The 113,494-nt window shown below is 65.5% G+C and carries 106 protein-coding genes and 1 tRNA gene (1 of these 107 cut by a window edge); 56 read left to right on the top strand and 51 right to left on the bottom strand.

Features of this window, described 5'->3' with window-relative positions:
• The 4 genes from KMAL_RS01645 to KMAL_RS01630 all read right to left on the bottom strand — a co-directional run.
• Positions 1-806, bottom strand: the 5' end (the start) of a protein-coding gene (locus KMAL_RS01645) for an aminopeptidase P family protein (protein WP_110094018.1). It extends 967 nt beyond the left edge of the window; 806 of the gene's 1,773 nt are visible here — the first part of the coding sequence; it begins with the start codon at positions 804-806; its stop codon lies beyond the left edge, outside the window.
• A gap of 61 nt (positions 807-867) precedes the next feature.
• A complete protein-coding gene (locus KMAL_RS01640) occupies positions 868-1,395 on the bottom strand; it encodes a GNAT family N-acetyltransferase (protein ID WP_110094017.1) in 528 nt (175 codons plus the stop codon).
• Complete coding sequence (locus tag KMAL_RS01635) at positions 1,388-2,290, bottom strand: 50S ribosomal protein L11 methyltransferase (protein ID WP_110094016.1); 903 nt, start codon at positions 2,288-2,290, stop codon at positions 1,388-1,390. Before KMAL_RS01635 ends, KMAL_RS01640 begins: the two co-directional genes overlap by 8 nt.
• Positions 2,287-4,527 carry an ATP-dependent helicase gene (locus KMAL_RS01630; RefSeq protein ID WP_110094071.1) on the bottom strand — a complete coding sequence of 747 codons (2,241 nt, stop codon included), beginning with the start codon at positions 4,525-4,527 and terminating at the stop codon, positions 2,287-2,289. The genes KMAL_RS01635 and KMAL_RS01630 overlap by 4 nt, the downstream gene beginning before the upstream one ends.
• Before the next feature lie 127 nt (positions 4,528-4,654).
• On the opposite strand from KMAL_RS01630, the gene KMAL_RS01625 reads away from it, so the two are divergent.
• Entirely contained in the window at positions 4,655-5,362 is a 708-nt protein-coding gene (locus KMAL_RS01625) for a JAB domain-containing protein (protein ID WP_239019891.1), read from the top strand.
• Between the two features lie 4 nt (positions 5,363-5,366).
• Here the strand turns inward: KMAL_RS01625 and KMAL_RS01620 are convergent, their stop codons facing one another.
• On the bottom strand, positions 5,367-6,068 hold the full coding sequence (locus KMAL_RS01620; protein ID WP_110094014.1) for an HAD hydrolase-like protein: 702 nt from the start codon (positions 6,066-6,068) through the stop codon (positions 5,367-5,369).
• Between the two features lie 105 nt (positions 6,069-6,173).
• Between KMAL_RS01620 and KMAL_RS01615 the strand changes: the two genes are divergently transcribed.
• Positions 6,174-6,887: a JAB domain-containing protein gene (locus KMAL_RS01615; protein ID WP_110094013.1), complete on the top strand. Its 714-nt coding sequence runs from the start codon at positions 6,174-6,176 to the stop codon at positions 6,885-6,887.
• A 40-nt stretch (positions 6,888-6,927) separates the two neighbouring features.
• Here the strand turns inward: KMAL_RS01615 and KMAL_RS01610 are convergent, their stop codons facing one another.
• The 3 genes from KMAL_RS01610 to KMAL_RS01600 all read right to left on the bottom strand — a co-directional run bounded on the left by KMAL_RS01610 (position 6,928) and on the right by KMAL_RS01600 (position 8,853).
• A complete protein-coding gene (locus tag KMAL_RS01610) occupies positions 6,928-8,064 on the bottom strand; it encodes a 5-(carboxyamino)imidazole ribonucleotide synthase (RefSeq protein WP_110094012.1) in 1,137 nt (378 codons plus the stop codon).
• Positions 8,061-8,579, bottom strand: coding sequence for a 5-(carboxyamino)imidazole ribonucleotide mutase (gene purE, locus KMAL_RS01605; RefSeq protein ID WP_275399293.1), 519 nt, complete (start codon positions 8,577-8,579; stop codon positions 8,061-8,063). Before purE ends, KMAL_RS01610 begins: the two co-directional genes overlap by 4 nt.
• A gap of 73 nt (positions 8,580-8,652) precedes the next feature.
• On the bottom strand, positions 8,653-8,853 hold the full coding sequence (locus KMAL_RS01600; protein WP_110094011.1) for a YdcH family protein: 201 nt from the start codon (positions 8,851-8,853) through the stop codon (positions 8,653-8,655).
• A gap of 163 nt (positions 8,854-9,016) precedes the next feature.
• On the opposite strand from KMAL_RS01600, the gene KMAL_RS01595 reads away from it, so the two are divergent.
• Positions 9,017-9,187, top strand: coding sequence for a YdcH family protein (locus tag KMAL_RS01595; protein WP_110094010.1), 171 nt, complete (start codon positions 9,017-9,019; stop codon positions 9,185-9,187).
• 62 nt (positions 9,188-9,249) lie between these two features.
• Here KMAL_RS01595 and KMAL_RS01590 read toward each other — a convergent pair whose 3' ends face one another.
• From KMAL_RS01590 to rpmE, 3 genes are all read right to left on the bottom strand, one after another.
• Positions 9,250-9,828 carry a DUF1013 domain-containing protein gene (locus tag KMAL_RS01590; RefSeq protein ID WP_110094009.1) on the bottom strand — a complete coding sequence of 193 codons (579 nt, stop codon included), beginning with the start codon at positions 9,826-9,828 and terminating at the stop codon, positions 9,250-9,252.
• Between the two features lie 277 nt (positions 9,829-10,105).
• The gene (locus tag KMAL_RS01585) at positions 10,106-10,702 is read right to left on the bottom strand and encodes an Hsp20 family protein (protein WP_239019890.1); all 597 of its coding nucleotides are present in this window, start codon (positions 10,700-10,702) and stop codon (positions 10,106-10,108) included.
• Positions 10,703-10,906: 204 nt separating this feature from the next.
• Complete coding sequence (gene rpmE / locus KMAL_RS01580) at positions 10,907-11,137, bottom strand: 50S ribosomal protein L31 (protein ID WP_110094008.1); 231 nt, start codon at positions 11,135-11,137, stop codon at positions 10,907-10,909.
• A gap of 310 nt (positions 11,138-11,447) precedes the next feature.
• Here rpmE and mscL point away from each other — a divergent pair, with 310 nt between their 5' ends.
• Together mscL and KMAL_RS01570 are read left to right on the top strand one after the other, a co-directional pair.
• Positions 11,448-11,942 (top strand): large-conductance mechanosensitive channel protein MscL, encoded by a 495-nt coding sequence (gene mscL, locus KMAL_RS01575; RefSeq protein ID WP_110094007.1) that lies wholly within the window; start codon positions 11,448-11,450, stop codon positions 11,940-11,942.
• A gap of 197 nt (positions 11,943-12,139) precedes the next feature.
• Positions 12,140-12,526 carry a hypothetical protein gene (locus KMAL_RS01570; RefSeq protein ID WP_110094006.1) on the top strand — a complete coding sequence of 129 codons (387 nt, stop codon included), beginning with the start codon at positions 12,140-12,142 and terminating at the stop codon, positions 12,524-12,526.
• A 125-nt stretch (positions 12,527-12,651) separates the two neighbouring features.
• On the opposite strand, the gene secF is transcribed toward KMAL_RS01570, so the two are convergent.
• Both secF and secD read right to left on the bottom strand, forming a co-directional pair.
• Positions 12,652-13,605 carry a protein translocase subunit SecF gene (secF, locus tag KMAL_RS01565; RefSeq protein ID WP_110094005.1) on the bottom strand — a complete coding sequence of 318 codons (954 nt, stop codon included), beginning with the start codon at positions 13,603-13,605 and terminating at the stop codon, positions 12,652-12,654.
• Positions 13,606-13,616: 11 nt separating this feature from the next.
• Positions 13,617-15,170 (bottom strand): protein translocase subunit SecD, encoded by a 1,554-nt coding sequence (gene secD, locus KMAL_RS01560; RefSeq protein ID WP_110094004.1) that lies wholly within the window; start codon positions 15,168-15,170, stop codon positions 13,617-13,619.
• A gap of 294 nt (positions 15,171-15,464) precedes the next feature.
• Between secD and KMAL_RS01555 the strand changes: the two genes are divergently transcribed.
• Positions 15,465-16,478 carry a Gfo/Idh/MocA family protein gene (locus KMAL_RS01555; protein ID WP_110094003.1) on the top strand — a complete coding sequence of 338 codons (1,014 nt, stop codon included), beginning with the start codon at positions 15,465-15,467 and terminating at the stop codon, positions 16,476-16,478.
• 115 nt (positions 16,479-16,593) lie between these two features.
• On the opposite strand, the gene KMAL_RS01550 is transcribed toward KMAL_RS01555, so the two are convergent.
• The 3 genes from KMAL_RS01550 to KMAL_RS01540 form a co-directional block, all read right to left on the bottom strand.
• Positions 16,594-18,405, bottom strand: a complete 1,812-nt coding sequence (locus tag KMAL_RS01550) for an ABC-F family ATP-binding cassette domain-containing protein (protein ID WP_110094002.1) — start codon at positions 18,403-18,405, stop codon at positions 16,594-16,596.
• A gap of 55 nt (positions 18,406-18,460) precedes the next feature.
• Positions 18,461-19,837 carry an alpha,alpha-trehalose-phosphate synthase (UDP-forming) gene (locus KMAL_RS01545; protein WP_110094069.1) on the bottom strand — a complete coding sequence of 459 codons (1,377 nt, stop codon included), beginning with the start codon at positions 19,835-19,837 and terminating at the stop codon, positions 18,461-18,463.
• A gap of 277 nt (positions 19,838-20,114) precedes the next feature.
• On the bottom strand, positions 20,115-20,852 hold the full coding sequence (locus tag KMAL_RS01540) for a response regulator (protein WP_110094001.1): 738 nt from the start codon (positions 20,850-20,852) through the stop codon (positions 20,115-20,117).
• Between the two features lie 99 nt (positions 20,853-20,951).
• Between KMAL_RS01540 and KMAL_RS01535 the strand changes: the two genes are divergently transcribed.
• The 11 genes from KMAL_RS01535 to thiL all read left to right on the top strand — a co-directional run bounded on the left by KMAL_RS01535 (position 20,952) and on the right by thiL (position 32,533).
• Positions 20,952-21,497, top strand: a complete 546-nt coding sequence (locus KMAL_RS01535) for a sigma-70 family RNA polymerase sigma factor (RefSeq protein WP_239019889.1) — start codon at positions 20,952-20,954, stop codon at positions 21,495-21,497.
• 86 nt (positions 21,498-21,583) lie between these two features.
• The gene (locus tag KMAL_RS01530; protein WP_110094000.1) at positions 21,584-22,156 is read left to right on the top strand and encodes a sigma-70 family RNA polymerase sigma factor; all 573 of its coding nucleotides are present in this window, start codon (positions 21,584-21,586) and stop codon (positions 22,154-22,156) included.
• Positions 22,157-22,332: 176 nt separating this feature from the next.
• A complete protein-coding gene (locus KMAL_RS17880) occupies positions 22,333-22,515 on the top strand; it encodes a NepR family anti-sigma factor (RefSeq protein WP_110093999.1) in 183 nt (60 codons plus the stop codon).
• Positions 22,516-22,524: 9 nt separating this feature from the next.
• Complete coding sequence (locus KMAL_RS01520; protein WP_180999715.1) at positions 22,525-24,327, top strand: sensor histidine kinase; 1,803 nt, start codon at positions 22,525-22,527, stop codon at positions 24,325-24,327.
• A 96-nt stretch (positions 24,328-24,423) separates the two neighbouring features.
• Positions 24,424-26,148 (top strand): thiol reductant ABC exporter subunit CydD, encoded by a 1,725-nt coding sequence (gene cydD / locus KMAL_RS01515; protein ID WP_110093998.1) that lies wholly within the window; start codon positions 24,424-24,426, stop codon positions 26,146-26,148.
• A complete protein-coding gene (gene cydC / locus KMAL_RS01510; RefSeq protein WP_110094066.1) occupies positions 26,148-27,872 on the top strand; it encodes a thiol reductant ABC exporter subunit CydC in 1,725 nt (574 codons plus the stop codon). The genes cydD and cydC overlap by 1 nt, the downstream gene beginning before the upstream one ends.
• A 122-nt stretch (positions 27,873-27,994) precedes the next feature.
• Complete coding sequence (locus KMAL_RS01505; RefSeq protein WP_110093997.1) at positions 27,995-28,369, top strand: OmpA family protein; 375 nt, start codon at positions 27,995-27,997, stop codon at positions 28,367-28,369.
• A 61-nt stretch (positions 28,370-28,430) separates the two neighbouring features.
• The gene (recQ, locus tag KMAL_RS01500) at positions 28,431-30,266 is read left to right on the top strand and encodes a DNA helicase RecQ (RefSeq protein ID WP_110093996.1); all 1,836 of its coding nucleotides are present in this window, start codon (positions 28,431-28,433) and stop codon (positions 30,264-30,266) included.
• A gap of 114 nt (positions 30,267-30,380) precedes the next feature.
• Positions 30,381-30,887 carry a transcriptional regulator NrdR gene (nrdR, locus tag KMAL_RS01495; RefSeq protein ID WP_110093995.1) on the top strand — a complete coding sequence of 169 codons (507 nt, stop codon included), beginning with the start codon at positions 30,381-30,383 and terminating at the stop codon, positions 30,885-30,887.
• 85 nt (positions 30,888-30,972) lie between these two features.
• Positions 30,973-31,509 (top strand): transcription antitermination factor NusB, encoded by a 537-nt coding sequence (gene nusB / locus KMAL_RS01490; protein ID WP_110093994.1) that lies wholly within the window; start codon positions 30,973-30,975, stop codon positions 31,507-31,509.
• Positions 31,510-31,549: 40 nt separating this feature from the next.
• Positions 31,550-32,533, top strand: a complete 984-nt coding sequence (gene thiL / locus KMAL_RS01485) for a thiamine-phosphate kinase (protein WP_110093993.1) — start codon at positions 31,550-31,552, stop codon at positions 32,531-32,533.
• A gap of 203 nt (positions 32,534-32,736) precedes the next feature.
• On the opposite strand, the gene KMAL_RS01480 is transcribed toward thiL, so the two are convergent.
• Positions 32,737-33,906, bottom strand: coding sequence for a hypothetical protein (locus KMAL_RS01480; RefSeq protein ID WP_110093992.1), 1,170 nt, complete (start codon positions 33,904-33,906; stop codon positions 32,737-32,739).
• A 151-nt stretch (positions 33,907-34,057) separates the two neighbouring features.
• On the opposite strand from KMAL_RS01480, the gene KMAL_RS01475 reads away from it, so the two are divergent.
• The 3 genes from KMAL_RS01475 to KMAL_RS01465 all read left to right on the top strand — a co-directional run bounded on the left by KMAL_RS01475 (position 34,058) and on the right by KMAL_RS01465 (position 36,817).
• Complete coding sequence (locus KMAL_RS01475) at positions 34,058-34,891, top strand: SDR family NAD(P)-dependent oxidoreductase (RefSeq protein ID WP_110093991.1); 834 nt, start codon at positions 34,058-34,060, stop codon at positions 34,889-34,891.
• 209 nt (positions 34,892-35,100) lie between these two features.
• Positions 35,101-36,069, top strand: coding sequence for a glucokinase (glk, locus tag KMAL_RS01470; RefSeq protein ID WP_110093990.1), 969 nt, complete (start codon positions 35,101-35,103; stop codon positions 36,067-36,069).
• A gap of 400 nt (positions 36,070-36,469) precedes the next feature.
• Positions 36,470-36,817 carry a hypothetical protein gene (locus KMAL_RS01465; protein ID WP_110093989.1) on the top strand — a complete coding sequence of 116 codons (348 nt, stop codon included), beginning with the start codon at positions 36,470-36,472 and terminating at the stop codon, positions 36,815-36,817.
• A gap of 52 nt (positions 36,818-36,869) precedes the next feature.
• Here the strand turns inward: KMAL_RS01465 and msrA are convergent, their stop codons facing one another.
• The 4 genes from msrA to KMAL_RS01445 all read right to left on the bottom strand — a co-directional run bounded on the left by msrA (position 36,870) and on the right by KMAL_RS01445 (position 42,843).
• Positions 36,870-37,418, bottom strand: coding sequence for a peptide-methionine (S)-S-oxide reductase MsrA (gene msrA, locus KMAL_RS01460; protein WP_110093988.1), 549 nt, complete (start codon positions 37,416-37,418; stop codon positions 36,870-36,872).
• Between the two features lie 186 nt (positions 37,419-37,604).
• Positions 37,605-40,301 carry a valine--tRNA ligase gene (locus tag KMAL_RS01455; RefSeq protein ID WP_110093987.1) on the bottom strand — a complete coding sequence of 899 codons (2,697 nt, stop codon included), beginning with the start codon at positions 40,299-40,301 and terminating at the stop codon, positions 37,605-37,607.
• A 278-nt stretch (positions 40,302-40,579) separates the two neighbouring features.
• Positions 40,580-42,019, bottom strand: coding sequence for a TolC family outer membrane protein (locus KMAL_RS01450; protein ID WP_110093986.1), 1,440 nt, complete (start codon positions 42,017-42,019; stop codon positions 40,580-40,582).
• 125 nt (positions 42,020-42,144) lie between these two features.
• A complete protein-coding gene (locus KMAL_RS01445) occupies positions 42,145-42,843 on the bottom strand; it encodes a protein-L-isoaspartate O-methyltransferase family protein (protein ID WP_239019888.1) in 699 nt (232 codons plus the stop codon).
• Positions 42,844-43,029: 186 nt separating this feature from the next.
• Between KMAL_RS01445 and KMAL_RS01440 the strand changes: the two genes are divergently transcribed.
• Positions 43,030-43,103, top strand: a tRNA-Cys gene (locus tag KMAL_RS01440).
• A 351-nt stretch (positions 43,104-43,454) separates the two neighbouring features.
• Here KMAL_RS01440 and KMAL_RS01435 read toward each other — a convergent pair.
• The 5 genes from KMAL_RS01435 to KMAL_RS01415 all read right to left on the bottom strand — a co-directional run bounded on the left by KMAL_RS01435 (position 43,455) and on the right by KMAL_RS01415 (position 49,109).
• Positions 43,455-44,822, bottom strand: a complete 1,368-nt coding sequence (locus KMAL_RS01435; RefSeq protein ID WP_110093984.1) for an ABC transporter ATP-binding protein — start codon at positions 44,820-44,822, stop codon at positions 43,455-43,457.
• Between the two features lie 9 nt (positions 44,823-44,831).
• Positions 44,832-46,475: an ABC transporter permease gene (locus tag KMAL_RS01430; RefSeq protein WP_408887876.1), complete on the bottom strand. Its 1,644-nt coding sequence runs from the start codon at positions 46,473-46,475 to the stop codon at positions 44,832-44,834.
• Positions 46,476-46,549: 74 nt separating this feature from the next.
• Positions 46,550-47,035, bottom strand: coding sequence for a dUTP diphosphatase (gene dut / locus KMAL_RS01425; RefSeq protein ID WP_110093982.1), 486 nt, complete (start codon positions 47,033-47,035; stop codon positions 46,550-46,552).
• Positions 47,032-48,288 carry a bifunctional phosphopantothenoylcysteine decarboxylase/phosphopantothenate--cysteine ligase CoaBC gene (gene coaBC / locus KMAL_RS01420; RefSeq protein WP_110093981.1) on the bottom strand — a complete coding sequence of 419 codons (1,257 nt, stop codon included), beginning with the start codon at positions 48,286-48,288 and terminating at the stop codon, positions 47,032-47,034. Before coaBC ends, dut begins: the two co-directional genes overlap by 4 nt.
• A gap of 14 nt (positions 48,289-48,302) precedes the next feature.
• Positions 48,303-49,109, bottom strand: a complete 807-nt coding sequence (locus KMAL_RS01415) for a class I SAM-dependent methyltransferase (RefSeq protein WP_110093980.1) — start codon at positions 49,107-49,109, stop codon at positions 48,303-48,305.
• A 29-nt stretch (positions 49,110-49,138) separates the two neighbouring features.
• On the opposite strand from KMAL_RS01415, the gene mutM reads away from it, so the two are divergent.
• From mutM to gyrB, 6 genes are all read left to right on the top strand, one after another.
• A complete protein-coding gene (gene mutM / locus KMAL_RS01410) occupies positions 49,139-50,005 on the top strand; it encodes a bifunctional DNA-formamidopyrimidine glycosylase/DNA-(apurinic or apyrimidinic site) lyase (protein ID WP_110093979.1) in 867 nt (288 codons plus the stop codon).
• Positions 50,006-50,108: 103 nt separating this feature from the next.
• Positions 50,109-50,378: a 30S ribosomal protein S20 gene (gene rpsT, locus KMAL_RS01405; RefSeq protein ID WP_110093978.1), complete on the top strand. Its 270-nt coding sequence runs from the start codon at positions 50,109-50,111 to the stop codon at positions 50,376-50,378.
• Positions 50,379-50,757: 379 nt separating this feature from the next.
• The gene (dnaA, locus tag KMAL_RS01400) at positions 50,758-52,206 is read left to right on the top strand and encodes a chromosomal replication initiator protein DnaA (RefSeq protein ID WP_110093977.1); all 1,449 of its coding nucleotides are present in this window, start codon (positions 50,758-50,760) and stop codon (positions 52,204-52,206) included.
• 110 nt (positions 52,207-52,316) lie between these two features.
• Complete coding sequence (dnaN, locus tag KMAL_RS01395; protein WP_110093976.1) at positions 52,317-53,441, top strand: DNA polymerase III subunit beta; 1,125 nt, start codon at positions 52,317-52,319, stop codon at positions 53,439-53,441.
• A 25-nt stretch (positions 53,442-53,466) separates the two neighbouring features.
• Positions 53,467-54,591 carry a DNA replication/repair protein RecF gene (recF, locus tag KMAL_RS01390; protein ID WP_110093975.1) on the top strand — a complete coding sequence of 375 codons (1,125 nt, stop codon included), beginning with the start codon at positions 53,467-53,469 and terminating at the stop codon, positions 54,589-54,591.
• A gap of 98 nt (positions 54,592-54,689) precedes the next feature.
• Positions 54,690-57,158 carry a DNA topoisomerase (ATP-hydrolyzing) subunit B gene (gene gyrB / locus KMAL_RS01385; protein WP_239019887.1) on the top strand — a complete coding sequence of 823 codons (2,469 nt, stop codon included), beginning with the start codon at positions 54,690-54,692 and terminating at the stop codon, positions 57,156-57,158.
• Positions 57,159-57,167: 9 nt separating this feature from the next.
• Here gyrB and KMAL_RS01380 read toward each other — a convergent pair whose 3' ends face one another.
• Entirely contained in the window at positions 57,168-57,845 is a 678-nt protein-coding gene (locus KMAL_RS01380; protein ID WP_239019886.1) for an HAD-IA family hydrolase, read from the bottom strand.
• Positions 57,846-57,956: 111 nt separating this feature from the next.
• Here KMAL_RS01380 and glmU point away from each other — a divergent pair, with 111 nt between their 5' ends.
• The 7 genes from glmU (at position 57,957) to KMAL_RS01345 (ending at position 66,708) form a co-directional block, all read left to right on the top strand.
• The gene (glmU, locus tag KMAL_RS01375; protein ID WP_110093974.1) at positions 57,957-59,327 is read left to right on the top strand and encodes a bifunctional UDP-N-acetylglucosamine diphosphorylase/glucosamine-1-phosphate N-acetyltransferase GlmU; all 1,371 of its coding nucleotides are present in this window, start codon (positions 57,957-57,959) and stop codon (positions 59,325-59,327) included.
• Entirely contained in the window at positions 59,327-61,150 is a 1,824-nt protein-coding gene (gene glmS, locus KMAL_RS01370; RefSeq protein ID WP_110093973.1) for a glutamine--fructose-6-phosphate transaminase (isomerizing), read from the top strand. Before glmU ends, glmS begins: the two co-directional genes overlap by 1 nt.
• Positions 61,151-61,185: 35 nt before the next feature.
• Complete coding sequence (locus KMAL_RS01365; protein ID WP_110093972.1) at positions 61,186-62,193, top strand: FAD-dependent oxidoreductase; 1,008 nt, start codon at positions 61,186-61,188, stop codon at positions 62,191-62,193.
• Between the two features lie 25 nt (positions 62,194-62,218).
• Positions 62,219-62,416: a sulfur carrier protein ThiS gene (gene thiS / locus KMAL_RS01360; RefSeq protein WP_110093971.1), complete on the top strand. Its 198-nt coding sequence runs from the start codon at positions 62,219-62,221 to the stop codon at positions 62,414-62,416.
• Positions 62,417-62,425: 9 nt separating this feature from the next.
• Positions 62,426-63,199 (top strand): thiazole synthase, encoded by a 774-nt coding sequence (locus tag KMAL_RS01355; protein ID WP_110093970.1) that lies wholly within the window; start codon positions 62,426-62,428, stop codon positions 63,197-63,199.
• Positions 63,196-63,828 (top strand): thiamine phosphate synthase, encoded by a 633-nt coding sequence (locus KMAL_RS01350; RefSeq protein WP_110093969.1) that lies wholly within the window; start codon positions 63,196-63,198, stop codon positions 63,826-63,828. The genes KMAL_RS01355 and KMAL_RS01350 overlap by 4 nt, the downstream gene beginning before the upstream one ends.
• A 252-nt stretch (positions 63,829-64,080) precedes the next feature.
• Positions 64,081-66,708, top strand: coding sequence for a cation:proton antiporter (locus KMAL_RS01345; protein ID WP_110093968.1), 2,628 nt, complete (start codon positions 64,081-64,083; stop codon positions 66,706-66,708).
• Positions 66,709-66,925: 217 nt separating this feature from the next.
• Here KMAL_RS01345 and KMAL_RS01340 read toward each other — a convergent pair whose 3' ends face one another.
• Positions 66,926-69,703 carry a DUF4175 domain-containing protein gene (locus KMAL_RS01340; RefSeq protein WP_110093967.1) on the bottom strand — a complete coding sequence of 926 codons (2,778 nt, stop codon included), beginning with the start codon at positions 69,701-69,703 and terminating at the stop codon, positions 66,926-66,928.
• On the bottom strand, positions 69,700-71,058 hold the full coding sequence (lysA, locus tag KMAL_RS01335; RefSeq protein WP_110093966.1) for a diaminopimelate decarboxylase: 1,359 nt from the start codon (positions 71,056-71,058) through the stop codon (positions 69,700-69,702). Before lysA ends, KMAL_RS01340 begins: the two co-directional genes overlap by 4 nt.
• Positions 71,059-71,158: 100 nt before the next feature.
• Here lysA and KMAL_RS01330 point away from each other — a divergent pair, with 100 nt between their 5' ends.
• Entirely contained in the window at positions 71,159-71,581 is a 423-nt protein-coding gene (locus tag KMAL_RS01330) for a cytidine deaminase (RefSeq protein WP_110093965.1), read from the top strand.
• Positions 71,582-71,691: 110 nt separating this feature from the next.
• On the opposite strand, the gene KMAL_RS01325 is transcribed toward KMAL_RS01330, so the two are convergent.
• On the bottom strand, positions 71,692-71,871 hold the full coding sequence (locus tag KMAL_RS01325; RefSeq protein WP_110093964.1) for a hypothetical protein: 180 nt from the start codon (positions 71,869-71,871) through the stop codon (positions 71,692-71,694).
• Complete coding sequence (gene argH, locus KMAL_RS01320) at positions 71,868-73,304, bottom strand: argininosuccinate lyase (protein WP_110093963.1); 1,437 nt, start codon at positions 73,302-73,304, stop codon at positions 71,868-71,870. The genes KMAL_RS01325 and argH overlap by 4 nt, the downstream gene beginning before the upstream one ends.
• A gap of 231 nt (positions 73,305-73,535) precedes the next feature.
• On the opposite strand from argH, the gene KMAL_RS01315 reads away from it, so the two are divergent.
• The 9 genes from KMAL_RS01315 to KMAL_RS01275 all read left to right on the top strand — a co-directional run bounded on the left by KMAL_RS01315 (position 73,536) and on the right by KMAL_RS01275 (position 82,544).
• Entirely contained in the window at positions 73,536-74,333 is a 798-nt protein-coding gene (locus tag KMAL_RS01315) for an N-formylglutamate amidohydrolase (RefSeq protein ID WP_110093962.1), read from the top strand.
• Positions 74,330-75,241 carry a shikimate dehydrogenase gene (locus KMAL_RS01310; RefSeq protein ID WP_110094063.1) on the top strand — a complete coding sequence of 304 codons (912 nt, stop codon included), beginning with the start codon at positions 74,330-74,332 and terminating at the stop codon, positions 75,239-75,241. The genes KMAL_RS01315 and KMAL_RS01310 overlap by 4 nt, the downstream gene beginning before the upstream one ends.
• Before the next feature lie 44 nt (positions 75,242-75,285).
• Positions 75,286-75,894, top strand: coding sequence for a dephospho-CoA kinase (coaE, locus tag KMAL_RS01305; protein ID WP_110094062.1), 609 nt, complete (start codon positions 75,286-75,288; stop codon positions 75,892-75,894).
• Positions 75,891-76,574, top strand: coding sequence for a DNA polymerase III subunit epsilon (gene dnaQ, locus KMAL_RS01300; RefSeq protein ID WP_110093961.1), 684 nt, complete (start codon positions 75,891-75,893; stop codon positions 76,572-76,574). Before coaE ends, dnaQ begins: the two co-directional genes overlap by 4 nt.
• 151 nt (positions 76,575-76,725) lie before the next feature.
• The gene (locus KMAL_RS01295) at positions 76,726-79,071 is read left to right on the top strand and encodes an adenylate/guanylate cyclase domain-containing protein (RefSeq protein ID WP_110093960.1); all 2,346 of its coding nucleotides are present in this window, start codon (positions 76,726-76,728) and stop codon (positions 79,069-79,071) included.
• A complete protein-coding gene (locus tag KMAL_RS01290; RefSeq protein WP_110093959.1) occupies positions 79,068-79,982 on the top strand; it encodes an MlaE family ABC transporter permease in 915 nt (304 codons plus the stop codon). Before KMAL_RS01295 ends, KMAL_RS01290 begins: the two co-directional genes overlap by 4 nt.
• Positions 79,983-79,984: 2 nt before the next feature.
• A complete protein-coding gene (locus KMAL_RS01285) occupies positions 79,985-80,680 on the top strand; it encodes a P-loop NTPase family protein (protein ID WP_110093958.1) in 696 nt (231 codons plus the stop codon).
• Positions 80,680-81,636 carry an MlaD family protein gene (locus KMAL_RS01280; RefSeq protein ID WP_110093957.1) on the top strand — a complete coding sequence of 319 codons (957 nt, stop codon included), beginning with the start codon at positions 80,680-80,682 and terminating at the stop codon, positions 81,634-81,636. The genes KMAL_RS01285 and KMAL_RS01280 overlap by 1 nt, the downstream gene beginning before the upstream one ends.
• Positions 81,637-81,650: 14 nt before the next feature.
• Positions 81,651-82,544, top strand: coding sequence for a hypothetical protein (locus KMAL_RS01275; protein ID WP_239019885.1), 894 nt, complete (start codon positions 81,651-81,653; stop codon positions 82,542-82,544).
• Between the two features lie 117 nt (positions 82,545-82,661).
• On the opposite strand, the gene KMAL_RS01270 is transcribed toward KMAL_RS01275, so the two are convergent.
• The 7 genes from KMAL_RS01270 to sucC form a co-directional block, all read right to left on the bottom strand.
• Positions 82,662-84,125 carry a SulP family inorganic anion transporter gene (locus KMAL_RS01270; RefSeq protein WP_110093956.1) on the bottom strand — a complete coding sequence of 488 codons (1,464 nt, stop codon included), beginning with the start codon at positions 84,123-84,125 and terminating at the stop codon, positions 82,662-82,664.
• A 253-nt stretch (positions 84,126-84,378) separates the two neighbouring features.
• Positions 84,379-84,906: a 6-pyruvoyl trahydropterin synthase family protein gene (locus KMAL_RS01265; protein ID WP_110093955.1), complete on the bottom strand. Its 528-nt coding sequence runs from the start codon at positions 84,904-84,906 to the stop codon at positions 84,379-84,381.
• On the bottom strand, positions 84,899-85,639 hold the full coding sequence (gene queC, locus KMAL_RS01260; protein ID WP_110093954.1) for a 7-cyano-7-deazaguanine synthase QueC: 741 nt from the start codon (positions 85,637-85,639) through the stop codon (positions 84,899-84,901). The genes KMAL_RS01265 and queC overlap by 8 nt, the downstream gene beginning before the upstream one ends.
• Position 85,640: 1 nt before the next feature.
• Positions 85,641-86,276, bottom strand: a complete 636-nt coding sequence (queE, locus tag KMAL_RS01255; RefSeq protein WP_110093953.1) for a 7-carboxy-7-deazaguanine synthase — start codon at positions 86,274-86,276, stop codon at positions 85,641-85,643.
• A 56-nt stretch (positions 86,277-86,332) separates the two neighbouring features.
• Complete coding sequence (gene bioB, locus KMAL_RS01250; RefSeq protein ID WP_110093952.1) at positions 86,333-87,355, bottom strand: biotin synthase BioB; 1,023 nt, start codon at positions 87,353-87,355, stop codon at positions 86,333-86,335.
• Positions 87,356-87,514: 159 nt separating this feature from the next.
• Positions 87,515-88,387, bottom strand: a complete 873-nt coding sequence (sucD, locus tag KMAL_RS01245) for a succinate--CoA ligase subunit alpha (protein WP_110093951.1) — start codon at positions 88,385-88,387, stop codon at positions 87,515-87,517.
• The gene (sucC, locus tag KMAL_RS01240) at positions 88,387-89,589 is read right to left on the bottom strand and encodes an ADP-forming succinate--CoA ligase subunit beta (RefSeq protein WP_110093950.1); all 1,203 of its coding nucleotides are present in this window, start codon (positions 89,587-89,589) and stop codon (positions 88,387-88,389) included. Before sucC ends, sucD begins: the two co-directional genes overlap by 1 nt.
• Before the next feature lie 183 nt (positions 89,590-89,772).
• On the opposite strand from sucC, the gene KMAL_RS01235 reads away from it, so the two are divergent.
• From KMAL_RS01235 to mltG, 10 genes are all read left to right on the top strand, one after another.
• Positions 89,773-90,597 carry an acyl-ACP desaturase gene (locus tag KMAL_RS01235; protein WP_110093949.1) on the top strand — a complete coding sequence of 275 codons (825 nt, stop codon included), beginning with the start codon at positions 89,773-89,775 and terminating at the stop codon, positions 90,595-90,597.
• A 29-nt stretch (positions 90,598-90,626) separates the two neighbouring features.
• Positions 90,627-91,514, top strand: coding sequence for a Dabb family protein (locus tag KMAL_RS01230; RefSeq protein WP_239019884.1), 888 nt, complete (start codon positions 90,627-90,629; stop codon positions 91,512-91,514).
• A gap of 118 nt (positions 91,515-91,632) precedes the next feature.
• Entirely contained in the window at positions 91,633-92,394 is a 762-nt protein-coding gene (locus KMAL_RS01225; protein ID WP_110093948.1) for a glycine betaine ABC transporter substrate-binding protein, read from the top strand.
• 9 nt (positions 92,395-92,403) lie between these two features.
• Positions 92,404-93,663 carry a class I SAM-dependent methyltransferase gene (locus tag KMAL_RS01220; protein WP_110093947.1) on the top strand — a complete coding sequence of 420 codons (1,260 nt, stop codon included), beginning with the start codon at positions 92,404-92,406 and terminating at the stop codon, positions 93,661-93,663.
• Positions 93,660-94,190: a YdcF family protein gene (locus KMAL_RS01215; protein WP_110093946.1), complete on the top strand. Its 531-nt coding sequence runs from the start codon at positions 93,660-93,662 to the stop codon at positions 94,188-94,190. The genes KMAL_RS01220 and KMAL_RS01215 overlap by 4 nt, the downstream gene beginning before the upstream one ends.
• A gap of 117 nt (positions 94,191-94,307) precedes the next feature.
• Complete coding sequence (fabD, locus tag KMAL_RS01210) at positions 94,308-95,228, top strand: ACP S-malonyltransferase (RefSeq protein WP_239019894.1); 921 nt, start codon at positions 94,308-94,310, stop codon at positions 95,226-95,228.
• Positions 95,229-95,299: 71 nt separating this feature from the next.
• Positions 95,300-96,061, top strand: a complete 762-nt coding sequence (fabG, locus tag KMAL_RS01205; protein WP_110093944.1) for a 3-oxoacyl-[acyl-carrier-protein] reductase — start codon at positions 95,300-95,302, stop codon at positions 96,059-96,061.
• 272 nt (positions 96,062-96,333) lie between these two features.
• Positions 96,334-96,573, top strand: coding sequence for an acyl carrier protein (locus KMAL_RS01200; RefSeq protein WP_003618476.1), 240 nt, complete (start codon positions 96,334-96,336; stop codon positions 96,571-96,573).
• 72 nt (positions 96,574-96,645) lie between these two features.
• A complete protein-coding gene (gene fabF / locus KMAL_RS01195) occupies positions 96,646-97,932 on the top strand; it encodes a beta-ketoacyl-ACP synthase II (RefSeq protein ID WP_110093943.1) in 1,287 nt (428 codons plus the stop codon).
• A 50-nt stretch (positions 97,933-97,982) separates the two neighbouring features.
• Entirely contained in the window at positions 97,983-98,960 is a 978-nt protein-coding gene (gene mltG / locus KMAL_RS01190; RefSeq protein ID WP_110093942.1) for an endolytic transglycosylase MltG, read from the top strand.
• A gap of 115 nt (positions 98,961-99,075) precedes the next feature.
• Here the strand turns inward: mltG and KMAL_RS01185 are convergent, their stop codons facing one another.
• From KMAL_RS01185 to KMAL_RS01150, 8 genes are all read right to left on the bottom strand, one after another.
• The gene (locus KMAL_RS01185; protein ID WP_110094059.1) at positions 99,076-99,858 is read right to left on the bottom strand and encodes a lipid-binding SYLF domain-containing protein; all 783 of its coding nucleotides are present in this window, start codon (positions 99,856-99,858) and stop codon (positions 99,076-99,078) included.
• Positions 99,859-100,005: 147 nt separating this feature from the next.
• Positions 100,006-100,794 carry an inositol monophosphatase family protein gene (locus KMAL_RS01180; RefSeq protein ID WP_110093941.1) on the bottom strand — a complete coding sequence of 263 codons (789 nt, stop codon included), beginning with the start codon at positions 100,792-100,794 and terminating at the stop codon, positions 100,006-100,008.
• A gap of 32 nt (positions 100,795-100,826) precedes the next feature.
• Positions 100,827-101,339, bottom strand: a complete 513-nt coding sequence (locus KMAL_RS01175) for an MmcB family DNA repair protein (protein WP_110093940.1) — start codon at positions 101,337-101,339, stop codon at positions 100,827-100,829.
• A 58-nt stretch (positions 101,340-101,397) separates the two neighbouring features.
• On the bottom strand, positions 101,398-102,180 hold the full coding sequence (locus KMAL_RS01170; RefSeq protein WP_110093939.1) for a nucleotidyltransferase family protein: 783 nt from the start codon (positions 102,178-102,180) through the stop codon (positions 101,398-101,400).
• Positions 102,177-102,959, bottom strand: coding sequence for a sterol desaturase family protein (locus tag KMAL_RS01165; protein WP_110093938.1), 783 nt, complete (start codon positions 102,957-102,959; stop codon positions 102,177-102,179). The genes KMAL_RS01170 and KMAL_RS01165 overlap by 4 nt, the downstream gene beginning before the upstream one ends.
• Positions 102,956-104,077, bottom strand: coding sequence for an LptF/LptG family permease (locus KMAL_RS01160; protein ID WP_110093937.1), 1,122 nt, complete (start codon positions 104,075-104,077; stop codon positions 102,956-102,958). The genes KMAL_RS01165 and KMAL_RS01160 overlap by 4 nt, the downstream gene beginning before the upstream one ends.
• Positions 104,074-105,294: an LptF/LptG family permease gene (locus tag KMAL_RS01155; RefSeq protein WP_180999712.1), complete on the bottom strand. Its 1,221-nt coding sequence runs from the start codon at positions 105,292-105,294 to the stop codon at positions 104,074-104,076. The genes KMAL_RS01160 and KMAL_RS01155 overlap by 4 nt, the downstream gene beginning before the upstream one ends.
• A gap of 14 nt (positions 105,295-105,308) precedes the next feature.
• Positions 105,309-106,226, bottom strand: a complete 918-nt coding sequence (locus KMAL_RS01150; protein WP_110093936.1) for a metallophosphoesterase family protein — start codon at positions 106,224-106,226, stop codon at positions 105,309-105,311.
• 183 nt (positions 106,227-106,409) lie between these two features.
• On the opposite strand from KMAL_RS01150, the gene KMAL_RS01145 reads away from it, so the two are divergent.
• On the top strand, positions 106,410-107,387 hold the full coding sequence (locus tag KMAL_RS01145) for a diacylglycerol/lipid kinase family protein (RefSeq protein ID WP_110093935.1): 978 nt from the start codon (positions 106,410-106,412) through the stop codon (positions 107,385-107,387).
• Between the two features lie 8 nt (positions 107,388-107,395).
• Positions 107,396-108,382 (top strand): hypothetical protein, encoded by a 987-nt coding sequence (locus KMAL_RS01140; RefSeq protein ID WP_180999711.1) that lies wholly within the window; start codon positions 107,396-107,398, stop codon positions 108,380-108,382.
• Here the strand turns inward: KMAL_RS01140 and spt are convergent.
• From spt to KMAL_RS17100, 5 genes are all read right to left on the bottom strand, one after another.
• On the bottom strand, positions 108,357-109,568 hold the full coding sequence (gene spt, locus KMAL_RS01135; protein ID WP_110093934.1) for a serine palmitoyltransferase: 1,212 nt from the start codon (positions 109,566-109,568) through the stop codon (positions 108,357-108,359). The two genes, KMAL_RS01140 and spt, sit on opposite strands and share 26 nt — an antisense overlap.
• Before the next feature lie 5 nt (positions 109,569-109,573).
• Positions 109,574-109,825 (bottom strand): acyl carrier protein, encoded by a 252-nt coding sequence (locus KMAL_RS01130; protein WP_003618505.1) that lies wholly within the window; start codon positions 109,823-109,825, stop codon positions 109,574-109,576.
• 230 nt (positions 109,826-110,055) lie between these two features.
• Positions 110,056-111,792: a fatty acyl-AMP ligase gene (locus KMAL_RS01125; RefSeq protein ID WP_110094056.1), complete on the bottom strand. Its 1,737-nt coding sequence runs from the start codon at positions 111,790-111,792 to the stop codon at positions 110,056-110,058.
• 50 nt (positions 111,793-111,842) lie between these two features.
• Positions 111,843-112,979, bottom strand: a complete 1,137-nt coding sequence (locus KMAL_RS01120) for a hypothetical protein (protein WP_110094055.1) — start codon at positions 112,977-112,979, stop codon at positions 111,843-111,845.
• Positions 112,980-113,083: 104 nt separating this feature from the next.
• Positions 113,084-113,371: a hypothetical protein gene (locus KMAL_RS17100; protein WP_180999710.1), complete on the bottom strand. Its 288-nt coding sequence runs from the start codon at positions 113,369-113,371 to the stop codon at positions 113,084-113,086.
• Between the last annotated feature and the right edge of the window lie 123 nt (positions 113,372-113,494).

Genomic DNA, 113,494 nt, shown 5'->3' with positions numbered 1-113,494 from the left:
GAATTGGCGGCCGGGTCCACCTGCACCCGCTGCCCCGCCAGCGCGGCAAGGTGCGCGGACAGGTCATCGGGAAGGAAGGTGCGCACGTCCCCGCCCAGCCATTCGCGCGTGCGCGGCGTCAGCTTGGTCGGGTCGATGAACAGGGAAACGCCCGCATCGGCACGCACGATCGCGAAACACAGGCTGAGCGGCGTATAGGGGACATCGTTGCCCCGGATGTTGAGCAGCCACGCGATGGAGGCCGGGTCGCTGAGCACGACGCAGTCCGCGCCCGAGTCGCGCAGCCCCGTGGCAAGGGTCGCGCGTTTTGTCGCACTGTCGAGGCCGCTATATTCAAGCGGCTGTTCAAGGCAGGGGGTGCAGGGCGGCATCGGGCGGTCGGTCCAGATGGCGTCCACCGGGTTGCGCGCCAGCGGCACCAGCGTCAGCCCCGCCTCGAGGAAGGGCACCAGCGCCTTCTCGCTCAGCAGGCGCGGGTCATATCCGATGCGTGCGTTGGCGCCGTGCTGCGCCAGCCACTGCGCGGGCGGGGTTTCGATCAGGTGCAGCCGTTCCCAGCACAGGCCGTTGACCTGGTGTTCCATCTGCGTGGTGTAGCGGCCGTCGGAAAAGACTGCCGCGCGATCCATCAGGACCGCCGCCATGCCCGCGCTGCCGGTGAAATCCGTCAGCCATGCCAGACGTTCGGAACAGGGGGCGACATATTCCCCCAGATGTTCGTCCCCGCGCGGCAGGATGAAGCCATCGACGCTGGCCTGTCGCAGGGTTTCGCGTAATGCGTGGAGGCGGGTGGGGGCATCCGTCATGGAACGTGGCTCCGGTTAAAAAGGAGGGAAAGGCTGCGGCGCGTCATGTCCATGACGGCGGTCAGTCGTTGGGGACAAGTTTGTACAGGAACATCAGGTCCATCCACCGGCCGAATTTCGTCCCGCATTGCGGGATCATGCCGCCGGGCTGGAAATCGAAGCGTTCATGCAGCAGGCGCGAGGGCGTGTTCGACGCGGTGATGGCCGCGACCATCACATGCACATCCGATTTGCGCGCAAGTTCGCACAGATGGCCCAGCAGCAGGCTGCCGATGCCGCGCCGCTTGAACGCCGGGGCGATGTAGATGGAATGTTCGACCGTGTGGGCATAGCCGGAGAACGGGCGGAACGTCTTCCAACTGCAATATCCCGCAACCGTGCCGTCGGGCGTGACCGCGACAAGGATGGGAAAGCCCTGCGCATTGCTGTCACGCAGCCATTCCAGCCGCACGGGCACCGTGGTTTCGCGGGTTTCCCATAATGTCGTGCTGTTGCGGATGGCATCGTTGATGATGTCCACGATCGCGGGGATGTCGTCGGGTGTGGCGGGCCGGATCCGGATGTCCGTGACGGTGACGGGGTCAGGCATCGGGTTTCCTCAGGATCAGCGTGGCCCAGTCCCCCTCGCGCAGGCGGCGTTCGAGCACCAGCCCCTGCCGGCGGTGCGCCGACAGCACCATGCGCACCTGCGTGTCGAGCAGGCCGGCAAGGATGGCCGTGCCACCGGGCAGCAGGTTGTGCGCCAGGTCGGCCGCCATCGAACACAGCGGACGGGCAAGGATGTTGGCGAACACAAGGTCATAGGGCGCATGCCTGCGGATGGCGGGCGTGCTCCACCCGTTGCCCAGATGGCACGAGACAAGGTTCGACAGCCCGTTCATCCGCGCGTTGCGCCGTGTGACGCGCACGGACCACGGGTCGATGTCGGTGGCGAGTACCGGGCGTTTCAGCAGCGCCGCCGCCGCCATGGCAAGGATGCCTGACCCGCAGCCAAGGTCGAGGATGCGGTGCGGGCGGCGATGGGCGATCATTTCCAGCGCGCGCAGGCACCCGCGCGTGGAGCCGTGTTCCCCCGACCCGAACGCAACGCCTGCATCCAGCACCAGCGTGATGCGCTGCGGGTTCGCGCCGGGTTCGAGGTGCGTGCCGCGAATGGCGAAGCGACGGCCCGCCGTCTGTTCGGGAAAGGCCTCGTACGTGCGGGCAAGCCACCCTTCGGATTCGGTTGGCGTGCGCTCCAGCGGCGCGTCCACCCCCGTCAGCGCCGCCGCCAGCACAAGGGCGGTGCGCAGTTCGTCTTCCCCGTTGCCCAGATCACGCACGCCCTCCACCCGCCATGCGGTCTGCGCGTCGTCCACTTCGAAAATGCCGATGGTCGCGCAGACGATGGACAGCGCGTTTTCATAGGCCTCCACGGCTTCGGGCGGGACGGTGACCGCAATGGTCTCCAGTTCGGTGGCGTGGCGGCGGGGGGGAAGGGTCATGATACCTGCTCAACAAAAGTGTCGATCACCCGTTTGGGGCCGGCTTTTTCAAACGCGACCTCCAGACGGTTGCCTTCGACGGACGTTACGGTGCCGTAGCCGAATTTCTGGTGAAAGACACGCGTGCCGATGGGAAAGGCCGACCTGCGTGCCGGTGTGTCCGATGTCGTGGCGTCCACGACAGGGCGGCGCCGTGCCACGACCGGGAACGGCGTGGCCCCGAATACCGGGCTGCGCATCGCGCCGTTATGGCGCGCGCGCGTCGCATCCCCGGTGGCGTGCACGTATTCGGGGGGCAGCTCCTCGACAAAGCGGCTGGGGATTGCGGACTGCCAGTTGCCATAGATGCGGCGGTTCGCGGCATGGCTGATGATCGCGCGCAGGCGCGCGCGCGTGATCCCGACATAGGCAAGGCGGCGTTCTTCCTCCAGCCCCTTCGCCCCGCCTTCGTCAAGCGTGCGCTGGGAGGGGAAGACCCCTTCCTCCCAGCCCGGCAGGAACACGGTGTCGAACTCCAGCCCCTTGGCGCCATGCAGCGTCATGATGCTCAGCCGCTCGTTGCCCGCGTTCTCCTCCGTCTCCATCACCAGCGCGACATGTTCGAGGAACCCGCCAAGGTTCTCGAAATCCGCCAGCGCGCGCACCAGTTCCTTGAGGTTGTCCAGCCGCCCCGGCGCGTCGGGCGACTTGTCCGCCTTCCACATGTCGAGGTAGCCGCTGTCCTCAAGCAGCCGCTCGACCACCACCACATGCCCTTCGCGGGGCAGGTCCTCGCGGCACTGCCCGAAACATTTCATCAGCGCGGTGAGGTGTTCGCGCGCGCGGCCCTTGATCTGGCCCTCGGCCAGCATCTCCAGCACGGCGGCGGTCAGGGGGATGTCGCGGGCGCGCGCGTGCAGGTGCAGCTTCTGCAGGCCGGTATTGCCGATGCCCCGGCGCGGGACATTGATGATGCGCTCGAACGCAAGGTCGTCCGAGGGCTGCGACAGCACCCGCATGTACGCCAGCGCATCGCGGATTTCCGCGCGTTCGTAAAAGCGCAGGCCCCCCACCACGCGATAGGGCAGGCCGATCGCGATCAGCCGTTCCTCGAACGCGCGGGTCTGGAAGCCCGCGCGGACCAGGATGGCACATTCCGACAGGGGGTGGCCGTCCTTGTGCAGACGCTCCAGCTCCTCGCCCACCATGCGGGCCTCGTCATCCGAATCCCATACGGAGATGACGCGCACCTTCTCCCCTTCGGCATCGTCGCGGCCCGGATGCAGCGTCTTGCCCAGCCGTTCTTCGTTATGGGCGATCAGGCCCGACGCCGCGCCAAGGATCTGCCGGGTGGAGCGGTAGTTGCGCTCCAGCCGCACGACATGGGCGCCGGGGAAGTCATGTTCAAAGCGCAGGATGTTCTCCACCTCCGCCCCGCGCCAGGAATAGATCGACTGGTCATCATCCCCCACGCAGCAGATGTTGGCCTGCCCCTCGCCCCGCTGGGCCAGCAGGCGCAGCCACAGGTACTGGATCGTGTTCGTGTCCTGGTATTCATCGACCAGGATGTAGCGGAAGAAGCGGTGGTACTGCGCCAGCACGTCGGGATGGGTGCGCATGATTTCCGTCATGTGCAGCATCAGGTCGCCAAAGTCGCAGGCGTTGAGCTGTATCAGGCGCTTCTGGTAATCCTCATAGATCGCGCGGCACCTGCCATCGGCAAAGTCGCAGTCCTCCGCCTTGCTGACGCGCGGCGGGGTCAGGCCACGGTCCTTCCAGCGCTGGATGACGCCCATGATCCCCTGTGGCGGCCAGCGCTTGGTATCGATGCGGTAAGACTCGATCACCTGCTTGAGCAGGCGCATCTGGTCATCGGTATCGAGGATCGTGAAATTGCTCGACAGCCCGACATATTCCGCGTGGCGGCGCAGCATGCGCGCGCACAGGGAATGGAACGTCCCCAGCCACAGCCCCTCCGCCGGCGCGCCGAGGAGCGCGCCGATTCGCTCGCGCATTTCGCGGGCGGCCTTGTTGGTGAAGGTCACGGCGAGGATCTGGTTCGGGCGTGCACGTCCCGACAGCAGGATATGGGCGAAACGCGTCGTCAGCACGCGCGTCTTGCCCGTGCCCGCGCCGGCAAGGACCAGCAGCGGGCCGTCCGTCGTCTCGATCGCGGCGCGTTGCTCCGGATTGAGCCGGGCAAGGTACTCGGGCGCGTCTTCGGCGGGAACGCGGGCGGGGGGGAAAGGACTGTCCATCACGCGGCCATCTATAGCAATGTCGGTCCCGGCAGGCCATGACCACGCGCACCAGACCTGCATCATTGTGGTGATGGCGTGCAATCGGCCATGATGCGTGCGGCACAGGCAATGGGCGGGAGGTGACGTGGCATCACGTGCAGGCAGCGGCAGGACCGGCCCCGGCGGCCATCGCGCCCGCATGCGCGCGCGCATACGCGCGGCGGGCGGGGCGTCGCTGGCGGATTACGAGATCCTTGAGGTGCTGCTGTTCGCCGGGATCCCGCGCCGCGACACCAAGCCGCTGGCCAAGGACCTGATCGCGCGTTTCGGATCGCTTCCGGCGGTGCTGTCGGCGGGTCATGACGCCCTGCGCGCGGCGGGGGTGGGACCACGCGCGTGCGCGGTGCTGGGCCTGCCCGCCATCGTGGCGGGACGCCTGTGCCGGGCGGATGTGCGACCGCAGCCCTATATCCACGACCTGCAGGCGGCCTGGACCCATTACATCACCACGCGCGCCGCCATGCCCGCGCGGGGGCGTGCGGCGGAAGGGCAGGTGACGATCCTGCTGCTGGACGCCACCAACCGCCTGGTGGGGGAGGAGCGGGTGCCCGATGGCTCCCCCGCCGAGATGTGCCGGGATATCCTGCAGCGCGTGCTGCGGCTGCATGCGGTCTCGCTCGTGGTGGTGTGGGACGACGGGACATTCCCGCCCAGCCCCCGCCAGATGGAAGGGGCCGCCACCGTCATGCGGCAGGTGGAGGCCCATGGCCGCCTGCTGTCCACGGTCATGCATGACTGCATCATCGCAGGTGACGTGGACTGGACCTCCCTGCGGCGGGAGAAGCTGCTATAGCGCCTCAGGCGGCGTGTTTCGCCATCAGCCTGAACTGCGTGTCGATGGCTTCGAGCAGTTCGTCGGGCTGGCTGACCAGCGCATCGGCCCCTGCGGCGATCAGTTCGTCGCGTCCGCCATATCCCCACAGCACGCCAAGCGCGCGGACATGGTTCGCATGCGCGCCGGTGATGTCGAAACGCCGGTCGCCGATCATCAGGGCATGGTTGCGCGCGACATCATGTTCCCGCAGCAGGGCCGCGATCAGTTCGGGCTTTTCCGCGCCGCTGTCATCCGCGCGCGCGCCGGACAGCCCGTCGAAATACTGCGACAGGTCGCGCAGGTGCAGGATCTTGCGCGCGAGGTAGCGCGGCTTCGACGTGGCGACGAACAGTCGCGTCCCCGTCGCGTGCAGGCTTTCGATCACATGGCGCATCCCGTCGAACAGCGGGCTTTTGCGCATGCCGCCGCCTTCGTAATGCCTGCGGTACCGCTCCATCGCCTCATCCACGCGGTCATCGCCGTAATGGGCAAGGATATGGGCCAGCAGGTCGCGAAGCGGCGGTCCCACCACCCATGTCAGGTCAATCGACAGGTCCGGTTCATGCCCCATGTCGCGCAGCACGGCATGGATGGATTCGATGATGCCGTCATGGGAACGGATGATCGTGCCATCAAGGTCGAACAGGACCGCGTTGCGCGGGGCGGGGGGGGCGGAAAAATTCATGCGGGTATGTAACCTCCGTCTGTTATCGATTATTGGACCCTACTATGCCCTGCCGTCGGGCCATCTGTCCCGAAATTATCGACATCTGCATGGATATGTCCGCGAATGGGAAGCCGCGATCCCCACCATGATGCCCTGCCTGCCCCGTGGGATGCCCCAAGGGATGCCCCAGGGGATGGCCTGCGCCATGACGTTCGCGACGGCGCGGGGATGAATGACCGGGCGCTGCTGCGCCATGTGCTGGGCACGCTCGATCCGGGGAATGCGGAACCCGACAGGTGCGTCGACATGCTGCTTGCGCGTTTCGGCTCCGCCGGGATGGCGCTGTCGGCCCATCCGAACGACCTTGATGCGGTGCTGGGGGACAGTCCGTCGCTTTCCCCCATGATCGCCATCGTGCGCGAAGCGGCGCTGCGCCTGCACCATGCCTATGTCCGGCAGGGCGACGTCCTGTCGGGACACCGCAGGGTGGTGGAATACCTGCAGGCGGTCATGGGGCATGACAGCACGGAACAGTTGCGGGTGCTGTTCCTTGATGGGGAGCATCGCCTGATCGAGGACCGCGTCATGTGGGTCGGCACCGTGGACCAGGCCCCGGTCTACCCGCGGGAGGTCATGCGCCGTGCCCTCGACCTTGATGCGCGCATCCTGATCCTTGCGCATAACCATCCCAGCGGTGACCCGACGCCATCGGCCCCGGATATCCAGATGACCCTGCATATACAGCAGGTCGCCAGCATCATGGGCCTGCACCTGCATGACCACCTTGTGGTCGGGAACGGGCACAGCATCAGCTTTCGCAAGATGGGGCTGATCTAGGGGCCTTCAGCCAGACCCCGACCATGCGGCAGGCAGACGGTTACTGCGTGCGTGTCGCCAGCGGGCCAAGGGCGTCCTCCACCCCGAACTCACCGGGCAGGCCACCATGGGGGAACAGCACGTTCACATGCCCCATCTTGCGGCCGGGACGGGCCTGCGCCTTGCCGTAATGATGCGCCAGCAGGCCGGGCGTCGCCATGATCCGCGGCCACAGCGCCATGTCGTCCGGCCCGATCAGGTTTTTCATCACCGCGTCGCTGTGCCGTGTCGCGGGCGGCAGCGGCAGGCCGGTCACCGCGCGGACATGCATCTCGAACTGGTCCACGGGGCAGGCATTCATCGTCCAGTGGCCCGAATTGTGCGGGCGCGGCGCGATTTCATTGACCAGAAGCCCGCCATCGCGATCGACGAACATCTCCACCCCCATGATGCCGATCAGGTCCAGCGCGCAGGCGATGTCCGTTGCCAGGCCACGCGCGCGGGTGGCGAGTTCGGAAGGAATGCGCGCCGGCGCGAGGCTGAGGTCGAGGATGCCGTTGCGGTGGCGGTTTTCCGTCGCATCGAACGTCACGACCTCGCCCGCGGCATTGCGCGCGACCATGACGCTGACCTCGCAGGCGAAATCGACCATGCCCTCGGCCACCAGCGGATGCGGCGACAGGCGGGCGAAAGCGGGGGCGAGGTCTTCGGGTGCATGGGGGCGCGCCTGCCCCTTGCCGTCATATCCCAGTCGTGTGGTCTTGAGGATGAAGGGATAGCCCAGCGCATCCGCCGCCGCCGTCAGGTCCGATTCGCTTTCGACCAGATGGAACGGGGCCAGCGGGATACCCGCGTCCCGCAGGAACGTCTTTTCCGCGATGCGGTCCTGGCTGATGCGCAGGATGTGGCCCGACGGGTGCACCGGCCGCAGGGAGGACAGCAGGTCCAGCCCATCGGCGCTGATATTCTCGAACTCGAACGTCACGACATCGACCGCATTGGCAAAGCGGCGCAGCGCGTCATGGTCGTCATAGGCGCCGACGGTCACCGCATGGGCCACCTGTGCCGCCGGGCCATCGGCCTCCGTCGTCAGGATGTGGGCGCGAAAGCCCAGCCGCGCGGCCGCCACCGCCGACATGCGGCCCAGTTGCCCGCCGCCCACGATGCCAAGGACGGCGTTCGGGGACAGCGGCGTCATGTCACGGGTTCCTCTGCCACGGAGTCCGTCTGTTGCGCGCGCCATTCCTCCAGCCGCTGCGCCAGCGCCCCGTCACCAAGCGACAGGATGGACGCAGCAAGCAGCCCCGCGTTCTTTGCCCCGGCGCGGCCGATCGCAAGGGTTCCGACCGGCACGCCGCCGGGCATCTGCACGATCGACAGCAGGCTGTCCATGCCCTTGAGCGCCTGCGATTCCACCGGAACCCCCAGCACCGGCAGGCTGGTCCACGCCGCGCACATGCCCGGCAGGTGGGCGGCCCCGCCCGCGCCCGCGATGATGACCGAAAGCCCGCGCGCGCGCGCCGTGCGGGCATAGTCCGCCAGCCGGTCGGGCGTGCGGTGGGCGGAGACGATGCGGATTTCGTGCGAAATGCCCAGCGCTTCCAGCACGGCGGCGGCGTGGCGCATCGTTTCCCAGTCGGACTGGCTGCCCATGATCAGGCCGACGCGCGCGGCGCTGTCCTTGGGGGAGGAAGGGGCAGGGGAATTGGTCACGGCGTCTTTACTCTCACGGCTTTCGGGCTGGGACACGGCATTGATATGGGGGCAGATAGGTGAAACGCCGCGATCAGGCAATGCTGTCGGGGATCAGCCGGCTTTCAAGCCACATGATCTCGTCCTTGAGCAGCAGCTTGCGCTTCTTGAGGCGCTGGATCTGCAACTGGTCCACGGGTTGTTCACCCATCCGGCTGATGACGGTGTCAAGATCGCGATGCTCGCTGCGCAGTTCGTGCAGCTTGCGAAGGAGGGTATCCCGGTCTGTCAGCATGGCGCTCCATCCAGCACATGAACATGGACCCATCCTAACCACATCGCGCACGAAAAACGAAATGGTCGCGAATTCGCCGACACCTGCGATTTTGTCATGGCATCTGGCGCGCGCCTTGCGTTAGCGTACCCGCGTCGTAGCCAAACATGCTGGAGGAGAGTCCATGCTGTACGAAGCGCGTATCAACAGCCTCAAGACACGTCACGCCCGTCTCGATGACCAGATCTTCGACGAGGACAGGCGACCGATGCCCGACCAGCGGGTGCTGATGCGGCTCAAGCTTGAAAAGCTGCGGCTCAAGGAGGAGATCGAGCGGCTCAGCGTGCAGGGCTGAGCCCCGCGCCATCGCGTAACTTCCGGCCCCCGGCATGAGGATGGCGGGGGCCGGGACATGGGTCAGATCGGGTCGTTGTCGAGTTCGATCGGCTGCGGCACAGCCTGCCCTTCACGGGCAAGGCGCTCGTTGGCGGCATTGACCATCGCATTGAGGTCGGTCTGGCTGCACAGGCCAAGGATCACCGGATCGCGCGGCTTGATGTTCGGGCTGTTCCAGTGCTGGCGGGTGCGGACCTTTTCGATCGTGTCCTTGGTCGTGCCAAGCAGCTTGACCATCTGCACTTCCGACAACTGCGGGAAATTGCGCAGCAGGAACGCGATCGCGTCCGGGCGGTCGTTGCGCTTGGCCACGGGGGTATAGCGCGCGCCCTTGGAACGGCGGTGGATCGGGTTGGGGGCGGGCAGGATCTTCAGGCGCTGGGCCGGGTCCTTTTCGCAGCGTTCAATTTCCGCCTGCGTCACCTGGTGGTTCTTCACCGGGTTGTAGCCCACGATCCCCTGTGCGACCTCACCATCGGCGATGGCCTGCACCTCAAGCGGGTGCATGCCGCAGAATTCGGCGATCTGGGTAAAGGTCAGCGCAGTCTTTTCAATCAGCCACACTGCGGTGGCCTTGGGCATAAGGGGCAGAGCGTTCATTGCAAAACAGGTCCTACTGCGTGTGATGGCGCCACGCGCAGGCACCTTGGGGAAAAGGGCAAATCGTCAGTGCCGCCGACGACACCGTGCGTGCCTGCTGGCGCGCAAAAAACAAAAGCACTTGAAGCAACGGATATGAAGGTGACGCACGCAAAAGGTCAAGGGCCGTGTGCGCATGGGACGCCATTTCATCGCGTTACGTACATGAAAATGCGGACATGAAAAAAGGGAGGCCGCCCAGGGCAGCCTCCCCCGTACATGTCCGGGTGGAATGATGTCAGGCCGCCTGCCGTGACGGCGTGGCGCCTTCCGCCGCTTCCGTGGCGAAGGGGGCGGACGGCACACGGGCGGGAAGCGCCGCGTCCGCCTGCGCCGCCGTGACGGCCACCGGGGCCTGTGTTTCAGGCGTGGTGCGGTCTTCCCCATGCTCGGCCGCCTGCGTCACCGTTGCGGGCGCGCCGGAGGAAATGGGGATGCGGCGCGGCTTCAGCGCCTCGGGGACGACATGGCGCACCGCGATGCACAGGAGGCCATTATCGAGGTTGGCATTTTCCACCACGATATGGTCCGCAAGGACGAAGCGACGTTCGAATGCGCGCTTGGCGATGCCGCGATACAGGATTTCGCGTTCCGGCTGGGTGCTGGCGACACGCCCGGCCACGATCAGCGTATTGTCCTGCACCGTCAGTTCGATGTCACCGGGGCCGAACCCCGCGACCGCCATCGTCAGCATGTACTGCGAATCCGCCACCTTCTCGATGTTATAGGGCGGGTAGGACGCGCTGACGGGGTTCTGTGCCGCCGTATCCACCAGTTGCGCCAGACGGTCGAAGCCGATCGCGCTGCGGAACAGGGGGGCAAAATCGTAACTCATGAGAAAACCTCCTGAAGCTGAGCAAGGTCTGCTGTCATGCGGTCCCTCACGCCGGAGCGGACCGCGGTGATGTCGGTATCCGTCGCAACCCGGCATGCGGCATTGCGACCCACTGGAAATGGAAATGCCCGGTCCCTTTTTCAAGGGCCGGGCATTCGCATACTGACAGGCTGACCTTACGCAGGGCAGGGAGGCTTGTGGGCCTCAGGCCTTCTTGCGCTGACCCAGACCGCCGAACTTCTTGTTGAACTTGGCCACCTGGCCCCCGGTGTCGAGCATGCGCTGCACGCCGGTCCACGCCGGATGCGACTTCGGGTCGACATCGAGGCGCAGCGTCGCGCCGGGCGTGCCATAGCACGAGCGGGTCTTGTACTCGGTGCCATCGGTCATGATGACGGTGATTTCGTGGTAATCGGGGTGGATGCCGGGCTTCATGTTCAAAAACTTTCGCGCTGAAGGGCCCCGATGCCGACCGGGGCGTGACTTTCGCTGGCGTATAGACGAGGACGCGCGCCCGATCAACATCTGATTGCCCCGCTGCCCGGCCTTCGGGGGACCGTGCGGTCCGGTTGCATCGCAAATGTATCTGCTGCGTTACAAATATCCGGGCAAAAGGCCAAATTCTGTCACCCGTAAGCATCACTTGCACCCTTGATGACACAGCATGTCATTTCCCCTGTCGTAAATGGAGCGGGGGATTGTTAGACAGGTCGCAGAATATACTTTTCAAAAAAGGAAGATACAGATGGCGCAAAAGCCTACGCATCTGCATGTACCCGATATCCATGCCCCAGGCTGGCTGGGGGATTTCCGTTCGTTCCTGATGCGCGGAAACGTGGTGGACCTCGCGGTCGGTGTGATCATCGGCGCGGCCTTCACGGCAATCGTCAACAGCCTGGTAAAGGACATCTTCACCCCGTTCCTCGGGCTGCTGATCGGGGGCATCGATTTTACCAACCTGTTCATCACCCTGCGTGGCCCGCACATGCCTACCCTGGCGGAAGCGCAGAAGGCCGGTGCGGTGACGCTGAACATCGGCGTGTTCCTCAATGCCGTGATCCAGTTCATCATCATCGGTTTCGTGATTTTCTGGGTGGTGCGCATCATCTCCCGCTTCGCCGCGAAGAAGGAGGCCGCACCGGCAGCACCGCCGCCGCCGCCGCGCAGCGAAGTCCTGCTGCAGGACATCCTTGATGTCCTCAAGGAGCAGGAAAAGGCAAAGACGCCGCCGACCGCCTGATCCGAGATCATGCGTCGTGATGCGTCCATGGCCTGATGCGGCCATGGCAGGGGCGGGTCCGGACATTGTGCCGGACCCGCCCTTTTTATATCCGTCCCCCGGCGGGGAAAACGGGCGGTGATCTGATCCCTTGCCCATGGCGTGCGGGAACGTGCTAGGCTTGAGGTCTGATGAAAAGTATTTTCAGGCAATTACGCATGTCGGTCGTCGCCATGGCCGGGTGCTGCACCCTTGCGGCCTGTCATGGGCAGGTGCGCGACGTCAATCACCTGCCACCCGATGTGCAGAGCTACCTGCTGGTCACGACCTATGCGATGGCGGAGGGCGGGCTGCTCAGCCGTGTGCAGGATGGCGCCCTGTCGCGCGAACAGGTGCAGGACATGTCGATTTCGCTGAAATACGGCAAGCTGATGATCCTGAACAACCTGATGCACCCGTCGCGGCGCAGGCGCGAACGCGCGCGCCAGGCGGTTGAACTCATCATCGCCTGCACGGACCAGCCCGATACCCTGAGCAAGGATGCCCCGCCCGCGCCGCGCTGCATCCCCGATGCCCGTGCCCTGCTGAAGAACGCCGGGAAATAGACCCTTAAAGGACTGAGTGCTTCTGGCGAGGCCGTTTCCAGAACGCTTCAAAAAAGGAATGCCGCCTTTCGGAAAAGGCGGCATCCCGGAAACGTCCCTGATTTCATGAGGCCCCGACCGGCGTCTTAGCCCCGCGCGCCGGGCCGTGCGTTGCGCCGCAGCCGCTTTTCACCAAGCAGCAGCAGCAGGGGGGCGGCGATGAAGATGGACGAGGACGTCCCGACCACGATCCCGAACAGCATGACCCACGCAAAGCCCGACAGGCTGGCGCCACCGAACAGCGCGAGCGGCAGTGCGGCAAGGAACACCGTGGAGGACGTGCCCAGCGTGCGGCTCAGCGTTTCGTTGATCGACAGGTTGATCAGTTCCGCCAGCGGCATGGAGCGGTACTTGCGCAGGTTTTCGCGGATGCGGTCATACACCACCACCTTGTCATTGGTGGAGTAGCCAAGGATCGTCAGGATCGCCGCGACCATCACAAGGTCGAATTCGAAATGCGTCAGCACAAGGAACCCGACCGTCTTCGTCAGGTCCAGCACCAGTGTGACGACGGCGCTGACCGCGAACTCCCATTCAAAGCGGAACCAGATATAGGCGAGGATCATCAGCAGGCTGATGCCCAGCGCCAGCATGCCGTTGCGGAACAGTTCCGCCGAGACGGAAGCCCCGACCGCATCCGCGCGCAGGACCTGCGCGCCGGGAATGGTGCCGATGGCATGGCGCACGGAATCCACCAGCGCCTGTGTCTGCGCTTCATGCGCGGGGTCGCCCTGCGGCGGTGCGTCAAGGCGGATCAGCACGTCGTCGGGACCGCCAAAGGACTGCACCCCCGCTGCCGTGACATGCTGTGCCGCCAGGGCCGTGCGGATGGCCGACACATCGGCCGGTCCCTGCGTGTGGGCTTCGACGACGATGCCGCCGCGGAAATCGAGGCCGAGCGTAAGTCCGGGATGGAAGAACAGGATCAGCGACGCGATCGACAGCACGGCCGACGTCGCAAGCCCGATGAAGCGCCCGCGCATGAAGTCGATCTTCGTGCCACGGGGGACAAAACGCAGAAGGGGACGATCAAGGATCATGTCAGCGCGCCTCAGACCGGCAGGACTGTCGGACGGGTGCGCGCATACCAGCGCACCATCAGCATCCGTGACAGCACAAGGGTGGTAAACAGGGTCGTCACGATGCCGATCGTGATGGTCAGGGCGAAACCCTTGACCGGCCCGGTTCCGAATACGAACAGCATGACATGCGCCAGCAGCGCGGTGGCATTACTGTCGATGATGGTGGAGGTCGCGCGTTCAAACCCGGCCTGCATCGCCTGCAGCGCGGTGCGGCCGCGCGCGATTTCCTCGCGGATGCGTTCGTTGATCAGGATGTTGGCGTCCACCGCCATGCCAAGGGTCAGCAGCATGCCCGCCATGCCCGGCAGCGTCAGCGTCGCCTCGAACATCGACAGGATGGCGATCATCAGCACCAGGTTCGCCAGCAGCGCGATGTTCGCGTACCAGCCGAACCGGCCATAGAACAGCGTCATGAACGCGATGACGAGGACAAGGCCCGCCAGCAGGCTCATCGCGCCGGCCCGGATCGAATCGGCGCCCAGCGACGGCCCGATGGAGCGCTGCTCGATCACGTTCAGCGGCGCGGGAAGCGCGCCCGCACGCAGCAGCAGCGCCATGTCGGTCGCCTGCTGCGCGCTGAACCCGCCGGTGATCTGGCCCGACCCGCCGGTGATGGCGGTGCGGATGACCGGGGCCTCGATCACCTTGTTGTCGAGCACGATGGCAAAGCGCTTGCCGACATTGGCGCGCGTGACCTCGCCGAACTGGCGGGCGCCGACGGAATCGAAGGTGAAGTTGACGGCCCATTCGCCGCTCTGCTGGTCGATCGACGCCGATGCGTTCGTCAGGTCCGCGCCATCGACATCCACATGGTTATAGACCGGCAGCGTGCCCTGCGCGGCCTCGCTCATCGGCAGGATGCTTACGCCCGGCGGCGGCACGGCGGACCCGATCGCGGAATCCGCGACAAGGTGGAAGGTCATCTTCGCCGTGGTGCCCAGCAGGTGCTTCACGCGCTCCGGATCGCTGATGCCGGGCAGTTCGACGATGATCCGGTCTTCCCCCTGGCGGGTGATCTGCGGGTCGATCGCGCCGGTGGCGTCAATGCGGCGGCGCACGATCTCGATCGACTGCGTGATCGCGTCACGTGCGCGCTGGTGGCTGGCATCTTCCGACAGGGCGACGGAAATCAGGCCGTCGGGCGTCTGGCTGACGCTGAACTCCGAGGGCACGTTCATCGGCATCGCCCGCAGCGCCTTCAGGTCGGCCTCGGCCTCCGTGGGCGCGCGCGGGGTAAAGGTCACCGCCTGCGCCCCGGTCGCAAGGTTGCGGTATCCCAGCCCGTTCTTCAGCAGCGTCTGGCGGGTTTCATCGGTCAGCGTGCGCAGGCGGTCGGAGGTGACGCTGTGCATGTCCACCTGCAGAAGCAGGTAGGAACCGCCACGCAGGTCAAGCCCGAGGTGGATCTGCCGCCACGGGATGGAGGCTGCGGGCTGGCGTATGAAATTGGGCAGGCACAGCGCCAGGCCGATCAGGCATATGCCAATGACCGAAGCCATCTTGAGCCGACTATAATACATCATGACTGAAAGGAGTGCTCCCCACGCCCGGCCGCGACCGGCTCCCTGTCTGTTGGTGTCGTATCTGTGGCGTCATGGCGTCATGGCGCAATGACAACAGGGCGGGAACATGCCGGTCCACAGCGCAGGATGCAACCGCTGTTGCGGAGGTCGGGGTCATTGCGTTGCCGTTTTGTCGCATCTGCGTGAGGTCCGGGGCGCCCCGGCATGGCGGCCACTCCCGCCGGGCGGGTTGTGAAACGCGCCCATTCATGAGACTGCTTCGGACAGGTATTGCGATGGTTGGGAGCGGCGGTCATGGGGCAGGCACGGTCGGATGTCGGGGGGGGGCAGCGCCGCCTGCGCGTTGGAATCGCGGGGGCCGGTCATTTCGGGCGCTACCATGCGCTCAAGGTTGCGGCGTCCGCGCGCGAAACCCTTTCGGGCATCTACGACCCTGACCATGCGCGCGCCGAAAAGGTGGGGCGGGAGGCCGGGGGCGCGCCTGCGCTGTCGTATGCGCAACTGCTGGAGGTCTCGGACGCCATCGTGGTGGCGGCCCCTGCCGAATATCATTTCGAACTGGCGCAGCAGGCGCTGGAGGCCGGGCGCCACGTACTGGTGGAAAAGCCGATCGCCGCCACTCTGGAACAGGCCGACCGCCTCGCGGCACTGGCCTGCGCGCGGGGGCTTGTGCTGCAGGTCGGCCACCTGCTGCGCTATTCCGCGGAACATCGCGCGATTACCGAACGCATCAGCCGCCCCCTGTATATCGAGGCCACGCGCATCGCGCCGTACAAGCCGCGCGGGACGGATGTTTCCGTCATCCTCGACCTGATGATCCATGACCTCGATCTTGTGCTGGCGATCGTGGACAGCCCCATCGCCAGCGTCGATGCGCTGGGGGCCGCCGTCAGTTCGGAGCATGAGGATATCGCCAATGCCCGCGTCCGGTTTGAAAATGGCTGTGTCGCGACCATTACCGCAAGCCGGATTTCGCTGAAGACCGAGCGGCGCATGCGCCTGTTTTCGCAGGAGGGTTACCTGTCTGCCGATTTCGTGCGCCGCGAACTGACGATGATCGGGCGCAAGAGCGGCCTGCCCCTGCCGGGGACGGGCGGCTTCCGGCGGCAGAGCGTGACATGGAGCGACCATGACACGCTGGCGGCGGAGCATGAGGCCTTTGCCGCCTCCTGCCTTGATGGTGCGCCGGTGCTGGTGGATGCGCAGGCCGGGCGCCGGGCGCTGGCAGCCGCGCTGGCCGTGGGGCAGAGCATTGCCGATACCCGCGCGCGGATGGAGGCGTCGGGACTGCTGCACGTCCCGGATTGAAAGGAGATTCAAAGGTAAAAGTTTTTGGTGAAGCTTTTTTCAAAAAGCTTCGAAAGACGCCATCTTTTTAAAAAAAGGCGGCACCCAGAAACTCTTATCTACCGTGCTAATTCGGCTAGCCGGATTTCAGCGATTCCCTGAGCATCTCCAGTTCCAGCCACCGTTCTTCCGCCGCCGTCAGTTTCGCCTGCGCGTCCTCCAGTTTCTGCGTGGTGGCGGTGAAGCCGTCCGGATCGCGGGCATACAGGCCGGGATCGGCCAGGATGGCGCGCAGGCGCTCGATCTCCGCCTCAAGTTCCGCGATCTGTCCGGGCAGGCGCTCCAGCGCGTGCTGGTCCTTGTATGACAGCTTGCGGCTGGCGGGTTTTGCCGCCGGTGCCTGCGCCGGGCGTGCCTTTGTGGGGGCTGGCGCCTCATGCCGGGTGGCCAGTGTCTCGTCCTGCCGCTGTGCCAGCATGTCGCTGTAGCCACCGGCATATTCGACCCACCGGCCCGCCCCTTCGGCCATCAGCACGGAGGAGGCGACACGGTCGAGGAAGTCACGGTCATGACTGACCAGCAGCACGGTGCCGGAATACTGCGCCAGCATGTCCTGAAGCAGGTCGAGCGTTTCGAGGTCAAGGTCGTTGGTCGGTTCGTCAAGCACCAGCAGGTTCGACGGCCGCGCCAGCGCGCAGGCCAGCATCAGGCGCCCACGCTCCCCCCCAGACAGGACGCCCACCGGCGTGCGGGCCTGTTCGGGACGGAACATGAAATCCTTCATGTATCCGATGACGTGGCGCTTTTCGTGCCCGACCTGCACCATGTCGCCACCACCACCCGTCAGCGTGTCGGCAAGGGTGCGGTTGGGGTCAAGCTGCCGGCGCTGCTGGTCCAGCGTCACGATGGACAGGGCCGTGCCAACCGTGACCGTGCCGCTGTCGGGCGTGTCCTGTCCCGTCATCAGGCGCAGGAGCGTACTCTTGCCCGCGCCATTGGCCCCCACGATACCCAGTCGGTCGCCGCGCAGGATGCGCAGGTCAAGGTCGCGCACGATGTCGTGGTCGCCATAGGACTTGCACAGGTTTTCTGCGACGGAAACCAGCTTGCCCGACAGTTCGGCCTCGCGCGCTTCCATTTTCGCGCCGACGGCGGGCTTGATCGCCTCGCGACGTGTCTGGCGCAGGGTGGCAAGTTCGGCCACGCGGCGGACGTTGCGCTTGCGCCGCGCCGTCACGCCATAGCGCATCCAGTCTTCCTCGCGCGCGATCTGGCGGTCAAGCTTGTGCGCGTCGCGCTCTTCCTGCTCCAGCACCTCTTCGCGCCAGGCCTCGAATTTCGCGAAACCATGGTCCAGGCGGCGCGTCACCCCACGGTCGAGCCACACGACCGAGCGCGACAGCGTTTCAAGCAGGCGGCGGTCATGGCTGATGATGACCATGGCCGATGACAGCGACAGCAGTTCACGCTCCAGCCATTCGATGGTCGGCATGTCGAGGTGGTTTGTCGGCTCATCCAGCAGCAGCAGGTCAGGCTCCGGCGCCAGCGCGCGGGCCAGCGCGCAGCGCCGGGCCTCCCCCCCGGACAGGTTGGCCGGGTTTTCACGCCCCGTCATGCCCAGTTCCGACAGCAGCGCCGCCGCCCGGTAATCCGGGTCGCCCGGCCCCATGCCCGCCAGCACGTAATCCAGCGTGGTCTCGAACCCCGACAGGTCGGGTTCCTGCGGCAGGTAGCGCACGGTCGTGCCGGGCTGCAGGAAGCGCGTGCCGCTGTCGGCCTGCAGTTCGCCCGTGGCGATGCGCAGCAGCGTCGATTTGCCGCAGCCATTGCGCCCGACAAGGCAGATGCGTTCACCGGGGGCGACGCCAAAACCCGCCCCGTCAAGGAGCGGCGCGCCACCGAGGGTCAGGGTGATATCCTGAAGAAGGAGAAGGGGAGGTAAGGCCATGCGCGTTTGTCACCTACTCCCGCCGCCCGCGCAAGGGGAACGATGGGCCGCGCGCTCAGGCCACCGTGGCTTCGAGCGTGCGCAGGAACGCCTGCCCCCAGCCCAGCGCGGTGCAGCCGTCAAGGTGCGCGCGGCATGTCTGCCAGCGGTCGCGGCGTTCGGCCTTGGGCATGCCCAGCGCCCGGTTCAGCGCATCGGCAAGGTCGTCATGGTCCAGCGGGTTGACCAGCAGCGCCGCATCCAGCTGCCTGGCGGCCCCGGCCATGCGCGACAGGATCAGCACGCCGGGATCGTCAGGGTCCTGTGCCGCGATATATTCCTTGGCCACAAGGTTCATCCCGTCACGCAGCGGCGTGATGTAGCCGATCTGCGCCTGGCGCATGTAACCCGCCACGACGCGGCGCGGGCTGCCGCGTGTCAGGAAGCGCAGCGGGGTCCAGTCGGCCTGCCCGCGCCGTGCGTTGAGCCGGCCGATCATGCTTTCAAGCTCGTTGCGCAGCGCCTTGTAGGCGGCGACATCCACCCGGCTTTCGGCGGCGATCTGCAGGAACGTGACGTTGCGCTGCCAGATGGGATAGCTTTCGAGCAGGCGGTCATAACCCGCAAGCCGGTCGCACAGCCCCTTGGTCGGGTCCATGCGGTCCACCCCGAAGATCAGCTTGCGCCCGGCAAGGGAGGAACGAAGCTGTTTGAGTTCCGGGGCCTCCACCGCATCGGCGGCCGTTCTGGCGAAGGCGTCGGGGTCGATTTCCACGGCAAAGGCGCCGACGCGGACCTTGTGCCCCTCGAACGACAGCGTGTCGGGGGCGACCAGCTTGGCGCCCGCCGTGCGTTGCGCGGCAAAGATGAAATTGGCGGTGTCGTCGCTGGTCTGGAACCCCAGCAGGTCCGCGCACAGCAGGTCGCGCAGGAACGTGCCCCCGTCGGGCGCGATGGCCAGCATGTCCGGCGCGGGGAAGGGCGTGTGCAGGAAAAAGCCGATCGGCATGTTGACGCCCTTGCGCCGCAGTTGTGCGGCAAGGGGCAGCAGGTGGTAGTCGTGGATCCAGATCGTGTCGTCTTCGCGCAGCAGCGGCAGCAGGTTGTCGCAGAACCGTTCGTTCACCGCCCAGTAGGTCGAAAGTTCGCGGCGTTCGAAATGGATGAACTCCGGCAGGGAGTGCATCAGCGGCCACAGGGTCGAGTTGGAAAAGCCGGTGTAATAATGTTTGTGCTCGGCCGGTGTCAGGCCGATCGTGGCGTATTCGACGCCGCCTGCGTGCTGGATCTGCGGCGGTGTCGTTTCCGCATCCGCGCTGGTGGTGCCGTTCCAGCCGAACCACATCCCGCCCTGCAGCGCGAGCAGGTCATGCAGCACGACCGCCAGCCCCCCCGGCCGCAGGCCTTCCTTGGGGACGGGAACACGATTGGAGACGATGACCAGCCGTTTCATGTTTTCCTCTTCCAATCTGTCCACACGTGCACTGCGTGCGTCCCCCGGGCATGCGTGATCCGGGTATCCTCACAATGTCGCAGGGCGTGCGGCGGATGCAAGGCAGTCATTGTCATGCCTGTATCGCGTGACTGTTCTGCGTCCGCCCGCCGCATCCCGCCATGGCGGCCGGGTGGTCATGCCGTGTGGCGGGGCAGGGGGGCGCCTTCATCCGGCGCGCGGCCGGGGACGGTCTGCCCGGGCGGGGCGCAACCCGCGGGTGCGGGCAGCGCCCGGATCAGGCCAGCGGAAGGCCGCCGCTGACCGCCTGGTAGGTCGCGATCGCCAGGGTGAGGGGTTCGAACGGCTTGGTGATGACGAAGGCGGGTTCGATCCGCTCCCCCGTCAGCAGGCGCTCGGGGTAGGCCGTGACGAAGATCACGGGAATGTTCTGCTCCTGCAGGATCTGCGACACCGCCGTCATGCCGTCGCCCCCCGCGCCGAGGTTGATGTCGGCAAGGATGAGGCCCGGCCGCGTGCGTGCCGCGATCTCGATGGCTTCCTTTTCGGTTGCGGCGACACCGGCGATCCGGTGGCCGCACTTGTGGACCAGTTCCTCGATATCCATCGCGATGATGGGTTCGTCCTCGATGATCAGGACATTCGTCTGCGCGCAGGATCGCAGCCCGGAATAGGCATGCTCCAGCGTGACGCGCGCCGTCGCCTCGTCCAGTCCCAGCACGCGCGCGGCGTCCGCAAGGCCCAGTTCCTCCAGCGCGGTCAGCAGCAGCAGTTGCCGGTCGAGCACCGTCAGGTCGCCCGCCGCGGGCGGCGTGGTGGAGGAGGTGTAGTGGCGCGATATCCATTGATACAGGCGCAGGCGCGGGCGCATGGTGGGATCATCGACGGCGATAAGTTCACGCAGACTCTCGGCCACAAGGAGATCCCCCCGTGACTGGCTGCCGGACAGCGCCCTTGCATAGCGTCTGGCGTAAGGAAGGGCGCGGAGCAGATCTTGACGCCGGGAAAGCGGCATGTGGACTTCATCTCCCCGAAGAAATTGTTACACCGTAAACCATTACGGCGTTAGGCTGCGCTGCTGGAACACGGAGAGTCAAACACACTGACCCAGAGCATGTCAGCCAATTCGCAGAGCGTAACCCAACTGCGCAAGGAGATCATGTCTCTTTTGCCGCAATTGCGGGGCTTTGCCAGATTTTTGACCGGGGAAGTCTCCTCGGCCGACGATCTCGTGCAGGAAACGGTGCTGCGCGCGCTTGCCGCGCTGGAGCAGTTCCAGCAGGGCACGAACCTGCGCGCATGGTTGTACACCATCGCACGCAACCTTTTTTATGAAACCGCGCGCAGGCGCAGGCGTGAGCGCGACGTGATGTCCGATTACGCCACCAGTCCCGACCTTGCCCGTACCGACGCACCGGCCAGCAGGGGGGATGACCTGCGGGACCTCGACAGCGTGATATGGCGGCTGACGCCCCGCCTGCGTGAGGCGCTGCTGCTCGTGGGGGTGCAGGAAATGACCTATGCCGAGGCGGCGGAGGTCTGTGGCGTAAGTGTCGGCACGATCAAGGCGCGGGTGTCGCGCGCACGCGCGCAGATCATGGCCATGGTCGCCGCCGCGCGTGACGGGCATCCCCCGCCGGACCCGGATGCAGAGGGGTAGGGGCTACAACTCACGGTTTCGTTACATTCTGTATGCAACCCTTTCGCCAGCCCGTCCATTGGACGTGTATGAAAGGGGACACGACAATGACAAATGACTTTCACGACCAGGTGATTGCCCTCCTGCCCCGACTGCGGGTCCAGGCCCTGTCCTTGACGCGCAACCGCGCCGCTGCCGACGATCTCGTGCAGGATGCGGTGTGCAATGCGCTTTCGGCGCAGCACAGCTTTACCCCCGGAACGAATTTCCCCGCATGGATGCACCGCATCCTGCGCAACCGTTTCATTTCCGACCTGCGCAAGAAGCGCGAGACCGGCGATATCGAGGACGTGCCCACCTCCGCGCTGGCGTGCAGCGGCGCGCATGAGGAGCGCCTCGCCGTCAAGGAACTGGCCAGCGCCATGGACCGCCTGCCCGCCGACCAGCGCGAGGCGCTGGTGATGGTTGTCATGCAGGGCATGAGCTACGAGGAGCTGGCCGAGGCCAGCGGCTGCGCCGTGGGGACCGCCAAGAGCCGCGTCTTTCGCGCCCGCCGCCAGCTCGGGACATGGCTGGAGGGTGAGGAGCAGAGCACGGAGACGGTGCGCCTGCGCAGCGTCGTCGCCCGCCTGCGCCAGGGGGTGGGCCAGCGCGAGGCCACACGCCCCCGGGCGGGGTGAGGATAGGGACGCAAACGTAATCAATTCTTAAAATGATGCTTTGAATTGTGATCAAAATGTGGCACGGGGAAGGGGCGGGATCTGGGTTGCTCCCGACTTCTTTCGGAAAATAGATTGCAACTGCGATGCTTATCCGAAGTTTGTGGGTGCATGAGTATAAGCTTCGGGAAAATGAGATGCCGTTAAAGGAGAACTGTCCTCCTAGGCAACCAGAGAAGAAAAGCAAGAACGGGTCGAATGACGCATTCGAACTGTGGTTGAAGCGGGGACTGCACCAATTGTTCGATGATGTCGCCAACGAACCGGTACCTGATGAACTGCTGCGATTGATAGAAAACGACCGCGAGCGCAAGAAATAGATGAAAACCATGTTCCGCCGTTCCTCCTCCCGGAACGGCGAGGGCAGGCCCTGGCGCCCGCTCCTTCGCATCGGGCGGCTGTTCGATGCGGTGCGGATGCGCATGATGGCCATCATCCTGTTCGCGGCGATGCCGATCGCCCTGATCGGCGCGGTGCAGGCATGGCGGAATTATGACAAGACGATCGCCGCCCCCGGGTACCGGACCGACCTGACGCTGGAGCGCGTCAACCTCGAAATCCGTCATGAGGTCGATGACCTTGGCAGCATGCTGCGCGTCGTCGGCCACATGGCGCTTGATGACCAGGGCATCAAGCGCATGCTGGAACTGGCGCAGTCCCTGACGGGGCATCATTACGACCAGATCGCGCTGGTGGATGCGCTGGGCAACATCCTGACGCAGGTCGGGCGGACGGAGGGGCACAGGCGCCTCGTCCTTGACGACATGCCGCGTTTCCAGGGCGACGTGCGTGTTTCCTCCATCAATGGCGGCGCGGAGGTCCACGGGCTTCCCGTCGCCTTCCGCGTGACTGTCGCCACCATGATCGGCGATGGCAGCGGCCACCTTGCCCGCAGCGGTTTCCTGACGGCCATCATGCCGCTGTCGTGGGATGAATGGACGCTGCGCCCCGGGGACCCCCGGCTGGATATCGTGCAGCGTGACAATCCCGTTGCGATCTGGGTGCTCAGCCCCGATGCGTCGGCCGCCGCCCCCCTGTGCGGGGACTGCGACTGGCCGCGCATGCCATCGGCCATGCTGATGGAGCGGGTGCGGCGGATCATGCGCACGGGCCATGACCATGCGAGTGGTGCGCTGCCTGATGGCGCATTCTCCCTCGGCCGTGTCGAAGGGGGCGTGGTGGTGCTGGCGGTCACGCGGCGCAATGCCAACGAACGCCATGCCGTGCTGATGTTCGCCATCGCGCTGGTCGGTGGGGGGCTGCTGCTGCTGACCGGGCTGCTGGGCGCGTCGAAAAGCGCGGACGTGCTGATCGTCTCCCCCCTGCGCAAGCTGACGGCGTCGGTCAACCTGTGGCAGTTGGGGGGCGTGTATGACGTGCGCTCCAACTGGGCCATGCCGTTCGAGGTGCGCCAGTTGGCCCATGCCTTCAGCAAGGCGACGCGCAGGCTTGCCCGGCATGAGCGCAGGCTGGAGCGCGCGGCCGTGCGGCAGGAACTGCTGCTCAAGGAAATGCACCACCGGGTCAAGAACAACCTGCAGATCGTGGCCTCCCTGCTCAACCTGCAGGCCGGGCGCATCACGCAGCCCGCCGCGCGGGAGGAATTCGCCCAGGCGCGCGACCGCGTGCGCGCACTGGCGACGCTGCACCGCTACCTCTATGCCGAGGGGGGGCTGTACAACCTGAACATGCAGAGCTTCGTGCGCGAACTGTGCGGGCAGATCATGCATGCGATCGGGGAGGCGGATGACGGGCGCATCACGCTCGACATCCATGTCGAGGACCTGCTGATGGTCCCTGACCAGGCGGTGCCGCTGGCCCTGATCGTGACCGAGGCGGTCAGTAATACCATAAAATACGCGTTTCCCGACGGCGCGCGCGGCACGCTGGAGGTCGGGCTGCGGCAGGTGGACAAGATGCGTGCCTGCCTGTGGATCGCCGATGACGGCGTGGGCATGGCGGCCGGGCGCGTGCGGCGCGGAAACGAGGAGCGCAGCGGCATCGGGCTGCAGCTGATCCGCGGTTTCGCCCGCCAGCTGGGAGGGGAGTTGCAGATGTTCGAGGAAAACGGCACGCGCTATGTGCTGGTATTCGTCCTGCAGCAGCCCGAACCAGACCAGGACGATATCTGAGGGGTAAAAATTGCATGGCTGCCCCATGCCAGCGTTACACCCGCACGGGGCCTGATGACTGTCCCTGACCCGGTTCATTCGGTATAGGGAGCGATCATGAGTGATGACAAGACAGTGATGAAGGCGTGGACGCGGGCGCAGTCACGTCTGGGACGCAGGCAGGCCATGCCCGTCGTGTGCCTTGGCCTGATCTCCAGCATGCTGGGCGCGGGGCAGGTGTGGTGCGTGGCCAATGTGCTTGGCCATGTGCTGCTGCCGTCCGACGCGGGCACGCCTGCGGGATGGTCGCTTGGCGCGCTGGTGGTGCTCGTGCTGCTGCGGGGGCTGTGCCAGGCGCTTTCGGACATGGCGGCCGCGCGCGCGGGCATGCAGGCGCGCAGGCGGCTGCGTGGCGATGTCGTGTCGTCCATCCTCCATGGTGGCCCCGCCCTGCTGCGCCAGCAGCATACGGGCGCGCTGACGGCGCTGGCGGTGGACCGGATCGAGGCGCTGGACGGTTTCTTCGCCCGCTGGCTTCCGGCATCCATCCTGTGGATGGCCGCCCCCTTCGTCCTTGGCGTCATCGCGGCCTTCGTGCAGCCCGGATCGGCGCTGGTCATGGCGCTGTGCGGGATTGCGGTGCCGTTCGGGCAGGCAATCTTCGGCATTGGCGCCGCCGTCGCCTCACGCAACCAGTTCCTTGCGATGCAGCGTCTGCAGGCGCGTTTCCTTGACCGCGTGCGCGGGATCGCGACCATCGTGCTGGCCGGACGGACGGAGGATGAGGCCCGCAGGCTGGCCACGTCCGCTGATGACCTGCGGCGCCGCACGATGAAGGTGCTGCGCGTGGCGTTCCTGTCCTCGGCCTCCATCGACTGCGCCATGGTCGTGGCGCTGGTGGTCATCGCGCTGCGCAACGGGGCCGTGCTCATGGCGCTGCACCAGTCCGGGGCGCCGGCGGCGCAGATGACGGAAACCGCCGTGCGCGCGCTGTTCGTGGTGCTTCTGGTGCCGGAATTCTTCGCGCCGTTCCGGGGACTGGCGCTGGCGTACCAGGACCGTGCCCATGCCTCTGGCGCGGCGGCGGCCATGGTGGCCCTGCCGTCGGCCACGCAGGTCCGCGCAGCGGAGGACAGGGTTCTTGCAGGCGGGGGGGCGACCGGCCATGGCATCGGCGTGCGTTTCGAGCATGTCGGTTTCACGTGGGATGCCGCGCGTGGCCCGACCCTGCGTGATGTCAGCTTCAGCGTGCCTGCGGGCCAGACGCTGATCCTTGCCGGCCCGTCGGGTTCGGGCAAGTCGAGCATCATCGAGATGCTGCTGGGCTTCATTACGCCTGAGCAGGGGCGGGTGCTGTTCAACGACACCGACATCACGACGATCATGCCGCAGGCGCTGAGCGAGATGATTTCATGGATCGGGCAGAAGCCGGTCCTGTTTGCCGGCACGCTGCGCGAGAACATCCTGTTCGCCCGTCCCGGCGCGGACGAGGCCGCGCTGCAGGCAGCGATCCGCGCGGCTTCGGTCGATCGCTTTGCCGATGGCCTGCCGCAGGGACTTGAAACCCGCATTGGCGAAGGGGGCTTCGGCCTGTCGGGCGGGCAGGCGCAGCGCATCGCCATCGCGCGCGCCTTCCTCAAGGATGCGCCGCTGCTGCTGCTGGACGAACCGACCTCCCACCTCGATCCCGCGACGGAGGCCGATGTCTTTGAATGCCTGCGCACGCTGGCGCAGGGGCGCACCGTGATCCTCGCCAGCCATTCTGCGGCGGTGGGCATGTTCACGGGGCAGCGGGTCGATCTTGACCATGGACAGGTGATTTCAGGGGAAACGGCGGCATGATGCGCTCGCGCACGGAACATCGTCACCATACCGGACGGCGGGCGCATGTGCTGGCCCCCGTCCTGACGATCCTGTCGATCTGGCGGCTGCGTGCGCCGCTGCTGACGGCGGGGTGCATCCTGTCGCTGCTGGCGCTGCTGTGTGGCCTGCTGCTGATGCGTGAGGCGGGGATCCGTGTCGCGGGCATGGCGATGGGGGGCATCGTGATCACGGTCGCCGCCCTGCGGGTGCTGGGTGTCGCGCGTGTCGTCATGCGGTATGTGGAGCGTCTGGTCACCCATGACGCGATGTTCCGCGCGCTGGCGGACGTGCGTGTCTGGTTCTTCCGCCATCTGGCGCGCGGCGCCGCGGCGGGGCTTGGTTTCCGGCGCGCGGGGGACCTGCTGTCGCGGCTGGTTTCGGATGTGGAGACACTGGATGGGCTGTACCTGCGCATCATCGTGCCGCTGGCCGGTGCGCTTCTGGTGCTGCCGTTCCTGTTCATCGCCATCAACCTGGTCAATTCGCCGCTGGCCATCACCATTGCGGTGCTGTTCGCGCTTGGCGCGTTCGTGATGCCTGCCTGCGCCGCCGTTCTGGCGCGGCGTGACGGGGGGCTGGTCAACCATCAGGCGGCGCAACTGCGCATTGGCGTGCTGGACATGGTCAGCGGCCTGCGTGAAATCCGCACCTTTGGCGCGGAAGGCCGCATGCTGGCGCATGTCACGGCGCGCGATGACGCCCTGTACCGCGCGCAGATGCGCCAGTCGCGCGCGCTGTCGCTTGCGGGGATGGCGTCGTACCTGTGCGGGCAGGCGGCGGTGGTCGTGGTGCTTGCGGCCGCGCTTGGCATCGGTGGCATGGGGCCGCTGGCGCCGCTGCCTGCCGCGGGCGTGCTGTTCCTGACGGTTGCGGCGTTTGAAAGCATCGGCGGCCTGACCCGTGCCGGCGCGCTTGCGGGGAATGTGACTCGGGCGGCCGAACGCGTGGTCGCGGTGGATGAAAACCCCCATGGCGTGGCCACGAAGGGGACCGCCCCGGCGCCCGCAGGCACGGACATCCGCTTTGACGATGTCCATTTCCGCTGGGCCAGCGACCGCGTGCCCGTGTTCGATGGCCTGTCGCTGGATATCCCTGCGGGCAGCCGCGTTGCCGTGCTGGGACCGTCCGGGGCGGGCAAGTCCACGCTGGCGGCCCTGCTGCTGAAGGTCGTGGCCCCGGATGCGGGGCGCGTGCTGCTGGGCGGGGTGGATGTCGCCACCATCGACGATGACGCCCTGCGCCAGCGCATGGCGTGGCTGTCGCAGGCGACGCACCTGTTCGAGGATACGATTCGCGCCAACCTCCTGCTGGGGCGGCCCGATGCGACGGATGATGACCTGTGGGTGGCACTTGACCGTGCGCGCGTGGGCGACCTTGTGCGGGACATGCCCGAAGGCCTCGATACATGGCTGGGCGAGGGCGGCGCACGGGTTTCCGGCGGGCAGGGGCGGCGCATCGCGCTGGCGCGGACGCTGCTGTCACATGCGCCGATCCTGATCCTTGACGAACCGGCTACCGGACTGGATGCCCAGACGGAGCAGGATTTCCTGCGCACCCTGAATGAGGTGACGCAGGGGCGCACCGTCATCCTGATCGCCCATCGCCTGACGGGGGTGGAGCAACTCGATCAAATATGGCGTATTTCGGGCGGCCATGCCGTCGCGGTGCCGGGTAATGGGCGTTCTGCGGCCGGAAAGGATTGACGCAGGGGCACTCAGAGGGCACGAAGTAGCGGAAATTAAGGGTCGTACCGGACCCGTGTTACAAAATGATACGCGGTCACGACGATCCCGCGTAAATATATTTTTATCAGGAGTGGTCCATCATGCGTCGCCTGTCTCTCCTTCTGGGTCTTGGTCTGCTGACGGGTTGCGCGGGGGGACACCCCGCCAAGTTCGTTGTTTTCTTCACCCAGAACTCCACCCAGCTTGATACCCCGGCCCAGACGGTCATCTCCCAGGCGGCGCAGCGCGCGCTGTCGGGCAAGGGCACGGTTCGCGTCGAAGGCTATGCCGCCGCGTCCAAGGACCTGTCCGCCGATGAACTGCTTGCGATCGACCGCGCCAAGATCGTGGCCCGCCAGCTTGCCGTCGATGGCGTGGACGCCAGCCGCATCCGCCAGCAGCCCCGTGGCCCCGTGAACAACGAGGACGGCGCCCTTGCGTCCCGCCGGGTCGAGATCGAGGTCACCCGCAACTGATCCCCGACGGGATGCGTTTGCCCATGGCATGGTCCCGTGTGGCCGTGACGGGGGTGTGACGATGACTGCGGACATCGACACACCCCCGCGCGGCATCCTTTCGCGTGTCTTCGGCTTCCCTGATTTCCGCGGCCTGCAGCAGCAGGCGGTGGATCAGGTCATGGCCGGGCAGGACTGCCTTGTCCTGATGCCCACGGGCGGGGGCAAGAGCGTCTGCTACCAGGTGCCCGCCCTCAGCCGTCCGGGCACCGGGCTTGTCATTTCCCCTCTGATCGCGCTGATGGACGATCAGGTCGCGGCCCTGCGGCAGTTGGGCGTCAATGCCGGCGCCCTGCATTCCGAACAGGAAGCCGACGACGCGGCGCGCGTGCGCTCCGACCTTGCGGCGGGGCGTCTGGACATCCTCTATGTCTCGCCAGAGCGCCTGCTGTCGCCGGGGATGCTCGAACGCCTTTCGCGGCTGACGCTGTCGGTCATCGCGATTGACGAGGCCCACTGCATTTCCGCATGGGGGCATGAATTCCGCCCCGAATACCGCGCGCTTGCCACCCTGCCGGAGCATTTCCCCGGCGTGCCGCGCATCGCGCTGACCGCGACGGCCGACCCGCGCACGCAAAGCGACATCCTCGAAGCACTGGCGATGCCCGACGCCACGGTGCTGAAGGCCAGCTTCCACCGTCCCAACCTTGACGTCGTGGTGCGTCCCAAGACGTCGGAGATGCGCCAGCTTGTCAGCATCCTCGACCGTCACAGGGGGGAGGCGGGCATCGTCTATTGCGGCAGCCGCAACAAGACAGAGCGGATTGCGAAATCCCTGTGTGATCGCGGCTATGTCGCGCTGGCGTTCCATGCGGGCCTGTCGCCGGTGGAAAAGCGCGCGGCCCTGATGCGTTTCCGCTCCGGCGAGGCGGTGGTGATCGTCGCGACCATCGCGTTCGGCATGGGGATCGACCGTCCCGACGTGCGCACGGTGGTGCATCTGGACATGCCCTCCTCGCCCGAGGGGTATTACCAGCAGATCGGCCGCGCCGGGCGTGATGGCGAACCGGCGGAGACGGTGCTGCTGTACGGTGGCGACGACATCGCACGCGCCCGCTACTGGCTGGAGCAGTCCAGTGCGCCAGAGGCCCAGCGCCGGATCATGAGCGCGCGGCTGGAGGCGATGATCGCGCTGGCGGAAACGACGGGATGCCGGACGGAGGCGTTGCTGGCGTGCTTTGGCGAACGGCTGGAGCAGCCCTGCGGGCATTGCGACAACTGCCGCAACCCGGCGGTCACGTTCGACGGTACCGTGGCGGCGCAGAAGGTGCTTTCGGCCATCTATCGCACGGGGCAGCGTTTCGGCGCGGTGCATGTGGCCGCCGTCCTGCGTGGCAAGGCATCGGACATGGCCGCGCGCCATGGCCATGACCGGCTGAGTGTCTATGGCATCGGCAAGGACCGGCCGGAGGCCTTCTGGCGTGGGGTGATCCGGCAACTGATCGCCCGTGGCGCCATCCGCGTCAGTGGCGAATACAATGCCCTTTCCCTTGACGAGACGCGCGCGCGTCCCATCCTGAGGGGGGAGGAGGTCGTCTCCCTGCGTGAGGATGCGACCGAGGACCTGCGTGCATCGGTGGGGGAGAAACGCAGCAGCAGCGGCCGGTTCGACCCCGATACGCTGCCCCCCGACGTGGCGGCGGTGTACCGCGCCCTCAAGGCATGGCGGCTGGGGGAGGCGCGGGAGCAGGAAATCCCGCCCTATGTCATCTTCCACGACGCCGTGCTGCATGACATCGCGCAGGAACACCCCACCACGCTGCACGAACTCGGCACCATCAAGGGGGTGGGGTCGTCCAAGCTGGAACGCTATGGCGATGCGGTGCTGCAGGTCCTGTCCGAAACCCCGTCGGCCTGACGTGTGCCGCGACGTCCTGCGAAGGACATGTTTTTCTGCTAATGGAATGTGAAGGTGCGCGACCGTGGGGGGCCATGGCCCGCGCAGCATTCCCGCCTGAATTGAGTGGTTGCCATGCGTTGCCCGTTTTGTGGACATGAAGATACCCAGGTCAAGGACAGCCGCCCGCACGAGGACGGGGCCGCGATCCGCAGGCGTCGCATCTGTGCATCCTGCGGGCAGCGTTTCACGACGATCGAGCGCATCCAGCTGCGCGACCTGATCGTGGTGAAGGCGGATGGCAGGCGCGTGCCGTTCGAGCGTGACAAGCTGGCGCGTTCGGTGCGCATTGCGCTGCGCAAGCGCCCGGTGGACGAGGAACGGATCGAACGCATCGTCAATGGCCTTGTCCGCCACCTTGAGGCGGCGGGCGAGCCGGAGATCCTGTCGATCGATATCGGACGCAGGGTGATGGAAACTTTGCGGGAGGTCGATTCGGTCGCCTATATCCGCTTTGCCAGCGTGCACTGGGATTTCAGGGAAACCAAGGATTTCGCCGCGATACTGGAGACGATCTCCACCTCGGTCGCGGCGGATGTGACCCCGCAGGACGGGGAGAACCCGCCCGTGGACGACAAATGACGGCAAAAGCCTATGGACCCCATGCGCCAAAGAGGCGATGAAGCCCTGCATTGCGCACGATGCCCGACAGCAGGAGACAGTTGACATGACACAGACAGGCGAGACCCCCCGGGGCGGCAGGAACCGTTCACGCACGGCATCGCGCGTGGGCGCGGTGCAGGCCCTGTTCCAGATCGAGCAGGCGGGCGACAACGCCGAAGCCGTGGTGTCACAGTTCACCCGCCATCGCCTTGCCACCGGCGATGCCGCGTCCGGCTATGCCGAAGGGCTGGTGCCCGATGCCGACGTGCGGCTGTTCACCGCCATCGTGCGTGGCAGCGTGGCCCGGCAGAAGGAAATCGACGCGATGGTGGTCGATGTCCTGCCGTCGTCGTGGCCGATGGAACGCCTTGATCCCGTGCTGCGCGCGCTGCTGCGCGCGGCGGGCGGGGAACTGACCGCGCAGGACCCGGCGCCCAGCCGCGTGATCATCAATGAATACATGGATGTCGCGCACGGTTTCTTCTCCGGCGATGAACCGCGCATGCTCAATGGCGTTCTCGATGCGATGTCCCGGCGCATTGCGGGCGGGGAAGCCGGCAATGCGACTCCGGCGGTGGATGCCGGGCCTTCGGCCTCCTGACCCCACGCCAGATATCGCAAGGGCCGCAGGGGAGAAAAGCATGTCCACCCGTCCATCAGGCACCTCTGATGCCCTGCCTGCGGAATTCGGCTTCATCGGCCGCATATTCCGTCCCCTGGCGGGGGAAGGGGCGCTCGACCTGCGTGACGATGCCGCTGTCCTGACCCCACCTGCGGGACGGGAAATGGTGATGGCGGTCGATGCGATGGTCGAGGGCGTGCATTTCCTGCCCGATGACCCGGCCGACACGGTGGGGCGCAAGCTGCTGCGCTGCAACCTGTCGGACCTTGCCGCCATGGATGCGACGCCGTTGGGCTACCTGCTGACGGTGGCGCGCCCCCGCCATGTTGCGGAACCGTGGTTCACGGCCTTTGCCGATGGCCTGCGTGCCGATCAGGGAACGTATGGGCTGGGCCTGCTGGGGGGGGATACGACGTCGACCACCGGGCCGCTGGTGCTGTCCCTGACGATCGTGGGGCATGTGGCCCCCGGATGCGCGCTGCGCCGTACCACGGCACGTGCGGGCGACGGGTTGTGGGTGACGGGAACCATCGGGGATGGTGCGCTGGGACTGCTGGCGCTGCGTGGGCAGGTGCCTGACCCGGACCATGCCCTTGCCACGCGTTACCGCCTGCCATGCCCGCGCCTTGGGCTGGGGCTGCATGGGATTGCCTCCGCCGCGATGGATGTCTCCGACGGACTGGTGCAGGATGCGGGCCACCTGGCGCGTGAGAGCGGGGTGGGCGTGGTGATCGAGGTCGATCGCGTGCCGCTGTCCGATGCCGCGCGGGCGGCGGGGCCGCAATGGCGCGAAACCTGCCTGACGGGTGGGGATGACTACGAACTGCTGCTTGCGGTGCCACCGGAACATGAACAGGCGCTGCTGGCGCGGGGACGCCACCATGGGGTGCGCATGACGCGCATCGGGCGTTTCATCGATCCTGCCGGGAGCGCTGGCGTGCAGTTGCGTGATGCGCATGGTGCGGAGGTGAAGGTCGCGCACACGGGGTGGAGCCACCTGTAGGGGGCAGCAGGTTTTTTGTAAAAAAGAACCGGAAGCCGGCGATCCGTCACTCAGGTTATCCTGAACAATGCTCCCAACAACCCACTGAAAATTATGAAAGTTTTTGGTGAAGCTTTTTCCAGAAAGCTTCAGAAAGCGTCGCCTTGTGAAAAATGGCGACCCCAAACAGCTTCATGACTCAGGAAAGGGTCGCAATCCGTGGCTTACAGGTCGTCGTCGGTCAGGGCGCGGTCATACACGCGATAGCGCTTGTAAGGCTGTGGCGCGATCCGTTCGATCAGGCGGCGGATCGGCAGGTTGCTTTCCAGCACCCAGCCCAGTTCGACCGTCCGGTAGGGCAGGCTGCGCCCGCGTTTCATGAGTTCGGAGATTGCCAGCGCGGGCATGATCGCGCCAAGGGCCGTGCCCTCCAGCCGGGAGCTGACGCCAAGCAGGATGACGCGCGCGGAATGGAATTCATGCCGCAGCAGCCGCTTGCCCAGCTTCAGCCACCCCACGGGGGACGGCGCGCCGCCAAGGTCGGCGGAAATGTCATACACGTTGGGCACCACCAGCGCGAAGGCCACGGGCTGGCCGTCCTGTTCGATCAGGACATAATGCTCGGGCTTCAGCAGGGGGCGCAGCTCGCTGATCATGCCGGCCATCTCGTCACGGGTCAGCGGCAGGGAGCCCCAGTTGTTGCGCCATGCGTCGTTGTAGAGTTGGCGCAGGGTCTCCCCTTCCTCATGCAGCCGGCTCATGTCCAGCCCGCGCGTGGTGATGCTGCCCAGCCGCCCTTCGCCCATCTTGAGGCTGGAGGGGACAAGGTGCGCCTCCTCCGCATCGGGGCCGGTGAAGATGCGATAGGCGAGCAGGTCCTCCTGCCCGACCATGCCGCAGGCCGCCATCATCCCCGGCAGCCAGTGCGGGTGCCACGGCATGGCGACCATGGGCAGTTCGTGCTGCCCCTCGATCATCATCCCGAACTCCCCATTGCTGTTGGGGGTCTGCGGGCCGCGCATGACCTTCATCCCGCGTTCACGCAGCCACGTCGCTGCCGTGTCGATCAGCGCGGAGACGACGCTGAGGTCGTCCACCGCGTCCAGCGCGCCGAAGAAGCCGACCTTCTCGCCAATATGATTGATCGCGACGGGATCGATCTGTGCGGAAATGCGGCCGACGGCCTGCCCGTTGCGCATGGCAAGGAAATACTGCGCCTGGCCACGGCGGAAGAACGGGTTGCGCGAAGGCAGCAGCAGGTCGCGCTGCACCATGTCCAGCGGGGCCACATATCCGGGCAGCCCCGCATAGAGCAGGCGCGGCAACTGGATGAAGGTGGTCATCTGACGAAAACCGGAAACGGGAATAATGACAAGTTGGTCGGCTTCGTTCATGACCTGTCCGCAGCTTCCTGACTGTGCGGGCGTCAGCCAGTGCCGCGCGGGGGCGTGGCGTGGCGGAGATGCCCGCGAGTGGTGTAGAAAGGTTGAATAACCCGTTCGTTGTGCTGATGGCACAAAATGGTGGTGGAAAGGAAGACAGACAATGGAAGCACAGCCCAGCCAGACCATGAACGGGGCCCATGGACGGGTGCTGATTACCGGTGCATCGGGGGGGATCGGCGCGGAACTGGCGCGGCTTTATGCCATCCGGGGGCGTGATCTCCTGCTCTGGGGGCGGGATGCGGGCCGGCTGGAGGCCATTGCGCGCGACTGCCGCAACTGCGGGGTGAATGTCACGACGCGCGCGCTTGACCTGCAGGACGGGCATGCCGCCATCACGGCCTACCGCGAGGATGATGCCGCCAGCCCCATCGACCTTGCCATCCTTGCCGCCGGGCTTGGCGACATGAAGACCGCCGATGACGCGACCGAAAAGGCGGAGACGGTGCTTGAACTGGGGCTGGTCAATTACGCCACCCCGTCGGCCATGGCCGCTGCCGCGGCGGAGGCCATGGTCGGACGCGGACGCGGGCATATCGTGCTGGTCGGTTCGGTCGCGGCCTTCCACGCCATACCGTTCGCCGCCGCCTATTCCGGGTCGAAGGCCGGGCTGAAGCGGTTTTCGGAATCGCTGCACATGGCGCTGGCCCCGCATGGGGTGGGGGTGACGCTGATCTCCCCCGGCTTTGTCGATACGGCGATGAGCCGCCGCGTCGTGGGCTTCAAGCCGTTCCTGCAGACGCCGGCCTCCGCCGCGCGGCGGATCGTCCATGCGGTGGACCGTGGGCAGGCGCATCTGGTGTTCCCGTTCCTGTTTTCCATCCTCCGGTTCGTGGATGTCATCGTGCCGTGGCCGCTCAAGCGGTGGATCCTGTCGCAACTGAAGGCCGGGCAGGTGCCGCGCGGGCAGGCCGCGGGGGATGGACAGAAAAAATAATATTCCTGCGATCCGATGTCGGAATTGATGGGATAACGTGACTTTTATCAATGTCATTCGTCATCTCCCTGCCTTAGCTGGGGAAGACAACCCATCACTATTTTAGAGGATCTGATTTGACGGGGACGGGGCCTGCGACGTTTCATGGCGTGCGACAGGCCCGCACCCCCGAAAGAAGATTGCCTGCTGACCGCGGAGAGTAATCCCACATGAAAGAAATCGTAGCCGTCGATATCGGGGGCACCCATGCCCGTTTTGCGCTGGCACAGGTGGAAGGCGGCCGTGTCGTCAGCCTGGGCGAGGCCACGACCCTGAAATGCGCCGAACATGCCAGCCTGCAGCTGGCGTGGGAGGCATTCGGCCGCGTGGTGGGCAAGCCCCTGCCGCGTGCGGCGGGCATTGCCGTGGCATGCCCGATCAAGGGCGACATCCTGAAGCTGACGAACAACCCGTGGGTCATCCAGCCCGCGCAGCTTGGGGCGAAGCTGGGCATTGACGAACATGTGCTGGTCAATGATTTCGGCGCCGTCGCCCATGCCGTGGCGCAGGTGGGCGAGGAAAGCCTCCAGCATGTCTGCGGGCCGGACGTGCCGCTGCCCAAGGAAGGGATCATCACGATTGTCGGTCCCGGCACGGGTCTGGGCTCCGCCTATGTCGTGCGGCGCAAGAACGGGTATTTCGTGTGCGAGACCGAGGGCGGGCATATCGATTTCTCCCCCCTTGACCAGTTCGAGGACCGTATCCTGCAACTGCTGCGGCTGCGCTATCGCCGGGTGTCGGTGGAGCGCGTGGTCTCGGGGCCGGGACTGGCCAACCTGTATGAGGCCATTGCCGAAATCGGCAACCTGCCGGTGCGTACCCGCGATGACAAGACGCTGTGGACCATGGCGCTTGATGGCAGCGACCATGTGGCAGGCGCCGCGCTGGAGCGGTTCTGCCTGTCGCTCGGCACGGTGGCGGGCGACCTTGCCCTGGCGCAGGGCGGCGGCAGCGTGGTCATCGCCGGTGGGCTCGGCCTGCGGCTGGCCAAGCATCTCGGTGCGTCTGGCTTTGCGGAGAGGTTTGTCGCCAAGGGGCGCTTTGAAAGCCTGATGGCGGCAATGCCGGTCAAGCTGATTACCTATCCCCAGCCGGGTCTGCTGGGTGCTGCCGCGGCATTTGCCGAGGCCTATCGCTAAGGACCACGGACATCCTGCCCGTGCGCGTCGCCTGAGACGCGCCGGGAACAGGCAGGGCGGCGGGATTCATGATCCTGCCGCCCTTTTTTGTGCGTGGTGGGGCAGGGGGCCGTGCGGTGTGCGCAGGTGGCATCCCGTCCGGGTGATAATTTTATCGCACGTTACATAATTCATAATGTTCTGGATCGGCGTGCCTGTATGTGCCGCCCTGGCAACTTCCCGTGGTTTCGTGGGGTTGTGCAGGAAGCGCGGGCAGGCGGGTCACATACCGGGCCTTCCGGCCTGCGTGGTGTCGTGGCGTGCAATGAAGGGGAGGGTGACGAGATTACGACCTGCTGCAGGGTGCGCAGTCGGTGCGGAAGCGATAGAAATGTCAGTGAAACCCGAGGGAGAAGATCCGATGAATCTCAAACCGATCCTTGATGCCTATTCCGCCCTGTCCGCGCAGATGGACCAGAGTTCCAGTGACGTGCTGGACATTGCCAACCTGCTGAAGGATGGGGTGAAGAACAAGGACCCGCAGGCTCTTGCCTGCATGAAGCTGGTGCAGGACATCGCGGCCTCGCACGAGGCGGAGCACCAGAAGCTTGCGGCATTGTGGCGGGAACTGAGCACGGCCATCCCCACCTTGCCGAAATATCCGGAAGATGGGGTCAACGGGGTGGCCATCGAACAGGCGCAGTCCCCGCGACTGGGGCTGAAGTCATTTTTCGACGGGCTGATGGACGGGTTCGACCCGAAGCCCTGATGCGTCCGGTCACGCCATCATCCCGGTCGGCACCGCGATGATGGCGTGACGGTCAGGTCGTGGCCAGACGATCACGGAACAGCTTGCGGATTTTCGCGATCTTGGGCGGGATGACTGCGGCGCAGTACGGGTTGCCCGGATTTTTGGCGAAATAGTCCTGGTGATAGGTTTCGGCCGGATAGAAATGGTCCAGCGGTTCAATCTGCGTCACGATCGGGTCGGGCCAGACATGGGCGGCCGCCAGTTCGTCGCACACCTCGTGGGCGATCCTATCCTGTTCTGGTGACAGGGTGAAAATGGCCGAACGGTACTGCGTGCCGACATCATTGCCCTGCCGGTTCAGCGTCGTCGGGTCATGCAGGACGAAAAACATGCCCAGCAGGTCGCGATAGGACAGGAGGGCGGGATCGAATTCGATTCGCACCACCTCCGCATGGCCTGTCTTTCCGGTGCAGACCGCCTCATAGGTCGGGTCGGGCGTCTGCCCGCCGGCATAGCCGGGTTCGATCGAAAGGACGCCGCGTATGTCACGCAGGGGCGCTTCGATACACCAGAAGCATCCACCGGCCAGAACGGCTGTCTCTGTCTTGTGCTGTGTCATGGAAGGCTCCCTGCCTGCGTGAAACCAGTAGAAGTTTTTGGTGAAGCTTTTTTTAAAAAGCTTCGAAGAACGCCGCCTTTGTCATCCAGAAGGCGGCGCCCGAAAACTTTTACTTTTTTACCAAGCGATTGTTTTTCAACAGTTTGTCAGGATGAAGGTCCGCCGCCAGTGATGGCGGCGGCACGATCAGGAAATACGCGCCAGCGCGGCATCAAGGCGGATGCGCTCCGCACGGAACGCGGCCAGGCGTTCGCGGTTTTCCTCCACCACTTCGGGCTTGGCGCGGGCGACGAAATCGGCATTGCCCAGCTTGCGCTCGACCTTGGCGATTTCCCCATCGACCTTGCCGCATTCCTTCTCCAGCCGCTGGCGTTCCTGCGCAATGTCGATGATCCCGGCAAGCGGCAGGACCAGCGTGGCCTCGTCCACCACCAACTGCGCGGCCCCCTGCGGCATGTCACCTTCCAGCGGCAGGACTTCGGAGACGCGGGCCATGCGGCCGATGGCCTCTGACCATTTTTCCGCCCGTGCGACGGTCTGCGCCGACGCATCGCGCAGCAGGACGGGGGCAAGGCGTGACGGCGGCACGTTCATTTCCGCCCGCACGGTGCGGATTTCGGTGATGAAGCGGATCAGCCATTCCATCTCCGCCCCGGCCTGCGCCGCGTCGGTCACGGTATCGGGCGCGGGCCACGCCGCCTGCATCAGGCTGCCCTGCGGGCCATAGCCGAAGCGGTGCCACAATTCGTCGGTGATGAAGGGCATGACCGGCTGCAGCAGGCGCAGGATCAGGCCCAGCACATGTGCGGTGACGGCGCGGGTCTCGGTGGCTTCGGGCGAATCCCCCTCGGCATTGAAGACCGGCTTGGCGAATTCAAGGAACCAGTCGCAGAAGCAGTTCCACACGAAGCGGTAGCAGGTGGCCGCGTATTCATCGAAACGGAACGCCTCCAGCGCCGCCGTGGCATCGGTGATCGCGCGCCCGGCCTCGGCCAGCAGCCAGCGGCCCAGCGGGGACTTTACCGTGGCGGGATCGAAGCCTGCCACCGGGGCGACGCGGTTCATTTCGCAAAAACGCGCCGCATTCCACAGCTTGGTGGTGAAGGAGCGGTATTCCTCCACCTTCCTGCGGCCCAGCTTTACATCGCGGCCCAGACCCGTCAGCGCGCAGATCGTAAAGCGCATGGCATCTGCGCCATAGGTGTCGATCATTTCCAGCGGGTCGATGCCGTTGCCCTTGCTCTTGGACATCTTCTGCCCGCGTTCGTCACGGACCAGCCCGTGGATGAACACCTTGCGGAACGGCACGTCCTTCATGAAGTGCAGGCCCATCATCATCATCCGCGCGACCCAGAAGAAGATGATGTCGAACCCGGTCACCAGCACGTCGGTGGGGTAATAGCGCGCAAGTTCCGGCGTCTGCTCCGGCCAGCCAAGGGTGGAGAACGGCCACAGCGCGGAGGAGAACCACGTGTCCAGCACGTCCTCGTCGCGCGTCAGGGCCTCGTCCCGGCCATAATGCGCGCGGGCCTGCGTTTGGGCGTCGGCTTCGTCATGGGCGACGAACACATGCCCGTCCGGGCCGTGCCAGGCCGGGATGCGGTGCCCCCACCAGAGCTGGCGGCTGATGCACCAGGGCTGGATGTCGCGCATCCACGCAAAGAAGGTGTTTTCCCACTGGCGCGGCACGAATTCGACGCGGCCCGTCTCCACCGCCTCGATCGCGGGGGCGGCGAGGGTGGCGGCATCGCAGTACCACTGCGTCGTCAGGCGGGGTTCGACCACCGCGCCGCTGCGTTCGGCATGGGGCACCTGATTGGTGTGCGCCTCGATCTTCTCCAGCCATTCCAGCCGTTCAAGCTCGGCCACGATCGCCTTGCGCGCCTCGTCACGCGGCATGCCCTGCAGCGTGCGGACAAAGGCGGGATCGGCGATGCCGTCCTCGGCGCGCAGTTCGTCCTCGATCTCCTCCAGCGTGATGCGGGCGTCAGCGTCGAGCACGCTGGGCATGTCGAGCTTGTGGCGGCGTCCGACCTCGAAATCGTTGAAGTCGTGGGCGGGCGTGATCTTGACCGCGCCGCTGCCTTTTTCAGGGTCGGAATGTTCGTCCGCGACGATGCGGATGCGCCGTCCCGTCAGCGGCAGGATGACCGACTGTCCCACAAGGTCGGCATAGCGTTCGTCATCGGGATGGACCGCCACCGCCATGTCGCCCAGCATGGTTTCCGGCCGGGTGGTCGCCACCGTGATGGTGCGGCCGGGCTGCCCCTCCACCGGGTAGCGGATGTACCACAGGCTGCCGCGCATTTCCTTGTTGTCGACCTCAAGGTCGGAAATGGCGGAGCGGAACGCCGGGTCCCAGTTGACAAGGCGCCGGTCGCGATAGATCAGCCCCTCGCGATACAGGGTGACGAATACTTCGCGCACGGCCTTCGACAGGCCATCATCCATCGTGAAGCGTTCACGCGGCCAGTCGAGGGAGGAGCCGAGGCGGCGCAGCTGCGTCGTGATGCCGCCGCCGGACTGCGCCTTCCATTCCCACACGCGCTTCTCGAACGCCTCGCGGCCCAGTTCCTGCCGCGACGTGCCTTCCTTCTGCAGCATCCGTTCGACCACAAGCTGTGTCGCGATCCCGGCATGGTCGGTCCCGGGCTGCCACAGCACGTCGCGCCCCTGCATGCGCCGCCAGCGGATCAGCGTGTCCTGCAACGTCATGGTCAGGGCGTGGCCGACATGCAGCGTGCCCGTGACGTTCGGCGGCGGGATCATGATGGTATAGGGGCGGTGCGGACTGCTGGGATCGGCGGCGAATGCTCCGCATCCCTCCCACAATGCGTAAAGGGAGGTTTCCGTCTCGCCGGGGGAGAAAGACTTATCGAGCATTGCTAAAAACCAGATCCACCTAAATCAGACGCAGGGCGCACGACATGTCCGCCGCACGCAGATATACCCCAATCCGCCACGAAAGAAACGGCGCAAGATGCGCGGGTTGTTTGGGGGAGGCTCAGGGCGCTGCCCTGAAACCCGCCAAAGGGCATTGCCCTTTGGAAACCATGACTTCGGTCCCGGCATGGCTTTGCAGAGTATCAAAAGTTTTTGGTGAAGCTTTTTTCAAAAAGCTTCGAAGAACGCGGATGACTTGAAAAAGACGGCACCCGCGCTCAGCGTCCCGGCTCCTTGAGGGCATAGTCGCTGATGCCCCACAGCCGGTCATGCACGGCCCTGTAATACGCCTTTTCATTATAGAGCGGCACATCGAGGTTCAGGTCACGCGCCGTCAGCCGCCCGATTGCCGCGACCTCCTGATAGGACGCCTGCACAAGGCTGCCGAGGCTCATGACCAGGGCGACCTGCGCCTGTAGCAGGGTTTCCTGCTGCTGCAGGACGGCAAGGGTCGTGCCGGTGCCGACGATGGCCTGCCGCTCCACCCCGGCAAGGGCGGAGATGTTGGCCGAAATTGCCTCGCGGTTGCTGGCGATGGCGGCGCGGTTCGCAAGGATGCGCTGCCAGCTGGCCTCGGCCAGCTGGATGGCGCTGCGACGCTGGACCTCCACCGCGCGGTGGGCCTGCGTGACCTGCTGCTTGGCCTCGCGCACGGCGGCATATTCGCTGCCCCCCTGATAGAGCGGGACCGACGCGGAGACGAGCGCCATCTTGTTGTCGTAGTTGGAGCGCCCTTCCTCCTGGTTGATGTCGTGGGCGTAGCTGGCCTGTGCGCTGATGGAGGGCAGCAGGGCCGCAAAGGCGACGCCCACCGCGTCCTTGCGCGCCGCCTCGTCAAACAGGGCGGCGATGACGCCGGGGTTGTTTTCCATCGCGCGGGCCGTGGCGTCCTGTTCCGACTGTACCGGCAGGACAAGCGGCTGTGGCGGCTGCAGGTTGTCGGGGGCTTCCGCGCCCACGACCTGCAGGTAGGTCGCGCGTGCGGCCTCCAGCGTGCCTTCGGCCTGCTGGCGCGTGGCGCGCGCGGCCGACAGTGCGGCCTGCGCCTGCGCGACGTCGGTGTGCGTGATCTCGCCCCCGTGGGCGCGCAGTTCCGTGGTATGGAGCTGCTCCTGGTACAATTTCTCGTTATTGATATCGATCCTGAGGATCTGCTCATCCTCGATCACGCCGACATAGGCGTTGACGACATCGGTGAAGACCTGCTGTTCGGTCTGGATCAGGCGCGCGCGTTCGGCCATCACGTCATGCACCGCGCGGTGGGTGGAGGCCGTGGTACGCCCGCCGGTATAGATCGGTTCGCTGATGTTCACGCCCGCGCCATAGCCCGGCAGGTCATAGCGGCGGGCATACCCGTTTCCGCCGCCTTCGGGCGCCATCAGCATGCTGCCGCTGTAATAGCTCATGTTGGCGGTGCCGGTGATGGTCGGCCGCCATCCGCCAAGGGCCGCGGGCACCTGTTCGTCGGTTGCGCGCAGGGTGGCGCGTTCGCGGCGCAGGACCGGATTGCTCAGATACGCGGCGGCCAGCGCCTCCTGCAGGGTATGGGGAACCGTGGCCGGGGCCTGCTGCGGCGCGGGAGCGGGCCTGCGTGCCAGCGCAGTGCCCAGCTGGAGGCTTGCGGCAAACCCGATTCCAACGACCCAGTATCCCTTCATGTGATATCCCCAGCGTCCGGCCCATGACGCAGGCGCAACTGCCTGCGGGGCAGACACTATCGCGGGGATATTGCGCTCAGGTTAACCGTTCCCGGCAGGGGCCGCGTGGGGAATGTCGTGGTCTTTCAGGCATAGGCGTCGAACGAGAATGCCGGCGCGGGGGCCAGTTCCGGCAGCAGCGGCACGTTCGCGTCGAATGCGGCGCTGGTCGCGCTGCCATCTGCCGTGGGCACCACGATGCACACCGATGCCACCCCGCCTTCGGGCCAGACGGGTGCTACGATGCGCCCGTTCGGCGCGCATTGCGACACGATGGCCGGCGGGATGGCGCGGACCGCCCCGTCGATCAGGATCAGGTCATAAGGCGCATTGCCCGGCACCCCGGCCGACAGGGGACCGGCATGCCATGACACGTCAGGGGCGAACGTCTGGCACAGGGCGCGGCCGATGGCGGCAAGGGTCGCGTCGGATTCCAGTGCGTCGATGCGCAGCCCTTCCTGCATTGCCGAGGCCAGCGTCACGAGGTAGCCCGTCCCGGCGCCCACGACCAATACACGCTCGCCCTCCTGCGGGGCGGCGACCTGCAGCATCCGCGCGACCACGCGGGGTTCCGTCAGCACCCGTCCGTCGGGCAGCGGCAGGGACTGGTCCGCATATGCGAATTCCCGCATGGATTCGGGCAGGGCGAGTTCACGCGGCACGCGGCGCATTGCGGCGATGATGCGCGGGTCGTTCACCTGTGCGGGGCGGATCTGCGCATCGACCATGCGCTGGCGCGCCGCTTCGTAATCAAGGGGGGGATATTCGATAACTGGCTGCTTCATGACCTTCCCTTCCATCGGCTCCCGCCGGGGCGGGGGCGGCGATCCGTGCAATCGCGACGGGTGCTTGATTGTTGTTGCCCGCAGGTTCCGTTCTATTCCCGCTTTTCATGTCTGCCTAGCAGGTTGGCTGCACACAACGGCTTGACCTGCGGCGCGATTGAGTGGATATAGCGCTTGTCCCGGTCAGGTCCGGTGGCAGAGTGGTGATGCAGCGGACTGCAAATCCGTGAATGTGGGTTCGATTCCCGCCCGGACCTCCAATCCTTCCATGACAGGGAAGGGCCGTAGTTGACATATTCCCCGAAAACCGCAGTTTCTTATGTCCCCTTGTGCGGGTCATGGTATCAGGTCATTGCGCGATGACTGGGTCTGTGGGGGTGACGTTTACGGTCAATGGGAAGGTGGCACAGAATACCCGAGTCGGACGGCCAGTATGGCCAGCTTCTGGCTGGAGGAAGTCTTGTTTAAATATATTGGCAGTAAAAAACCATGAAGGTTTTGGGATGTCGCCGTTTCATCCGGGTATGTGACGTCTCCTGAAGCTTTTTGAAAAAAGCTTCACCAAAAACTTTTGTAGTTTTCAGTCTTCCTTCTGGGTCTTTCCTGTGGCCTCAGACCGCGCCGTTGCTCCGGTCGCGGTCGTCAAGGAAAAGCTGGTCCGCTTCTTCATCAAAATCGAACAGTTCGGCATAACGCGCCCACCCGATCAGGGTCTGCAGCGTCTGTTTCGCATAATCGGGCGACATGCTGTCTTCCAGTTCATCGCGGAAGCGTTCGGCGCTGGCGCGATGGTTGGGACGTTCATCAAGGACGGAGCGGATGGAACGGACCATCGGGATGTTGCGCAGCAGGCTGTGCGACAGGATCTGCTTGCGTTCGTCATGCTCGCTCTGGACAAAGCGCATGCCCTCGGGCGTCAGCAGGATGTCCCCGTCCTCAAGCTCCGCGAAGCCCAGAAGCTGGAGCGATTCGCCAAGCGGGAACAGGTCGTCGAGTTCAAGCTGCAGCCGACTGGCAAGCAGCGGCAGGTCGGCGCGTCCGTCCAGCGGGTCGGCGGCCAGTGTTTCCATCATGCCGACCATCGTATTGATCGCAAGGCGCGGCAGGGCGATGGCTTCGACCGGCGCGGCGGCCGTGGCCATCCCGGTCTCGGTCAGGTCGGCTTCGGAAATGACCGGGGCGCGACGGGTCATCAGGGCATAGATACGGTCCACGAACTGCCGGAAGGCCGCGTCCTCGCGGTTGCGGGGATGGTCGAACGGCACGCTGAGTTCATGCGCCACCCGCCCGGGGTTGGAGGAGAAGATCAGGATGCGGTCGCACATCAGGACCGCTTCCTCGATATTATGCGTCACCAGCAGGATCGACTTGATCGGCAGCTTGCGCTCCGACCACAGTTCCACAAGGTCGGTACGCAGGTTTTCCGCCGTCAGCACATCGAGCGCCGAAAACGGTTCATCCATCAGCAGCAGGTCGGGATGCACCACCAGCGCGCGCGCCAGGCCCACGCGCTGGCGCATGCCACCCGACAGTTCCTTGGGGTAGGCATTTTCGTAACCGCCCAGCCCGATCAGGTCGATCGCGCGTTCGGCCAGGTCCTCGCGCTCGGCGGCGGGAACGCCCTTGGCCTCCAGCCCCAGTTCGACATTCTTCTGCACCGTCAGCCACGGGAACAGCGCAAAGGACTGGAACACCATGGCGATGCCCGCGGCCGGGCCGGTCAGTTTCTTCCCCTTCCAGATCACCTCGCCCGATGTGGGCGTCAGCAGTCCGGCGATGATGCGCAGCAGCGTGGACTTGCCCGACCCGGACCGGCCCAGCAGTCCCACGATCTCCCCCGAATGCAGGGTCAGGTTCACATTGTCCAGCACAACCAGGTCGGTCGCGCTTTCCTTGTGGTAAGCCTGCTTGCAGTCGATGATCCGGACCAGGGTCTCGCTTTCGGGGGGTGTATGCGGGGAAGGCGGTGCGGAAGGCATCTCGGGCTTTCAGTTGAAGGTGAAGTGGCGCGCGGCGTAATTGGCCAGCGGACGCCATACCGCACGGTTGAACAGCAGGACGAACAGGGACATGACCACCATCCCCAGCCCCACGCGGTCGGTCGCGCCGTCGATCGTGGCCTGCGCGATATAGGCGCCCAGCCCCTGCGCGCGCAGCGTGGTGGACCCCCAGCTTGCCATTTCCGTGGCGATGGCGGCATTCCATGCCCCGCCCGATGCGGTGATCGCCCCGGTGATGAAGAACGGCACGATACCCGGCAGCATCACGCGCATCCACCACAACCTGCCGCGCACCTGGAAATTGCGCGCCGCTTCCAGCAGGTCGGTGGGATAGGACGCGGCGCCTGCGACGATGTTGAACAGGATATACCACTGCGTGCCCAGCAGCATCAGCGGCGTCAGCCAGATGTTGCTGTTGAGGTTGAAACGCACGATGAACAGCACGAACAGCGGAAAGAACAGGTTGGCGGGGAAGGCGGCCATGAACTGTGCCACGAACTGCGCCCGGCGTGCGCGGCGTGCGTCCAGCCCCAGCCAGATGCCCACCGGCACCCACACCAGCGACGCCACCAGCAGCGTCGCCAGCACGCGCAGCAGCGTCAGTCCGCCCAGCCCCATGACATGCAGCACCTGCGATGCGGTGAAATGCCCGGCGGCATAGGTCACGACCCGTTCGCCCACCACAAGCGTACACACGCCAAGACACGCCCACCAGACAAGGTCGAGCACCCGGCCCGAGACATGCGATGGCGTGATGTCGGAGGGCGCGCGCCCGATGCGCAGCCAGCCGATGAAGGTCAGCGCCCGGCCCAGCGCATCGCTGGTGCGGCGCAGCAGCGACGTCCGGCGCAGGAGTGCGAGCACCCACGGGTCGGGTGCTGCCTCGCCCTGCGTGTCCTCGACGCTGAAACGCGCCGACCACGCGACCAGCGGGCGGAACAGTAGCTGGTCATAGGCAAGGATGACCACCAGCATGGTCACGATGGCATAGAAGATCGCCGGCAGGTCGCGATGCGCGATGGCGGTGCCGACATATGACCCGATACCCGGCAGGGCGATGTCCGTATTGCCCACGGTGATCGTCTCGGAATAGACGACCATGAACCAGCCGCCCGACATGGAGATCATGGCGTTCCACACCAGAGAGGGGATGGCGAACGGCACCTCCAGCCGCCAGAACCGCTGCCATGCCGTCAGCCCGAAGCAGCGGGCCGCTTCCTCCAGGTCGGCAGGCACGGTACGCAGCGACTGGTACATGCTGAAGGCCATGTTCCACGCCTGGCTGGTGAAGATGGTGAAGATCGCCGCGAGTTCCGCCCCCATCATCCGGCCGGGGAAAAGTCCGAGGAAGAAGACCACCGTAAAGGTCAGGAACCCGAGGATCGGCACCGATTGCAGGATGTCGAGCATCGGGATCAGGATCTGCCCGGCGCGGCGGCTTTTCGCGGCCCATACGGCATAGGTGAAGGTAAAGGCCACCGACGCCAGCAGGGCGGCGAACATGCGGAACGTCGTGCGCAGGGCGTAGCCCGGCAGCCATGTCGGGTCGAGATGGATGACCTGTGCCGCGGCAGGGGGCAGCGGCACCAGCATGCGCCGCCCCACCGTGGCCAGCGCCACGGCAAGCCCCATCAGGATGACAAGCCCCACAAGGTCGAACAGGTTCGGGCGGACCCTGTGGCTGTGTGCGGGAAGGGGCGGTTCGTTCACCCTGTCGTCCCCGGTGCCGTTCCCGTCGCCGTCCCGGTGCTGCCAAAGCCGCCCGTGCCGCGCGCGGTGTCGTCAAGGGTTTCGCATTCCTCCCACACGCCACGCACCACGGGGGCCAGCACGGCCTGCGCGATGCGCATGCCGCGTTCGATCACGAACGCCTCCTCCCCGGTGTTGAGCATGATGATCCCGATCTCGCCGCGATAATCCTCGTCAATCGTGCCGGGGGCGTTGGGCAGCGTGATGCCGTGTTTCAGCGCAAGGCCCGAACGCGGGCGGATCTGCAGTTCGTATCCCGCAGGCAGCGCGACGCACAGGCCCGTGGGCACCAGCGCGCGTCCCCCCGCCCAGATCGTCATGGGTTCGCGCACCGCCGCGACAAGGTCCATGCCCGCGGCCCCCGCGGTGGCATAGGCAGGCAGCGGGAGCCCTTCGGCATGGGCAAGGCGGCGGATGCGGACGGGAAGGGAAGGGGGGGTCATGCAGGAACTCCGTCAGGGGCGGTATCAGGTGTATCGGTATCAGGTATGGCCGCGAACGCCGCCACGATCCTGCGGGCCAGTCCCTGCGCCACCGCGTCCTTGGACATGCGGGGCCAGTGTTCGCAACCCGTGGCGGTGATCAGCGTGACCTCGTTTTCATCCCCGCCCATGATGCCGGTTTCGGCGCGCACATCGTTGGCGATGATCCAGTCACAGCCCTTGCGCTGGCGCTTGGCCGTCGCATTGTCGCGCACATCGTCGGTCTCGGCCGCGAAGCCGACCACGAGGCGCGGGCGCATCGGGCCGGGCTGCGACAGGTGGGCAAGGATATCGGGATTGGGCACCAGCGTCAGGGTTGGCGGCGGCGCGCCGGGTGTCTTCTTGATCTTGTGCGCACCTGCCCCCGCCACGCGCCAGTCGGCCACGGCGGCGGTGCAGACGGCGATATCGCACGGCAGGGCGGCCTCGCACGCGGCCAGCATCTGAACCGCCGTTTCCACCCGCCGCAGTTCGACGCCCGGTGGGGGCGGCAGGGTGGTCGGCCCGCTGACCAGCGTGACTGTGGCTCCCGCGCGCGCCAGCGCATTGGCGATCGCATATCCCTGCCGCCCCGAAGACCGGTTGGCGAGGTAGCGCACCGGGTCGATCGGTTCGTGCGTCGGCCCCGCCGTGACCAGCGCGCGCAGGCCATGCAGGGGCCGCGCGGCAGGGCGCAGGGCCCCCATGATGGCATCGGCGATGGTGTCGGGTTCGCTCATCCGGCCGGGCCCGGTCTCGTTGCAGGCCATCAGGCCGTCTTCCGGCCCGACGAAGGTGACGCCGCGCGCGGCCAGTGTCGCGACATTGGCGCGGGTTGCGGGATGTAGCCACATGCGCACGTTCATCGCGGGCACGGCCATGACCGGCGTGTCGGTCGCCAGCAGGACCGTGCTGGCCAGGTCATCGGCCAGTCCTGCCGCCATGCGCGCCAGCATGTCCGCCGTGGCGGGGCATACGACAATCAGGTCGCTGGCGCGCGACAGGGCAATATGGCCCATTTCCTGTTCGTCCGTCAGGGAAAACAGGTCTTCATAAACACGCTCCCCCGTCAGCGCCTGCAGGCTGAGCGGGGTGACGAAGCGCGCGCCCGCGCGGGTCAGGACCGCGCGCACCCGCACGCCACGCGCCGTCAGGCGGCGGACAAGTTCCAGCGCCTTGAACGCGGCGATCCCGCCACACACAACCAGCAGGACGGACGGGCGCGCGTCATTCATGGCCGCAGTCCCCGTCAGATGCGCCAGCCCGAATGGATGGCCGCGATCCCGCCCGACAGGTTCTGGTAGGTCACGCGTTCCAGTCCGGCCTCGCGCATCATCTCCGCCAGCGTCTCCTGGTCGGGGAACATGCGGATGCTTTCGGCAAGGTACTGGTAGCTTTCGCGATCCCCCGCGATGGCCGCCCCCATGCGCGGCAGGACCTGGAACGACCACGCGTCATAGACCGGGGCCAGCGCGGCCACCTGCACGCGGGAGAATTCAAGGCACAGGAACCGCCCGCCCGGACGCAGCACGCGCCGCGCCTCGCGCAGGACCTGCAGCTTGTCGGTGCAGTTGCGCAGGCCGAACGCGATGGAGACGCGATCGACGGAACAGTCGGCGATGGGGATGGCCTCCGCATCGACGGCAACGAAATTGAGGCCGGAGACAAGGCCGCGCGACAGGGCGCGGTCACGCCCGACCGCCAGCATGCTGACATTGATGTCCGACAGGATCGCGGGGCCTCCGCCGCCACGCAGCCAGCCGAACGAGATGTCGCCCGTCCCGCCAGCAAGGTCGAGCAGGCGCAGGTCCGGATGCGGGCCGAGTTCCGTGACGAAGATCTTTTTCCAGGCCCGGTGGATGCCCAGGGACATGACATCGTTCATGACGTCGTACTTGCCCGCGACACTGTCGAAGACCTGGCGGACCATGGATTTCTTTTCCGTGACGGGAACGTCGCGGAAACCGAAATCGGTCGTGCCGGAGGGACCGCCGCCTGGCGCTGCGCCGGCGGACGGGGATGGGGTGGGGTGTGGGTGGTGGCTATTGTCGCTCATGATGAGGAGATATAACCTTATAATCAGTCATGCCGGAACTCCCTGAAGTAGAAACTGTGATGCGCGGGATGCGATTGCATCTCGAAGGTCACAAGATTGCAACTGCCACCCCCCTGCGCGAGGGGCTGCGCTGGCCTTTCCCGCCGGGACTGGCCGACTCGCTGCGTGGCCGCGTGATCGCGCGGTTCGAGCGGCGGGGCAAATACATCCTCGTCCACTTTGATGACGGTCAGGTGCTTCTGCTGCACCTTGGCATGTCGGGGCGCGTCGTGCTGGGCCATGACGCCGGCGTGCCCGCCGCGCGGCATGAACACCTGCTGATCCTGACCGAGCAGGGCGCGCGCTGCGGTCTTGTGGACCCGCGCCGCTTTGGCATCGTGGACCTGCTGGCGGCCGATGCGGTCGCATCCCACCCGCTGCTGGCGCGCATGGGGCCGGAGCCGCTGGGCAACGGGTTCAGTGCCGAAGGACTGGCCCGCGCGGCACGGGGACGCAGGACCTCGGTCAAGGCGCTGCTGCTGGATCAGCGCGTCGTGGCGGGGCTGGGCAACATCTACGTGTCCGAGGCGCTGTTCCGCGCGGGCGTGCATCCCGAACGCACGGGGGCGAGCCTGGGCGATGGGGACTGCGCGGCCCTTGTCACGAGCATTCGCGATGTCCTGACCGAGGCAATCGCCGCCGGCGGGTCGAGTCTGCGTGATTACGTGAAACCCGACGGGGAGCTTGGGTATTTCCAGCATGCGTGGCGTGTCTATGGCCGCGCGGGGCAGGGCTGCCCCGACTGTCCCGGCCCGTCCGCCTGCGATGGCGTGGTGCGGATCGTCCAGGGCGGGAGGTCGTCATTTTTCTGCCCGCGACGGCAGGAAACCGCGCCGGGGGCGCAAGACTTGTCTTGACGGATGGGGAAAGGGTGGACTAGACCGCGATCCTGATATCTGGATGTCCGCAACTATCGGGTGGCGGACCGCCGTAACCTGATTTTTTGCTGAACTGAGAACGATGGCCAATACTGCATCAGCGCGTAAGCGCATCCGTCAGACCGAGCGCCGCAACGCGCGCAACACCGCCCGCATCTCCCGCGTGCGCACCTTCGTCAAGAAGGTCGAAGCCGCGATCGAGGCAGGCAAGAAGGAAGACGCCTCCGTCGCCCTGCGCGCGGCGCAGCCCGAACTGCAGCGCGCGGTTGGCAAGGGCGTCATGCACGCCAACACCGTGGCCCGCCGCATTTCGCGCCTGTCCGCACGTATCAAGGCGCTGGCCGCCGCCTGATCCATTGAACTGGATTGAGGACTGCCTGCACGGGTAAAGTATTGCACGTGTAACGATTGGGACCGTATCGTGTCATTTGGGCATGGTGCGGTCCTTTTTATTTGCGGGGCGTTTCCTTTTCGTGCGTTTTTCTGTCGCGGAGTCGGTTTTGATCGCCGCGCGGCCAGATTCCCGTTGCTTCCTCCGATTCCCTGCACTAACTTCTGCACATCCTCATCGGTATGCTGCTGGGGCGTCGATGTGTCGGCGCATGGGTTTTCGTGCCTTCATGGCGCGGAAAACGCGAACGTGTCCGCATGCGTTGGGGATGGTGTGTTTAACGTTGAACAGGCATTTCGCGGGCGCGGACTGTCATGTCCCTGAATGGCCGGGAGTGAAGATGACGGGCGGACTGGAAGGATATGACGAGGTTGCCGAGGCGAATGCGCAGAAAAGCATTCTCGACATCCATTGGTCGCGTATCTGCGCCCGCCTCAAGGCCGAGGTCGGGGAGGTGGAATACAACACCTGGCTGAGACAGATGGGTGTCGGCACCGTCGAGGAGGACGAGATCACGCTGTACCTGCCCACGCGCTTTTTGCGCGACTGGGTGCGGGGGCAGTATGGCGATCGCCTCGGCGCGCTGTGGCATGCGGAAATCCCGGCCATCCGCCGCGTCGAACTCCAGGTCGCGCGTGGCCCGTCCCCGGCAGGGGATGGGGAGGCCGTGATTGCCGAGTCCGTGCCTGCCTCCGCCACGGCCACGCCCGCCGTGGAAGTCGCGGCCGCGGAGGCGGAACCCCGCGCGGCGGAAGTGCGCAGCGACCTTGCCGCCCCGCTGGACCCGCGTTTCACGTTCGAGACCTTTGTTGTCGGCAAGCCCAACGAATTCGCCTATGCCTGCGCGCGGCGCGTGGCCGAGCGCCCGTCAAGCCCGGGGTTCAACCCGCTGTTCCTGTATGGTGGCGTCGGCCTCGGCAAGACGCACCTGATGCATGCGATCGGCTCCGAACTGGTGCGCGAGGGCAGGGTCTCGGTCGCCTACATGTCGGCCGAAAAGTTCATGTACCGCTTCATCGCCGCCATCCGTTCGCAATCGACCATGGAATTCAAGGAGCAGTTGCGCTCGGTCGATGTGCTGATGATCGACGACCTGCAGTTCCTGATCGGCAAGGACAACACGCAGGAAGAATTCTTCCACACCTTCAATGCCCTGGTCGATGCCGGGCGACAGATCGTCGTCTCGGCGGACAAGTCGCCCTCCGACCTGTCGGGGCTGGAAGACCGGCTGCGCACGCGCCTTGGCTGCGGGATGGTGGCCGATATCCATGCGACCACGTTCGAACTGCGCATCTCCATCCTTGAGGCGAAGGCCACGGCGTCCGGCGTCGATGTGCCGGCCAAGGTGCTGGAATTCCTTGCGCACAAGATCACCTCGAACGTGCGCGAGCTTGAGGGCGCGCTCAACCGCCTGATCGCGCATGCCAACCTGTTCGGCCGCCCCGTGACGCTGGAGGCGACGCAGGATGTGCTGCATGACATCCTCAAGGCGAACAACCGCCGCGTCACGATCGAGGAGATCCAGCGCAAGGTCGCCGAGCACTGGAACATCCGCCTGACGGACATGTCTTCGGCGCGGCGTTCGACCGTGGTGGCGCGGCCGCGGCAGGTGGCGATGTACCTGTCGAAGCAGTTGACCTCGCGCTCGCTGCCCGAAATCGGGCGCAAGTTCGGCAACCGCGACCATACTACCGTGATCTATGCCGTGCGGCGGGTCATGGAACTCATGGAGCAGGATCCCGCTTTCGCGGAGGATGTCGAACTGCTGCGCCGGATGCTCGAAAGCTGACTTTTTCGCACGGGCCTCTTTTCGCATCTCCATCAGGCTGCTAGACCTATTGCCCCCATTGCGCTGTCCTGTAACGGGCTGTGCCGCCGGGCAAGGAGGATTTGTTACACATGAAGCTGAAGGCTGACCGCGCGACCCTGCTCAAGGCGCTGCTGCATATTCAGGGCGTGGCAGAGAAGCGTAACACCATCCCCATCCTTGCCAATGTCCTGATCAATGTCACGGACGGCCTGATGACCATGACGGCAACCGACATGGAAATCGCGGTGGTTGAGGGGATTTCGGCGGAAACCCTGCGTGACGGGGCGGTGACCGCGCCGGCGGCCGTGCTGTGCGACATCGTGCGCCGCCTGCCCGATGGCGCGGTGGTCGAACTCGACCAGGCCGGGGGCGATGCGCCGCTGGGCCTGCGGGCGGGGCGTTTCACCACCAGCCTCAACGTGCTTGATGTGGACGACTTCCCCTCCATGATGGCCGGGGCGCTGCCGCATGAATTCACCATCGCGTCGCAGGCGCTGCGCGGCCTGATCGACCGCAGCCGCTTCGCCATCTCCACGGAGGAGACGCGCTACTACCTCAACGGCATCTATTTCCATGTGGCCGAGACGCCGCAGGGCCAGATGCTGCGCGCGGTCGCGACCGACGGGCACCGCCTTGCGCGCGTGGAGACCGACCTGCCGGAAGGTGCCGCGGGCATGCCCGGCGTCATCATCCCGCGCAAGACGGTCAACGAACTGCGCAAGCTGCTGGAGGAAGGGCCGGAACATATCGGCATCGCCCTGTCTGACACGCGCATCCAGTTCACTGTGGGCAACGTGATCCTGACGTCGAAGCTGATTGACGGCACCTTCCCCGAATATGAGCGTGTGATCCCCACCGGAAACGACAAGATCCTGCATGTCGGCAAGAAGATCTTTTCCGACGCGGTATCGCGCGTGGCGGCGATCAGCCAGGAACGCTCCCGCCCGGTCAAGCTGACGGTGACGCAGAACCTGCTGACCCTGTCCGCCGCCAGCCAGGACCAGGGCACCGCGACGGAAGAACTGGACGACAGCCACGTCGTCTATGACGCAAGCCCGATCGAGATCGGGTTCCAGGCGCGCTACCTCAACGACATCACCGACCAGATCGACAAGAACGTCGAATTCGCGTTTTCCGACAGTTCCGCCCCCACCATCGTGCGCGATGTGGACCGTCCTTCGGCACTGTATGTGCTGATGCCGATGCGCGTCTGACCGCGCGTCGGGTTTTCGGGCACGTATGGCCCATCTTTCGCGGCTGGTCCTGACGGATTTCCGCAATTACCGCCACCTGTCATGGACGCCTGAGACGCCGGTTACGGTGGTCGTGGGCGAAAATGGCAGTGGCAAGACCAACCTCCTTGAATCCGTCTCGCTGCTGCTGCCCGGCCGTGGCCTGCGTGGCGCGCGGGTGGCCGACCTGCCGCGCCATGGCTGCACGCGCTGGGGTGTTGCGGCACGCATTGACGTGCCCGACGGGGTCGAGGCGGGGATGCGGGAACTTGCCGTGGGTTCCGACCCCGCCCGCCCCGAACGCCGCATCGTCCGCCTTGACGGGGAGGCGCTGCGCAACCGGGGGCGGGTTTCCGATTTCCTGTCGGCCGTGTGGCTGACGCCGCAGATGGACCGCCTGTTTCAGGACGGGGTGGCGGGACGCCGCCGTTTCCTTGACCGGCTTGTGCTGGCGATGGAACCGGGGCATGCGCGTGAAATTGCCGCACACGACCATGCGATGATGCAGCGCAACCGCCTGCTGGCCTCTGGCGGGGCCGACCCCGCTTGGCTTGCGGCGCTGGAGGATGCGATGGCGCGCCATGGCGTTGCGGCCACGGCGGCGCGTGTCGGTCTGGTCGGGTTGCTCAATGGGGATGACGTGGCGCTGTGCGACGGGTTTCCCGCAACGGCGCTGACACTGGAAAGCGACATCGCGCAGCGCCTGCGACATGCGCCCGCCCTCGCGGTGGAGGACTGGCTGCGTGCTGAGCTTGCGGCGTCACGCGGGCGCGACCGTGCGCGTGGCAGTGCGTTCATTGGCGCACACCGCACCGATCTGCACCTGCATGACCGCGCCACGCGGCGCAGTGCGGCGCAGTCGAGCACGGGGCAGCAGAAGGCGATGCTCGTCGGCGTGGTCCTGTCGCATGCCCGCCTGATCGCGCAGGTGCGGGGGCAGGCGCCGCTAATCCTGCTTGACGAGCCGCTGGTGCATCTGGATGCGGCGCGCCGGGAGGCGCTGTTCCGCGCCATCGGACGGCTGGAGACGACCGTGATGCTCAGCGGTACGGACGCGGCGCAGTTCGCTCCCCTGCGTGATCAGGCGGCCTTTGTCATGCCCCGCGACGGCGCCCTGGTCCCAATTCCCTGATTCCCCCGATTTATGAAGGGGAAAGCTTGGTCCCGGAGGCGGGTTCGATGTATAACATCCCCTCAACGCGTGACCCTGTTTTGGAGCATCTGTCCGGCATGTCTGACCCATCCAATCCCGATCAGAAACACGATGCCGAAGCGGGGGATATTCCCGTCACACCCGCGGATTATGATGCTGCCTCCATTTCGGTTCTCAAGGGACTGGACGCGGTGCGCAAGCGTCCGGGCATGTATATCGGTGACACCGATGATGGCTCCGGCCTGCACCACATGGCGTTCGAGATCATCGACAATGCGGTGGACGAGGCGCAGGCCGGTTACGCGACCACCTGCATCGTGACGCTCAACGGTGACGGCAGCGTCACCGTGCGCGACAACGGGCGCGGCATCCCCACCGACATGCACCATGAGGAAGGGATCAGCGCAGCCGAAGTCGTGCTGACGAAGCTGCATGCGGGCGGCAAGTTCAACCAGAATTCCTACAAGGTCTCCGGCGGCCTGCATGGTGTCGGCGCCGCGGTGGTCAACGCCCTGTCCGAATGGATGGAGGTGCGGATCTGGCGCAACGGCAAGGAACACATGATCCGCTTCCGCGCGGGTGAGCGCGAGGCGCCGCTGAGCGTCGTGGGCGACAGTGACGAACCGCGCGGCACGCAGGTCACCTTCAAGCCGAGCGCCGAGACCTTCGCCATTGTCGAGTTCCAGTTTTCCGTGCTGGAACGGCGTCTGCGCGAACTGGCGTTCCTCAATTCCGGGCTGGCCATCATCCTGCGTGACGAACGCCATACCCCCGTGCGGGAAGAGGCGTTCCATTACGAAGGGGGGCTGTCCGCCTTTGTCGAATGGCTCGACCATGGAAAGACCCCGATCGTGGAGCCGCCGATCACCGGCAGCCTGCAGAACGAGGAAAACGGCATCAAGGTCGAATTCGCCCTGACATGGAACGACAGTTTCCATGAAACGATGCTGTGTTTCACCAACAACATTCCCCAGCGTGATGGCGGTTCCCACCTTGCCGGGTTCCGCCAGGCCCTGACGCGCATCGTCGGCCGCTATGCCGAGGCGAACGCGTCGAAGAAGGACTCCCACGCCCTTGCGGGCGAGGACATGCGCGAGGGGCTGACGGCGGTGCTGTCGGTCAAGGTGCCCGATCCCAAATTCTCCTCGCAGACCAAGGACAAGCTGGTGTCGTCGGAGGTGCAGCCCGTGGTGCATGCCGCCGCCGCCGACATGATCTCCCACTGGTTCGAGACGCATCCCAAGGAAGCGCGCCAGATCGTGGCGAAGGTGATGGACGCCGCCGCCGCGCGCGAGGCGGCGCGGCGCGCGCGTGAACTGACGCGGCGCAAGGGGGTGCTCGACATCTCCTCGCTTCCGGGGAAGCTTGCCGACTGCCAGGAACGCGATCCGGCCAAGTCCGAACTGTTCATCGTGGAGGGTGACTCCGCAGGTGGCACGGCCAAGCAGGGGCGGGATCGCCGGTTCCAGGCGATCCTGCCGCTGAAGGGCAAGATCCTGAATGTGGAGCGCGCGCGATTCGACCGCATGCTGGGCTCGGCGGAAATCGGCACGCTGATTACCGCGCTGGGCACGGGCATCGGGCGGGGCGACGTGGAACATGGCGGCTTCTCGCTGGAGAAACTGCGCTACCACCGCATCGTCATCATGACGGACGCCGACGTGGACGGGTCGCACATCCGCACGCTGCTGCTGACCTTCTTCTTCCGCCAGATGCCCGAACTGATCGAGAACGGCTACCTCTACATCGCGCAGCCGCCGCTGTACCGCGCCAAGCGCGGCAATGACGAGCGTTACCTCAAGGACGATGCGGCGCTGGAGGAATACCTGCTCGACAAGGCGCTGGCGCATGCGACCCTGCGCTATGGCGACGGGCGTGAGGTGACAGGGGACGCGCTGCGGAGCGAGGTCGCCTTCATCCGCGATGTCTCGCGCGCCCTGTCGCGCCTTGCGGTGCGCGCGCCGGTCTGGATCCTCGAACAGGCGGCCATTGCCGGCGCGCTTTCGGCCAACCCTGCCGCAACACCGGAGCGGGTCATCGCACTCCAGTCGCGGCTTGACGCCGTCTCCGCGGAATCGGAGCGTGGATGGAAGGTCGCGGCGAGCGCCGACGGGCTGGAAATGGCACGCAGCGTGCGTGGCGTGGGCGAGGTCTATCGCCTTGATCCCGCGACCCTGCGCAGTGCGGAGGTCCGCTGGCTGTCCGAACACCATGACCGCATCGCGGCCGATTTCGGCAGCAGGGTGGAACTGTCGCTCGACAGCCAGACCATCACGCTGGACGGCCCGGCCTCGGTCTATGAGCGCATCATCGCGCAGGGGCGGCGCGGGCTTTCGATCAACCGGTTCAAGGGACTGGGCGAAATGAACGACGCGCAGTTGTGGGAAACCACGCTCGATCCCGCCATGCGCACCCTGTTGCAGGTGCGCGTGGGGGATGTGGAGAACGCGGCGCAGGTGTTCTCCACCCTGATGGGCGATGTGGTCGAACCGCGTCGCGACTTCATCGTCGGCAACGCGCTGAAGGTCGCGAACCTCGACGTCTGAGGGGACGGGTCAGTCGGGGATCAGGTCGCGGGCAATGTGCGGGATTTCGGAAATGGAATCCGCGCCTGCGGTCGCCCCGGCCTCCATTTCCGGCGCGCCATATCCCCACCGGGCGAAGATGCCGCGCACATGGGCACCCGTGGCCGCGGCAATGTCGTTGCGGTGGTCGCCCACCATGATCGCGCGTTCGGGCATGCCGCCGGCCATTTCGATCGTGCCAAGCAGGTGGCGCGGGTCGGGTTTGCGCACGGCGAAGCTGTCGCCGCCGCCCACCGCGTCGAACCACGGGTCGAGTTTCATGACCCGCAGGATATGCTGCGCCGCCGCCACCGGCTTGTTGGTGCAGACCGCAAGCTTCCATCCCGCGCCCTTCAGGGCCGACAGGGTGGCGCGGGTGCCGGTGAAGGGATGCGACAGGTCGGTCGAATGTGGGGTATAGTCCGCCATGTAGCGACTGACGGCGTCATCGGGGTCGATGTCGCGCGCCGCATCGCCCGCATGTGCCAGCAGGCGACGCACCAGCACGCCCACGCCATCGCCGATCATGGGGCGCAGGGCATCGGGGGTGATGGGGGGCAGGCCGTAATGGTGCAGCAGGCGGCAGGCGCAGGCAGAAAGGTCCGGCAGGCTGTCGATCAGCGTGCCGTCCATGTCGAAAACCGCCAGGCGGGGGGGAAGGGCAGGCATCCGGCACTCCTCGGTGGCTCTTGTGGTAGCAATCGGAAAATCTAAGTGATGGTATCTTGTTCCTCTCCGGGTTTGACAGGTCTGCCGGGCGGGGGCTACCCGCAAAAAGTCATGAGCACCATTCCATCTTCCCCGACCCCGCCTTCCCCATCCCGTCCGGCCACGGCGGTCATCCTTGCCGCCGGGCGGGGCACGCGCATGCGTTCCGAACGCCCCAAGGTCATGCACCCGCTTGCGGGGCGGCCGATGCTGCGTCACCTGCTCGATAATGCCGAACAGGTGTTCGACCATATCGTGGTGGTCGTCGGGCCGGGGATGGAGGATGTCGCCGCCCTTGCCGCGCCGCACGCGGTGGTGGTGCAGGCCGACCGCCTTGGCACCGCGCATGCCGCGTTGCAGGCGCAGGCATATTTCGGCACGGGCGATGTCGCGGTCCTGTATGGCGACAACCCGCTGATTACCGCGCAGACCATGCGCGACCTGCTGGCCTGCCGCAGGCAGCCCGGCGTGGGCCTTGCGCTGCTGGCGATGCGGCCCGCCCATCCGGGGCGCTATGGCCGGGTCGTGACACAGGGTGACAATGTGGTGCGGATTGTCGAATGGGCCGACGCCACGCCGCAGGAACGCGCCATCGACCTGTGCAATGCAGGCGTGCTGTGCGCCGATGCGCAGGATTTCCGCCGCTGGCTCAATGAGGTGCGCAACGACAATGCGCAGGGCGAATACTACCTTGGCGACGTGGTGACGCAGGCCGTGGCCGACGGCGTGTGCGTGCGCGCCGTCGTCGCGTCGGAAGACGAACTGCGCGGGATCAATTCGCGCGCCGAACTTGCCGTGGCGGAGGCCAGCGTGCAGCAGCGCCTGCGCCACGGCGCGATGGAACGGGGCGTGACACTGGTGGCGCCCGACACGGTGTTCCTGTGCGCCGACACGGTGCTGGCCCCGGATGTCGTCATCCATCCGCATGTGGTCTTCGGCCCCGGCGTTACGGTGGAACGTGATGTGGAGGTCCGCTCCTTCTCCCATCTGGAAGGCTGCACTGTCAGGCAGGGCGCGCTGATCGGACCATATGCCCGCCTGCGTCCCGGCAGCGATGTCGGCGCGCGCGCGCATGTCGGCAACTTCGTCGAACTCAAGGCCACGACGCTGGGCGAGGGGGCGAAGGCCAACCACCTGACCTACCTTGGCAATGCGCAGGTGGGCGCGCGAACCAATGTCGGCGCGGGCACCATCACCTGCAATTATGATGGCGTGTTCAAGCATGCGACCGTCATCGGCGAAGGCAGCTTCATCGGGTCGGATTCGATCCTTGTGGCACCGGTGACGCTGGGGGCGGGCGTCATCACCGCGGCCGGAAGCGTGATTACGAAAGACGTGCCTGACGACGCCATGGCGTTCGGGCGGGTACGCCAGCAGGACAACAGGGCGGGATATGCAAAGGCCTTTCGTAAGCGGCTCATGACGGCGAAGGAGCGCGGCTGATGTGTGGCATTGTTGGCGTCGTTGGCAGGAATCAGGCCACCCCGATCATCTTCGACGCGCTGCGGCGCCTTGAATATCGCGGCTATGACTCGGCGGGGATCGCAACGCTGGAAAATGGCCATGTGGAGCGTCGTCGCGCGGCGGGCAAGCTCGACCACCTTGCCAGCGTGCTGGCGCGCGTGCCGCTGCCCGGGGTGACGGGAATCGGGCATACGCGCTGGGCCACGCATGGCGCGCCGACGGAAAACAACGCCCATCCGCATGGCACCGAACGGGTGTCGGTCGTGCATAACGGCATCATCGAGAATTTCGAGGACCTGCGCCGCGAGCTTGAGGCGGCGGGCCAGACCTTCTCCACCGATACCGACAGCGAGACGATCGCGCAGATGATCGACTATCACCTGCGCCGTGGCCTGTCCCCGCGGGAGGCGGCGCATGAGACGCTGAAACGGCTGGAGGGCGCCTATGCGCTGGCGATCATCTTCGCCGGGCATGATGGCATGGTGATCGGTGCCCGCCACGGCGCGCCGCTGGTGGTGGGGTTTGGCGAGAATGAGATGTTCCTCGGCTCCGACAGCCTTGCGCTGGCGCCGCTGACGCGCCGCATCGCCTATCTCGATGACGGGGACTGGACCATCGTGACGCCCGGTGGGGCGGAGTTCTTCGATATGGAGGGCAGGCCCGTCACGCGCCCCATCCGCACCACCGCGCTGATCGCGGGATCGGTGGGCAAGGACGGGTATCGCCATTACATGGAAAAGGAACTGCATGAACATCCCGTCGTGATCGGCCAGACGCTGCAGCGCCTGATCGACCCCGCGACGCGGCGTGTCGTGCTGCCGGACCTGCCGTTCGATCTGGCCTGCGTGCCGCGCGCGGTGGTGACGGCCTGTGGGTCGGCTTTCTATGCCGGGATGATCGGGCGTTACTGGCTGGAACAGTACGCGCGCCTGCCGGTCGATATCGATGTCGCGAGCGAGATGCGCTATCGCGATCCGCCGCTGGTGCCCGGTGGGCTGGGGCTGCTGATCTCCCAGTCGGGGGAGACGGCCGATACGCTGGCGGCACTGCGCGGGATGCGCCAGGCGGGGCAGCATATCGTCTCCGTCCTCAATGTGGAGCAGAGCACCATGGCGCGCGAAAGCGATGCGGTGCTGGGCACGGTGGCGGGGCCTGAAATCTCGGTCGCCAGCACCAAGGCGTTCACCGCGCAGCTTTCGGTCCTTGCCTGCCTGACGGTCGCGCTCGGCCGGGCGCGCGGGCATCTGGACGCGGCTGCAGAGGAACGGATGGTCACCGCGCTCCTCGACCTGCCAAGCCGCGCGAACGAGGTGTTCGAGCAGCGCGACGCGATCCGCCGCATGGCCGCCATCGTGGCCGAGGCGCGCGATGTCCTGTACCTGGGCCGCGGGTCATCCTTCCCGGTGGCGCTCGAAGGGGCGCTCAAGCTCAAGGAAATCACCTACATCCATGCGGAGGCCTATGCCGCGGGCGAGATGAAGCATGGCCCGATCTCCCTGATCGACCGTACGGTGCCGGTTGTGGCGACCGTGCCGTCGGGCCGCCTGTTCGACAAGACGCTGTCGAACCTGCAGGAAGCGAAAGCGCGTGGCGGGCGGCTGCTGGTCTTTACGGACACGCAGGGCGCGCCGCGTCTGCGTGAACTGGCGGAGGTGGTGGTGGAGGTTCCTGCGGTTGACGAATTCACCGCCCCCATCGTGCAGACCATCCCGGTGCAAATACTGGCGTATGAAGTGGCGCTGCTGAAGGGCACGGACGTGGACCAGCCACGTAACCTCGCCAAATCGGTCACGGTGGAATAGCGTTCCCGCCCCACGACAGATCAAGGACCCAGCCGATGTCACAGCCGCAGCACAGGCCTGCCGATTCCACGCCGCCCGGTCACGGCCCGTCCGTGCTGGTGCTTGGTGCGGGTGTCTCGGGCATGACTGCCGCCGTGACCCTGGCCGAACGGGGTGCGCGCGTGGTGGTGCATGAACGCGGGCCGCGCATCGGTTCCGGCGCGTCATGGAAGGCGGGCGGGATGCTCGCCCCGTGGTGCGAGGCGGAGTCCGCAACGCCGGAGGTCACCGCGCAGTCGCTGTCCTCGCTCGACTGGTGGGATGCGCATGTGCCCGATGTGGTGCGCAACGGCACGCTGGTGCTGGCCCCGGCGCGCGACGTGGGCGAAATCGCGCGGTTCGGGCGGCGCACGTCGCATTTCCGCACGATCGGGGAGGCGGAGATCGCGCAACTGGAGCCGGAACTGGCCGACCGTTTCTCCCGCGCGCTGTTTTTCGAACATGAAGGCCACGTCAACCCGCGTGACGCGCTGCTGGCGCTGGGCCGCAGGGTGGAGGCGCTTGGCGGTCAGGTCGTGTGCAACGCGCCCGTGACGTATGATGAGGCAGCTTACGACTGGATCGTGGACTGCACCGGCATCGCCGCGCGCGACGTGATGTCCGACATGCGCGGCGTGCGCGGCGAGATGCTGCTGCTGCGCTGTCGCGATGTCACCCTGTCGCGGCCGGTGCGCATGCTGCATCCGCGCATCCCGGTTTACATTGTCCCGCGCGCTGACCATGTGTTCATGGTGGGGGCGACGATGATCGAAAGCGAAAACGCCGGCGGCATGACGCTGCGTTCGATGGTGGAACTCCTCGGCGCGGTCTATGCCCTGCACCCGGCCTTTGGCGAGGCGGAAATACTAGAAACCGGAACCGGCCTGCGCCCGTCATATCCGGACAACATGCCTGCCGTCCGGCGCGATGGTAAGCGAATTTATGTGAATGGCATGTACCGCCATGGCTTCCTACTGTCGCCGGTGCGGGCGCGGGAGGCGGCGGATATCGTGTTCGGTTCCTGAACGGCGCAAAGCGAGGAGAATACGGATGAAGATCCTTGTGAACGAGGAAGTTCATGACGTTGGCGTGCAGACGCTCGACGCCCTGCTGCGTGAACTCGGCTATGGCGATGCCTGTGTCGCGACCGCCGTCGATGGCGATTTCATCGCCGCCGCCCGCCGTGGCGCGCAGCCGCTTCATGAAGGGTGCCGGGTGGAAATCCTGGCCCCGATGCAGGGGGGATAGGCACGCGGCATGACCCGGTTTTATGGAACGGAACTGTCCTCGCGCCTGATGCTGGGGACGGCACAGTATCCTTCGCCCGAAATCCTGGCCGATGCGGTGCGCCATGCGAATGCGGGCGTCGTGACCGTGTCGCTGCGCCGTGAATCGGCGGGGCAACGCGCGGGGCAGGCATTCTGGAACCTGATCCGCGACCTTGGCGTGCCGGTGCTGCCCAACACCGCGGGCTGCCACAGCGTGCGCGAGGCCGTGACCACGGCGCAGATGGCGCGCGAGGTGTTCGGCACCGACTGGATCAAGCTGGAGGTGATCGGGGAGTCCGATACGCTCCAGCCCGACATGTTTGCCCTTGTGGAGGCCGCGCGTATCCTCAGCGAGGACGGGTTCAAGGTCTTTCCCTACATGACGGAAGACCTTGTCGGCGCGGAACGCCTGCTGCGCGCGGGGTGCGAGGTGCTGATGCCATGGGGGGCGCCCATCGGGTCGGGCAAGGGGCTGAACAACCTGTTCGGGCTGCGGGCGTTGCGGGCGCATTTCCCCGACATCCCGCTGGTGGTCGATGCGGGGATCGGCGTGCCGTCGCATGCGGCGCAGGCGATGGAGCTTGGCTATGACGCGGTGCTGATCAACACGGCGGTGGCCAAGGCGGGCAATCCGGTGGAAATGGCGCGGGCCTTCGCCATGGCGGTGGAGGCCGGGCGCATGGCCTATGTCGCCGACCCGATGGAGGCGCGGGACATGGCCGTGCCCTCCACGCCGACGATCGGGCAGGCGGTGCTGGCATGAGGGCGCTTCCTTCACGCATCTATCCCGTCGTGGATCGTGCCGACTGGGTCGCGACCCTGGGGCAGGCCGGTGCAAAACTGATACAGTTGCGCCTCAAGGACATGGCCGAAGATGCGCTGCGCGCGGAAATACGTCGTGGTGCGGCGCTGGCGCGGACGCATGGCGTGAGCCTCGTGCTCAATGATTACTGGCGGATCGCGATCGAGGAAGGACTCGATTTCATCCATCTGGGCCAGGAAGACCTTGATGAGGCCGACCTGCCCGCGATCCGCCGTGCCGGGCTGCGCCTCGGGGTCAGCACCCACAGTCACGATGAACTGCAACGCGCGCTGGACGTGCGGCCTGATTATGTCGCGCTGGGGCCGGTATGGCCCACAAAACTCAAGAAAATGCCGTGGGGACCGCAGGGGGTGGAGCGCCTGCGTGAATGGAAGCGCCTGGTGGGGGATCTGCCGCTGGTGGCCATTGGCGGGATCACGCTGGCACGTGCGCCGTCATGTATCGCGGCGGGGGCGGACTGTGTGTCCGCCGTGTCGGATTTCATCCGCATGCCCGATCCTGCCGGGCAGGTCCGTGCATGGCTGGACGCAACCCGCCCGGCAGATGTGACGGGCGGTACGATAACCTGAAATTCTGTGTATTATGTGCAACGAGGATGTGGCATAAATACAATCGAGGTGTAGGCGGAATTTTCATGAACGATATGCCAAGCTAGGGCCGTAGGCCTGCCGCCCATAATTTGGATGGGTGAAAAAATGGTGACGCGGCGTTTTTATCCCTGCCCGGACGGGAAATCTTCGGGTGGCGGACATATTCTGTCCATGGTTGGGCGACAGGATGGTCCGGACGGGGGCTTGGTTTCCAGAATTTGAGGGCGTTGAATGGCGATAGCGGGTCTTGCGGCAATTCTCATGGCGATTGCCATGTTGCTGGTGGTCGTCAGTACCGTGCAGCCGATTGCCCGTCGTCTGGAACTGTCGGAAACGGTTCTGCTGGCCATCGTTGGCATTGTCATCGGTGGGGTGGCGGACCTTGTCCTGCGCAGCACGCACCTTGAGATTTTCAGTGGTGCCGCCGAAACGCTGCTGGATTTCCCGCTCAACAGCGAAGCCTTCCTGCTGATCTTCCTGCCGATCCTCGTGTTCCAGGGCGCGCTGGGCATCGACGTGCGGCGCCTGGCGCATGAAACGGCCACGGTGCTCTTGCTGGCGGTGGTGGCGGTTGTGGTGTCCACGGCCACGATCGGGCTGGCGCTGTATCCGTTTGCGGGACTGCCGCTGGCGGTGTGCCTGCTGCTTGGTTCCATCGTGGCGACGACCGACCCGTCCGCCGTGGCGGGGATCTTCAAGGAAATCGGCGCGGCCAGCCGCCTGACCCGACTGGTGGAGGGGGAGGCGCTGCTGAATGACGCGGCGGCCATTTCCATCTTCTCCATCCTGCTGGCGTCCATCACCGCGCATCACAAGATCATGCTGGGCGGGGCGGTGCTGGAATTCCTGGTGTCGTTCGCGGGTGCGCTGGTGATCGGGGTGGTCTTCGGCCGCCTGACGCTGATGCTGATCGCGACCATCGGGGCCGCACCCGCCGCCGAAATCACGCTGACGGTGGCGCTGCCGTACCTGTCCTATATCGTATGTGACGAATTCCTCGGCTTTTCCGGCGTGGTCGCCACGGCGGCATCGGGGATGACGATCTCCATCTACGGTCCTTCGACCTTCCGGCCGCAGACATGGCGCTTCCTCAATGAACTGTGGCAGCAGCTTGTCTTCTGGGCGGGGTCGCTGGTGTTCGTGCTGGCTTCCATGCTGGTGCCGCGCCTTCTGGCGGGGATGACGCGCTGGGACTGCGTGCTGATCCTGATCGCGACGGGGGCGGGGCTTCTGGCGCGCGGGTCCGTGGTGTTCGGGATGCTGCCCATCCTTGCCGCCACCCGCCTGTCGCCGCCGGTGCCGACCCCGTTCAAGATCACGATGGTCTGGGGCGGGCTGCGTGGCGCCATCACGCTGGCGCTGGCGCTTGCCGTGACGGAAAACGAGCATGTTTCCACCCAGATCGCGCACTTCATCGGCATCATCGCCACGGGTTTTGTGCTGATCACCCTGTTCGTCAATGGCACGACGCTGCGCTATCTCGTGCTGTTCCTGAAGCTCGACCAACTGCCGCTGATCGACCAGGCGCTGCGCCACCAGATCCTTGCCATCGGTCTGGGCGAAGTGCGTGACCAGACGCGCGAGGTCGCGGGCGAACTCGGCTTTTCACGCAATGTCACCAATTCGGTGGTGCAGTTCCTTGACCGTCGGGTGACGACGGAACAGCAGGCCAACACATTCGATACCGCACTGGGTGACCGGCAGCGCGTGACGCTGGCGCTGATCGTGATTGGCAACCGTGAACGCTCCATCCTGCTGGACCTGTTCCGCATACAGGGCCTGTCGCGCAGGGTGATGGAAACGCTGCTGCGCTCGGCGGAGGCGATGGTCGATGGCGCGCGGCTGGAGGGGCGGTTCGGCTATGTGCGTGCGCTGCGGCGCAGGCTGAAGCCGTCGCTACGGTTCCGCATCGCGCAGGCGATCCATCACCGGCTGCATTTCGACCTGCCGCTGATGTACTGCATGACCGAGCGGTTCGAGATGCTGATGATCGCGCATTTCGTCTCGCTCTCCCTGACGCGCTTCATGCGCACGCGCATGGAGCCGACGCTGGGCGTGCGCATCAGCGAAATCGTCGGTGAGGTGCTGGGTCGGCAGTGCAAGCTGCTGGACGAGGCCCTGCAGACCCTGCGGCTGCATTACCATGGCTATTCCGAGGCGCTGGAAAACCGCATGCTGCGGCAGGTGGCCCTGCGTCTGGAGGAGGAGAAATACGACTCCCTCCTGTCCGAATCCCTGCTCAGCGACGAACTGCACCGTGAACTGCACCGCGATGTGGAGCAGCGGCGCGCGCATCTGGATTTCCGGCTGAAGTTCAACATCAAGGCCGGGATCGAAAGCCGTATCCATGGGTTTGCCATCTTCAAGGGCCTGCCGGACGGGGTGCTGCACGACCTGTCCATGAAGATGTCGCTGCATTTCTCCTCCCCAGGGGAGCGGCTGTACAAGCGCGGGCAGAAGGTCCACACCATCTATTTCATCAGCGCGGGACTGGCGGAGACCCATTACGCCGAACGCGACGTCCGCTTTGGCGCGGGCGCGGTCATTGGCGCGGAAGAAGCGCTGACCGGCGCGCGCGTCGCCGCGACGAGCAGGTCCTTGCAGTTCGGGCATTTCCTGACGATGAGCGCGCGCACTTTCCGCCGCCTTGTGGAGGAATATCCCATCGTGCGCGACAACCTGATGAAACTGGCGCAGGCGCGTGCGGACGGGGAAATGCCCGATGCACACCTGCTGCCGGGGGAGGGGAAGGACAGGCCGGGGGTACCGCCATCCGATGATGCGATCGCACTGGCGATTGCACCCGTGACATCCGTCCTGCCGGTGCGCGAGGACACGGACCCCGATAAAAAGGACTGAGGGCAAAAGGATCACCCTGCCGGCGCAATCGTCAGCCAGTCATCCAGAAGTTTTTGGTGAAGCTTTTTTCAAAAAGCCTCGAAGAATGCAGGCTTTGCGAAGGTTGATGAAGAAGAATGAAAGTTTCGGGATGTCGCCTTTTGATTTGAAAGGCGACCTTGTCGAAGCTTGTTGAAAAAAAAGCTTCACCAAAAACCTTTATCCGACAAAAACCGGATCAGAATGACTGTAGCAGCCGGTCGAGATACTGCAGTTCTTCTGGCGGCCGGGTGCGGTCGGAATCGCGGCGGCGCAGTTCCTGCTCGATTTCCCGTGCGCGTTCGCGGGCAGCCTTGTCAGGTACATGGGTGTCGCTGTCCATGCCTGCATTGCCGTCGCCGGTCTTGCGTCCCAACGGGTCACGCGGTTCCTTGCTGGCGTTGTCGGGCGTTTCTTCCTCGTCCGGCTGTCCCGGTTTCGATCCGCCGGATCCCTTGCTTCCGGCCAGTGACGGCAGGAAGATCGTCATGCCCTTGCCCGACCCCTTGGCGGCCTGACGCATCTGCTGGCCGCCTTTCTGCAGGTCGGCCAGGACTTTCCGCTCCGCCGTGGCGGCATCGGGGTCCTTGCCCGCCGTCAGGGCGGTGCGCACGGCCTTCATGTCCGACAATGCCTGCTTCAGCGCCGGGACGTCCTTGCCGCTCAGGGTCTTGAACTCCTTCTGCAGTTCATGCAGCGCGCGGGCCAGCGCATGCTGTGTCGCACGGTCGGCATGCTGCTGTTCCTCATGCGCCTCCGGCGTCTGGCTCTCGGCGGTGGGGGGCTGTTTTTCCGGGGCGGCCTGCTGTCCCGGCGGGGTCAGGCCCAGTCGCCGCAGAAGTTCCGGCGTGGACATGTTCGACAGGTCTTCGCCATCATTCATGCTGTCCATGTCGGTCTGGCGTGCCGCCGCGCTGGCCGCGTCCTGTTCGATCCGCTGCTGCGTATGGTCAAGCAGGGCGGACTGCTGGTGGATCATGTCACGCAGGGCGGCCTGCTGTTCGCGCATGTCCTGCTGCGCCTGGTACTGGCGCGCGGCCTGCATGATGTCCTGCGGCGTCGCATTGCGCATCTGCCCGGCCATGTCCTCCATCTGGTGGAGTTTCTCCAGCGCGTCGGCGGAACGCCCGTTGGCGGCATCGTCCTGCAACTGCTGCATCATGCGCGACAGGTTCTGCTCCCCCGTCTGTGACATCTCCGGCATGGCGGGGATGGCGGAATGGTCGCGCATCGCCTGTTCCATCAGGGCCTGCATCTTGCGCTGGATCGCATCCTTCAGCGCCTGCACGCGGCGTTGCAGTTCGGCCTGCGCCTGTGCCGAATGGGTGGGCCTGCCGTCAGGTTCGCGCATATGCTCGATCTGCGCGTCGAGGGCTTCCTCGGCCATCTGGATGTCGAAATCGGCCTGGCTGTTCGCGATGTCGTCGTGGCGGTCATGCTCGACATCCAGCGCCAGGTACCACAACCGCCCGACCGCCTGCTCGATGGCCTGCGCGGTGTCCACTTCATGCAGGCTGAGCAGGTAGGACACGCTGCTCAGGGCGATCATCAGGCTGGGGCTGTGGGTCATCGGCGCGGAGGTCATGCCCAGGCCGTGCAGTTCCTCACCCGCGGTGAAGCGGCTTTCACGCCCAAGGGCAAGGCGCTTGCGGATATCGAGCAGCGCCTTGGCCATCGGGTTATGGAAGACCCGCGCGCCAAGGCGGAAATGCACCGGGGCGGAGGTGGCGCTCGTGCCGCTGTCGCTGGTCGCGACAAGTGTTGCGATGACATCCTCCCCCGCCCATGGGTCGGATGACAGGTCAGGGGTGGCCACGGCCTCTGCCGAATGGGGATGCCCGTTCAGCGGGATCGGAACCGACAGCACGCGCGCATGGGCCGCGTGTTCGTCACCCGGCAGCCGCATTTCCACCCGCAGTGAGGCAATGCCATAGGGCTGCGAGACCCTGTAGGGCAGGCGCGTGCGCCATTCCCCGTCCTTCGCGCCGGGGTCCGGCCCCCATGTGACGAGGGGGACGGGATTGGGCGTCACCTTCAGGTCCCACTGGCTCAGCAGTCGCCCACGCCCGCGCAGGCTCAGCGCGCCATCCGCCAGCAGCGGGGCCTCCACGGACCAGTTGGCGGAATCCAGTGCATGGAAGTCATGAGGGCCGATGCTTTCACCCTTCGTGGCGGCGTGCGCGCGCAGGACCGGTGTGCCATGCAGTCCCGTCACGGTCACGCTGAGCACCGCGCCCGCCGGGACGGTGGCCGTGCCCTTGCGATCATCAAGGAAGACCGGCGCCCCGGGGGCATAGGAAGGCATGGTGATCCACGCATGGATCTGTGGTCGTGGCGTATCCGCGTCATCCGTCCCGGGGATGAACGCCGCCCCGATCCGTCCGGGGGCGGATGGCCCGGCCCAGACCAGTCCGACCGCCAGAAGCGGGGCCAGTGCCAGCGTCGCCCATGATGCCTCGCGCCCCACGGGCCACAGGCGCGGCCAGCCCGCCTTCAGCCGTCCGATCCGCGCGCCGGTGCGTTGCAGGTGGATCCGCCACAGTGCTTCCGCCGCGCGGGCGCCGGCCGGATCGGCAGAGGTCTGCGCAGGGGTGTCGAGCAGCGTCTGCAACGGCCGGTCGGGCAGGTCCGATGCCTGTTCGATACGCCGGTCAAGCGTGGCGTCATCCGGCGCCTGCCCCCGGCGATAGCGGCGGATGGCCCAGCCTGCGCATCCCGCGCCCAGTGCCAGCAGGAATGCGGCATGCACGCCATCGGGCAGGCGCTGCGGGATGCGCAGCAGGCCCAGAAGGGCGACGCCGCCGGCCACGTCCGCGATGGGCAGCATGATGGGCCACAGGCGTTCGACCCACAGGACGCGCCGCGCCCGCGCCCGCGCCCGTGCAAGGCGCGTGGGGAAGGAGGACACGTCCGCCGCCACCGCCGGGGAGGTCCCGCGTGTTGGGGGGACGGCCGGAATGTCGCCCGCCTGCGTCATTCTGCTCCGGCGGGACGGGTCAGGGTCTCGGGGATGATATCGCACTCCCACAGGGTTTCGATCTTCTGGCGCGCGCGGATCACGTCCCAGCGGGCCCCGTCAACCAGTACCTGGGCTGCCATGGCGCGCGCGTTGTAGGTCGAACTCATGACCATGCCGTACGCGCCGGTATCAAGCAGCGCCACGCGCGCGCCGTCATGCAGGCGCGGCAGGGTGCGGTCATGGCCGAACGTGTCGCCACTTTCGCACACGGGGCCTACGACATGCACCTGCTCCGCAGGGGCCACCGCATCGCGGGCCGAGAGCGGGATGATGCCGTGCCACGCGTCATACAGGCTGGGCCGTGCAAGGTCGTTCATCGCCGCGTCCAGCACGATGAAGGGCGGCATCCCGTCATAGCCGCGCTTGCGCAGGACAACGGTGCTGAGCAGCAGCCCCGCTGGCCCCGCCAGCCAGCGTCCCGGCTCGATCTCCAGCCGGGTGCCGAGGTCGCCGAGTTCCGTGCGGATGGCATGGGCCAGCGCTTCCGGCGCGCCTTCGGTTTCATGGCGGTAGGAAATGCCAAGCCCGCCGCCGCAGTCGATGACCTCCACGCCCAGGCCCCGCGCGCGGATGGCGCGGACAAGTTCGGCCACGCGGGCATAGGCCGCGCGATAGGGCTGCATGCGTTCGATCTGGCTGCCGATATGCACCGCGATCCCCGCCGCATGGATGCCCGGCAGGCTGGCGGCGCGGGCATACAGGTCCACCGCGCGGTCATAGGGGATGCCGAATTTGTTGCCCGCAAGGCCGGTCGTGATCTTGGCGTGGGTTCCGGCATCGACATCGGGATTGATGCGCAGGGCCACCGGGGCGGTGCGCCCGCACGCCACGGCGGCGGCTGACAGCAGCTCCAGCTCCTCGGCGCTTTCGACATTGATCCGCGCGATGCCGTGATGCAGCGCCAGTTCCATTTCCGCGCGCGTCTTGCCAACGCCGGAGAAGACGATTTCGTTCGCCGGGATGCCGGCGGCCATGGCGCGGCGCAGTTCGCCGCCGCTGACGACATCGGCCCCCGCACCCTGCGCGCGCAGGATCTTCAGCACCGCGAGGTGGTCGTTGGCCTTCACCGCAAAATGGATGTCCACATCCAGCCCCGCATCGCGCATCGCCCGGTCCAGCCGGTGGTAGCGCGTGCGCAGCGTCCGTGCGCCCATCACCCAGGTGGGCGTGCCCAGCGCATCCGCGATCGCATTGAGGGGGACATCTTCGAACACCAGCCCGTCGATGGCATGCATCGAAAGGGCAGGGCGCGCGGCCAGCAGGTCCTGTACTGTCGGGTCCTGCCCCGGATGAGTGGAAAATGTATCAGCCATCGCGACAGGATACCGGTTCGCCCGGCACCTTCCAAGGTGCTTGTGACGTAATTCATGGTGGTGCAGGTCACGATGGGGATGACAGAAAGGAAAAGGCACCATGGAACATCACGACCCGCTGGCACCATGCGACGATCGGCGGCTGATAGAGGCGGCGCTTCACGTGCGGGGCAATGCCCATGCCCCCTATTCCGGATTTGCGGTGGGGGCCGCGGTGGAGGACGGTGATGGCCGCATCTTTGCGGGCTGCAACGTGGAAAATGCCGCCTATCCCGAGGGCACCTGTGCGGAGGCCGGGGCCATCGCCGCGATGGTGGCGGCGGGCGGGCGGTCGCTGCGCCGCGTGGTGGTGTGTGGCGGCGGCGCGCAGCCCTGTTTCCCCTGTGGGGGATGCCGCCAGAAAATCCGCGAATTCGCGGCTGTTTCCGTGGTGGTCGACATGGTCGATCCGCAGGGGAACATCCTTGCGCGGCGTACCCTGGGCGACCTGCTGCCTGACGGGTTCGGGCCGGAGAACCTGTAGGCGGCTGGTTTCATGAAGGTGAGGGGTTCCGGAACGCCGCCTTTTTCTGGGCGGCGTTCCTTGACGCTTTTGGGGAAAAGGCTTCACCCCGAAACGGCTTTGGCGGCCCCTTAACGGTCAGGCGCGGGGTAGCTGCGGTTATAGGTGAAGTCCGAACGCGGCCCCGGCGGCTGGGGCGAGCCGATTCGCCCGCAGGCGCTCAGCATGCCGCCCGCAAGCGAAAGCCCGATGAGGCAGGTCAGGGCCCATGCAATGCGCCCCCGGCGCTGTTGTGCGTGCCTGGTGTTCATGCCTTGTGTGCTCCCTTTTCCGCCGCCAGCGCCTTCTGCCAGCGCCGGGCCTGCGCGCGCACGTTGTCCGGTGCCGTGCCGCCCAGACTGGTGCGTGAGGCCAGTGATGCCTCCACCGTCAGGACATCGAAGATGTCGGCGGTGATGCCCGCCTCCTCGGCCTGCATTTCCTCCAGCGTCAGTTGCGACAGGTCCACGCCGCGCGCCTCCGCCTTGCCGACAAGACGGCCGGTGACATGGTGGGCGGTGCGGAACGGCAGCTTCAGGACGCGCACCAGCCAGTCGGCAAGGTCGGTCGCGGTGGAGAAGCCCGACCCCGCGCAGGCGCGCATCTGCTCTTCATTGACGCTGAGGTCGCGGACCATGCCGTCCATCGCCGCCAGCGACAGGGCGGCGGCATCGGTCGCGGCAAAGACCGGTTCCTTGTCTTCCTGCATGTCCTTGGCATAGGCCAGCGGCAGCCCCTTCATCACCGTCAGCAGCCCGACCAGCGCGCCGGTGATGCGCCCGCCCTTTGCACGGATCAGTTCGGCAGCATCCGGGTTGCGCTTCTGCGGCATGATGGACGACCCGGTGGTGAAGGCGTCCGACAGGCGGATGAAGGAGAAGGGGGCCGAGCACCAGATGACGATTTCTTCCGCCAGGCGCGACAGGTGCATCGCCATGATCGACAGGGCGGAGAGATATTCCAGCGCAAAGTCGCGATCCGACACGGAATCGAGCGAATTGGCCGTCGGGCGGTCGAAGCCCAGCGCGTGGGCCGTCATTTCACGGTCGATGGGAAAGGACGTGCCCGCCAGCGCCGCCGAGCCGAGCGGGGATTCGTTGAGCCGGCGCCGCGCATCCGAAAGCCGCCCGCGATCGCGGCCCAGCATTTCGACATAGGCCATCAGGTGGTGGCCGAACGTCACGGGCTGCGCGGTCTGCAGGTGGGTGAAGCCGGGCATGGGGGTCGCGGCATGTTCCAGCGCGCGCGCACACAGCGTCTCCAGCAGGGCGGCGACCTGCGTATCAAGCCCGTCGATGGCGTCGCGCACCCACAGGCGGAAATCGGTCGCCACCTGGTCATTGCGCGACCGTGCGGTGTGCAGGCGCTTGCCGGCCTCGCCAATGCGTTCGGACAGGCGGGCCTCGATATTCATGTGGATATCTTCGAGGGCGGTGCTGAAGTCGAAGGTGCCGGCTTCGATCTCGGCGGCGATTTCATTCAGGCCCTTGCGGATCTGCGCCTCGTCCCCGGCGGTGATGATGCCGGTTTTCGCCAGCATCGCCGCATGCGCCAGCGACCCCGCGATGTCCTGCCGCCACAGCGCCCTGTCAAAGCCGATGGAGGCATTGATGTCCTGCATGATGGCCGCAGGCCCCCCGGCGAAGCGGCCGCCCCACTGGGCGTTCGCCTGATGCGTGTTGGTGTTCTTTTCATTTGCAGACATGTCGTCGTGCCCCAGCCATCTGTACGGACCCTTCGGATGCCGCGCCCCGGCGCGACCGACGCACCCTAATGACGGGGGGCGGCGCGTGCAATCGCATCGCGGCGCGCCATCATGACGCAGAAGTGGGTCGGGACATCAGAACAGAATTCCCCGCGCCCCTTTCGTTCGGGCGTCGTGGCCGGTAGGGTCTGCCAAAATGCAAGATCACGGACAGGAGTTGTCGGGACCGCCATGAACATGACGCGCCTTCTGGGCGACGAAGATCCGTCGCCGGTGGTTGAATTTGGCCCCTCCGCCACGCAGCCGGGTGAACACGGGGCCGATTCGCCGTTCCTGTTCGTCAGCGATCACGCCGGCCGCGCCATGCCCGCCAGGCTGGGTGACCTTGGCGTGGCGGATGAGGACCGGGCGCGCCACATCGCCTGGGACATCGGCATTGCCGGGATGGGCAGGGCGCTGGCCGGGCAACTGGACAGCCTGCTGATCGAGCAGGCCTATTCCCGGCTGGTGATCGACTGCAACCGCGCGCCGGGGCATCCGACCTCCATCGTGCGCGAAAGCGACGGCACGCAGGTGCCGGGCAACCATGACCTGTCGGTCGAGGATGAAGGCGCGCGGGTGGAGGAAATCTTCCATCCCTACCACAACCGGATCGCGACCGAACTGTCGGCGCGCAGCGCCGCGGGCCTGCCGGTGGTCGTTGTGGCGCTGCACAGCTTCACGCCGCAGATGAACGGCGTCAGCCGCCCGTGGCATGCCGGGGTCCTGCATAACCGCAACCCTGCCTTCGGCCTGCGGGTGCGCGATTTCCTGGCCCGTGAGGAAGGGCTCGTGATCGGCAATAACGAACCCTATGCCCTGACCGATGTCAGTGACTACACCATCCCCACCCATGCCGAGGGGCGTGGCCTTGCCTATCTGGAACTGGAGGTGCGCCAGGACCTGATCGCGACGGAGGAAGGGCAGCGTGAATGGGCGCGGCGCCTGGCGCGGATACTGCCGCAGGCATGGGAAGGGATGGGGGCATGACGACGCAGGCAGGCGGCCTGGCGCTTCCCGCGCCACGCAGGATCGGCGGGCATACGGCGCTGGCGGGGGTCATCGGCTGGCCCGTGGCGCATTCGCGCTCGCCGCTGATGCACAATTTCTGGCTGGCGCAGTACGGGATCGACGGCGCCTATGTGCCCCTGCCGGTCCGCCCCGGTGCGTTTGACGTCGCGGTGCGGGGACTGCAGGCGGCGGGTTTCCGCGGGAGCAACGTCACGATCCCGCACAAGGAAGCGGCCTTTCGCATCGTTGACCGTCTGGACCGTTCGGCGCGGCGTTCCGGTTCGGTCAACACGCTGGTGTTCGCGCCCGATGGCACGATCGAGGGGTTTTCGACCGACGGTGACGGCTTTGTCGCCAATGTGGAGGCGCATGGCGTCAAGGTGAAGGGCGGGCGTGCACTGCTGCTTGGGGCGGGCGGGGCGGCCCGTGCCATCGCGGCAAGCCTGCTGGATCGTGGGGTCGCGGTGGGCATCGCCAACCGCACGGCGCAACGGGCTCATGAACTTGCCGATGCCATGCGCGCGGATGCGGACGCCGGCACGATGGTCGATGTCGTCCCCTGGGACGGGTTGGCGGCGGTGCTGCCGGGGTGTGACATGCTGGTCAACACGACCTCGCTGGGGATGCACGGCGGCCCGGCGGGTGAGTTGCCGGTCGACCTTGCGCTGGCACCTTCCACGCTGGTGGTGTGCGACATCGTCTATGTGCCGCGCCAGACCGCCTTGCTGCGTGATGCGGCGGCGCGTGGCCTGCGGTGCGTGGACGGACTGGGCATGCTGATCCATCAGGCGCGGCTGGGATTTCGCAAATGGTTCGGCACCGACCCGGTCATCGGGCCGGAGGTCGAGGCGCTGCTGGATGCCGACCTGCGGGGTAAGGAACGCTGAGGCGGGCGGACGGCATGCGCGGGCATCGGCGGCGCAGGGGCGGCATGGCCGTCGTGGGGCTGACCGGTGGCATCGGGATGGGCAAGACCACGGTGGGCGCGATGTTGCGCAGGCTGGGCGCGCGGATATTCGATGCCGATGCCGTCGTGCATCGCCTGCAGGGGCCCGGTGGCCGCGCGCTGCCCGCCATTGGCCGGCTTGTGCCCGGCGCGGTGCGCGATGGTGTGCTGGATCGCGCGGCCCTGCGGCGCGCGGTGGTGGCCGATCCCGCCCTGTTCGGGAAGCTTGAGGGTATCATCCATCCGATGGTGCTGGAGGAATGCCATGCGTTCCTGCGCGCCGCGCGCCGCGCGCGCTGCCCGATCGTGGTGCTCGACATCCCGCTGCTGTACGAGGCAGGGATGGATGCGTTATGTGACCGGGTGATCGCCGTCAGTGCGCCGGGCGGGGTGCAGCGCCACCGGGTGCTGGCGCGCGGGCATATGGACCGCGCGCAGGTGGAGGCCATCATCGCGCGGCAGATGGATGACCGGCAGCGCCGCGCGCGCGCCGATCATGTCATCCGCACGGGGCTGTCGCGGGCGCTGGCATGGCGGCAGGTCCGCGCGGTCGTGGCGTCGCTGCGCCACGCAGAAGAAAGGGGCAGCACATGAAGCGTTCCATCCTGTTCGATACCGAAACCACCGGGCTTGACCCGCTGAGTGGTGACCGCGTGATCGAGATCGCGGCCCTCGAACTGATTGGCGACCTGCCGAGTGGGCGCAGTTTCCGGGTCCTGATCGACCCCGAACGCGACGTGCCGGAGGAGGCGTCGCGCGTGCACGGCTTTACCCGCGCGGATCTGGAGGGGCAGCCGAAATTCGCGGACATCGCACCGGAATTCCTTGAATTCATCGGCGATGACGAACTGATCGCCCATAACGCGGCGTTCGATTTCGGCTTCCTCAATGCCGAACTCCGGCGCGCGGGACTGCCGGAACTGGCGATGTCGCGCATGGTCGATACGTTGCAGATCGCGCGCGCGCGTTTTCCGGGGATGCCCAACAGCCTCGATGCGCTGTGCCGCCGCTTTTCCATCGACCTGTCGGCGCGCACGACCCATAACGCCCTGCTCGACTGCAAACTGCTGGCCGAGGTCTATATCGAACTCTGCGGCGGCAGGCAGCGCGGCCTCGGCCTGTCGGTGGAGGAAGGGGGCGGTGCCCCCGTCGCGACCTATGACTATGTCCGCCCGGCCGGCCATGTCGCGGTGCGGGTCACCCCGGATGCCGCGGAACTTGCGGCGCATGAAAAATTCGTGGACGCTCTGTCAGAGCCATTGTGGCACGCCTGAAACGGTTTTTCGCCGAATATGTGAGGCTGCGGGGCTTTGCGTTGTCCCCTTGTCATCGCTTTCATGCGCTGTGGGTGTGGCCGTATGCGCCCGCATGATCTAGGATCACGCAAGCGTAGCGTCAGGTTATTGTAAAGACAGGAAGAGAGCAGTGTCCCCGGACGAGATTGTCGATCCCTCGGTTGCCCCTTCCGACCAGTTCAGGCGTTTCGTGACCCATGTGGGGATTCCCGTTGCCGGGGTCCTGCTGGTTATTGCCGTGATCGCCGGTGTCGGCTGGCATTCGTACCGCACGGTGCGCAATGGCGCCCTGAGCCTGACCCACAGCCTGCTGCTGAGCCAGCAGGAATATGTCAGCAACGAAGTCAACAACTTCCTTGCCCCCGCATCCGCCGGGGCCGTGATCGCGCGTGATATGCTCCAGCGTGGCAATCCCACGGTGGAGGACAAGATCTTCTACGGCTACAGCGGCAGCATGCTGCGCAACGTGCCGCAGATCCAGTCCTACTACCTTGCCGACAGCGACGGCAATTTCAGCCTCGTGCAGCGCGGGCCCGACAACAAGGGGCTGGAGCAGATCACCCTGAAGGACAAGGGCACGCCCAACGCCACGTTCGTCCATCATATCTTCGATGACAGCGGCAAGCTGATCAGCGAGCAGACGACCAAGGCCAACGACTACGACCCGCGCCTGCATGTCTGGTACCAGCAGGCCGTCAAGGCCGGGAAGATGGTCTGGACTCCGCCCTACATCGTCGAGGTCACCAAGCAGATGGCGATTTCGGCGGGCATGCCCTACACGACGGCAACCGGCAAGACCTATGTCTATGCCATCAACATGTCGCTCAGCCACCTGACGGATTTCCTTGACGCGCTGAAGATCGGGCGCAGCGGGCATGGCATCCTGCTGGACCAGTCGGGCCATGTTCTGGCCGGGCACAAGATGCACGAGATCGAGGTCGCCGCCCATGGCGATCCGGCGAAGATGCTGCTTGACCCGGTGCATTACCCGGTCATGTCCAAGGCATTCGATGAGTTCCGCGTCCACAGCTATGGCACGCGCACCATCCGCAGCAATGGCCAGAATTACATCGCCATGCTGTCGCCGGTGCCGCTGGCGTCGCAGAACTGGGTGCTGATGCTCGTCGCGCCCGAAAGTGATTTCGCACAGTTCGCAAAGGCCGACGGGCGGCAGAACCTGTTCTTCGCCTTCCTCGTCGTCATCATGTCCTCCATCCTCGCGGTGCTGCTGTTCCGGCAGGGGCGCAAGACGGAGCATGTGCAGCATGACCTCGAACGTTTCCGTGCGATCTCCAGTTACGAAAGCCATTCGCTGCAGACGGTCGCATCCTATCCCGAACTGTTCAATCCGGCGGACGATGCACTGATCCTGACGGAAAGCCTGGTTGACCTGTCGCAGGCGCGGCGTGCGGGGATATGGCGCATCCTGCATGATGGCGCGACGCTGATGTGCATCGATTCGTACGATCGCCAGCAGGACGCCCATTCCGGTGGGTTCGAACTGTCCACCAGCGAACTCAAGGCATTCTTCGACGCCGTTTCCCACGGGGATTCGCTGCTGGTCGCCGATGCGTCCAAGGACGAGCGTACGGCCAACTTCTATCGCCTTTACATGCGTTCGATGGGCAGCCACAGCCTGTTCCTTGGTCCGATCCTCGGGGCGAATGGCCCGGTGGGCGTCATCACCCTGGAGGACGCACCGCAGGCGCAACTGGTCACGCATTTCGTGGACATGATCGCGGGCATCGCCGCGACCCGCTTCTCCGCCCAGCATTATACGGCGATCGAGGCGGCGCGCGCCGAACTTGCGGATAACGAGAAGGTGCAGGAAGAAGCCCCCGACGCCAGCCAGGGATTCCTGGTGCCGCCGGGGTCGCTCAAGGTCGATGGCGCCTATCCGCTGGATGTCGATCCCTCCAAGCTCGAGGGGTTCTACCCCGCCGTGGCGATCATGGTCATCAGCCTGTCTGACATGGTGATGACGGCCCAGAACGACCCGTCGGAGAACCTGAAGCTGATTGATGCGATGGCGCAGCAGTTGCAGGACATCGCCCGCCATTACGGCCTGTATTCGATCCGCATGCTGGGCCACCGTCTGGTCTGTGTGGCGGGATGTTCCAAGACCCCGGACAAGAGTGCGCCGCAGAGGATGGCCAACGCCGCGCTGTCGATGCGTGAAGTGACGATGTCGATGCTCGCGAAGGCGGACCTTGACCCGGTCTTCCGCATCGGCATCGATGTCGGGCCGGTCTTTGGTGGCCTGCTGGGGCAGGAACCGCGGGTGTTCAACCTGTGGGGCGATGCAATGGGCATGGCCGAACTGATGGCGCAGGGCGCGCCGGATGCGGGCACGATCCAGGTGACGGAGGAGATGTATCTCAGCCTGCGCCAGTCGTTCCTGTTCCGTGAGCGTGGGCGTTTCTTCGTGCCGGGGATGGGCCTGACACGGACCTACGTGCTGGCCGGACGGCGATGACCCCGAACGATCCCACATCCCCTGACGCCCCGGCAGGCGCCGCCACAACCCCCGCCCCAAATCCGGCGGCGGCGACGACTGACGTGCCTGCCGCGCCGCCGCCGCCGCTTGTGCGCCTGCTGTTGCGGGTTGCGCCATGGCTTGCGGCGATCGGGCGCTTCGTCCGGCATCAGGTGCGCTTTACCCTCATGCTGGTCGGGGCGGGATGGGGGACCATCCGCGAAAGCATGCGGCCCAATTCATGGCGCCGCCCGGTCATCTTCGAATTCCGCCATTGCCTGCGGCAGGTCGTCAGCGGGGGCCTGATCAGCACTGTCGTGACCGCCACGCTGGCCGGACTGATGGTGGTGTCGCAGGCGGCGTACTGGCTTGGCTTCGCCGGCATGGCGCAGATGACGGGGTCGATCCTCGTCTCCGTCCTGGTGCGTGAAATCACCCCCATCCTTGTGGGCATCATCCTGCTGGGACGCAGCGGCATGCTGTCGCTGACGGAAATCGGGCTGATGGTGCTCAATGGGGAAGTCCGCACCATGCAGGCACGTGGGCTTGACCCGTTCCTGACGCTGGTGATGCCGCGTGCCTTCGCGTTTACGCTGGGCGGGTTCGCGCTGGGGATGATCTTTGCGCTGGTCTCCCTGCTGATGGGATTTTTCGTGGCCCATTCGACGGGGGCGATCAATTCCTCGGTCTGGACGTTCTTCTTCAACGTGCTGACGGCGATGACGACGTGGGACTATCTGGTCATCCCGCTCAAATTCCTCCTCGTCGGGTTCTTTGTCGGGCTGGGGGCGTGCATTTCCGGCCTGACCATCAGCAACAATGATACGATCGCGACATTGATGCCGCGTGGTTTCGCCCGTGGCATCATGCTCATCATGGTGGTCAACATCCTGTTCATGCTGGATTTCTGACAATGGTGGCAAACGCACCCCTTCTGGAAATGCGCCAGGTCGTTCCCTCGTTCGAGGAAACGGGCCTGATGCCCGCGCCCTATGACTTCCGGCTGATGCCCGGGGACTGCGCGGTGATAGACTGTCGTGATTCCGGGCGCGCCGCGATGTTCGCGGACCTGTGTTCGGGCATGATCACCCTGTCGCAGGGGACGTGCCGGTTCATGGGGCTGGACTGGAGCACGCTGGCCGACCGACAGCTCAACGCGCTGCGGGGGCGCATCGGGCGCATCCCGCGCGCGGGTGGGTGGATCAACATGCTGGGCACCCACCTGAACATCATGATGCAGCAGCTTTACCACACCAAGGGCGAGTTCGAGAATGTGGTGGCTGAGGCCACGACCCTGGGGGAACAGTTCGGTTTCCCCGGCCTGCCGATCAGCACGCCCGACCACCTGTCCACCGCCGACCTGGCGCGTGCGGCATGCGTGCGGGCCTTCATGGGGCGGCCTGACCTGCTTGTTCTGGAGGATATATCCGATATGCTGCCAGCAGAAATGGTACTTCCGTTTCTCGAGACCCTGACCGCGGCGCGCGACCGGGGGTGCGGCGTGGTCTGGCTTGCGCGGCATGCATCGTCATGGAGTGTCTATCGCAAGGCGGTGAACATTCACATGCGCCTTCTTGATGAAGGCCTTTTCCCCATGCGGGTGATATAATGGCACAGAAACAACAATCCTATGGAATCCGTCAGCTTATCCGTGTCCGTTATGCGGATGAATGGGTTGGTGTTCTTGTCCTTTTCTCGCTGCTGATCCTGTTTGGCGCGGTGCTGGAGGCCGGTGTCCTGCGCAACTGGCTGACGCCGGCGGGACGGTTGCGGATTGTCCTGCCTGAAAATGGGGTGGGTGGCCTGTCGGTTGGCGACAATCTGGAGGTCATGGGCATCCATGCGGGCACGATCCGCCGGGTGCGCATCAACCCGGCGGGCGGCATGTACGCGATTGCCGAAATCGACCCCGATGTCGAACCCTATATCCGCCGTGACAGCACGGCCGTGATCCGGCGGCAGTTCGTGGTCGCGGGGGCAAGCTATATCGATATCTCCCGCGGGAAGGGCGAAAAGATGGACTGGAGCTATGCCGTCCTGAACGCGACGAACGCCCCCAACCCGGCGGATACGATCACCCAGACCTTTGCCGATATCCGCGCGCGCATCATGCCGGTGCTCGACAACGCGCAGCACATGATGGCGACGATGGATGCGACCATCACGGACATGCATGCGGGCAAGGGGTCGATTGGCCGCCTGATGACCAACGACGAACTGATCCGCCAGGCGGAGGCGACGATCACGACGCTGAACGCCACGATTTCCCAACTCACCCCGATCGAGGGACAGTTGGCCACCGTGATGAAGAAAGCCGACGCCAGCATGGCCAATGTGCAGAAGGCAACGGGCGACCTGCGCGACGCATCGCCTCAGTTGCCGGCTATTACCAAGAACCTCAACGATGCCAGCCAGCAGCTGCCGGTGCTTCTGGTGCAGGCGCAGTCGACGGCCCACAGCCTGCAGCAGCTTGTCGACCAGATGCGCGGCCTGTGGATACTTGGCGGCCACGGCACGCCCACGCAGAAACATGGCCGGCTGTCGCCGCGGAAGGTGCAGCCATGATGCGCGCGACCTGTATGGCTTCTGCCGCCATGGTGCTCCTGCTGGCCGGTTGCGGTGGATCGGGCAAGGTTCCGGCCCCGACCGACAGCACCCTGTCGCAGGATATGGATACCGGGCGTGACGCGGTGGACCTTGGCCGCCTGTCGGTGGCGGAAGGGCAGTACCGCGCGGCGGGTGTCCGGGCGCTGGCGCGTGACGATGTCACCGCCATCGGGGATGCGGGCTACAACCTTGCCGTCGTGCAGCTTGATGAAAACCGGGCGCAGGATGCGCTGTCCACCGTGGCCTCCACCCGCGCGGCGCTGTCGGTGCGTGGGGCGCAGTCCGATGATACGGGCCTTGACCTTGTGCAGGCCGGTGCACTCTACCGGCTTGGGCGTCTTGACGAGGCCGCGGGCAGTGCGTCTTCAGCCGCACGTTCGTCCGATCCCGCGATCGTGGAGAAAGCGCAGCTCCTGTCCGGCGTGATTGCCGATGCCCGTGGGGACAGGACGACACTGGACAGTGTCGCGACCTATTTCGCGCAGCTGCCGAAGACATCGGCATGGTCGTGGCTGGCCGATGCGCAGGAAATCGTGGCGCGCAGGCTGCTGGTTGATGGCGGGGACGCGCAGACGGCCTATCAGGATGCGATGCAGGCGGTGTCGGCACGGCAGACGCATGTGGAATATCGTGACATGGCGCGTGGCCTGAGTGTTGCCGCGCGCGCGGCGGGGCAGGCGGGCAATGCGTCGCAGGCGTCGGACCTGTACATGCGCGCCAGCCAGAGCGCGCAGAAGGAAGGCGACACGCAGAATGCCGATGCGTGGCGCAAGCTTGCCGGGACCACCAACATGCCCGACCCGTTCGCGGACAGCACGGCCCAGAGCAGCACGGCCACCACAGGCAAGACCGTCGCGAAAAAATAAAGCGCGGGTTTTAAAAGTTTTTGGTGAAGCTTTTTTAAAGCTTCCGAAGAGGCCGCCTTTTGCGATCAAAAGGCGGCACCCAAAAACTTTTACTCGTTATCGGCGGGGGCTTCCCGCTCAGGTCGGGGCGACATCCAGGCTGGAATGACGGTTGACCAGCGTGGCGCTTGCCTCGTTCAGTCCGATGACCTCCACCGTCATGCCGTTCTGGCGCATCTTCGTGACGATGTTTTCCAGTGCGCCGACTGCCGTAATATCCCAGAAATGCGCCTGCCGCAGGTCGATATGGATGGTGCGTGCGCTGTCACGCACGTCAAAGGCATCGGTGAAGCTGTCGGCGGAGGCAAAGAAGACCTGCCCCGTGACGACATAGGTGCGTACTTCCCCGCTGGGGTCACAGATGCTGGTGATGTCGAGCATCTTTGACACCTGGAAGGCAAAGAACACACCATTGAGCAGCACGCCCGCGACCACACCCGCCGCAAGGTCATGGGTGGTGACGACCACCGCGACCGTCAGCAGCATGACCGTGCTCGACAGGCGGGGATGATGGACAAGGTCACGCAGCGACGACCATGAAAATGTGCTGGCGGAGACCATGATCATGATGGCCACCAGTGCGGCAACCGGCACCTGCGCCACCCACGGGCGCAGCGCCACCATCAGCAGCAGCAGGAACGCCCCGGCCACGAAGGTCGAAAGCCGCCCCCGCCCGCCATAGCGCAGGTTGCCCACCGTCTGCCCGATCATGCCGCATCCCGCGATGCCCCCGAACAGGCCCACCGCGATGTTGGCGATGCCCAGCCCGGAACACTCCATGCGCTTGTTGCTGTGGGTTTCGGTGATGTCATCGACGACGCTGGCGGTCATCATGGATTCTAGCACGCCCACCGTCGCCATGGCGAGGGCATAGGGCGCGATGATCCCGAGGGTGGCGCCGGTGAACGGCACGTCAGGCCAGACAAGGTGCGGCAGGCTGTCGGGCAACCGCCCGAGGTCGGCCACGGTATGCAGCGGCATGGGGATGGCGGCCGCAACGGCGCTGAGCACCACGATGCAGATGAGGGGGGAAGGAATGGCGGTAAAGAATTTCGGCACGCCATAGATGATGACCAGCCCCAGCGCGATCATGGCGTAGGTATGCCACGACACATGCAGCATATGCGGCACCTGCGCGGAAAAGATCAGGATCGCCAGCGCGTTGACGAATCCCGTGCGCACGGAGCGCGAGACATAGCGCATCAGCACATGCAGTCGCAGCAGGCCGAAGACCACCTGGAACAGGCCCGCCAGCAATGTCGCCGCCAGCAGGTACTGCACGCCATGCCCCCGCACCAGTGCCGCAGCCACCAGCGCGACGGACCCGGCGGCACCGGAAATCATGCCCGGCCGCCCACCGGTAAAGGCGATGACCACGCTGATGACGAAGGAGGCATACAGCCCCACCTCCGGATCGACGCCCGCGACAAAGGAAAAGGCGATCACTTCGGGGATCAGCGCGAAAGTGCCCACCATCCCGGCAAGGATGTCGCGCCGTATGTTGCCAAACCATTCGTCGCGATAGCGTGTCAGTCCATTCATCCGTTCATTTCCGTTATGGTCCACGGGAAAAGGGGAACACATGCCCCAACAGGGCATGCGGACTTCCCGAAACCGGGGGAAGTCCCCGTGGTCCTGTTGGGATCGCGACCGGCAGGTCGCGCAAAAGAGTCGTCAAAATCCGCCAGACAATAACAGCCTGATGGATTTTGTGGCCCGGTTTCTGCCTTAAAATAAAGAAACGGTGCGCCTCATGGCCCCGGTGCCGGTCGATCCCCGGTCCCGGCGCGGTGCGTCAGGAATCCGAAATGCTCATGTCCGCGCGCCGCCACCAGCATTCGTGCGGCGGGCGGGGGGCAGGCAGCATCAGCAGCGGATCCCCGGCATAGCGCACGGTGTTGGTCGGCGTTTCCTCCAGCACGATTTCCGCGCAGGTCAGGATGTCGCCATCCGCGTGCAGGAAGGCATTGAGCTTCGCCATCATCAGGCAGGCCATCAGTTCCGTCGTGGGGTCGCCGGGTGTCACGATGATCCGTGCCGCGCGTTCGGGTTCGTGCGCGCGGAACCATGACAGCAGCGGATCGCCCTCGCCAAGCTGGAAGGCATGGTCGAGGCTGTTATCGACGAAATCATGCCATGTCCCCTTGGCCCGGTGGAAGGGGACGACCATGTTCTGCGTCCCGTCCAGGCGCACAGGGTTCGTCGGGCGCAGGGTCACGCGGACATATTCGTTGTGGCCATGCGGCAGCGCGCAGCGTTCACTTTCTCCCGAAAGCAGGCGGTGCGCCATGCAGAAGCGCCGGGTAAAGACCAGTTCAAGCATCTGATGTCATGGCCTCGAAGCGTTCCCATCCGGCGCGCCGCAACTGGCAGGCGGGACAGGTGCCGCAGCCGTGGCCCCACGGGTGCATGACGCCGCGCGTGCCGAGGTAGCAACTGTGGCTTTCGCGGTTGATCAGGTCCACCAGCGCGTCGCCGCCCAGTTCGCGCGCCATCATCCATGTCTGCGCCTTGTCGATCCACATCAGCGGCGTATGCAGCACGAGGCGGCTGGCCATGCCGAGGTTGAGCGTCACCTGCAGCGCCTTGATCGTGTCATCGCGGCAGTCGGGATAGCCGGAATAATCCGTCTCGCACACGCCGGTGATGATGTGGCGTGCATTGCGCCGCGCCGCCAGTGCCGCGGCAAAGGTCAGGAAGATGATGTTGCGCCCCGGCACGAAGGTCGTGGGCAGCCCGTTTTCGCCCAGCGTGATCTCCGCCTCGCGCGTCAGCGCGGTGTCCGATACCGCGCCCAACGCGTCGAGTGACAGCGTATGGTCCGGGCCAAGCCGCACGCCCCATGCGGGATCGAGTGCCGCCATGCCCGCGCGCAGTTTCTCGCGGCAGGACAGCTCGATACTGTGCCGCTGCCCATAGTCGAAGCCCAGCGTTTCCACATGCGCGAAACGTGACAGCGCCCATGCCAGGCAGGTCGCCGAATCCTGGCCGCCTGAGAAGACGACCAGCGCGCGCTCACCCGATGGGCCGGCGGGGGAAGGGGCGGGAATGGTCATGTCAGGGGATCCCGATCAGCTTGTGTGTCTGTAGCGAAAGCCGCCATTGCGGGTGCGCCATGCAGTATTCCACGGCGCGCGCGGTATTGGCCACACGGTCGGGGCCGTCCATCGGCTGCAGCCAGAACTGCGAAAACGCAAGGCCCGCGACCTGTTCGGGCATCAGGTCAGGCTGCGGGAAAACCAGCTTGAGTTCCTGTCCCGATTCCTGCACCAGCGCCGTGCCTGCCTTGGGGCTGACACAGACCCAGTCGATGCCTGCGGGGGCGGGGACCGTCCCGTTTGTCTCCACGGCGATGAAGAAGCCGCGCGCGTGCATCGCGTCAATCAGCGCCGCATCAAGCTGCAGCAGCGGCTCGCCCCCCGTAAAGACGACAAAGGCCCTCGCGCGGGAGGACGCGGGCCATGCGGCGGCGATCGCATCGGCAAGGGAAGCCGCGTCGGCAAAACGTCCCCCGCCTTCACCATCGGTCCCGATGAAGTCGGTGTCGCAGAACCGGCAGGCCGCGCCACTGCGGTCTTCCTCGCGGCCGGACCACAGGTTGCAGCCCGCGAAACGGCAGAAGACGGCGGCCCGGCCGGCCTGCCCGCCTTCACCCTGCAGCGTGGGAAAGATCTCCTTTACCGTATAGGACATGACAGGACGTGACCTTGTGTGAAAGTGCCAAAAGCGCGTGCCGCAGGGGCAGCGCCTCAGCAGGCACCGGTTGTGTGCATGCCCAGCCGCTGCAGCAGGCGCATGTCGCGGCTGGCGGCCGGGTTGGGCGTGGTCAGCAGCTTCTCGCCATAGAAGATGGAGTTCGCGCCCGCGAGGAAGCACAGCGTCTGCGCCTCGTCATTCATGTCCTCGCGCCCGGCGGCAAGGCGGACGCGGCTGGTGGGCATGGTGATGCGGGCGGCGGCGATGATGCGCACGAATTCGATGGGGTCGACCACATCGGCGTCCTTTGCCGCAAGCGGCGTCCCCTCGACACGGACCAGCATGTTGATCGGCACGCTTTCGGGATGGCGCGGCATGCTTGCCAGCGTCGCGATCAGGCCCGCGCGGTCATTCTCGTCCTCGCCCATGCCGACAATCCCGCCACAGCAGACATTGATGCCCGCGTCGCGCACGTTCGACAGCGTATCCAGACGGTCCTGGTAGGTGCGGGTGCTGATGATCTCCCCATAATATTCGGGGGAGGTGTCGATGTTGTGGTTGTAGTAATCCAGCCCCGCCTCACGCAGGCGGTGCGCCTGTGCGTTGTCGAGCATCCCCAGCGTCACGCAGGTTTCCATGCCAAGGCTCTTCACGCCCTCGACCATCGCGCAGACGGTCTCGAGGTCATGTTCCTTGGGCGAACGCCATGCCGCTCCCATGCAGAAACGCGCGGCCCCCGCGTCACGCGCGGCGCGGGCTTCCTTCATGACCGCCTCGACCGCCATCAGGCGGCTGGCCTTCACGCCGCCATCCTCGTGCATCGCGCTCTGCGGGCAGTAGGCGCAGTCTTCGGGGCAGCCGCCGGTCTTGATCGACAGCAGGGTGGAGATCTGCATTTCCGTCGGGTCGAAATGCTGGCGGTGCACGCCCTGCGCACGGAACAGCAGTTCGGGGAACGGCAGGGCGATCAGGGCTGCGACCTCGTCACGGGTCCAGTCGGTCCTGATGGATGACGCCGGCGGCACCGGGGGGGTGGTCACGGGCGGCGGGGCGGCCGCGGTAAGGCCATCGGACATCTGGCGGGATCCTCGGACGGTTCAGGGGTTGGGAAAGCAGCATCTGCCATACAATGGCGCTGCTTGTCACGGACTGCGCGGCGATGCGGAATGTTTTTTGGCGCATGCCCCGGCCGGGACATGCGGGGGACGCCCGTGCGCGCCCCCGCATGCCGGGTGTCAGCCCAGGATGCGCGCCAGCGTGGTGCCCAGTTCGGCCGGGCTTGCGCTGACATGGATACCCGCCTCGCGCATGGCCTCGATCTTGGCGGCGGCGGTTTCATGCCCCCCCGTGATGACCGCGCCCGCATGGCCCATGCGCCGGCCCGGCGGTGCCGTCGCCCCTGCGATGAAGCCCACGACCGGCTTCTTCGTGCCGCTCGCACGGATCAGTTCCGCGCCCTCGATTTCCGAGGTGCCGCCGATTTCCCCGATCATGACGATCGAATGGGTGTCGGGGTCCGCGATCAGGCGTTCGAGCACATCGGTGAAATCCATGCCCTTGACCGGGTCGCCGCCAATGCCGACGCACGTGCTCTGCCCCTGTCCGATGGCCGACGTCTGGGCCACGGCCTCGTACGTCAGCGTGCCGGAGCGCGAGACGATGCCCACATGGCCGCGCCGGTGGATGGGGCCGGGCATGATCCCGATCTTGCATTCGCCCGGCGTGATGATGCCGGGGCAGTTCGGGCCGATCAGCAGGCTCGACGAGCGTTCGAGCGCCATGCGCACGCGCACCATGTCCAGCACGGGAATGCCTTCGGTGATGCACACGATCAGCGGGATTTCGGCTGCGATCGCCTCCAGGATCGCATCGGCGGCGCCGGCGGGCGGGACGTAGATGACGGACGCATCGGCGCCGGTTGCCTCGCGCGCCTCGGCCACGGTGTCGAACACCGGCAGGCCGAGATGGACCTCGCCGCCCTTGCCCGGCGTCACGCCGCCGACCATGCGGGTGCCATAGGCGATGGCCTGTTCCGTGTGGAACGTGCCCTGTGCGCCGGTGAAGCCCTGTGTGATGACCTTGGTGGAACTGTTGACAAGAATGGACATCAGGCTGCTCCGGCGTTGCGAACGGCGGCGACGATCTTGCGGGCGGCATCGCCCAGGTCGTCGGCGGGGATGATGGTCAGGCCGGATTCGGCCAGCAGGGCGCGCCCGCGTTCCACGTTGGTGCCCGCAAGGCGCACCACCAGTGGCACGTTCAGGCCCGTATGGCGCGACGCGGCGATGATGGCCTCCGCGATCACGTCGCAGCGCATGATCCCGCCAAAGATGTTGACGAGGATGCCGCGCACCTTGGGGTCGGACATCAGGATGCGAAAGGCTGCGGCCACGCGCTCGGTCGTGGCGCCACCGCCGACGTCGAGGAAGTTGGCGGGCGATTCGCCTTCCATCTTGATGATGTCCATCGTCGCCATCGCAAGGCCCGCGCCATTGACCATGCAGCCGATCGACCCGTCGAGCCCGACATAGGCGAGGCCATGCCGCGCGGCCTCGCGCTCACGCGGGTCCTCCTCGTCCTCGTCGCGCAGTTCGGCGAGGTGGGGGTGGCGGTAGAGCGCGCTGTCGTCGAACGACATCTTCGCATCGAGCGCGAGAAGGTCGCCCGCCCCGGTGACGATCAGGGGATTGATCTCCACGATGGCGGCATCCAGCCCGCAGAACGCGTCATAGGCGGCGCGCACGACCTTCTGGAACGCGCGGATGGAGCGGCCCTTCAGCCCGAGTTTCACCGCAAGGTCGCGCGACTGGTAATCGCACAGGCCAAGGGCGGGGTCGATGCTGGCCTTGAGGATGCGCTCGGGGTGGGCGGCGGCGACGTCCTCGATTTCCATGCCGCCTTCGGACGAGGCCACCACGGCGATGCGGCCATTCGTGCGGTCCACCAGGAGGGAGAGGTAGAGTTCGCGCGCGATATCGCAGCCCGATTCGATGTATACCTTGCGCACAATCCTGCCCTGCGGTCCGGTCTGCTTCGTGACCAGGGTGCGCTCCAGCATGGCGTGTGCGGCGGCACCTGCTTCCTCCGCGCTGCGGGCAAGGCGTACGCCACCCCTGTCGTCGGCGGCGCCCGCGAAATGCCCCGCGCCGCGGCCACCGGCATGGATCTGCGCCTTGACCACGGTCAGGGGTGCCGCAAGCTCGCGCGCGGCGGATGCCGCATCTTCGGCAGAGGTGGCGACACGACCGTCAGGCACGGGCATGCCGAACGAACGCAGCAGCGCCTTGGCCTGATATTCGTGAATATTCATCTTGCGACCCAATCTGTCGTTTTTCTTGTTGTCTGCGGAATGTGGCGTACACGATCCGTGCGGGGTTTTACAACGATCCATGATACGCAGGCTTGGCGTTATGGCGAAACATGTGCCATGTCGTGCGGCGTAATGACATGTCCCGGTGGGGCTGACGGAGTTTATGCGAGAGTACGGGTTGCGATGAAACACTGGCGCATTGAGCAGATGGACTGGGACGGGTTCGACCCGTCGCGGGTAAACCCGGAGGTCATCCCCCTCGTCAAGGCTGCATCGGTGGTGGAGCGCAACGGCGTCGATTATGCCGCGTATCTCAAGAACGTGTTCGCGGATGATCCCGATTTCCGGCAGGCAGCCGACCGCTGGGCGCATGAGGAAGTGCAGCATGGCGACGCGCTGGGCCGCTGGGCGATGCTGGCGGACCCGTCATGGGATTACATGGACGCGTTTGAGAGGTACCGGAAATCCTACCGGCTGGACCTTGATGTCGACACTTCCATCCGCGGGTCGCGCACGGGCGAACTGATCGCGCGCTGCATGGTCGAAACCGGGACCTCCTCGTTCTACACCGCGCTGGCCGATGCGACGGACGAGCCGGTGCTCAAGGCGGTGTGCAAGCAGATCGCCGCCGACGAATACCGCCATTTCAAGCTGTTCTATGACCACATGCACCGTTACCTGGAGCGCGAGAAGCTGGGTGTATGGCAGCGTGCGCGCATCGCCCTTGGCCGCGTGGGGGAAAGCGAGGACGACGAACTCGCCTCCGCCTATCACACCACCAACGACGCGCCGGGGCAGCCCTATGACCATCGCCGCTGCATCGCGGCGTACATGTCGCGCGCGCTGAAGGTCTATCAGCCCCGCCATACCAACCGCGTGACGGGCATGATCCTCAAGACGATAGGATGGACGCCGCATGGGAAGCTCCATGCGGTGATTGCACGCGCATTCTATTACCTTTTGAAATTTCAGCAGAAAAGATTTGCCCGCATGACGGTGGCGACCTGAAGCGCATGGCAGGCGGAGACGGAGAAGGCATGACGGTACGATATTGGCGCACCATGGCGGGCAGGAAGGCGGCGGGCGCCGGGATCCTGCCGCGTGTCGTGCTTGGCGCGGTCCTGTCCGGGGTTGTCCCGGTCATGGGCGGCATCGCGCCGCAGGCCCGTGCCGATGCGCCCGATGCGTCCGTGGCCCCCACGCCCACGACGGCAACCGGTCCCGCCGTGCAGCCCGCACCGACTGCGCCAGCCACACCGGCCGCCGCGCCTGCTACGGCACCGGCCACGGCCCCCGCGACGCCCGCGCCCGCGGCGCCGTCTGGTGTCGCCACGCCGCAGGCCACCCCGCCTGCACCTGCGCCCACACCTGCAACCGCCGCGCCGACCGGCCCCCTGCCCAGCGGAGGCCCCGACGCCCCCGAACTGGGGGAGGAGGCACGGGCGGTGCGCCTGCAGGCGGCGCAGATCGGGCTGCGTGCCTTTACCGCCGCCGGTTTCCATCCCGGCAAGGTGCGCCATATCGTGCTGATGCGTTTCCTGCCGACCATCACCGACGCCCAGCGCGCGGAGGTCGTGCGCAGGTTCATGGCGCTGGCCCGACTGTCGCGGCGTGACAATGGCCAGCAGGTCATCGCCAGCATCGAGACCGGCGTGCAGATGGGTGGCGAGGGCGTGGACCAGGGCTTCGAGCAGGGCTTCATCGTGACCTTCAATTCCGAAGGCGACCGCAATTACTATGTCGGGAAGCCGGTGGTCACCGATCCCGCCTATTTCGATCCGGCGCATGAGGCGTTCAAGAAATTCGCGGCCCCCTATATCATCGGGGTGCTGGTGTTCGATTACGCGCTGCCGTCGCATCAGGTGCAGCATCCGCGCCGCGCCGCCGCACTCACGCGCCCCGGCATGGCGCAGCAGCAGGGATGAAGAGGCCCCCGGCCCATGACGCGGGCAGGGGGATGGACAGATCGGGTTTCGGGAGTGTCGCGCTTGTGTCGATCATGTGCGCCTGTCAGGAACGCACCCGCCAGAATGGAGAATTCTCATGACATCGGTCACGCTTGGACACCTGGACGAAACACTGCACGAGGCCACGGCCGCCGCCGTCGCGCGCGTGCTCGAAGCCTATGAACTGGAAATCGAATACGTCCCCGGCACGCATGAGGCGCTGATGGCGCACATGCGCAATGGCGATATCGACCTGTTCGTGTCCGCATGGCTGCCGGACGTGGATGCCGCCTACCTCGACCCCGCGCTGGGGATGGAGCCTCTGGGCGACCTGTATCGGCCGGAATTCGGCTGGTACCTGCCGACCTCCGCCGCGACGGGCCTGACCTCGATCGCCGAACTCGCCGCCGATGGCCATGACGTGAACCGCGAGATCGTGGCCGCGCAGTCCGTGCTGGACCGGGTGCGCCACGGGGTTGCGGCCTATAACCTGACGGAACACGGCTTCACCATCGCCGCCCGCCCTGACGGGGACGCGGTCGAATATGCCGACCAGGCGATCAAGACCGGCGATCCGGCCATCATCGCGCTGTGGCAGCCGAACTTCCTGCATTATGGCAGCACGAACCTGACGCCTCTGGCCGATCCCAAGGGGGCGCTGGGCACGGCGCAGACGGCGCGCATGCTGGTGCGCCGCGCGGTCAGGCCGGAACTCGACAGCGACATGCTCGACGAGCTCGACGAGCTGACGCTGGGCAACAAGGTGGTCAGCGCGCTGGACCATGCCATGCGCGTGGAGGGCATGAGCGCCGACGCCGCTGCCGAGGCATGGCAGCGTGGCAAGCTGCTGCCGCGCTGAGGCCCGGCAATGGAGGCGACCGGGGGCGGTGATGCGCGCGACGGGGGACTTGCGGCCCAGTATGAGGCCTATCCCTATCCCGAACGCGACCCGCGTGATGAGAAGCGGCGGCTGCTGATCGGCAGCCCCAGCCACCTGCGGGAAATCGACTACTGGGTGTTCGGCGCGACCCGCCCGCGTTCGCAGCCGCTGCGCGCGCTGGTGGCGGGGTGCGGCACCGGGGACGGGGCCATCATGCTGGCCACCCACATGTCGCGTGAGGCGCGTCCCGGCGAGGTCGTGTGCGTCGACCGTTCGGAACATGCCCTGCGCATCGCGCGTGAACGTGCTCAGGCGCGGGGGCTGGACAACATCCGCTTCGTGCCGGGGGACCTGACGCGGCTGGATGCGCTCGGCCTCGGGGCGTTCGATTACATCGACTGCTGCGGCGTGCTGCACCACCTGCCGGACCCCGATGCGGTGCTGGCTACGCTTACGGGCATGCTGGCGCCGGGGGGCGGCATGGGGCTGATGGTCTATGCGCCTTATGGCCGGACGGGCGTGTACATGGTGCAGGACGCGCTGGCGCGGCTTGCCCCGCTGGAGGAGCCGCCGGCACGCAGGCTGGATGTGGCGCGGCGTGTCATGCGCCACCTGCCCGCCACCGCATGGCTGCGGCAGAACACCAATTTCGGCGATCACCTGACGGGCGGGGACGCGGGGCTGTATGACCTGCTGCTCAACCCGCGTGACCGGGCCTATGACGTGACGGCGCTGTTCGGGCTGCTGGACCGCGCGGGGCTGTCGGTCGCGTGCCTGATGGAGCCGCTGCGCTATGACCCGGCGCTCCTGCTGGCGGACCCGCGCCTGCGCGCGCGCCTGCGCGACATGCCCGAACGCGACCGTGCTGCCGTGGCGGAGGACCTGGCGGGCAACATGGCGACGCATGTGGCCTATGTCACCCGCGCCGACATGCCGGTGTCGCGCGCCGACCCGATGGCCATGGACTCCGTGCCGGTGATGCGGGAAATCCCCGGCGTCGAACTGGCGAAGCAGATCGGGCCGGACGACCGGCTGCCCTTTGCGTTCGGCACGCTGGTGGTGCCTGTCGCCGTGCCGCCGCAGACACGCGGGCTGTTGCCCCTGATCGATGGGGAGCGCACGGTGGGCGACCTTGCCGCCATCATGGAGACGCGGGGCATCCCCGCCGCGCGGTTCGCCACCATCTGGCGCACGATGTTCACCACCCTGTCCGGGCTGAACCGGGTGCTGCTGCGCGCGCCGAAGTGACGGGGGATGGCGATCGCCTGCCGATTGTCATCTTTGGCGCGCGCGTCCGCCCGGACGGCACGCCCTCGCGCACCCTGCGGCTGCGGGTGGAGGCGGCGGTGGCGTTCGCGCGGACATGTGAACGCCCCCTGCTGATCCCCACCGGGGCTGCGCGTGACGGCCTGCCGTCGGAGGCAGCGGTCATGGCCGCGATGCTGCGTGACCTCGGCATTGCCGCAGAAGACATCCTGCCAGAGGAGACGGCGCGCGATACGCTGGAGTCCGTGCAGGCCTGTTCACGGTTGCTGCGCGCCATGGGGCATCGCGGTCCGGTGGCCGTGGCGACGAGCGCCTATCACCTGCCGCGCTGCATGGCGCTGATGGCACTTGCGCGCTGGCGGGTCATGCGTGTGCCTCCGCCGCCGCATCCGGCCGCGCGCGCGCTGCCCCGGCGCTGGTTCTGGCGCCTGCGCGAAGGGGCGGCCCTGCCCTGGGATGTGCTGCTGATGCTGGTGCGGGGCAGGGGGAGTGCGACATCGCAAGATTGACAGCGGGCGTGTCGTGCCGCCATCACCGCAGGGATTTTTTTGAACATTGAGCGGGACACGACAGCCATGCCTGTGCAAGCCTTTATTTTCCCCGGCCAGGGAAGCCAGTCCGTCGGGATGGGACGCGACCTTGCCGAAGCGTTCGCCCCTGCGCGCGAAGTCTTTCAGGAAGTTGACGACGCGCTGGGCCAGCACCTGTCGAAGCTGATGTTCGAAGGCCCGATCGAGGACCTGACCCGCACGGAAAACACGCAGCCGGCGCTAATGGCGGTCTCCCTTGCCGTGCTGCGCGTGCTGGAGCGTGAGGGCGGGGTGAACCTGCGCACGGAGGTCGCGCTGGTGGCCGGGCACTCCCTTGGCGAATATTCGGCGCTGGCGGCGGTGGGGTCGTTCGGCCTGACGCAGACGGCGCGCCTGCTGCGCCTGCGCGGGCAGGCGATGCAGAAGGCCGTGCCCGTCGGCAGGGGGGGAATGGCGGCGCTGATTGGCGTGGACCTCGAACAGGCGCGCGCCATCTGCGAGGAAGCGGCGGTCGTGAAGGAAGAAGGCATGCCCGACCGGCGCGAGATCATCGAGATCGCCAATGACAATGGCGGCGGTCAGGTGGTCGTGGCGGGCGAGATGCCGGCCATCGAACGTGCGATCGCGATCGCCAAGGCCCGCAAGGTCAAGCGCGCGCTGGCGCTGCCGGTTTCGGCACCTTTCCACTGCTCCATGATGGAACCCGCGGCGCAGGCCATGCGTGAAGCCCTGGCGCATGAGGAGATCCGCACCCCCGTGATCCCGGTCGTTGCCAACGTGACGGCGGCGAAGGTGACGGACCCCGCCACCATCCGCGACCTGCTGGTGCGGCAGGTCACGGGCACCGTGCGCTGGCGCGAAAGCGTGGAGGCAATGGTGGCGATGGGTGTGGACAGCTTCGTGGAGATCGGGGCGGGGAAGGTGCTTTCGGGCCTCGTGCGGCGCATCAATGGCGACGTGGCGACGCGTTCGGTCGGCACCCCCGCCGATGTCGAGGCATTCCTGGCGGCGCGCTGAGGCGGCACCAGTTGCGGCGGCCCGCAGGCGGCGGGACCGCCATCCCAAGTAGCAAGGAAAATGGCTGTTAGATGTTCAGGCTTGATGGAAAGGTGGCGCTGGTAACCGGGGCGTCGGGTGGAATCGGCAGTGCGATCGCGCGCGCGCTGCATGGGCAGGGGGCGTGCGTCGTCCTGTCCGGCACGCGTGAGCAGATCCTGCGCGATGTCGCGGCGTCCATCGCGCGCGACGCGGGCACGGATGAGGGACGGCTGCATGTCTGCACCGCCGACCTGTCGGACGCGGCGGCGGCGGACGCCCTTGTCGCCACGGCGGAGGAGAAGGCGGGCGCCCCGCTCGACATCCTCGTCAACAATGCCGGGCTGACGCGCGACACGCTTGCGATTCGCATGAAGGACGAGGACTGGAACCGCGTCATGGACGTGGACCTGTCGGCCCCCTTCCGCCTGTCGCGCGCGACGCTCAAGGGCATGCTGCGCCGTCGCAGCGGGCGCATCATCAACATCGCCTCCGTCGTGGGCGTGACGGGCAATGCGGGGCAGGTGAACTATTCCGCCGCAAAGGCCGGCATGATCGGCATGAGCAAGTCCATGGCGCAGGAAGCCGGCGCGCGAGGCGTGACCGTCAATGTCGTCGCACCCGGCTTCATCCAGACGGCGATGACCGATGTCCTGCCCGATGCGCAGAAGGAAAAGCTGGTCTCCGCGATTCCTCTGGGCCGGATGGGCCAGCCCGACGACGTTGCGGCGGCCGTGGTCTACCTCGCCTCGGCGCAGGCGGCGTGGGTGACGGGGGCGACGCTGCATGTCAATGGCGGCATGGCGATGTCCTGAAGCGGGATTGGAGAGAATTTCGCTGGACACCAGGCCCGAAGTGGCAAAAAAGAGGGGGTGAACGGGGCGGCGCATTGCGACATGATGCGCCGCAGGCACAAGGAAATGCGATCATCGCCTTGGCGTGGACACGCAAACCGTGCTAATCGCCCGCAGCTTCGTCCGAAGCGGGCCGGACGCTTTTTCTCGCGTTTCCGGTTTGCGGGACGTTACCAGGACGAATGAGTTTCGAACCGCCCGTTTCTTCAGGGGCAGACAGGAAGCAGAGACAGATGAGCGAAATTGCCGATAAGGTTAAGAAGATCGTTGTCGAACACCTCGGTGTTGACGAAAGCAAGGTGACGCCGGACGCCTCTTTCATCGACGATCTGGGCGCCGACAGCCTGGACACCGTTGAACTGGTGATGGCGTTCGAGGAAGCCTTCAGCGTCGAGATCCCCGAAGATGCGGCGGAAAAGATCACGACCGTCAAGGACGCGATCGACTACATCGAGAAGCAGAAGGCCGCCTGAGCTGCGTTCGCGGCTTTTGAGGCTTGAGTAAAGAAACAGTCAGGTATTGTCAGATTCAGGGAGCAGGTCGGGTTGATACAGTCTGCCGGATTGGCGTCGAAACAGCGACGCGTTGTTGTGACCGGTATGGGCATCGTCAGTCCGCTCGGGCTGGGGATTGAACATAACTGGTCACGTCTGGTGGCGGGGGAAAACGGCTTTGGCCGCATTTCCGCGTTCGATCCGTCAGGATTGCCAGCGCAGGTCGCGGGCGAAGTCCCGGCCGGGCCCACCGAAGAAAACTGCCTGACTCTTTCCGACTGGGTTCCTGTCAAGGACCAGAAGAAGATGGACCGTTTCATCCATCTCGGCCTGGTGGCAGCAACCGAAGCGGTCGAGGATTCCGGCTGGAAGCCCGAGACCGAGGAGGAACGCTGCCGCACCGGTGTCATGATCGGCGCCGGGATCGGCGGCCTCCAGACGATTTATGAGGCATCGGTCACGGTCAAGGAAGGTCGCGCGCGGCGCCTGTCGCCCTTCTTCATTCCTTCCGCGCTGATCAACCTTGTTTCGGGGCATGTCTCCATCAAATACGGCTTCAAGGGGCCGAACCATTCCGTGGTGACGGCCTGCGCCACCGGCGTGCACGCCATTGGCGATGCCTCGCGCATGATCATGCTGGGCGATGCCGATGTCATGGTCGCCGGCGGGGCGGAGGCTGCGGTCTGTGAACTCGGCATCGCCGGGTTCTGCTCCGCCAAGGCCCTGTCCACGCATTTCAACGACACGCCCGCCAAGGCCTCGCGTCCGTGGGACCGCGACCGTGACGGTTTCGTCATGGGCGAGGGTGCTGGCATCGTCGTTCTGGAAGAATACGAACACGCCAAGGCGCGTGGTGCGAAAATCTATGCCGAGGTCGTGGGATACGGGATGTCGGGCGATGCCCATCACATCACGGCGCCGGCGGCAGGGCATGACGGTGCGTTCCGCGCCATGCAGGGCGCATTGCGCAGCGCGGGGATGACGCCTGCCGACATCCAGTATGTCAACGCGCATGGCACCTCCACCATGGCCGATGACCTTGAGCTTGAGGCGGTCGAACGTCTGTTCGGTGATGACGGGCGCAAGCTTGCGATGTCGTCCACCAAGTCGGCCATCGGCCACCTGCTGGGTGCTGCGGGCGCGGTGGAGGCGATCTACTCCATCCTTGCGATTCGCGATAATGTCGCGCCGCCCACGCTCAACCTCGACAATCCCTCGCGGGAGAGCGTGATCGACCGCGTCGCGCATGAGGCGCAGCAGCGTCGCATTGATACGATCCTGTCCAACAGCTTCGGCTTTGGCGGGACAAACGCCAGCATCATCCTGCGCGGCGTCTGATCACGGGGATAGGATGCCCCTGCACCGGGGGATGACGCGAAAGGGGTGACGTGCGCAAGGTTCTGGCCGGACTGGGTATCGTTTTTCTTGTTCTGGTTCTGTCGGGGCTGGTGGGTGCGGGGTTCGGGATGTGGGTTTTCACCCGTCCCGGCCCATTGCCGGATGCACGTGTGGTCGTGGTCGCCAGGGGCGGGGAAGGCAGTGCCTATGCCTCGCTTCAGGCGGCGGGGGTGTTTCCCGATGATGCGTGGACCCGTTCCATCTTTCGTATTGCGGTGCGCCTGACCCGTCCTGACGGGGCGCTCCATGCCGCTGAACTGACCTTTCCCGCACATGCGTCCATGCAGCAGGTGCTGTTCGTCCTGCGTCATGGCAGGCCGGTCATCCATCGCCTGACCATTCCGGAGGGGCGCTCAGCCCTGCAGATCGCGACGCTGCTGGCGGATGCGCCCGCGCTGGACGGGAAATTTACGCCCCCGGCAGAGGGCAGCGTGATGCCCCTGACCTATGATTATGAATGGGGCATGTCGCGCGCGGCGCTGCTGGAGCGCATGCAGCACGCCATGACCCGCGCCCTGACCCATGTGTGGGAAGGACGGGTGCCCGACCCCGCCATTGCCGACCCCCAGGCGCTGCTGGTCCTTGCCTCCATGATCGAACGTGAAACCGCCGTGGCGGAGGAGCGACCGATGGTCGCGCGTGTCTTCCTAAACCGTCTGCATCAGGGAATGCGGCTGCAGTCGGATCCGACAGTGGTGTATGGCCTCAACCGGGGCGCCGGGCCTCTGGGGCATGCGCTGTCACATGCGGACCTGACCACGCCCACCCCCTACAACACCTATGTCATACCGGGCCTGCCGCCCGGCCCGATCTGCTCCCCCGGTGCGGCGTCGCTGGAGGCGGCGGCCCATCCGGCCGATGGGGACATGCTGTATTTCGTGGCCAATGGCCATGGCGGGCATGATTTCGCCAGCAGTCTGGGCGATCACAACCGGCATGTCAGCGCATTCAGGCAGCACCAGAGATAGGCCCGCCCTTTAACCAAAACCATTCAGAAGTTTTTGGTGAAGCTTTTTCAAAAAGCTTCAAAAGACGCCGCCTTCCTGGAAAAAGGCGGCTCCCAAAAACTTTTGGTAATTTCCCTTACTGGCTGGGCAGGTCCTGGCTATGGACCTCTCCGGCCTGCGCAGGCTGGACAACAGGCTGGCTGCTGGATGTCGTGGTGCCCGCGCCACCGGTGGGGACATTGGCCTGTGCCGTGGTCAGCACCTCGCTCAGTGCACTGCGCAGGGGATCGGCCCCGGGATTGTTGACACGCATGGAAATCACGATGTCTTCCGGCCCGACGATCTGGTTGTAATAGGCCCGGTTGGCCGGACTGTTGACCTTCAGCTTCGATCCGCCAAGGGCCGCGCCCGCGAACATGCCCTTCGATTTCTGCACGCCCATGATGTCGGTGTTATGCGATCCCGCCGTCCCGCTTTCGATTCCCGAACCGGATGACGCAAAGGATGTCCCGGCATCGGCCCCGAACTTGAACTGGCTGTCGAGCAGCGATTGCACGCCATTGTCGGTCATGACGAACATCATGATCTCGGCGTCCTGCATGCCCAGCTGCAGGCCGAAATTTGCGGTCGTGATGGTGTAGAATGCAGGGTCGGACCATGAACCGCGGGCATCGCGTGTCAGCAGGACGCATCCGCCGCTGCCGCCGCCAAAGGCGATGGACATGCGAAAGACCGACGGGCAGACGATCACGCCGCGTGCCTGCGCAAGGTAGTGCGTGATCTTGCTGGTGGACTTTGCCCCGGAAAAGATGTCCCGCACCGCAAGCGTGGCCCTGTCGACGAGGTTCTGTTCCTTTTCCACGGTTGCGGTGGCGGCCATGACGGCATTGCAGGGCAGCGCAAGCAGGGCTGCGGCCATGAGACTTTTGACGAAGAAACCGTTGCGCACGCGTTGTGCTCCCTTTCGATCGTGCCGGACCGCGGCATGAACGGGCCTGTCCCGCCGTGGGACATGACCCGCTTTCATGGCCGAATGATGGCTGGTTACGTCAATGCGCGACGTCCATCAATCCATTGATACGCCAACTGCGCGTGACAGCGCATCGGCAATATGCGGCGCTGCGGCCAGGATGGTCGCATCCCCCTCAAGGCCGCCATCACGCAGGAAGGGGGAGACGCGTGCCCCCGCCTCCTCCAGCAGGACGAGGGCCGCTGCGACATCCCACAGGTTGATGCTCATTTCCAGGTAGCCATCCTGCCGCCCGCAGGCGACTTCAGCCAGCGCGATGGCGCCCGACCCGCCCGAACGCGGCATCGCGCCAAGGCCGAGGATGGCGTCGATCTTCTGCTGGAACACGCCGGGCCTGACGCGGTTGCTCCATCCCATCTCGATCAGGGAGGTCGCGGGATCGGACACGGGGGAGGCATGGATCGGCTGTCCATTGAGGAACGCGCCATGCCCGCGCACGGCGGTATAGGTTTCCCGCAGGGCCGGGGCCTCGATAATGCCCGCGACCGGGGTGTCCCCATCCATCAGACCAAGGGAAATGCACCACCGGTTGCGCCCGCGTGCGTAGTTGGAGGTCCCGTCGATCGGATCGACCACCCAGCGCAGGCTGCCGGTGCGGGTGCGTCCTTCCTCCTCGCCCTGGAACCCGTCTTCGGGGAACATCTCACCGATCCGCTGGGAGATCAGGGCCTCCACCGCGCCATCGGTTTCCGTCAGCCAGTCCTGGGCCGCTTTCTGCGTTGCCTGCGGGCCGCCGGGGGCAGGGCGCATCTTCATCGCCAGGGCGGCGGCATCGCGCACGACCGAACGGGCGGCCTCGAAACGGCAGAGAATGGGATTGGACATGGGGTTTCCTTTTCTGTTGGGCGCAGGGCCGGTCACTCGGAACGTAACGCCGTGCGCAGCACCGTGGCCAGCGCGGGATCTTCCATCCGGTTCAGTCGCTGCGCCGCCAGCATGGCAAAACGGTGGGTCACGCTGCGTCGCCGGGCGGCGGCCAGCTTATGTGCCGGGGCGGGACGGATGATGGCCGCATCGGCAATTACCGGCCTGTAGCCCGATGCCGCAGGGATATCCACCACCATCACGCCCACATCGTCGGGCAGGAGCGCCTGCGGGAAGGAATGGGGCACCGCGAAATAGAATGTATCGCACCACGGGCGGTATTCGGGCCATTTCAGGTCGCTGCGGAAATCGGGCAGGCCGGACTTGATCTCGATGCAGGTCAGATTCCCTGCGGGACACAGGGCCATGATGTCGGCACGGCGTCCGTTGGGCAGGGGCATTTCGTGCAGCACCGCCCAGTCATGCTGTCCGCACAGGTGGGCGACCGCACGCCGGATCACGGGCTGGATGTCGGCGGTTGGCAGGTCCGGGCCGGGGGAGTGCATGGGAAGGTCTGATGGCACGTTTCACACCGCAAGTCACAAGGGGTACCGCGATTCTTCCTTATGCAGGCGCGGTCTCCCGCCCGATCAGGCGCGTCACAAGGTCCAGGTCCGCCGGCTTGTCCACGTCCACGGCGGCACGCCCATCGTCGATGGGAATCAGTCCCACGCGCGCGCCTGTCAGGTGCCCGATACGTTCGCATACCGCCGCGCGCGTCAGGCGGCGCAGGACGAAGCGCAGCAGGATGCCCGGCCCCAGCAGGCGCGCCATGCGCAACGGATGCTTGCGGTCATTTTCCAGCCGCTGCCACAGTTTCAGCACCGACATCGCGGCGGGCGTGCGCAGGAAAAACAGGTTGCAGCCGGAAAATGCGCCATCGGCCAGGCGGATCATCGTGCGTTTCGTATCGGGCACGTCGCGCAGGATCGCAGGTTCCAGCGCGATGCCTGCCGACATGTCGCAGTTCGCGCGCGTGGAATCGGCAATGAAGGCGCTGACCCATTCGGGGCGCAGCAGGGCATGGTCCGCCGTCGTGACCAGCAGCGGCGCGCCAAGGACGCCAAGCGCGTTCATGACACTGGCGCTTGGCCCTGCGGCTTCGGGAAGGAAGGTGACAGAAGGGGGCAGGGCATCGCGCACGGCGTCGGGACTGTCGATGCAGACCACGATCCGCCCCACGCCGGGCACCTGCATCAGGGCGTCACAGACCCGCGTAATCATCGGGCGGCCACAGACCGGCAGGATGGCCTTGTGCGAGATGCCGGCAGCCTGCGCCATCGGGTCGCGCACGCCACGCCGGCTGCCCGCAAGGATGAGTACGTTCAGTCCCGCACGCGTGGTCATGCGGCGTTCCGGTTCGGATTCGCGCCATCGGGACGGTCACGCGGCGGCGAACCCGTCAGGTCCATGACCCAGGGGTAGCGTTTCGCCTCGTCCTGGTCGTAGCCGAGGTTGAAGACACTCGGGCTGCGCCGGCAGCTCTTGGCATCGACGTAATAGCTGCGGAACAGGCGGTCCGCGATGAAGCTGGTGATGCCGTAATTGCCGTTTTCATTATGGAAATGATGCAGCACGTGACGCTGCTTCATGCGCTGAATCCATGCCATCTTCGGCTTGTAGTTGAGGTGCTGGATGCAGTGGAAGAATTCATAGATGCACGTAATCGTCAGTCCCGCGCCGAATGCCGCCGCGGCACCCGCCGCCTGCCCGATGGCGAAGCCGATGGGGATGGTGACGATTGCGATGGTCGGGATGGTGTTCAGCGGCGAGCCGAACAGCACGTCGAGCAGGTGCGGGTCCTGGTGATGGTCGAAATGGATGCGTTTCCACAGCGCGGATGTCCATTTCACGCGGTAGAGGAACCGTCCGTGCAGGATGAAGCGGTGGATTGCGTACCACACCAGCGGATAGACGAAGACCACCGACATGATGCTGATGCATACCGGCAGCCACGACACGAACGTGTGGACCATGATGCCGAAACTGCACAGTGCCAGTGCGAAATAGAGCAGGATTGTCGGATAGGTGAGATAGGCAATCCACAGCTGGCGAAGATTCATCTTCCCCAGGTCGAAGCTGCGCCCCGTCCGGATGGATGTGTTCTTCAGGGTACTGGTAATCATCGTTCTTCTATCCTCAATAGCACTGTCACAACGCCGAGAATGAAAATTACGATCCCGACAAAAACCGCCACCACGGAGGGGAGCGTACCGGCATTGCCAAGAGCCCGCAACAGCCCCTGGAACACGACAAACACCAGACCTGCACCCAGGCACCAGACAGGCAGCCAACTGCGCGTCCCGGCCCGGGGAGGGATATAAACCACAGGAATAGCCAATAACAGCATAACCGTAAATGTCAGGGGTAACATGATACGACCCAGTATTTCGGTCATGAAGAATGCCGGCGACTGGCTGGATGGGAAATCATTACGCAGGACACGCAGCATCGTCGCGATCGAAAGTGGCGTGTTTTCCGAAAGCTGCAGCAGCACATCGGGCGTCAGTGCCTGCGGCCAGTCCATGACAAGGCGCGTGTCGTCGGCCGGATCGGCCTGTTCCACCCTGGTGGCGCTGAGCACCGTCAGGCTGTGGTCGGGCACCCCGCTCCAGCGGTTGATGAAATAGCGGACCGTCGGCAGGTGGGTGACCTTCTGCAGCCCGCCATCATCATTGCGGCGATAGACCGTCACGTCATGCAGTTCCTGCCCGCCGCGCGCAACGCCGCCAATATTGACCAGCGTCATGCCGGTGCGGAACCAGACATCCCGCGACACCCCGTTGGGGGAGGGGTTGGTACTGTTCCACCACCGTGCCTGCGCGACCTCGCTGCGCGGGACGATCTGGTCATCGACAGTGACGCAGAGCACCCCAAGCCCCAGCACGGCGGGCAGGAACAGGCGGAACAGCCCCGGCGTCGAAAGGCCCGCCGCACGCAGGATGGAAATCTCGTTCGAGCTTGTCAGCTGCACAAGCGTGATCAGCGCCCCGATCAGCACCGCAAGCGGCATGGCGTTGCCAAACAGCAGCGGCAGGCGGATCACGGCATAATACAGCACCCCCGACAGGCCGAGATGACGGCTCATGATCTCCGTAACCTGCTCCAGCAGGGCCAGGACCTCCATCAGCGCGATGATGACGGCAGCCGTGGCGAACACCTTGGAGAGGAGTTCGCGCGTCAGGTATCCCACCAGCACCCTGCCACCCGGCAGCAGGGTGCGCCGTGCCCAGCCGCCACTCATGGGCGTGCATCCTGGACGCGGCGCGGCAGCCCGTCAGGCGACAGTTCACGCCGGGAGGATGGATGTTCGGGCATCATCAGGATGCGCAGGCCGCCACAGCGCCAGACCAGCGCCCAGACGCAGCATGTGGCGAAGACCAGCGTCGGCAGCCAGATCACCAGCAGCGGCGACATGTGCACGTTCGCCACAAGGCTGAGGCCCATCTGCAGGGTGTGGTCGAACCCCACCAGCGCGACGGCCGCGATGGGCAGGCCAAGGCTGCGTTTCTGCCGTTTCGCCATGACCGCCAGCGCGCAGGCCAGCAGGGGGATGAACGGAATCGCCACCGTGCGGGCAAGGCGGAAATGCAGTTCGGCCACCAGATAGGAATGCCTGATCCCGTCAATCCCGTGGCGGATGCCGTGATACAGTTCCGGCAGCGTCAGTTCACGCTCCGTCTGCCCGCGCGTGCGGTTGGCCTTCATCTTGTCGAGCTGCCCGTGGGGGGAGAACAGTTCCGTCGTATGGTCGAAATGGATCACGCTCGGGTTTTTGTCGTGCCGGTCGGTGATGATGGTGCCGTCAATCAGGTCGAGGCGGATCTTCTCGTCATTGTCGGGGATATACAGGTATCCCTTGCGCGCGGTGATGTAGCGCGTCAGGTCGTGGTTGCTGTTGTCGCGGATGAAGACCTTGAACATCCGCGACCCCGCGTCATCCACCTTTTCCGCCGTCAGCATCAGGTCGTGCGAAGGGGCGGCGAACATGTGGGATTGCAGGTGCGGGGTCCAGCCACTATGACTGGCGAAATACAGTGCCGAGCGGTAGTTGTAGCGGGCGTAAGGCTGTATGAATCCGTAAAGCGAGAAGCTGAGCACGCCAAGCACCGTTCCCACGACGATGAAGGGGCGCGCGATGCGGAACATGGACACGCCGCTGGCCATCAGGGCGTCGATCTCGTGATTCTGGCTCATCCGGCGGATGACCGAAAACACGCTGACGCACATGGCCGCCGGCAGCGCCAGCCCGAGATAGTGGGGAACAAGGTCCGTCAGCAGCGACACGAAGGTCTTCATCGAACTGCCGTTGGATGCCAGCAGGTTGAACAGCGCCAGAAGCCGCTCCAGCAGCAGTGCGGCCATCACCACGCCCAGTGAAATGGAAAATGGCGGGATGACCTGCTGCAGCAGGTAATGATCCAGCGTTCCGGGCATCAGTCCCCGGAGACCACGGCGCATGGACTGAGGAAGGTTCATCGCGGCGTGCTTATACCCGAATGCACCGGGGATGAAGCGGCCGGGGTGAAAATAATCGGCGGCGTTGCGGTGGCCCTGCCATCGGGCAGCATGATCCTGCGTGTGATTTCCGTGCGGTATCCCCCATTGGCGGCAGGGGAGATATGCACCAGGTTCCACGATGCCGCGCGTGCAGGGTCTGGCGACCTTGCGGATGCGGAGGCCACGCCCACGACCGGCACCGGGCCATCGGGCGCGGGCAGGGTCGCAATGGTGGAGACATGGGTATGCCCGTGCAGGACCAGTTCGGCCCCGTGCCGCGCGATGCAGGCGGCGAACCTGTCCGCATCGCGCAGTGACTTGCGACGCGGTGTCAGGCGGGCCAGCGGCGGATGGTGGATCATGACCACACGGCACAGCCCCTGCCGGCCGGTTTCCTCCAGCGCGTCCGCAAGCCGTGCGGCCTGGTGCGCGCCGATATCGCCCGATGCCTGGAAACACGGCGTGGGATGGGCGGAATTGATGCCGATCAGGGCAACCGGCCCCACCCGGCGCACAAAGGGGAAGGGCAGGGGCCCCATCCATGGCGCCCACCGGCCGATGGACTGGTGCCAGTCGCTGCTGACAAGCGCATCATGATTGCCGGGCACGACAGTAACCGGCATCGGCAGTTCCGACAGCCAGCGTGCGGCCTGCGCGCATTCGTCGGGCAGGCCAAGGTTGGTCAGGTCCCCCGTCACCGCCAGCATGTCGACCTTATGGGCGGTGATGTCCGCCATCACGCGCCGCAGCATGTCCGTACGGTGTATCAGCCGCCTGCGCTGCCATGAGAGATAGCTCAGGGCACGTTTGTTGAGCAGGTCACGCGCCCGGATGCGAAGGGTGTCGAGTGTCAGATGCAGATCGGAGGCATGTGCAATCAGAATATCGGTCAAAAGGCACTTTCCCCCGGATGCATCTGGATGCGCCAGACGGCTTGTCTGCTGGCTTCATCATGTATGGGTTACGCCATCCCGACGGCACCTATGTCGAGATAAGCTGGTTTTCCTAGCTTGCAATAAGAGGCAGATGGTTGCTTATGACCCGTACGTCAAATTTCTAAACGATTGGGACCGTCCGTGACACCACGCTTCGTCATTATCCATAATCCGCGCAGTCGGCGGAATCGGAGCGGGAATGAACATTACAGCATGATGGCGCGGCGGTCGCTGGGGGATGATTTTCTGACGCCCGGCGCGCCGGACGAACTGGTGCGCACCGTGGCGGACCTTGCGCGGCGCAATGTGCAGTGCATCGTCGTCGATGGTGGCGATGGCACGCTGAGTGACGTGCTCAGCGCGGTCCATTGCCATTACCGCCCCGACAGCCTGCCCGCGATCGCGGTCCTGCCTTCGGGAAACACGAACCTGATTGCGGGTGACGTGGGATTCGGGCTGCGCGGGATGGAGGCGCTGTCGCGACTCAACCGCCTTGCGGCGGGGGGCGACATGCGGCGCAACATCCGTCGCCGCCGCGGCCTCGTGGTCAGCTGGAGTGATCCGCAACGCCTTCCCGTCGTGGGCATGTTCCATGGTGGGGCCGCGTTCCGGCGGGGTATCGAACTGGCGCACCAGCCTGCGATTCTCGATCGGTATTCGCATGAGATGGCGGTGATCGTCACATTGGGCTCTTCCATCGCGCACCTGCTGTCGCGGCGCTTCCGGCAGGAATGGATGCAGGGGGACCAGGTCGCGCTGACGGTGGAGGGGACGCCACGGCGCAGCGGGCCATGCTTCCTGTTCCTCGCGACGACCCTGCAGAAACTGCCGCATGGCGTGTGGCCGTTCTGGCAGGGGCACGACTCGCATGATGATGGCATCTGGTACCTCGACGTCGCGGGGTCGCCGCCACGCCTGACGGGGGCGGTGCTGTCCCTGCTGCGCGGGCGCGTGCCTGCATGGCTGCGTCGCAATGCGGCCTATGACAGTGGCTGCGCGCGGCGTATCCGGCTGGAGATGAAGGAGGATTTCGTGCTCGATGGCGAAGTCCTGGATTCCGGCCCCGATGGCGTGACCTACCTGTCGGTCACGCCGCCCATCGATTTCATCCAGGCGTGAGGGAGAAGATGGCCGCGCAACAGATGCATACCGTCCCCGATGCTTCGGCCGCCAGCGAGGTCGCGCACCTGCTGGTCTCCGAACTGGTGCAGCCGGTGCCCCCTGCCGTCACGTCCTTTGTCGCCGCGATGATCGGCCCGTCGCGGCCGCTGGGCGTGCTGTTCTATGGCTCTGCCCTGCGGCAGCCGGACATGGACGGGATACTGGATTTCTACATCATCGTCGAACGGCTGCAGGACTGGCCTGCGGGTGGCTGGGCGCGCACGGCCAACCGGTTGCTGCCGCCCAACGTGGAATATCATGAACGCCTCATGGACGGGCGGATGGTCCGTGCGAAGGTCGCGATCCTGACGCTGGAGCAGTTCCGCCACATGACCGGGCGCAGGACGCTGGACACCACCATATGGGCACGCTTCTGCCAGCCCGTGCGCCTGGTCTGGGTGCGTGATGAGCAGGCGGCCGACGCCATCCTTGGCTGCCTGATCCGCGCCGTGGCCATGGCCGCGCGCTGGGCCATGGCGCTGGGACCACGGCAGGGGCGGGCGGATGATTTCTGGAACGCGCTGTTTTCAAGCACCTATGGCGCGGAACTGCGTGTCGAGAGCAGCCGCAAGCGTCCCCGTACCATTGTACAGGGACATGAAGACCGTTATCGCGCGCTGCTGGCTGCCGCATGGCGGGCCGATGGCCTGCCCTTTGTGGAGCACGGCGACGAACTGGAGCCAAAGGTCGATGCCACATGGCGCAGGGACATGCGCGATGGCTGGTGGCTGCGCCGGAAGATGGGGCAGCCGCTGAATGTCGCGCGTCTGGCCAAGGGGGCATTTACCTTTGCCGGGGGGGCGCGGTACATCGCATGGAAGATCAAGCGCCATTCCGGCATTGACCTGCCGCTGTCGCCCTTTGCCGAACGCCATCCGCTGATCTGCCTGCCGCGCCTGTTATGGTCGCTGCGGCAGGCAGGGTTCTTCAGGCGGAAACAGGCGCGCGATTGATGCCAAGTTCGCCAGCCACCGCCGCGAAGACGCTGACGGCCTGATCCACCTGTTCAGGCGTATGCGTCGCCATGACCGACGTCCGCAGCAGCGGGTGCTGGTCCGGCGTTGCGGGCGGCAGGCTGAGATTGACATAGACCCCAAGGTCAAGCAGCCGGTTCCAGAAGGCGACGGCCTGTTCCACATCATCAAGGATGACGGACACAACCGGGCTGGCCTGCGGACCCGTGCGCAGGCCAGCGGCGTTCAGCCCCGCATGCAGGCGGCGGGCGTTGTCCATCAGCTGGTGGCGCAGTTCGGGCCGGTTTTCCAGTTCGTCAAGCGCGGCCATGGTGGCGGCGATGACTTCCGGCGGCAGGGAGGCGGTGAACATGTAGGGACGTGAACACAGCCGGATCAGGTTCAGCCCGTCATGGTTGGAAACGCAGTAGCCACCAACCGTCCCAAGGCTCTTGGAAAAGGTGCCGACAACGAAATCGATGTCGTCTTCCACGCCATCGGCCTCGGCCACGCCGCGGCCATGCTCGCCCATGACGCCCACGGAATGGGCCTCGTCCGCCAGCAGCCATGCGCCGGTTTCGCGCTTGACCTGCGCGAATTCCGCCATCGGCACGACGTCGCCCATCATGGAGTAGATCCCCTCCACCACGATCAGCTTGGCGCCGGGGGTGCCATCAAGGCGCCGCAACCGCTTGCGCAGGTCGTCGGCATCATTGTGGCGGAAACGGATGACCTGCGCATGGCCCAGTCGGCTGCCATCATAGATGCTGGCATGGCTGTCCGCATCGAGCAGCAGGTAGTCATCCTTGCCCGCCAGCGCCGAAATCGTGCCGAGGTTGGCCTGGTATCCCGTGGAAAACACCATGCAGTGGCGGCGACGGAAAAATGCTGCCAGCCGGGCTTCCAGCTGCCGGTGCAGTCCCTGCGTGCCGTTGGCGATGCGCGACCCGGTCGTGCCGACGCCATACTTGCGCGCGGCCTCCACGGCGGCCTCGATCGCGGCGGGCGACTGGCTGAGGCCGAGGTAGTTGTTGGTGCCGAACAGCAGGGTCTCGCGCCCTTCGATCAGTCCGACCGTCGAGGAAATCGGCCGTTCGATCACCACGTCAAACGGGTTGCGGCCACCTTCGGCGGTCACGGTGGACAGCGAGCGTGACAGTCCCTCATATTTCGAAAAAATGGACATGAGGATCAGGACGCCTGCTTGAGGGAGACGATGCAGGCGGCGAGGTCGTCGATCGTGCGGATGTCCGCCAGCCGGTCGAGGGGGACGGAGACGTCGAGCTTGTCCTCGATCTCCATGACGAAATTCATGACGGCCAGTGAATCGAACGCCAGATCCTCGACGATCTTGCTGCCGCCATTGATGTCACGGGGAACCTTGGGGTTCGCCAGCAGTGTCTGCACGATGATGGCCGAGACGTCCGCTACCGTTTCACTCATTATTACATCCTTATGGCATGACCCTGCCGGATATCACCGAAAAGGGGGTCAGCGTGTCGTTGCCAGGTTCCGGGATTTTCCGGAACAGGGGGCGCGCCTGATGGTGTCCCCCCATGAAGGACCCCCCTTATGATTGAAAAACGGTATTTTGACCAGTACCGCTTTAACCTGCCGACAGTACATCCGTTCCCGCCGCATGGCGGAAACGGACAGGGACCGGACCGGTGGCCTCAGGCCACGGAAATGGTGGTATCGATCGGCTTGAACGCCCCCGACAGCAGCATCGACTTGGCCCGCGCACGCGTCAGCTTGCCCGAGGAAGTCTGCGGCAGCGTGTGGGGGGGGACAAGGATGACCGAGACATCGACCCCGTGCTGGCGACGAAACAGGCTGGCGGTGTCGTTGCGCAGGGTTTCGCGGGCTTCGGGTGTCGTGGCGCGGCACTGGACCAGGGCCACGATCTTTTCCCCGTCGCTTTCATCGACGGAGAATACCGCGACGTCACGGCTGCGCAGGGAAGCGATTTCCGTTTCCGCCGACCATTCAAGGTCCTGCGGCCAGATGTTGCGGCCGTTGATGATGATCAGGTCCTTGGCGCGTCCGGTAATGACCACCTGCCCATTGAGCATGTAGCCAAGATCCCCCGTGTTGAGCCACCCGTCCGCATCGACGACCTTGGCTGTTTCCTGCGGCTGGCGGAAATAGCCCTGCATCAGGCTGGGGCCACGGACGAAAATCGTCCCCAGCTGCCGGTCCTTGACGACCTTGCCCTCGCTATCGCGGACTTCAAGTTCATGTCCGGGCAGGACCTCGCCACAGATGACGAACGTGCGCAGCATCTGCGACGGATCGTTGGAAGGCGAGGCGATGGCCTGCGTCTCAAGGATGCGCAGGTCGATCGTATCGGTCTGGATGCCTGAGCCTAGCGGCACGAAGCTGATGGCAAGCGTCGTTTCCGCCATGCCGTAGCTGGCGGTGAAGGCGTGGCTGTCGAAGCCGGAGGCGGCAAAGCGTTCGGCAAAATCCTCAAGGATATGATAGCGGATCATGTCGCCGCCAATCCCCGCGACCCGCCAGCATGACAGGTCGAGCGAGATGGAAGTCGCACGGCGCGCGCACAGTTCATACCCGAAGGACGGGCTGTAGGAGATCGTGCCGCGGTTGCGGCTGATCAGGTCCAGCCAGACATGGGGACGACGCGCGAATTCGCGGGTTGGCAGCAGGTCGACGCTCAGTTGGCACGTCATGGGGGTCAGGAAGAATCCGACCAGCCCCATGTCATGATACAGCGGCAGCCATGAAACGCAGCGATCGCCCTTTTCACGCACCTTCAGCCCGTTGAGCGCGATGGCATGTGCATTTGCCATGCCAGAACGCTGTGTTACCGCGATTCCCATGGGAAAGCGCGTGCTGCCGGAAGAAAACTGCAGGTAGGAAATGTCGTCCGGCCCGACATCCGGCAGGTCGGTCACGGTAATTGGCGTGGCCAGCAGGTCTTCGGGAACGCCGGCGAAACGCAGGTCGAGCCCTTCGATCAGGTCATCCTTCCACGATGCGATAATGGAGGCGATGACCAGTGCGGAGGCATCGGCGCTTTCCACCATGCCGCGCAGGGTCGCGACATAGCCTTCGCGGCCACCGAATGCGACGGGCAGGGGAAGGGGCGCGGGAATCAGGCCGGCATACTGGCAACCAAAGAAGATGCGTGCGAAATCCCCATCGCTTTCTGCGACGATGGCAACCCGCTCACCGGGTTTCAGTCCAAGCGACAGCAGGCGCTGCGCAACCTCGCGCGCCTGCTGTCGCAGGGTGCGGTAGGGCAGTGCCTCCAGCAGTTCACCCCGGCCCGAGTAGATGTTGAAGCCACTTTCGCCTTCCGCGGCGTAATCAAGCGCCTGCAGGAAAGTGTCGAAATCGCCGTAGCGTCGCGGCTGGCCAGAATCTGTAGGGGTCGGGAGACGTGTCATTTCCGGTAATGTGACTTCCACGGGCAGGACTTGGAATGAAGAAAACGCGGTCATCGATCATTTGACCTTAAAAAGTCAATGATTGAATTCGCGGCAGTTGCGGCGCTCGGTCCCGGTACGGCATCGCCGAACGTGTCATGTATATATGATTTCTGCCGGTCTAGGAATTGGGTCTGCATCGTAAATGCCCTGTCGATTTCATGGCCAAGATCCGCGACGCAATCGATCACGTTCCCCAGGGACCAACTTGTGTAGTTCGGGTTGTCGCGCCAGCGGGTTTCATGCGCATCCAGGAACAGGCAGGGGCGCGGCGTGGTCAGGAATTCCGCAACCTGACTGCTGACGTCGCCCATATATAGGTCAGACCCCATGGTATAGGTCATGTCGATGCTCTTCTCGCTACCTGGATCAAACAACATATGTCCGCAATCTTGGTAGGGACGGAACAGCCGTTGTGCTTCGGTACGGTGGCTGTCGAACAACCTGTAGTGCGGAGCGAAAACCAGATTGTATTTCTGCTGTCGCGCAAAATAATCGAGTATCTGAATGCCGAATTTTGGGAATGATGACAAGTGGCGGCTGAAATGCGGGTTATACAGGATGGTCGGGCGGTCATTGGGGAACAACCGGTCGCGATGAATATTCATGCGCTGCACCAGGTCGAATTTTGCATAAATTCCATTTCTGTAATGGCCGGGCCGCAGGCTGCCCTGTGCCATCAGGCGCTGCTCCACCTTGTGGCCGGCCATCAGGATATAGTCGAAGTGCCGGACATCCTTGGCAAAACCGACGGCCCGATCCCCTGCGCCATGACGGGTCCAGACCAGCCTGGGCTGCCTTATCCCCATCCGGCGCAGATACAGGCTGGTACGTTCGGGAACGACGATTGCCTGAAACTTTCGGAAATATTCTTTGTTTAAAAACAGGGCCAGTATCTTGTCCGTGGGTTGCGGACCACGCCTGTCAATCTGGCGCCGGAGGAAGGATGGCAGTCGCAGGAGTTCATACTGGACCCGCGCCTCCGGGTAGAAACTCGCCAGATATTGCAGGTGCGCTTCGCGTTTTTCCGTCAGGCTTGCCAGATGGACTTCGACATCGGGGTGGCGGGCTGCCATTTCCATCGCGATGGGAAGGGAATGGAACTCCTGATGCGGATGTCCGATATAAGGGAAAATAACGCGCTGCACGTTCAATCCAGACCGTTGGTGTCATTGCAATGCGGGATGCAAGGCCCCTTACGTATGAGGACAGGCCTGCGCAAACACAAGTTCCGGGTGCCCACATGATTTGATCATGTCCCAAATTGCAGGGATGCGACCACCTGACGATTGACGGGCATGCTGTTGACGCGGACTGACGTGTCGGGAGTTTGAGCGTGCAGGGAGGGGGAGGCGTGAGCCTCCTCCTCTTTTTTTTGCTTTTTTTTTCGCGTTGATGTGGCGGGAATGGGAGTTTTTGGTTCGGGTTTGGCGGTTTTCCGGTGTTTTTGAGGGGTTTGCATAAGGCGTTGACAATGGGGGTCGATCTCCGTAAAACCCGCTTCACCGAACGGCACACCAGCCGCTACGGACTTGGTCATTGACAATAGAATAGAGACTGGAAGGGATATGTTGGCGGCGTTTTGCTGTGTTTACCTTGTGTAGGCATGGTGGAGGTGCGGTTGGATTGGGTGACTGATCGACTGGCCGAGACGTTTGTTGAT

Origin of the sequence: Novacetimonas maltaceti, assembly GCF_002906255.1 — a bacterium.
GTDB classification, from domain to species: Bacteria; Pseudomonadota; Alphaproteobacteria; order Acetobacterales; family Acetobacteraceae; genus Novacetimonas; species Novacetimonas maltaceti.
Note: the sequence above shows the minus strand (reverse complement) of the source record. Positions and strands in the feature narration are given on the sequence as shown.

Coding starts and splice junctions, on each gene's coding strand:
- queE (WP_110093953.1), bottom strand. CDS start 86,276: ATGTCCTATACGGTAAAGGAGATCTTTCCCACGCTGCAGGGTGAAGGC.
- dnaN (WP_110093976.1), top strand. CDS start 52,317: ATGAAGCTGAAGGCTGACCGCGCGACCCTGCTCAAGGCGCTGCTGCAT.
- rpmE (WP_110094008.1), bottom strand. CDS start 11,137: ATGAAGCCCGGCATCCACCCCGATTACCACGAAATCACCGTCATCATG.
- KMAL_RS01230 (WP_239019884.1), top strand. CDS start 90,627: ATGACGGTACGATATTGGCGCACCATGGCGGGCAGGAAGGCGGCGGGC.
- KMAL_RS01535 (WP_239019889.1), top strand. CDS start 20,952: ATGTCAGCCAATTCGCAGAGCGTAACCCAACTGCGCAAGGAGATCATG.
- KMAL_RS01225 (WP_110093948.1), top strand. CDS start 91,633: ATGACATCGGTCACGCTTGGACACCTGGACGAAACACTGCACGAGGCC.
- secF (WP_110094005.1), bottom strand. CDS start 13,605: ATGATCCTTGATCGTCCCCTTCTGCGTTTTGTCCCCCGTGGCACGAAG.
- KMAL_RS01585 (WP_239019890.1), bottom strand. CDS start 10,702: ATGAGTTACGATTTTGCCCCCCTGTTCCGCAGCGCGATCGGCTTCGAC.
- KMAL_RS01545 (WP_110094069.1), bottom strand. CDS start 19,837: ATGAAACGGCTGGTCATCGTCTCCAATCGTGTTCCCGTCCCCAAGGAA.
- KMAL_RS01310 (WP_110094063.1), top strand. CDS start 74,330: ATGACGACGCAGGCAGGCGGCCTGGCGCTTCCCGCGCCACGCAGGATC.
- KMAL_RS01620 (WP_110094014.1), bottom strand. CDS start 6,068: ATGAATTTTTCCGCCCCCCCCGCCCCGCGCAACGCGGTCCTGTTCGAC.
- KMAL_RS01600 (WP_110094011.1), bottom strand. CDS start 8,853: ATGCTGACAGACCGGGATACCCTCCTTCGCAAGCTGCACGAACTGCGC.
- KMAL_RS01480 (WP_110093992.1), bottom strand. CDS start 33,906: ATGAACGAAGCCGACCAACTTGTCATTATTCCCGTTTCCGGTTTTCGT.
- sucC (WP_110093950.1), bottom strand. CDS start 89,589: ATGAATATTCACGAATATCAGGCCAAGGCGCTGCTGCGTTCGTTCGGC.
- KMAL_RS01180 (WP_110093941.1), bottom strand. CDS start 100,794: ATGTCCAATCCCATTCTCTGCCGTTTCGAGGCCGCCCGTTCGGTCGTG.
- KMAL_RS01355 (WP_110093970.1), top strand. CDS start 62,426: ATGACCCGGTTTTATGGAACGGAACTGTCCTCGCGCCTGATGCTGGGG.
- KMAL_RS01285 (WP_110093958.1), top strand. CDS start 79,985: ATGGTGGCAAACGCACCCCTTCTGGAAATGCGCCAGGTCGTTCCCTCG.
- KMAL_RS01345 (WP_110093968.1), top strand. CDS start 64,081: ATGGCGATAGCGGGTCTTGCGGCAATTCTCATGGCGATTGCCATGTTG.
- dut (WP_110093982.1), bottom strand. CDS start 47,035: ATGACCCCCCCTTCCCTTCCCGTCCGCATCCGCCGCCTTGCCCATGCC.
- KMAL_RS01235 (WP_110093949.1), top strand. CDS start 89,773: ATGAAACACTGGCGCATTGAGCAGATGGACTGGGACGGGTTCGACCCG.
- KMAL_RS01340 (WP_110093967.1), bottom strand. CDS start 69,703: ATGACGCAGGCGGGCGACATTCCGGCCGTCCCCCCAACACGCGGGACC.
- msrA (WP_110093988.1), bottom strand. CDS start 37,418: ATGACACAGCACAAGACAGAGACAGCCGTTCTGGCCGGTGGATGCTTC.
- KMAL_RS01465 (WP_110093989.1), top strand. CDS start 36,470: ATGAATCTCAAACCGATCCTTGATGCCTATTCCGCCCTGTCCGCGCAG.
- mscL (WP_110094007.1), top strand. CDS start 11,448: ATGGCGCAAAAGCCTACGCATCTGCATGTACCCGATATCCATGCCCCA.
- KMAL_RS01505 (WP_110093997.1), top strand. CDS start 27,995: ATGCGTCGCCTGTCTCTCCTTCTGGGTCTTGGTCTGCTGACGGGTTGC.
- cydC (WP_110094066.1), top strand. CDS start 26,148: ATGCGCTCGCGCACGGAACATCGTCACCATACCGGACGGCGGGCGCAT.
- KMAL_RS01170 (WP_110093939.1), bottom strand. CDS start 102,180: ATGACCACGCGTGCGGGACTGAACGTACTCATCCTTGCGGGCAGCCGG.
- KMAL_RS01455 (WP_110093987.1), bottom strand. CDS start 40,301: ATGCTCGATAAGTCTTTCTCCCCCGGCGAGACGGAAACCTCCCTTTAC.
- fabD (WP_239019894.1), top strand. CDS start 94,308: ATGGGACGCGACCTTGCCGAAGCGTTCGCCCCTGCGCGCGAAGTCTTT.
- KMAL_RS01570 (WP_110094006.1), top strand. CDS start 12,140: ATGTCGGTCGTCGCCATGGCCGGGTGCTGCACCCTTGCGGCCTGTCAT.
- KMAL_RS01160 (WP_110093937.1), bottom strand. CDS start 104,077: ATGAGTGGCGGCTGGGCACGGCGCACCCTGCTGCCGGGTGGCAGGGTG.
- KMAL_RS01435 (WP_110093984.1), bottom strand. CDS start 44,822: ATGCCTTCCGCACCGCCTTCCCCGCATACACCCCCCGAAAGCGAGACC.
- KMAL_RS01165 (WP_110093938.1), bottom strand. CDS start 102,959: ATGATTACCAGTACCCTGAAGAACACATCCATCCGGACGGGGCGCAGC.
- bioB (WP_110093952.1), bottom strand. CDS start 87,355: ATGTCCGATGGCCTTACCGCGGCCGCCCCGCCGCCCGTGACCACCCCC.
- KMAL_RS01640 (WP_110094017.1), bottom strand. CDS start 1,395: ATGCCTGACCCCGTCACCGTCACGGACATCCGGATCCGGCCCGCCACA.
- KMAL_RS01290 (WP_110093959.1), top strand. CDS start 79,068: ATGACCCCGAACGATCCCACATCCCCTGACGCCCCGGCAGGCGCCGCC.
- rpsT (WP_110093978.1), top strand. CDS start 50,109: ATGGCCAATACTGCATCAGCGCGTAAGCGCATCCGTCAGACCGAGCGC.
- KMAL_RS01325 (WP_110093964.1), bottom strand. CDS start 71,871: ATGAACACCAGGCACGCACAACAGCGCCGGGGGCGCATTGCATGGGCC.
- spt (WP_110093934.1), bottom strand. CDS start 109,568: ATGTCCATTTTTTCGAAATATGAGGGACTGTCACGCTCGCTGTCCACC.
- glmS (WP_110093973.1), top strand. CDS start 59,327: ATGTGTGGCATTGTTGGCGTCGTTGGCAGGAATCAGGCCACCCCGATC.
- KMAL_RS01550 (WP_110094002.1), bottom strand. CDS start 18,405: ATGGCCTTACCTCCCCTTCTCCTTCTTCAGGATATCACCCTGACCCTC.
- KMAL_RS01220 (WP_110093947.1), top strand. CDS start 92,404: ATGGAGGCGACCGGGGGCGGTGATGCGCGCGACGGGGGACTTGCGGCC.
- KMAL_RS01520 (WP_180999715.1), top strand. CDS start 22,525: ATGTTCCGCCGTTCCTCCTCCCGGAACGGCGAGGGCAGGCCCTGGCGC.
- KMAL_RS01280 (WP_110093957.1), top strand. CDS start 80,680: ATGGCACAGAAACAACAATCCTATGGAATCCGTCAGCTTATCCGTGTC.
- dnaQ (WP_110093961.1), top strand. CDS start 75,891: ATGAAGCGTTCCATCCTGTTCGATACCGAAACCACCGGGCTTGACCCG.
- KMAL_RS01380 (WP_239019886.1), bottom strand. CDS start 57,845: ATGCCTGCCCTTCCCCCCCGCCTGGCGGTTTTCGACATGGACGGCACG.
- gyrB (WP_239019887.1), top strand. CDS start 54,690: ATGTCTGACCCATCCAATCCCGATCAGAAACACGATGCCGAAGCGGGG.
- KMAL_RS01595 (WP_110094010.1), top strand. CDS start 9,017: ATGCTGTACGAAGCGCGTATCAACAGCCTCAAGACACGTCACGCCCGT.
- thiS (WP_110093971.1), top strand. CDS start 62,219: ATGAAGATCCTTGTGAACGAGGAAGTTCATGACGTTGGCGTGCAGACG.
- glk (WP_110093990.1), top strand. CDS start 35,101: ATGAAAGAAATCGTAGCCGTCGATATCGGGGGCACCCATGCCCGTTTT.
- sucD (WP_110093951.1), bottom strand. CDS start 88,387: ATGTCCATTCTTGTCAACAGTTCCACCAAGGTCATCACACAGGGCTTC.
- dnaA (WP_110093977.1), top strand. CDS start 50,758: ATGACGGGCGGACTGGAAGGATATGACGAGGTTGCCGAGGCGAATGCG.
- KMAL_RS01530 (WP_110094000.1), top strand. CDS start 21,584: ATGACAAATGACTTTCACGACCAGGTGATTGCCCTCCTGCCCCGACTG.
- KMAL_RS01265 (WP_110093955.1), bottom strand. CDS start 84,906: ATGCTTGAACTGGTCTTTACCCGGCGCTTCTGCATGGCGCACCGCCTG.
- KMAL_RS01415 (WP_110093980.1), bottom strand. CDS start 49,109: ATGAGCGACAATAGCCACCACCCACACCCCACCCCATCCCCGTCCGCC.
- KMAL_RS01125 (WP_110094056.1), bottom strand. CDS start 111,792: ATGACACGTCTCCCGACCCCTACAGATTCTGGCCAGCCGCGACGCTAC.
- KMAL_RS01555 (WP_110094003.1), top strand. CDS start 15,465: ATGGGGCAGGCACGGTCGGATGTCGGGGGGGGGCAGCGCCGCCTGCGC.
- KMAL_RS01610 (WP_110094012.1), bottom strand. CDS start 8,064: ATGACGCCGCTGTCCCCGAACGCCGTCCTTGGCATCGTGGGCGGCGGG.
- KMAL_RS01200 (WP_003618476.1), top strand. CDS start 96,334: ATGAGCGAAATTGCCGATAAGGTTAAGAAGATCGTTGTCGAACACCTC.
- KMAL_RS01635 (WP_110094016.1), bottom strand. CDS start 2,290: ATGACCCTTCCCCCCCGCCGCCACGCCACCGAACTGGAGACCATTGCG.
- queC (WP_110093954.1), bottom strand. CDS start 85,639: ATGACCATTCCCGCCCCTTCCCCCGCCGGCCCATCGGGTGAGCGCGCG.
- KMAL_RS17880 (WP_110093999.1), top strand. CDS start 22,333: ATGCCGTTAAAGGAGAACTGTCCTCCTAGGCAACCAGAGAAGAAAAGC.
- nusB (WP_110093994.1), top strand. CDS start 30,973: ATGACACAGACAGGCGAGACCCCCCGGGGCGGCAGGAACCGTTCACGC.
- coaE (WP_110094062.1), top strand. CDS start 75,286: ATGGCCGTCGTGGGGCTGACCGGTGGCATCGGGATGGGCAAGACCACG.
- KMAL_RS01275 (WP_239019885.1), top strand. CDS start 81,651: ATGGCTTCTGCCGCCATGGTGCTCCTGCTGGCCGGTTGCGGTGGATCG.
- argH (WP_110093963.1), bottom strand. CDS start 73,304: ATGTCTGCAAATGAAAAGAACACCAACACGCATCAGGCGAACGCCCAG.
- KMAL_RS01475 (WP_110093991.1), top strand. CDS start 34,058: ATGGAAGCACAGCCCAGCCAGACCATGAACGGGGCCCATGGACGGGTG.
- KMAL_RS01630 (WP_110094071.1), bottom strand. CDS start 4,527: ATGGACAGTCCTTTCCCCCCCGCCCGCGTTCCCGCCGAAGACGCGCCC.
- KMAL_RS01155 (WP_180999712.1), bottom strand. CDS start 105,294: ATGCGCCGTGGTCTCCGGGGACTGATGCCCGGAACGCTGGATCATTAC.
- coaBC (WP_110093981.1), bottom strand. CDS start 48,288: ATGAATGACGCGCGCCCGTCCGTCCTGCTGGTTGTGTGTGGCGGGATC.
- KMAL_RS01590 (WP_110094009.1), bottom strand. CDS start 9,828: ATGAACGCTCTGCCCCTTATGCCCAAGGCCACCGCAGTGTGGCTGATT.
- KMAL_RS01130 (WP_003618505.1), bottom strand. CDS start 109,825: ATGAGTGAAACGGTAGCGGACGTCTCGGCCATCATCGTGCAGACACTG.
- KMAL_RS01450 (WP_110093986.1), bottom strand. CDS start 42,019: ATGAAGGGATACTGGGTCGTTGGAATCGGGTTTGCCGCAAGCCTCCAG.
- KMAL_RS01185 (WP_110094059.1), bottom strand. CDS start 99,858: ATGGCCGCAGCCCTGCTTGCGCTGCCCTGCAATGCCGTCATGGCCGCC.
- recF (WP_110093975.1), top strand. CDS start 53,467: ATGGCCCATCTTTCGCGGCTGGTCCTGACGGATTTCCGCAATTACCGC.
- KMAL_RS17100 (WP_180999710.1), bottom strand. CDS start 113,371: ATGACCAAGTCCGTAGCGGCTGGTGTGCCGTTCGGTGAAGCGGGTTTT.
- secD (WP_110094004.1), bottom strand. CDS start 15,170: ATGATGTATTATAGTCGGCTCAAGATGGCTTCGGTCATTGGCATATGC.
- KMAL_RS01430 (WP_408887876.1), bottom strand. CDS start 46,475: ATGGGGCTTGCCGTGGCGCTGGCCACGGTGGGGCGGCGCATGCTGGTG.
- thiL (WP_110093993.1), top strand. CDS start 31,550: ATGTCCACCCGTCCATCAGGCACCTCTGATGCCCTGCCTGCGGAATTC.
- KMAL_RS01175 (WP_110093940.1), bottom strand. CDS start 101,339: ATGCACTCCCCCGGCCCGGACCTGCCAACCGCCGACATCCAGCCCGTG.
- KMAL_RS01350 (WP_110093969.1), top strand. CDS start 63,196: ATGAGGGCGCTTCCTTCACGCATCTATCCCGTCGTGGATCGTGCCGAC.
- KMAL_RS01330 (WP_110093965.1), top strand. CDS start 71,159: ATGGAACATCACGACCCGCTGGCACCATGCGACGATCGGCGGCTGATA.
- mutM (WP_110093979.1), top strand. CDS start 49,139: ATGCCGGAACTCCCTGAAGTAGAAACTGTGATGCGCGGGATGCGATTG.
- nrdR (WP_110093995.1), top strand. CDS start 30,381: ATGCGTTGCCCGTTTTGTGGACATGAAGATACCCAGGTCAAGGACAGC.
- KMAL_RS01540 (WP_110094001.1), bottom strand. CDS start 20,852: ATGCCGCTTTCCCGGCGTCAAGATCTGCTCCGCGCCCTTCCTTACGCC.
- KMAL_RS01445 (WP_239019888.1), bottom strand. CDS start 42,843: ATGAAGCAGCCAGTTATCGAATATCCCCCCCTTGATTACGAAGCGGCG.
- glmU (WP_110093974.1), top strand. CDS start 57,957: ATGAGCACCATTCCATCTTCCCCGACCCCGCCTTCCCCATCCCGTCCG.
- lysA (WP_110093966.1), bottom strand. CDS start 71,058: ATGGCTGATACATTTTCCACTCATCCGGGGCAGGACCCGACAGTACAG.
- recQ (WP_110093996.1), top strand. CDS start 28,431: ATGACTGCGGACATCGACACACCCCCGCGCGGCATCCTTTCGCGTGTC.
- fabG (WP_110093944.1), top strand. CDS start 95,300: ATGTTCAGGCTTGATGGAAAGGTGGCGCTGGTAACCGGGGCGTCGGGT.
- KMAL_RS01615 (WP_110094013.1), top strand. CDS start 6,174: ATGGGAAGCCGCGATCCCCACCATGATGCCCTGCCTGCCCCGTGGGAT.
- cydD (WP_110093998.1), top strand. CDS start 24,424: ATGAGTGATGACAAGACAGTGATGAAGGCGTGGACGCGGGCGCAGTCA.
- KMAL_RS01270 (WP_110093956.1), bottom strand. CDS start 84,125: ATGAATGGACTGACACGCTATCGCGACGAATGGTTTGGCAACATACGG.
- KMAL_RS01365 (WP_110093972.1), top strand. CDS start 61,186: ATGTCACAGCCGCAGCACAGGCCTGCCGATTCCACGCCGCCCGGTCAC.
- KMAL_RS01140 (WP_180999711.1), top strand. CDS start 107,396: ATGGCCGCGCAACAGATGCATACCGTCCCCGATGCTTCGGCCGCCAGC.
- KMAL_RS01315 (WP_110093962.1), top strand. CDS start 73,536: ATGAACATGACGCGCCTTCTGGGCGACGAAGATCCGTCGCCGGTGGTT.